The organism is Micromonospora sp. NPDC048170 (genome assembly GCF_040652795.1).
Taxonomy (GTDB): domain Bacteria; phylum Actinomycetota; class Actinomycetes; order Mycobacteriales; family Micromonosporaceae; genus Micromonospora.
In genome coordinates this window covers 1-82,690 of the sequence record NZ_JBEZMR010000029.1, presented here as the reverse complement: position 1 = coordinate 82,690, position 82,690 = coordinate 1, and the positions used below count along the sequence as shown (strand labels likewise).

Here is an 82,690-nt window from a genome sequence, read left to right as displayed (position 1 = left end):
CTCGCGGATCTGGGCCACGGCGGCCAGGGTGTGCTCCCGGCTGGGCTGGTCGTGCGGGTGCAGGTGCGCGATGAGGTCGGCGGCGGGCATGGTCTTGACGTTGGCCATGGTGCTCCTTCGTGAGAGGTGGGGGCGGGCGGACGTCACGGCGTCGCCTCGCCGGCGGCGGCCTGGTCGACGCGCTCGCCGATTGTCGTGGTCATCGGGTCCTCCGCTCAGATGCCGAGGCGGTCGTAGATGCGCACCGCCATGAGCCGGGCGAGTCGGCCCCACGGGTCGCTGGTGAACTCGCCGGGGTTGGTGATCGTGTTCAGCTCGTCGAGCAGTTCGGCGACGACGAGCAGCTCGGCCTCGCTGAGCACCGGCACGCCGTCGTCGGTGTGGTGCTGGTGGAACTTCTCCTCCAGGTCGGCGATGCGTTCCTCGCGGCTGGCGGCCCGGCCGACATCGAAGGGGTTGGCGTCGGCTTCGTTGGCCATGGATCTTCTCCTTGTGCGTGGTTGTTGACGGTGGTCAACCCGGGTGACGCTACGGTCCGGGTCCGACGTCGTGCCTGGATAAGACAGCTCTGGCGGCATCGACAGGTGGCCACGGGTCCGGGGGGTGATTCTGCGGAATGCGTCGATCAGAACGGCGGGTTGTCGGCGGGCTCCACGGGCGGCGGCGCGGCCAGCCGCAGCAGGGCCTCGCCGAGGGTGTCGCCGACACCGACCGCGATGACGTTGTCGCGGTTGTCGTAGGCGTTGGCGGCGTAGAACCAGTCCTCCGGCTCGTCCAGGACGGCGCCGTCGGGGTCCAGGCGGCCGGGCTGACCGGGCTCGAAGACGAGCTCGATGCGGTAGCCGTCGCGCAGCAGCGTTTCGGCGGGCAACCGGTCGGCGGGCTCGGGCCGGTCGACCAGGGCGCCAGGGTCGATCAGCGCGGCGACCGGCCGGCGGTGGCGGGTGAGTACCTGCACGCGGGTGTCGAGGTTGTGCACCTTGCCGACCAGGTGGCCGAGCTTGGCCCGGGCGTCGGACACCGGCCAGGTCGGCAGGTCGGGGGAGATCTCGGCGACCTCGTTTATCGGCACGAGGGCGGCCCACTGGTACCGGTCGCGGGTGATGAGGGTGATGGCGCCGGCCTCGGCCGCGGTGACGAGTGCGGACCAGCGGGCCCGTGCGTCCTCGACGTCGACCGGCTCGCCGTAACGCTCGACGAGCGGTCGCAACCCGATGGGAACGGTGTTGTCCATCCTCAAAGCGTAAGGCACCTTGCAGAATTTCTGCAAGGTGCCTTACGTTGCTGTTGCGCGGTGGGTCAGCTCTCGTGCCTCACGCCCGGGTCGGTGTCGGCGGCGAGCCGGTCCCGCCAGGCGCGCAGTTGCGTGGTGGTGAGGGTGACGGCCGCCGTGGTGGTGCCGTCACCGATTTCCAGGTGGAAGCCGCGCTCGTACTCGAAGTCGGACCAGTCGATGTAGCGGTGGTCGTTCTCCCACGGCCAGTAGGCGTTGGGCGTGTCGGCGAAGTCGTCGGTGGTGATGGTGGCGGTCAGCGCCTCGCACAGTTCGCGTAGTTGGGTGGGGGAGAGGTCGAGGTGCACCGCGTCCTGGCCGTCGCTGAGCTTCAGGGTGCGCCCGCCGTCGAAGGTGGGCGTCGACCAGTCCAGGTGGGCCACGTCGGCGCCGTCGCCCAGGTAGATGGCGCTGCGGGCGGTCTGCCGGGCGCCGGTGGCGAAGGTTCGCAGTTTGGCCGCCAGTTCCCGGGCCTGCGCCGGGGTGTGCTGGGCGGTGTAGGGCTGCCAGTAGTCGTCGTCGGGGTCCTCGGTGCCCTCCACGCCGGTGACCACTACCCGGGTGGTGCCGTCGTGGTCGACCAGGTCCATCCACAGCGCGCCGGTGTCTCCGCCGGCTTGGTCGATGGCCGTGGCCGCGACGTGGCGGCGGGTCGCCTCCGCGGTGGTGGGCTGCTTGTCGCGCAGCAACGCGAGGAGGTCTTTCACGGTCACCGGGAGTTCGTCGTCGACGATCCGCACCTTCTCGGTCGCGAGGTCGGCGTCACCGGCGAGGAGGTGCTCCAGGCGCTGCGCCGCCCGGCTCCACTTGGTGGGCTTCGGCGGCTGGTAGCCGGCCTCGGCGCGCTCGGCCAGTTCGTCGAGGTGCCGCGCGGCGGTCTCGGCCTCGGCCGCGCTCAGGTGCGGCGGCTGGTAGATGCTCGGCGCGGCGTACCCGTCGCTGGCGACGTGCTCGTTGCTGGTGACCGGGTCCCACCGGCCCGGGGAGGTAGCGACCGCGATGTACTGGCCGCCGTCCCACCGGTTGTTGCCGTCGCCGTAGTCCATCAACGCCAGGACGCTGGCCGGGCCGGCGGCGGCGGCGACCTGGTCGGTGCCGTGGCAGGTCTCGCCGTCGGCGTAGCCGAGCACGTCACCCACCCCGCTCGTGGTCGGGCTGTCGGGCCCGGCGAGGCTCGCCGACGCGGCCGTGGTCGGGATAGCGCCGTCGCCCATCGAAGGCTCCTTTCTCGTGAGGGTGGTTCCGGTGCCGAGGGCTTGGGCCTCGTACTCCTCGGCCTGCACCTCGTAGTAGCGGGCCGCGAGGATCTCCCGCGCCGCTTCCGCCTCGGCCTCCCGTGCCGCCCGCGTGTGCTCGGCGGCGACGCTGGCGTCGCGGATCGTGCGTGCGGCCGTCAGGTGGTTCGCGGTCGACTCCTGGTTGACCCGGGCGTCACTGCGGTACCGGTCAGCGGCGTCGCGACAGGCGCGCGCCCGGCCCTGCAGCGTCTCGGCCTTGGCGACCTGCCCGGCGTAGCGGTTCGCCACCCGCATCGCGTCCTGGGTATCCACGGTGGCGCTCACCTCCCGCCTGGCGTGGTGGGTTCGGCGGCTCCGTCGAGGGCACGCAGCAGGTCGCTGGCGAGCAGTTGGTAGCCGTTCCACTCTCCGGCGTACGAGGTGCTGCGGATGCAGTAGTCGGCCCCTTCGTGGTGGGCCAACCATGCGGCGGCAGCGAGGACGAGCGTGTTGTTGCCGGCGAGCCCCTGCGGGTTCTGGGGTCGGGTGTCGACCCACCAGTGGTCGGAGATGTTGACGTGCCGCACGCCGTGGGCGATGCCAGTCTCTTCGATCTCGTCGATGCTGTCGGGCTCGGCGGCGTCCGGATCGCCGAGGGGGCATCCGGTGACGGAGCAGACGTCCCAGCCGTCGAGCAGTCCAGCGGTGGTGCTCACTGCTGGAACCAGCGGGTCACCGGGACGGCGCCTGCGGCGCTCGGCACGGCCGGCTCCAGGCACCACTGCTCCGGGCCCGCGCCGTCGCCGGTGTTGACGACCCACTGGTGCCGGATTTGCGCGGTCGGGTCGGTCGGGTCCGCCGGCTCCAGGACCTCGCCCCACACCTGGCGGGCGTAGCGGCGCAGCGTGGTGAGCAGCCGGGCCGGGTCGTGGTGGCCCAGGGCGATGATGTCGCCGTCCTCGCCGATGTCTCCCATGGCGATGCCGTCGATCTCGGTCACCATCGTCAGCGTCGGCCACGTCGGGCCGCCGAGCAGCTCGGCGAGCATCTGCTGGTGGGCCGGGAACACGATGCCACCGGTGGTGGTGGCCAGGTGCTGGGCCAGGCCGGTGTAGCTGTCGGCGCGGATCCACCGGGCGCGGGCGGCGTCGTCGCCGGGGATGAGGACCGGCAGGTGGTCCGGCTCGTAGACGCCGAGGTCGATCGTGGTGAGGTTGGTGACCATCCACGCCTCGTCGGAGCAGCGGGGGTCCGGCACGTAGCGGGCCGGCAGCGTCCGCACCCACGGGTCGGTGAGCGTGACGATCAGGTCGGTCTCCTCCCTCAGCTCCCGCGCCGCCGCCTGCGCCGGGGTCTCGCCCGCCTCGATGTGCCCGCCGGGCAGCGCCCAGCCGTACCTGTCGCGGCGCTCGATCATGACGATCCAGCGGGCGCCGGTGGTGTCGGTGACGGTCACCGCGGCGTCGGCGCAGCGCGTCTCGCCCCAGTGCCCGAGCCGGTTGCGGCCGTAGCGGATGCCGGTGGTCTCGCACGGGTTGACCGGCCCGCCGTCGACGACCTCGAACGGAATCGCGGCGGCGGCCTGGCGGGTGGGCCAGTCGATGCGGGTCGGGTCGGTCTGGGCCTCGGCCCAGCCCTCGGCGACGCCACGCAGGTACACGTCGGGGTGGGTGTAGATGCGGGCGGTGTCAGTGGTCATGATGATGCTGCCGTCCTTGTCTCGGGTTGCTGCTGAGGCGGTTTCGGGGCTGGAGGTAGTGGTCGGGGTCGTGTTCCAGCACGACCCCGACCGCGATCGGTGGTGTTCGGGCGGTGGCAGTGCCACGCCCGGGCCGGCGGGGCCTGTCACAGCACGTCGGCGTGGGTGTGCTCCCATTCCTGGACCAGGTCGCGGCCGTCCGGGCGTATGACGGCGGTGACGTGGACGTCGACGTCGGCGCGGGCGTGGTTGGCGGCCAGGCGGTCGGCCTCGCCGAGGCTGTCCACGGTGTGCGCGACGGTGAGCGTTGCGGTGCCGGCGGTGTCGGTGGCGGCGGCGTACGTCTGGTAGTGGATCTCGGTGCCCACGCTCGATCCCGGCAGTGGTGAGCCGATCTCGGTGATGTGGGTGAAGCCCTCGGTGTGCAGGGTGGCCAGGGCGGCGTGGGTGTCGGCGTGCTGCCTGGTGACGACGGCGGCCGGCACGGCGCGTCCCCACCGGCGGCCCGGGGTGGGTCCGGGTCGGGCGGCTTGCCGGGCCAGACACACCCGCAGGTCGGCGGTGACGACGACGGCAACGGCGGGCACCTGGTGCTCGGCGGCGATGGCGAGCAGCCATGCCCGGTCGGCAACGCTGGTGCTGGTGGCGTCGACGACGGTGGTCAGCCGTCGGGCCAGTCGGGTGTGCAGGATCGCGGTGAGCAGGGTAAGCGCGTCGGCGGTCGCGTCCTGGTCACACTCGTCGTCGGCGGCGACGGCGCGCAGCCAGTCGAGGCTGTAGACCTGGTGCGGCCGGTAGTGGGCGGCGGCCCACGTGGACTTGCCCGCACCAGCGGGCCCGATAAGCACGACCAGGTGCGGCGGGTCGTCGACAAGAAGTCCCATCAGCGTTCCTCTCAGTTCTTGCGGGCGGCGTAGTCGAGGCCGGCGGCGAGGTCGGCCAGGGTGCCGGCGACGTCGACGGCACCGGTGTAGGCGCTGGTGGGCGCCACGTGCTGGTTATGTGGTCACCGCTTGTCGCCCGGCCGGTCGGCGCGGGCCTGGTCGAGCTGGGTTTGGAGCCGTTCGGCGCGAGCCTCGGCGACCTGGGCGCGTTCGGTGGCGACCGTGGCGGTGGCTTCGTGTCGGCTGGCGTCGGCGCGGGCGTCCTGGGCGGCCTGCTCGGCGGCGCGGCGCTCGGTGTGGAGCTGTTCGACCTGGCGGCGGACCTCGGCGAGGGTGGCCCGCTCGGCGCGCAGCTCGGCGTCGAGGTCACGGCGGGCCTCTTCGGCGGCGGTCCGCTCGGTGCGGGCGGCGTCGCGTTCGGCGGTGACGGCCGCCAGCTCGGCGCGGACGGTGTCCACCTCGGAGGTCAGGCGGGCGACGTCGGCGCGGGCGGCGTCGCGTTCGGTGGTGACGGTGGCCGCGGTGGTCTCGGCCCGCTCGGCGCGGGTGGTCTCGGCCCGCAGGGCCTTCTCCGAGGCGCGCAGCTCGCCGGCGAGGGTCTTGATCTCGGCGCGGGCGTCACGCAGTTGCACGCGCGCCTCCTCGTGGCGTTCCTCCAGGGCGCGGCGACGCTCGATCTCCTTCGCGGCGGTCGCCGCGCGGGCTTCGGCCTCGGCCTCGGCGCGGCCCTGGGCCTGGCGGGCGTCGGCGACGTCGCGGGCGGCACGGGCGACCGCGTCGGCGGCGTCACGCTCAGCGGCCTGGGCTCGGGCGACAGCGGCGTGGCGCTCCGTGTGGGCCAGGGCGCGGTCCCGCTCGGCGGTGTGGGCGGTGTTGAGCGCCTGGTCCCGCTCGACCTCGGCGTCCTGGGCGCGCTGCACGGCGGCCGCCATCGCGGTCTCGGCCTCCGCGATGCGGGCCAGGGCGCCGGTCTCCACGTTCCGCACGGCCGGCAGCACCGGTTCCAGCCGGTCGGTCAGCGCGGTGAGCGCCGGCACCAGCTCGGCGACGGTGGCCCGCCACGCCGACAACGGCGCGTCGAGTCCGGTCGCCAGCTCCGCCGCGCGGTCCGCCGCGGCCATCTCCTTGCACGTCCGGTTGCCCGGCTGCCACCGGGTGTCCTCCGGCGGGCAGAACTCCTTCGGGCGGCCGAAACCGCTGTAGGCCAGCACCTTGCGGCACTGGCGGTAGCCGCAGCTTCGCTCACGCGGCCCGCCTCCCGGCCGCGACGAGGCCGATTCACCCGCATTCCCCTCAACATCCATTCCAACATCATACACTATTACTTTAGCGTAAGTAAAAGACTTTGATGCTTTTCGTAAGTCGAATGTTTTTGACCTTGGTAGGTTGCAGTTGAAGCACTCTGACGGAACGCACGTTTTAAGCTCTCTCAGAGAGCCGTACGCGCCTCTTGATCTACATCCGAGAGGCGAAGCAAGGGCGCGGCATTGATCGGCGGGAGATTGGAGCTGGAACCGAGACGGGGTGTCGGCGGGGCCGTTGAGGGCCTCGGGTTAGTGGTTCCGGCCCACCGGAAGGCCGCAGCCCGGCTGAGCCGTCTCTGGCCAGTCGCTCTCGGGTGCTGCCGCGATGGCGCGGGCAGCGGCGTGGTCGCCACGCGCGGCGGCGCGGGCGACGGCGATGGCGGCGTGGCGGCCGGCGCCGGGCCCGGCGCGCTCGGCCTGGGCGACGGTGTCGCGCTCGTTCCAGCCGGCGCGGTGGGTGGCCATCGCGGCGGCCGATACGGCGGCCTGCTCGGCGACCTCGCGGCGGTGGTCGGCGGCGACCTGGGCGCGGTGCTGGTCGTAGCGGCGGGCTTGGTGCGGCGGCTCGACGTTGCCGGTCAGCGACTCGTCTAGCAGCGAGCGCAGGTAGCCCAGCGGCCGTTTCGGCGCGTCGAGCAGCTCTCGGCCGTCACGCGACTGCCGGATCCAGTCGAGCAGGTCCGGCATCGTCCATCGTGGGCCCAGCCGCGACCCGAGCAGCGCCGCCACCCGGGGCAGGGGCGCCGGTTCCAGCCACTCGAAGGCCCGCTGTGCGGCCCGTGCCAGGTCGTACGCCCATCCGATCCACTCCGGAGCAGGCCGGGACCGCCGTGACGGCGCACACGCCCTCTCGATCGGCCTAGGACGCCGTACGGATCGTGAGGCGCGTCGACCCTCGCTTGTCGATGATGAGCGCGAAGCGCGCTTCTCCCCCCGACTCGGCTCCACCGATCCAGCGGGAGCGATCGAGAGAGGCTGAGCAAAACCCCGAGACAAGCAGGAACTTAAGTACTCACCTTGAGACGCCAAGCGGGGGGGGAAGGAATTCCCGGTCTCGATCTGGGCGGTGGCGATGGCCTCGACGTCGGCGAGGAGGGTGTCGCGGGCGGTTGAGGCGGCCAGGCGTAGCTGCACGCGGCGGGCGAGCGCGGCGTGGTCGACCACCGAGGCGGTGCGGGCGACGAGTGCGTCGACGTCGTCCTGCGCGGAGGCCAGCTCGCCCAGGGCGTGCTGCATCAGCTCGTCGAGCACCAACAGGGCCAGGGGCACGTAGGAGGCGCGGACGGCGGCCTCGCCCCGGTGCACCGGTGCGAGGTCGAACTCGGCCCGGTCGTTGTAGCGGCCCAACTCGGTGCGCTCGGCCAGGCTCAGCTTGCCTCCCTGCCGGGTGCGCTCGGCCCACCCCAGGGCCTCACAGCGGGCCCACGCCGCGGTGACCGCCCGCTCGGTACACCCGGCCAGCTCCGCCGAGCGGGCGCGGCCGGGCAGTGCGCGGCGGCCGGAGCGGTAGTCGGCGTCGACGGCCAGGACGCCGGCGACCCGGGCCAGCATCGACGGCCGGCCACGGCTGGACACTCGCGCCGCCGCGTCTCGGGTGAGCAGATCCGCAAGCAGCTCCACCGCGCGGCCACGGCCGCCACCGGCGGCGTACGACTCGACCGTGGTCCGCAGCCGCTCCACCCAGGCGGCCAGCTCCGCCACCCGGCTCTCGGCGTCGGTGCGCTCGGCGAGCAGCGCGAACTGCTGCTCGACGGCGGCGGCCTCGGCGACCTGGTCCCGCTCGAACGCCTCGCGGGCGGCGGCCAGCCACGAGTAGCCGCACAGCCAACACGTCGGCGACGGCTCCGGCTCGCCGCACGCCGCACAACCCTCGTCGACGTCGTCGACGTCGTCATCGAGGGCAACCTCGGCGGCGCGGGCCTCCGCCGCCAGGCGCCGCGCGTCACGGCCCCGCCAGCACGACATGCACAGCGCCTCGGACCCGTCACCGTCACGCGGCAGGCCCTGCCGATCCACACCCGCCGCCGCACACCGCACACACGGCGTCTGCACACCCGTCGGATGCACCACCCGCACCCGAGCACCCGCCGGAGCAGCCAGCCGGGCTTGCCCGCCGCGAGCCGTCTCCACCAACAGAGCGGGCCGGGCCAGATGCACCGTGCACCGATCGCGACCTGGAGCAGCCAACACCCTCCGGCCGACAGCGGCGCAGACCGGGCAGTGCCCGGCCGCGACCACCTGGTCGACGGTCAGCGCGCTCAGGTGCGGTGCCGTGATCATCGCGGCACCGCCGCAGACCGATCAGGTGTGCGTCCTGAGCCAAGGTGACCTGCCGCGATGGCGGCAGCAACATGCGAGGGGACTGGGCGCGCACAGGCGTCGCCACGACACGCAGAAAAGGTGCCGAGAGACAACAGTGCACCCAGCCCGGAGGTGGGTGCTATGGTGTCCTCCGAGCTTGTTGGAGCCTCAGACCCTGCTTCCGCCGCCAAGCAAATACAGGGTGTGGGGCTCTCTTGCTGTCTGCAGTTAGGGGTCGAGCGCGGGCGCTCCCTCAAGATCAGTTCGGGGTTATAACCCGTGGATCTTACGGCGACTTGCGCGCGTGACGAAGTCCCAACACGCACCAGCGCCAGGGATCCCCGTGGATCCTGTGTAGATCCCTCGGGAAAATCAGGACATACCGTCAGGAGCCGGGCGGCATTTGTGACCAAGAAAATTTGAATACATGCAGCCGAATGGGCGGCCCGGTCAATTGGGCCGCCCATTCGCGCGCTTTGAATGGTCACTCGGGCCGGTGAATGGTGTCGCAGTAGACGGCGGTGCCGTCTCCGTCGTGGGTGTACAGCTCGCCGTAGCGGTCGGCCGGGCCCTCGACGGCGCCGAGCAGCCGCTGCGCCTGACGGCAGGCGGCGTCGACGCCGGGAGCGGTGAAGTAGACGACGGCTGCTGGGTTGTCAGGCTCGGGGTCGGTGACGATGTCGAGGCGGAATTCGTCGGTGGTGCCGGCGACGAGCAGCTCGAACGGGCGGCGGGTCATCGGGCGCCCGCCGGGGTGTGGGGGGCGTGGCCGGTGGTGTAGGGCCCGTTGTCGTAGGAGTAGGTCCAGGTCAGGCGTCGGCTGGTGAGCCAGGCACCAGCGCGGCCGGTGAGGTCGCGGTGCCAGCGGCGGGTCCGGTGGGCATCGCCGCCGTCGCTGGTGAAGGCGAGCAGGGCGTAGCCGCCGGGAGTACCGGTGTGGGGCTCGCCGGGGTGCCGGCCGCCCGCGACGGGGAAGTGGACGCTGGCGAGGGCGGGTGCGCCCTGGTCGGGCAGGGTTTGCAGCATGTGGACGCGGCCGTGGTCGACCAGGTGCCAGCGGCCGTCCAGGGGCAGACCGAGCACGGTACGGGCGGCGGCGAACAGCTCGTAGGCGTCGACCGGATCGCCGACGACGATCGTGGTGGTGATGGTCATGGCGCTCACCTGGCCCAGATCGCGAGGGCGGCGGTGACGGCGGCCCCGGCGTACCCGGCCAACAGCAGCGGTACGGCCCTGCTGATTGCCCGGTACTTGGCGCGGAGAATGCGGGAACGCCACCACAGCTCGCGAGCGCGGGCCAGCGGAGTCATCTGCGCGACCTGCTCGGCGTCGCCGGCAACGAGGCGGGCGAGCACGTCCTGGGCGTCGTCGGCGTCGGCATAGACCGGAAACCCGAAGTCACCGCCGAGGCGGGGCCGGGAGGCGGTCAGCAGCAGCACCACGGCGGTCAGCACCACGGCGGCGGTGCCCGTGCCCGCGATGAGGGCGGCGGTGGGGAGATGACCGGCGGCTCCGGCACCGCCAAGCACGGCCAGGCCGGCGCCGAGCAGCACCCCCGCCATATGGAGGTAGCCGGTGGCCTTGGGGTCGACACGCAGCATCTCGGCGCGCACGGCGGCGATCTCGGCGTCCAGGGCGGCCGTGGCGGTGCCTCGGCCGCAGGCGGAGGCATGCGCGCCGGCACGGGCGAGGATCTCCAGCGTGCTGAAGTCGCTGTCGGTGGTGCCGCAACCGGTGCAGCGGGAGGTGCTGTTGGTGAGGTTGCTGGAGGTCTCTACCAGCACCGCGAAGGCACCGGCGGTCGGGATCTGAAAGTGGCGGCGCGCGGCGTGCGGGTCGTAGGTGCTGGCGTAGTCGACGCCGAGGTAGGTCGGCTCTCCGAGATCAGGCACGATGAGGGTGCTCCTCTGGCTCGATGCGGGCTGGGTGGGGTGGCGGGCGGCCCCGAGCTTTGGAAGGCAGGGGGGCCGCCCGCGCGGCGTTATCGGCTGGTCGGGTTGTAGGTGGGGGAGTCGGGGCGCGGGTACACCTCGGGCCGGCAGGCGATGTCGTAGCCGCACCAGTCCCAGACGGCGAGGCCGGGGCGCAGCGGGGTGGTGCGCTCGTCGGCGAGGATCTGCTCGGCGGGCTCGGTCCAGTCGATGCCGGTGGCGATCGCGGCGACGGCGGCCTGGTCGACGTGGCGGGCGCACAGCCGCTGGGCGATGCCTCGGCCGCTGGGCAGGTGGGTGAGGCTGTAGCGGCCGTCGAGGCGCTGCCCGCCGTCGTCGATGGTGACGTTGACGGCCAGGCCGGGCGCGACGGGCCAGCCGGTCACGACCCGCTCGACGATGCGGGGGGTCTCGGGGTCGTTGTCGCTCAGGTACAGCCGCACCGCGGTGGTGGTCGGCGCGGCGGCGGGGGTGGTCGTGGTGGTCATGGTTCCTCCTCAGCGGGTGCTATCGACGGGCGGAATTGGGTGCGTGGTCAGGACGCGTCGCTGGTGCGGGGCGTTCGGCGTGCCTCGGTGAGGTCGTCGACCATCGCGGCGACGGCGCTGCCGGCGATGGGGCCGGCGTAGGCGAGCAGGGACAGGGTCAGCCACACCACGGCGGTCAGGCCGGCGGCGGCCGGGCCGGTGCCGGCCGGGGCACCGGCGTAGACGGCCACGCCGGTCAGGGCGCCGATCGCGGCCCAGCCGATGCGGCCGTAGGTGGAGCCGGTGACGGCGGCGGTGTAGAGGGCGCAGACGGCGACGAGCCAGGCGGTCCAGGCGTCGCGGCCGGTGGCGGGCAGGCCGGTGGTGTGCGTGTCGAGGAAGGCGCGTACCGGGTCGGAGATCGAGCGGGTGATCGGCCCGTCGGTGATCCACGATCCGAGGGTGGGGATGGCCTCGGCGGTCGCGGTGACGGCTGCGCCGAGCGCGGTGAGCAGCCCGGCGATGACGATCCACAGCAGCCATAGCAGTCCGCCTGCCACGGTCAGGGCGATCAGTGCGGCCACGACGATCAGCCACCACTCCCGCACGGCCCGCACGGCGCGAGAGGTGCGGGCGATGCGCCACCAGGCCGCCAACCGCTGACGGGCGGGGACGGGGGTGGTGTCGTCGAGCGAGGGCAGGTGCTGCGGGTCGGTGTCGGGGGTGTGCACGTAGTTCTCCTTCGTCGCTGGGTCGGTTGGTGGGGTGGGTCAGCGGCGGGCGGCAAGCATGGCGACCAGCCACGCGCTGGCGGTGCCGGCGGTCACGGTGAGCGCCTGGGCCCATCCGCCGGGGGCGGCGATGCCGATCAGCACGGCGGCCACGGCGGCGGCGTGCAGCACGTAGATGGCGGTGTGGGAGCGGCGGCGGGTGAGCACGCCCTGGTGCACGGCGGCCAGCGAGGTGGCGGCCCAGCCCGCCCACAGCGCCCAGCCCCAGATGCCGTGGGTGCTGGCCCAGGCGGTGGTGGCCGGCAACAGCAGCGCGTGCACGGCGACGACGGCGGCCAGGGCCAGCAGCAGCCAGGCGGTGTAGGTGGCGGCGTGCATCAGGCGACGGCGGTCGGCCAGGACGGTCCCGACGGTCGTGACGCGGTTGGCGGGTGGCCAGCGATCGCAGCAGCGGACGCCGGGGTCGTGCTGATGGCGGACGGGCTGGTTGCCGGGAGCTGCGGGCTGCTGGCGCATGACGTCTCCTGCTGCTGGTGGATGGCGAGGGGGCGGACGGGGGTGATCGCGCGGGCGTGGCTGGCCACGACGGCGGTGTACTGGTCGAGGGCGGTGTGCATGTCGGCCTCGGCGGCGGCGACCTCGCGGGCGTCGCGGATGCGTTCGGCGGCGGTCAGGGCCAGCGCGGCTGCCGCCGCGGTGAGCAGCACCCCGCCGATCACCGGCGGGCCGCCGGCATCGGCGGCGAGGTGCCCGGCGGTGGCCACGCCACCGAACAGACCGCTCGCGCCGGCGACGGCCGGCCAGCGGCGGCGGCCGGTGTGCGCGCGGTGGCGGCGGCGGCCGGCGGCGTGGATGGCGTCCTCGGCGGCGCGCATCCGCACGCCGTCGAGCTGCCACGCCATCAGCTCGACCGACAGCGCGTCGATGCGCTGCTGGTGGGTCAGCGCGTAGAGGGTGTCGGCCGGCTGGACGTCGCGTTGGCGCGTCAGGCGGCGGATCTCGGACTCGATCTCAGCGACCCGGGACATGAGCTGTCTCCTATACGGACGGTGACTTAACAGGCGGGCACATAACAGGCGTGGGGGAGGGGGGTCGGCCCCTGCATAGGGGCCCCTCACCGGGGGGAGGGGCCCCACGGTTATGAGGAGTTATGCGTTACTGGCCGTGACGGTGGTGGTGGCGGCCTCGGGCGGCAGGTACTGCCCCGTCACGACCCGCCCGTCCGGGTTCGTCGGCCGCACCAGGCGCCCCTGCTGGCCCAGCTGCGTCAGCGCGTTGGACACCAACTGCGGGGTAGCGCTGTCGTCGCCGGCTTCCGCCAGGGCGGCGAGGATGTCCTCCCGAGTGGCCGGCTGGCTCTTGGTGCGCCAGATCAGGCGCACCGCCGCCTCGACCCGGTCGGCGCGGGTCCGGTAGCCCGCGAGGGGCGTCGGCTCCACCGGCTCAGCGGGGGCCTCGCTGGTGGCCGGCGCGGGCGCGGCCGGCGCGAGGGGTCGGCCGCCGAGCTTGCTGAAGATGCTGGAAACGGCGGAGGCCATCGCCTGCTCGCCGTCGCGCTCCGGCTCGCTGGCCTGCGGCTTCTTGCTGCGGGCGCGGGCGCTGCGCAGGTCGGCCAGGTAGTCGTCGGTGACGAGCTGGTGGCGGCCGGCGTAGATCGGGCCGGCGGCCTGCGCCGACCCGGCGTCCAGCTCCCGCTGGTGGAAGCGGCGATTCCACGAAATCTCGTCGACCTTCGGGCCGTCGTGCAGGACCGGCTTGCTGGGGTCGCAGGTCTGGACGTACTCGATCTTCGCGCGGACCGGGTCGCCGTCGCCGAGGCGGGCGTAGCACTCGCCGCGGTGGCGCAGCGGGGGCAACTTGTAATTTCCGGTGACGCGGCCCGCTTCCTGCTCATCGCCGGACATGAGGACGATCTCGCGGCCGATGTTCGCGCTGGCGTCGCCACCGTTGTCGCCGAACGCGTGGTGCACCCCGCGCTGCGTGGCCACGACCAGGTAAATCCCGGCAGAGGCAACCGCCTTGGTGCACTCGGCGTACATGTCGCCGGCGGTAACGTCCGCCCCGTCGTAGCGCACCTTGTTCTTGGTGTTCAGCGCGAAGCTACCCTCGTCGATGTAGACGATGATCTTCTTGAAGTTGTGGCGGGCGGAGAAGGGCTGGTCCTGGCGCCAGCGGGCGATCTCCATCACGGCGATGAGCATCTGCAGCACGCCCTCGGCGTCGGCGCGGACCCAGTCCAGCGGCGGGCGCACATCGGTGCCGAGGTAGGGCTCCAGCCACTGTCCGACCAGGTCGTAGAGCTTGCGAGTGCCGGCCACCCAGATCAGGGCGTCCTCGCAGCGGGTCACGTCGGCCCACTCCCGGTGGATGAAGGCGCTCTTGCCGCCGGTCGACGCGCCGAGGATCCAGGCGTGCCGGGCGACGTCGACGCCGATCGGCATGCCGTCCATGCCCCACAGCGCGTACGAGGGCTCCGCGAGCCGCCGCCAGATCGGCCGACCGGCGGCGTCGACCAGCTCGTCGACGCGCTCGGTGTAGGGGCGGATCCGCTTCATGACGTCCTCGGTGTTGGCCTGGATCGTGTACACGCCAACCCGGTTGCTGTCCTCGCTGATGGACACCCAGTCAGGGGCGATGTCGCGGCGGGTGATGTCACGCAGGGCCAGGGCGATGCGGCGGGCGTCGTGGTCGTCCAGGCGCGGGGCCTGCTCGATGCGCACCTTGCCGTTGACCACGCGGCGCAGCTCGATGGGCGCCCACGCTTCGAGCTTCGCGCCGAACGGCGCATCGGCCGGGCCGACCATCTGCGGGTTCGACACGCGCAGCCACTCCAGCCCGGCGCGGCGCACCGCCAGGCGCAGCAGCCACGCCAGGTGCGGCTCACCCTCGCGGGGGCCCGACAGGTCCTCGGCGGTCACCGCGAGGTGGGCCTGCGCGGTCGCGGTCAACGCCGCCTGCGTCGGGGCGGCCGGCGGCGGCGCGTACCGCAGCAGGTACTCGTGCGCCCGCGCCATCACCCACGTGATGCCGCCCAACGCCGGCAGGACCAGCGCCCACACCGGCCACATCTCCGGCACCGACACCGCCAGGGTCGACCAGGCGGCGTAGACGGTCACCGCCGCCACCAGCCACCCCACCACCCGGGCCTTCGCCGGCTCACCGAGGCGGGCGAACATCGGGGAGATCCGCACCAGCAGGCGAGCGCCGAACGCGGCTGCCGCCGCCAGCAGCGCCGTGGCCAGCCCCGCGATCCACACCGGCGAGCCTGTGACCAGCCACACCACCACCCACACCGCCGACAAGAACGGCGCGACCACGGCCCAGAACGTCTTCCACTCGATGCCTACCGCTGCTCGCCGCTTCGTCACGACGCTGCTCCTTCGCTTGCTGTCTTGCCTGGTCCTGCGGGTTCCGGAAGGGGTGGGGGCCGCACCAGGTGCGGCGCGGCCCCCCGCGCGGGTGTGCGGTCAGTGACCGATGGAGCGGGCCTGCGCCTCGTACTCCTCGGCCTGCTGCTCGTAGTAGCGGGCCGCGAGGATCTCCCGCGCCGCCTCCGCCTCCGCCTCACGCGCCGACACGGCGTGCTCGTGGGCCACGTTGACGTCACGGATCGTGCGAGCCGCCTGCTTGTGGTTCTCCGCCGACTCCTGGTTGGCGCGGGCGTCACGCCGGTACTGGTCAGCGGCGTCGCGGCAGGCCCGCGCCCGCGCCTGCAGCGTCTGCGCCTTCTCGACCATCTCGGCGTAGCGGTTCGCGACCCGCATCGCGTCCTGGTCGACAGTCGTGGTGCTCATCTCTGGTCCTCCAAGGTGGTTGGAAACAGGGGTTTGGTGCTGGTGGTGCGGGGTGCTGTGCAGCGGCATCGGTGCAGGCCGGTCCACCCACTCGCTGCCAGCGGGAGGACCGGGGTCAAAGGGCGGCGGAGCGGTACGCGGCGTCGAGCGGCGAGCTGATGCCGACGGGCCGCTCGACGAGCTGCCCGACCGGCCACCCGGCACGGTGATGTCGTCCAGGTCGACGTCGATCACCGTCTCCGGCCGGTGCCCACCCGGCGCCGGCCGCGCCTGGGCCGTCTTCGCCGGGTCGTCCTTGCCCGGCTTCTGCTCACCGGTCTCCGGGGCCTTGTCGTCCTTGTTCTTGGTCTTGGGCCGGGCCAGCCCGAGCAGGCCCAGCAGCGCCGCCCCGCCCGCCGCCTTGGCGGCCTTACGTCCCACGTCGCTGGACTTCTTCCCGCCGTCGTCGCTGGCCGGCTTCGCACCGCCGCCCGGGGTCTTTGCGCTGGCCGGAGGCTTGCCGCCACCGCCCGGGGCCTTGCTGCCCCCACCAGGGGTCTTGCTGCCGCCCGGGGTCTTGCTGCGGCCGAACGGCCACCGTCCCGTCTTGTCGCCGGGCTTCTTCCCGCCGTCGCCGGTCGGCTTCCCACCGCCGCCGGGGGTCGTCCCGCCCTTGGGGGCCTTCGGGGTCTTCCCGGCACCAGGGGTCTTGCCGCCTCCGCCCGGGGTCTTGTCACGGCCGAACGGCCACCAGCTCCCGGACTTGGCGCCGGTCGGCTTCCCACCGCCGCCGGGAGTCGTCCCGCCTCCCTTGGGGGTCTTCCCACCAGGGGTTTTGCCGCCCCCAGCCGGGGTCTTGCTGCGGCCAAACGGCCACCAGCCGTCTCCCTTGCCCCGGCCGTTGGGCGACTTGCCGGGCCGGTCGCCCCGTCCTCCGGCACCGTCCCTGCCCGAGCGGTCCTTGCCGGTCTTGCTCCGGCGGGTGTACTTGCGCCAGGCCAGCCAGCCGGCGCCGGCCAGTACCGCGACCACGATCAGCCCGGCACCCAGCAGCAGCGCCATCAGCGGCGACACCATCCACATCGCCACCACCACGGCGGCGACGATCGACACCACCACCAGCGCCACCACCAGGCCCACCGACGCCGGCGATGTCTCCGTCAGCTCCTGCGGCTTGACCTTGTCGTCTTTGCCCTGCTCCACCAGCTGCTGCTGCTCGGTCAGCACCGACAGGTCCGGAGCCGGCATCGCCGTCTCGGTCGCCTCACCCTCGATCGTCGGGGCCACGGCCATCGTCTCCGTCTGCATCGCGTTACCTCCCATCAAGCGTTTTGGCTGCTCACGCCCCACGGTTATGAGCTGTTATGAGGCGCTGCACGGGCCGACCCGACCCGAAGACCGGGTCGGCCCCCGGTCACGCGACGCGACCGCTGGTGAGTTCGAGAACCTGGTCGACGATTTCCGCCGGTACGGCGTTGAGGACCCGGCTGATCGTGCGCTCGGAGATGCCGGTGATTTCCTTCAGCGCGGTCTGGGTGGCGTTCCGGTTTTCCGCCCGGGCGGCCAGGATGAGCGCCACCGTTTCCGGTCGGACCTTGTCCACCTCGGGCAGGTTGGCCGGCAACTGAGCCGGAACCGACGCGAGAGTTTTCCGGGACACCGACCGCCCGATTTCCGGCTGCCGAGCCGAGCCCGTTTCCGCCTTCTCCTGTGCCCTGGCGAGGGCCCGGCGGGTGCGCTCCAGCTCGTTGACGAGCCCCTCGCGGGCCTCGGTGATCGCCTGGCTCTCCTGCTCGGCGCGAGCCCGCGCGACCGCCTGACTCTCCGCGAAGCGGTGCGCCTGGTCGAGCTGCGCCCGCAGCGCCCGCACCGTCTCGTCCAGCTCGGCGGCTCGGTCCTGGGCGGCTTGGCTGGTGTAGCGGGCCTCCGCCAGGGCCTGCTGGAAGTCGCGTTCGGCCTGCTCAGCGGCCTCGGTGAGCACCCGCACCTGCTCGGTGGTGGCCTGCTCGGTCAGGGCCCGAGCGGTCGCGGCGCGGTCTGCGGTGTCGCGGGCCTCGGCCAGCCGGCCCTCAGCCACCCGCGCGGCCTCGATCGCGGCGGCGGCCCGCTGCTCGGCCACCCGCACGGCCTCACGAGCCTCAGCGGCGGCCCGCTCGTGCTCGGCGATTTCCGCCTCCGAGGCGGCCTGCATTTCCGCCCGCGTTTCCGCCTCCGAGCGCGCCCGCGTTTCCGCATCGGCCGCCCGGGTTTCCGCCTCGGCACGAGCGGCGGTTTCCGCCTCGGCCCGCGCCGTTTCCGCCCGCGCCTTCGCCTCGGCTTCCGCCTGCGCCCGGCGCGCGGCAGCCGTTTCCGCCTGCGCGGTCCGAAGCTCTTCCGCCCGTCGCGCCGCCTCTTCCGCCGCCGCGATTTCCTTTCCGGTACGCCCGGTGAGGATCTTCACGCGGACGACCACGATCGGCGCGATGCACGCGACCGCCACCACCAGACCCCACGGTGTCTCTTCGCCCTCGGTGATGAAGACCGGCAGGAGGTGCACTGCGATCTGGCAGAAGATCATCAGCAGCATGCCGACGACCATGTCCTTCCACCGGCGACGGTGGAACGCGGTGATGACGTACACGTCGAGCATCACCGGGAACATCCAGGCGATCCACTTCGAGAAGTGAGCCAGCACCGCCAGGTCGAACTCACCCTTGGCCGTGAGAATCACCGCGGCGGCCATGGCGATCCACGGCCCCACCGTCGACGCGTCGCGCAGCTTCTCTCTCATCGAGCTGCCCCCATCGCCGGCTCGGCGCACTCCAGGCACTCGCCCCGAGAGCGCGGGATGTAGTAAGGCCGCACGACCAGGCAGGTCGGGCAGGTACGGCGGGCGGCCAGCGCCTTGCCGATCGCGGCGAGCTGCGCCGTCGTGGCCGTGCGCTTCGCCGCCGCCTGGTCGACCTTGTAGAGGTAGGCCACGCGCTCGCCGCCCACGCCGCGCCACATCACCTGCGCCGCGACCGGCTGGCCGCCCGGACGCAGACCCTGCGCCCGCAACTGGCGCGCCGTGGCGTAGCCGGCCGGCGCACCCCGCCACCAGTAGGTGGGGATGCCGTACCGGGTGCCCTCCGGGTCGTAGAACGCGGCACGGATCCGGCTCACCGCGACACCTCCCACTCGTAGGAAGCCGTCACGGCCAAGCCCCCGGCCAGCATGAGCAGCGTCGACGTGGCCGCCGAGATGGTCAGCCGCCCCAGGTCGTCGACGTCGCCCGCCTGCTCGAACATCGCCGACCGGGCCACCTTGATGCCCGCGACGATGTCGGTCAGCGGCAGCCCTTCCGCCGCGAACTTGCCGAACCAGGCGTCGAGAATCTGCACCGCCGTCGCGTAGGCCGCGCACACGCCCTTGGCCCAGGCGTGCCCGGACGGGTCGCTGTGCTCGGTGCGGTCCGCCTCCCGCAGGGCCGTCTCGCCCCGCGCGGCCCAATCGGCGCGCACCTGCTCCGGCGAGAGCACCTCACGACCGTTGAGGATCAGGCGGCCGGTGTACGACACCACCGTGCCGCGCCGGTCACTGCTGACGCTCGACCGGCCGGTCGCGCGGATGCTGACACCCGCCAGCGTCGGAATCCGAAGGGTCGGCATCAGCTCTCACCGCCGACCGCGCGGCGGGCCCGGACCTGCGCGAGCAGCTCCTTGCCCAGGGGGTTGAGGTCGGCCTCGTCGACGTCCACGGCCAGGCCGTGACGGCGCTCGTCGAGCCACCGCCCCAGCCGGCCGCCACCCACCACCGCGCCGACCAGGCCGACCGCGACCGCCGGGGAGTAGAGCAGGACCTGCGGCACCTGCTCGGCGTGCTCGGCCAGCAGCCGGCCCGCGAGCACCGCCAGCGGGACTCCCGCGACCGCCGCACCGGCAGCGGCCGTCAGCGTCCGCGACGGCTTCGGCCGGTCCGCGAGCCGGCGGGACTCACGCTCGTCGTTGATCGCCTGGCGCAGCTCGCCGGCGAACCAGCCCGGCAGGGCCGCGACCGACGCCGCCCGGTGCTCCAGCTCGGCATCCGACGCCTTACGCAGGCTGGTCCGGTAGCTGGCCAGCGCGGTGGCCAGGTCCAGAGCCTTGGTCGGGGCTGTCATGCCACACCCCCCAGCACGCGGGCGGTCTCGGTCATCTCCCGCAGCCGCACCCCCGGCCGCGTCTCCACCACCGGCAGGTCCAGCACCCGGCCGTACTCGGCGACTTGGTCGCCACCGTTGGCCTTGGCCTCGTACAGCGCCAGGTCAGCCGCACGCAGCACCCGCGACGGCTCGTCACCGACCATCGCCGACACCGCGCCGACACTGGCCCGCACGACCAGCTCCCGCCCGCCCGGCAGCACCACCGGCGCGGCCAGGGCCCGGACCACCTCGCCGCCGAGCATCCCCGCGATCGGCACCGGCGACGGGCTGACCAACACGATCTCGTCACCACCGAGCCGCGCGACCACCGCACCGTCGACCTCGTCGATCGTGGCCGACAGCCGGGCCGCGACCTCGACCAGCACCGCGTCACCCGCGTCGTGTCCGAACGTGTCGTTGACCTGCTTGAACCCGTCCAGGTCCACGATCGCCACGTCGTAGGGCTCCCTGGCCAGATCGGCCATCGCCGTCGCCAGCCCGGCACGGTTCGCCAGCCCCGTCAGCGGGTCAGTGAACGCCATCCGGCGGGCCTCAGCCAGCCGGGACCGGTCCGCCCGCACCGTCCGCACCGCCCACACGTGCCCCGCCACCGACAGCACCGCAGCAGCCGGGAGCAACATCGTTCGCGCCTTCACCGGGCCACCTCCGAGCCGGTCGCGGTCGCCCACGCCTGCACGACATTCCGAGGAATCCGGCCGCGCTCACGCACGGTGTAGCCGTTGGTCTTCGCCCACTGGCGAATCGCCGCGCGGTGCATGGCGGCCTCCGCGCCGGTGCCCAACTTCTGCCGCACCTTGGCCAGCTCGGCGGTCAGCGCGGCTTCCTTCTCCGCCAGCTCGCGGGTCCGGGTCTCGGCCTCGCGCTCGGCCTCCAGCCGCCCGGTCAGCTCCTCCATCAGGCCGCTGATCTTCTCGGCGAGCTGGCGGGTCCGCGCGGTGTCGCTGCGCTGAGCCAAGGTCAGCAACTGCTCCATCGTTCGCTCTGGTCGGCGGGCCGGCGTCTGCTCGGCCGCGATCGGGGCGGCGCCGGGGCCGGTGATGACCCTGATGCCCATCGGCATCTGCTGAGTCGGGAAGGTCGGCGTGCCGTTGGTCGGCGCGATCGTCGGGGCGCTCATGCCGGCATCACCACCCCGACCGAGAGCAGGCCACGCAGCGCCCGCAGCGCCTTGTACTGGATGCCCTTGAGCGCCTCGGGGGTCTTGCCCATCACCACGGCGATCTCGTCGATCGACAGCTCCCGCAGGTAGCGCAGCACGATGTACTGCCGCTGCGGCGCGCTGAGCTTGTTGACGCCCGCGATCAGCTCGGCGTTGACCAGCCGGTCCACCGCCGTCTTCGCCGGATCGGCCATCGGGCTGCCCTCGGCCCGGTCGCGGATCTCCGCCACCGGCACCTCGGCGCTCTGCCAGGGCGACTCGCCCGTCAGGCGTCGAGCGATCGTCGTGAGCCAGGCGGTGATGTCGCCGTCCGGACGGAGCGCGCCGATGTTGCGCAGCGCCCGCACGAACGTCTCCGAGGTCAGGTCCTCGGCCGCCTGGCGGTCACGCACCTGGCCCGACACGAACCGGAACACCTGGTCGACGTGCCGGTCGTAGATCAGACCGAACGCCTCCGCGTCACCGGCCTGAGCCCGTGCTACCAGCGCAGACACCTCGCTGGACATCGATTCGGGGCGAGGCTGTACCGGACGTATCCGGGCAGCACGTACCCTCATAGCTGGCATCTCGTCCTCCTAGGGGTGGGTGCCATCCGGGCTCGGTGGGAGGGCAATCCCGCCGAGCCCTCTTGTTCTATGCAGGCGCATTCCAAGGTCTAGACCATCGTCATTGACCAGACAATGCGCGTGGTGTTGATGGTGCTACTCGGCACCAAAGGACGTCAAGGGGTAACGGCAACATTGACTAGACATTGTTCGGTTGCATGAGCGAGACTCGGAACGTGGACAACTTCAGGGCCACCCCATTGCCGGCCTACCAGCGGATCGCTGCGGCGCTCCGCGACAGGATCACGTCGGGAGAGCTCGCTGGAGGCGAGCGGCTCCCGACGGAGCAAGAGCTGACCGAGGAGTGGGGCGTAGCTCGGCAGACCGTCCGCAACGGGATCGCCGTCCTGGTCTCGGAAGGGCTCGTGGTGGCAAGGCGCCCGCTCGGGCACTTCGTCCGTCAGCGCGAGACCATGCTGTACCGACCTCAGAGCGAGTCACGAGACCAGCCGGCAAGCCCGGAGATGGACCGCTTCTGCCAACAGATCACCGAAGAGGGGCGGAAGCCGAGTCAGACGATCGACGTGTCCCTCATCCAGGCGCCGCCGGACATCGCTCAGCGCCTACAGGTCGACCCGGGCACGGTAGTGGTGGCTCGCCGGCGAGTGCGCTACATCAACGGCGAGCCGGTCAACATCAACGACTCACACTTCCCGATCCACCTGGTGCAAGACTCTGAGATCATGTCGCCCGCTGACGTCGTCAGGGGCACCAACCAGGCCCTTGCCGACCTGGGTTACCCGCAAGATCGCGCCATCGATGAGATCTTTACGCGGATGCCTACCCCTGAGCAGATCCGCCGCTTGGGCTTGGGACCGGGCACACCAGTGGCGGTCCACTACGTGACTGGCTACATCGCTGACGGCACACCCGTACGGTGCACGGTCAACGTGCTGCCGAGTGATCAACATGTCATCGTGTTCGAGCGCAAGTTCGAGCGGACCTGGAGCGACCTTGACCCTGACCATTCGGCCCGCTGAGGACGATCACGAGTTCGAGATCGCAATGGCGCTGCTCACGCAGCGAATCCAGTGGCTACGCGAACGCGGGTCAGACCAGTGGGTCACGTGGGAACGGTGGCGAACGAAGTTAGGCCCTTCACTCGCGGCTGGCGACATCTGGATCTTGTGGGACGGCGACGAGGCCATCGGCACGATCACCGTGGAGATGACCGGCGACTCGGATTTCTGGACTCCCGACGAGCTGGCCGAGCCAGCCGTCTACGTCTCGAAGCTGGCAGTGCGACTCGATCGCGCTGGCCAGGAACTCGGCACCCTGCTGTTGGCCTGGGCCAGCGACTACGCATGGCAGCACGGCTGTCGCTACGTCCGGCTGGACGCCTGGAAAACCAACGAGGGCCTACACGCCTACTACCTCTCGCGCGGATGGACGTACCTGCGCACGTCCGCTGACCCGAATCGACGGTCCGGGGCTCTGTTTCAGCGCTCAGCGGGCCCAATGCGCCAGCAGCCGATGGAACTACGAACGGCGACTTCGCGGCACGGGTAAGCGCTGCCCGGGCGCGGGGCCGGCTCTCGTCCGGTCGGTCCGCGCCCGGGATCGCTGCGTCCAGGTTGGTGCTCACCGTTCTGGCACGGCGGGCCTCAGCTCTCGATGCCGGCGGAACCGAACAGGTCGAGCTGCTCGCCGGGGTCGGCTGGCCGGCACGCTGCCCAAACGGCGCCTCCGGCGCGACCGCAGGCGTCGACGGCGTCGTTCCAGCCGATTCCCCGGAATCCGCCCGGGTGGTCGCGCCAGGCGATGACGGCCTGCTGGCAGCGGCGGATTAGGTCATCGGTGACTCGGCCGCTGTCGAGCACGTTGCCGAGGTCGGTCCAGGTCAGTCGCAGTGGCTGGTGGAGGTTGCCGTCGCTGATCTCGATGCGTGTCCGGTCGAGCCGGAGCATCCGGCCGGCGGGCAGTGTCTGCCCCTCGTACTCCGGGGCGAGTCGTCGGGCGTCTCGGGTGCGCCAGTAGGTCAGCGGGTGGATGGCGTGACTGCGGGCGATGGCTCCGACGGCCCAGGCCAGCAGTGGGCGGCGGGTGGTCGGGGTGGCGGTGGCGAGGATGGTGCGGGCGTCGGTCCGGTGACTGTTGGTCATGGTGGTCTCCCCGTCGTTGCTGGTCGGTTGGCGTCCCCGTGCCCGGGCCGGTGGCGGCCCGGGCACGGGGGACGGTCAGCCGAGGTCCTGGTCGACGTCGACGACGTCGGGCAGGCGGGTCCAGCCGGTGGGGGTCCAGATCTGCCAGTGCTGGCCGGGGCCGGCGGGGGAGTCGCGGTGCAGGGCGCGGGCTACCGCGCGGTGCCAGGTGGGGTCGGTGGTCAGCGGTGCGTTGGCGCTGGCGTAGGTGGTCGGGTACGGAGCCCCGGTGGGCTGGCCGTCGCCGTCGCGGATGTGCTGCATGAGTCGGATCGGGGTGCGGGTGGCGGCTAGCCGCTCGGCGACGGCTGCCGCGGTGATGTGCTCGCGGACCAGCTCGGCCAGCACGTCGGCGACGGTGGCGGGCTCGCCGGTGAACAGCCGGCACTGCTGGGCGTACTCGTCGAGTTCCCTGCCTCCGAGGGAGTTCGTCTGGTAGGTGGCGCTGCGGTGCGGGTGGCGCGGGTGGGTGGTGATCCAGCCGACGAAGCGGGCACCGAGGTACAGCCGGTGCTGCTCCGCATGGCCGGGGCCGGGCTGGGTGGGGCCGTCGACGCGGAGCTGGGTGTGCGGCACGGTCAGTCCGGTGTGCGGCAGGGTCACCGGCTCGCTGGTCGCCGCGATCACCGTGGCGTTGATCCAGGCCACGCGGACCGGGTTGGAGCGCGTGCAGGTGCGGCAGTCGATTGGCGCGGTGACGGCGGCACCGACCGTGACGGTGTCGCCTCGGGTGCTGGCCCCGCACGAGCCGGCGACGTAGCGGGGCTCGCCGGCCGGGCCCGTGATGCTGCTCAGGTTGCCGAGGTGGACGACGCGGCCTCGGCCGATGCGGACCGGTGCGAGCTGGGCGGGCCGGGTGTGGGTGCTGGTCATGGTCTCGATCCCTTCGATGTGCTGACGTGGGGCGGTGGGAGCGCCGGGCCGGCCCACCGAGGGCCGGCCCGGCTGGGTGTCAGCAGTCGTCGGGGTCGTTGCCGTCGTGCTGGTCGGCCGCGCCGTACAGCGAGGTCGAGATCTCGGTGAGCTGGGCGAAGAGGCCGTGGCGGTAGACCACCTGGTTGCGGATCGCCTCGGCCTTCGGCGGCCACTGGCCGACCAGGTAGTCGGCCAGCGCCTGCCGGGACTCGTCGGCGAGGGCCTGCGCCTGGTCGTTGCCGGCCAGGTCGACGGCGGCGGCGAAGATCGCGCCGGCGATGTCGTAGCCGACCCCGGCCGGGTGGTTGCGCACCCGCCGGTTGGCGGCCCGCAGGATGACCGCCGGACCGAACTCGCCGGTCTCGAACGGGCACTCCGGGTGGCACGGGTCGGCGAAGTGCGTGCCGCAGCCAACGCACTCGTCGTTGTGGTTGATCTCCCGGAGCGGGATCGTCGTACGCTGGGTCATGGAACTCCCTTTCGCAGAGGGGTTGTTCTTCCTGGTCCGGCCGGGTGGTGGCTCACCTGGCCGGACCGTTCCTTGCCTCTCTATCGTACAGGAAAAGGTACAGAAAAAGCTCCTTCGGGGGTCTTTTTCTGTACCTTTTTGCCGTACGCTGTGGGGCATGAGCAGCGAATCTGAGACGCGCCGGCCCGAGGTGTCGGCGGGGATGGCGGCGGCCCGGGACCGGGGCGTGCGGCTGGGTCGACCGCCAGCGCCGGTGCCGCCCTCGGCCGCCCGGGCGGCGGAACTACGCGGTAAAGGGCTGTCGCTGGCGGCCATCGCCGAGAGGCTGAACGCCGAGCAGGTGCCGACCCCGTCGGGCAAGGGCAAGTGGGCCAAGAGCAGCGTCAGCTACGTGCTGACCCGATATGACGCGGCGCAAGAGTCGGCGTAGGCCCGAGGTGGGCGGGGTTGCGGGCTTGCCCGCGCGCGGTGCCGAGGGTGGGGTGGGATCTCCTCGTGTCGGCCGATCTCCGATCGACCGGGCCGGCTCCGGGACGGCCAGGCTCGGCGTAGCCGACCGCGAAGCGGCTTGGCCTGGTCGTCCCGGAGACGGTCTGGTAGCCCTCTGGGCGGCCGGCGCGAGGGGATCCCACCCCTGGGTGACCACTCACCCACCTGGCGCCGGCGGTCGCCCCCGGGCATCTCCGAGAGAGGCCCCGCCGGAGGCGTCGTCCTTCCGCCGGTCTACCGGCGGGAACTGACCCGTACCGACGCGCGGGCGCTGCCCCGGTGCGCCCATCGGCGGCGCGGCAACGGGGGTGCGGCGTATGCGCCGGCCGGCTACCTTGATGTGCTCGGAAACGATCATGCGGGGGAATCGTGAGCGAGCCGCACAGCCAGGCCACGCCAGAGCGCGACGTCGACGCGGCGTTGACCGGGTTGCAGGACCAGATTGACGCGATCGTGCGGGTGCTGGGCGATCACCAGCGGGTGTTCGAGGCACTGCGTGCGGCGGGGCTGCTGCCAGATGGTGGTGGCGCGGGCCAGGACCGGTGATGGCTGAGCCTCGTGACACGACGGTCGAGCGGATCGTCGCGTCGGTCGACCGGGTCGATGACCTGGCGAGTCGGGCGGAGTCCCTGGCGGCGCAGGTAGCCGGCCCCGCCCCGGCCCCGCCCGTGGACCAGGCTGTCCGGCAGCGATTGCTCGCCGCCCAGGCCGTCGCCGCCGAGGTCTACCGCCAGCAGCTCGACGACGCGCCAGGGCCATCGCGGTGGCTGACCGCACAGGGCGTGCCAACTGCCGGGCGCTGGACGGTGGGATACGCCCCGGACCGGCCGGCAACGGTCGTCAACGAACTGCGGCGGCGCGGGTTCTCCGACGCCGAGATCGTGGCCAGTGGCCTGGCCGCGACCAGCCGCGGCGGCCAGTTGGTCGACCGGTTCCGCAACCGGGTGATGGTCGGGGTGCGAGACCACCGTGCTGCCGGGGCACCGGTCGTCGGCTGGGTCGGCTATGCCCCGCCCGGTGCGGCGACCGACGCGGCACCGGTGCTGCACAGCCCCACCACGGCGGTCTACCGGCCGGCGGACTGCCTCATCGGCCTGGCGGAGCAGCCCGAGCGGGCCGGCCGTACCGTCGTGGCCCGCACCGCGTTGGAGGCCATCGCCTTGGCCGCCCGCGCCGACGAGCTGGGTGAGGACGCGCCGCTGGTGGTGGCGCCCGCCGGGCCCACGCTGACCGGCTCGCAGGTCGCCGCGCTCACCGCGCACGCCGACACGGCGGCCGGCGTCACCGTCGTCCTCGAAAACGAGCACGACCGGCAGGCCGAACGGGCTTACCAACTGCTCGCCCCTGCCGTGGCCCGCCACCCGAGCAGGCCAGGGCCGCTCGGGTACGCCCACCCCGGTGCCAGCGCCGTCGTGGAGTCCCACCCCCTGGTGGAGGCTGCGGTCACCAGCCGGGTCGCCCGGGCCGCCCGAGGGTTCGTCACGCCGAAGGGGCGGACGGTGGCCGCCGACTCCATCCGCGCCATGCTCGACGGGCAGCCTGCCGAACTCGTCGACCGATGGGCCTCGTACGCCGCTGAACGGCTGGGTGTGCCCGTCATGCCCACGCCACCGGCACCTGCGACCACGACCCCGGACACCGCCGTCGACGCGCCGGCACCGGTGATGCTCAGCGGCGCTGCCGCCACGACTGGTCCTCCGGTGGAGAGCGTCGACGAACTCCTGCCTGTGCCAGCGGCGGACCCCGCACCAGATCCCCCCGTTGCCCGGCACGAGGCGGTCGTCGACGCCGAGCAGCCCGTCCAGCAGGCACCCGAGCAGCCCGTCCAGCAGGCACCTGAGCAGCTACATCTTGACTTCCCGGTCGCGGACGTCGCGGCCCCCAGCCGGGAGGCTGGAAACGACACGGACCCGGCTCCCGCTCGGATCGACGCTGAGAGCGATCCAGACCCGCAGGACGAGCCCGACGCCGGCGGCTCCCTACCGGATGACGTCGCCCTGGTCCTGCCCGACCCGTCACCGGATGAGCCGGAAGAGGTCCCGGAGCCGCTGGCCGGTGCGATCCCGGTGGAGGGCGTCGACGGCTACCACTACACGCGTGGAGACGACACCGTCACGACGGTCTACGGACCCGACAACACGGTGGTGGCCGTCGGGAAGTCGGCCGGCGGCGGCATCACGGCCGGCGAGGTTGATGGCGTTCGTATCACTGGCGCTGCCATCTACGGCACCCGCAGCTTCGCCGAACTCGCGGCCCGCCAGCACCAGGCCGCCAACCTGTCACAGGATCAGCGTGACCGGGTGTGGATCGAGTTCGTGCGTGACCCGACCGCGAAGGCGGGTCACGTCATCGTGGTGCATGGCACGGTCAAGGACGATCCTCTCGACGACCGCGCCACCAAGGACGCCGCCCGGTTCCTGTGGTCCGGCAAGAAGAAGGCGCGGGTCAGCGGCAGGAAGTGGACCGCGCGCACCGTGGACGACAGCCTCGCCCGTCTGCTGAGCGAGTTCGCGCGGCAAGGCAGAGCTGTCCTGGTCCGTCCCCCTGACGCGGGCCGCCCCGAGAGCGAAGCGTCCAGTCCTGCACCAGCCACCACCGAGCGGCAGCCGCAGGACCATCCGGAACCCGACCCGCACTCCTTGAGTGATGAGGACCTGGTTGCGGCCATCCGCAAAGCGGAGGGTCAGGTCGGGTATGGCATCCGCCGCGACGAGACGGCGGCTGACCGGGTCGATGCCTTGCAGAAGGTGCGGCGGGACCGGGTCCTCCGGCGCGTAGAGAACGCGCCAGAGGCCGCCGGCATGACCGACGACGAGCTTGCTGCGGAGAAGCGGTGGCTGACCGGGTCCTTCGCCAGTAGCGCGTTCAGTTTCGGGGACGGCGCGCGGACCGTACGCGCCCGGCGCGACGTTGTTCAGGGTGAGCAGCAGCGCCGAGAGGCGACCGTGCTGCTGGCGGGCCCGCCTGCCCAGAGCCTGGACGACGAAGCCCTCAACACGGTGTTCGGACAGACAAGCGGCCTGTGGGTCCGCATGAAGTCCAGCCACGAGCTGCATGACGTGCTCGAACAGCGCCGTGAGGATCTGCGTACGGAGCTGGCACTGCGCCGGATCCGGCACTACGAGCAACGGCCGGACGTCGCCGGCATGACCCTTGAGGACCTGGCGGCGGAGAGCGCGGAACTCTCCGGCTTCCGGGAGCCCGAGGCCCTCTTCCAGCGCAAAGACGTCAACCAGGCCCGCAAGGCCCGGCTGGCGGTCGTCGACACGGAGATGGACCGCCGGGAAGCAGCCCAGTTTCCCGATGAACTCGCCCGCGCCCAGCTGGAAGGCAGCCGCGCCGCTCGGGCGGTGATGATCGACGGGATGCCGCACGCGTACGGGGAAGTCGAACCGGTGCCTGGCAACGAGTCCCACTTCCAGGCCAAGGTCCGCTACACCACTCGGCTTGGCGAGTTCCCGTCCCGGGCCGCGGCCGTCGCCGCTCTGGTCCGCCACTACGACACGAACCCCGCCACCTACCCTCAGCGGACCTGGGGTGTTCCGCGTGATGTCGCGCTGCCGGTCGCCGTGCGCACTGAGCTGCTGGAGTGGCTGGAGCCTCGGGCGGACAGCAGCCCGGAATGGCGACACCTCGTGGAGATCTTGCGGCTGGTGCCGACCCGGCAGGCGGACCGAAACCCGCTGACCGGTGAGACAATGCAGACGTACCACTACTCGATCGAACAGGGTCTGCTCAGCGAGCTGGCCCGGGTCGGGGAACGGGTGACCGCAGACCTGCGGACGCGGTCGGCCAACCCCGAGCTTCCCAACAAGGACCGAGGGGCCGCCAAACGCCGTATCCCGGCGATGGGGGCCGCCCTGCACAACGTCCTCGGGCTACGTGACCGGCTGTCCGCCGATGGCATCAACACGGATCTGCGGGCGGTGGACCAGAGCCAGGTGGCGGCCCAACTCGCGGCGCTGGCCGGCGTCGACAACGACATTGAGGAAGGTGGCGGTGACAGTCAGCCAGTACAGCGTGATAGCGCGGGAGCACTGGAGCAGGTTCCGGCCCCGGGAACTGGCGGGGTTGCAGGACCCGGAGGCGTTCTTCGCCCGGATGGGCAGCCAGATCCAGCAGGCGGTGATCGACGCGCAGGAGGCGCTGGAGGAGACGCTGGAGCCGGAGACGGACTACCAGGCGCGGGTGGGTCAGCTGAACCAGATCCGGGCCACCGCGGAGCAGCAGGTGATGGCGCAGTTGCTGCCGCCGCCGGAGGACGACCAGGACCCGACGGTGCCGCCGAGCGCGCTCCGCAGCGGCCTGGACGAGATCAGCCGGGACCTGAACAGGATGTAGAGCCGTTCCGGCCCGATCCGGCTGACGTCCCGCGTGGTCCGCTGGCACGCGCGGCGGCGAACCTGGCAGCCATCAAGGTCCTGCACCGGTTGGAGCAGACACGCACGGGTGCCACCCACGACGATAAGCGGATCCTGGCCCGCTGGTCGGGCTGGGGATCGGTGCCCGTGGTGTTCCTCGAACAGCCGGACGAGAAGAACCCTGTCTATGGTCAGGGCGGGCAACGCGAGGGCCGATACGCCCAGGACCTGCGACGGTGGGAGGAATACTCACCCGTCCGCGACGAGCTGCGGGAACTGCTGGATCCGTTCGCGTGGGCCGCCGCTTCCCGCGCGGTCCTGTCGGCCCACTACACCCCGCAGGCCCTGGCCCAGGCCATGTGGGATGGCCTGGGCGCCTTCGGCTTCGACGGCGGTGAGGTCCTGGAGGCCGGCTGCGGGTCGGGAACGTTCTTCGGCACGGCCCCGGCCGGCGGCACGCTGCGGTTGACCGGCGTCGAGCTGGACCCGGTCACGGCCCGGATCGCCCAGTTCATCTACCCCGACGCGAACGTGCTGGTCGAGTCCTTCGCCGACACCGACGCCCCGGCTGGTGCCTTCGACGTGGCGATCGGGAACGTGCCGTTCGCGCAGGTGCCCTTCACCGAACGCCGGTACGGCGCGACGGGCCACAGCCTGCACAACGGGTTCCTCATCAAGGAACTGGCCCTGGTCCGGCCGGGTGGCCTGGTCATGGCCGTCACGTCCCGCTGGACGCTCGACGCCGAGGACACCGCCGCGCGCCGCCAGATGGCCCGCTACGGCGACCTGGTGGCCGCGTACCGGCTGCCTGCCGGGGTCTTCACCGACACGGGCACCAGCGTCGTCGTCGACGTCCTGGTCCTGCGACGCCGCGCCGAGGGGCAGGACCCTGCCGACCTGGCCTGGCTGGACGCGCCCAGCCGTGAGCTCAACGGCAGCACCCACAGCATCAACGCCTACTTCACCGCCCACCCGGAGCACGTCCTGGGCGAGCTGACCGCGGCGTCCGGCCCGTACGGGCCGGCGGTGACCGTCAAGGGCGACCCCGTGCGAGCCGTCGACGACCTGCGGGCCGCGTTGCGGCAGGCAGCCGAGCGGGCCACGGCCGACGGGCGCGGCTACGAGCCGCACCCTGACGGCCCCGACCGTAAGCCGCTGCACCTACAGACGGCTCGGGACAAGCACGCCAACGACTACACCGGTCGCCTCTACCTCGACGAGGACGGCCGGATCTGGCAGCACATCAACGGCAACGATCCTGTCGAAGCGGTCCCCTCCGACGGCAACACCGGGCAGTTGCTCGCGCTGATGCGGCTGCGTGACGTCGCCGCCGAGCTGAAGGAGCTGGACCGCACCGGAGACGAAGCTGACCGCGCGCAGCAGCTCCGGGCCCGGCTGCGGGAGCTGCACGCGGCCTACACCACGGCGCATGGTTCCCTGTCCCGCCCCCGGCAGACCCGCCTGTCGGCCGGGGCGGAGGTGCGCGAGCGCGCCAGAGCCGAGGGCCGGGAGGTCCGCGAGGACGAACGCACCCTGACCGCGTGGGGATGGTTCCGGGAGGACCCCGACGCCGCCACGGTGCTCGCGTTGGAGTCCTGGGACCGCAAGCACGACGTGCCGGTCCTGTCCGAAGTCCTCGCCCGGCGGCCGGGCGCCCGCAGCGGCCGGCTGGAACACACCGACGATCCGAAGACAGCCCTGACCGCCGTCATGGGCGCCACCGGCCAGGTCGACCTGGCCCGGATCGCCGAACTGCTCGGCACCACCCCCGACGAGGCTCGGCGTCGTCTGGGCACCGAGGTGTTCGACAATCCCGTCACCGGCCGTCTGGAACACGCCGGCAGCTACCTGTCCGGGGCGGTCCGCCTCAAGCTGGACGAGGCCCGCACCGCCGCCGCCAGGGACCCCGCCTACGCGGTGAACGTGGCGGCGCTGGAGACGGTGCAGCCCCGCGAGAAGCGCATCGGCCAGTTCACCCCGCAGCTCGGGGCGCACTGGATTCCCGCCCCGCTGGTGCAGGGTTTCCTGCGCCAGTACCTGGGTGATCCCACGCTGCGGGTCGACCACAACGAGCGGTACGGCTGGTCGCTGTACGCGGGCAAGGTGCCCGACGCCATCAACGCGCTCAAGGGCACCGAACGCCGCTCGGCCGTGCACATCGCACGCGCAATCCTCGGCCGCGGTTCCCTGGTCGTCGAAAACGCCCTGGCCGTGGGCGACAAGGTCGTCCACGAGGTAGACGAAGACGCCAGCCGCGCGGCCCGGCAGAAGGCCGACGCGATGCGCTCGGCGTTCGAGGAGTACCTGACCGCCGACAGCACCCGGGTCAAGGCCCTCACCGACGCCTACAACCGCGTGATGAACGGGCACGTCGTACGCAACTACGACGGCCTGGCCCCCACCCTCGCCGGCTTCACCGACCAACGCACACCACACCATCACCAGCTGTCGGGCGCCGCCCGGATGCAGTTCGAGCGGGGCGTGATCCTCGCCCACGAGGTCGGACTCGGCAAGACCACCACCATGATCATGGGCACCCAGGCGCTCACCGCATCCGGGCAGATCCACAAGCCCTTCGCGGTGGTGCAGCGCCACCTCGCGAAGCAGTGGCTCGACGAAGCCCAGTTCCTCTACCCCAACGCCGACATCCGCCTGATCACCAGCGACCTGCTCTCCGGCGACGACCGCCGCCGCACCCTGGAGTGGCTGCGCTCCAACACCCCAGACCTCACGATCTTCACCGAGGGCGCGTTCACGTCGGTGAAGATGAGCCCCGAGTACCAGGAGTGGTACGAGTTCCAAGAGGTCGACAGCCTGCGCGAGCAGATCCTGCGCGAGCGCGGCGTCCCCGAGAACGGTCTCGCCGTGATGAAGCTCGAACAGCGGCTGGCCACCCTGGAAGCCCGGCTCCGGCGCAACGCTGCCCCGATGCGTACCCCCGGCGAGCTGTACTGGGAAGACCTCGGCTTCGACTACGCCACCATCGACGAACTCCACCGGTTCAAGGGGGTGGGTTTCCGGTCGAAGGAAGCCGGCGGCGACACCGCGAAGATCCGCGCGGTCGACCTGCACCAGAAGCTCACCTGGATGCACCAACGCGCGGACCAGGAAGGTGGGCGGCCGACCGTCACCGGCGGCACCGGCACCCCCCTCACCAACTCGATCGCCGAGCAGTACACGATGCTCGCGCTCATCTCGCCCTGGGTGCTGCGCGCGTACGGGGTCGCCGGCCCGGACCTGTGGGCAGACACCTTCGGCCAGAAGGTCCAACGCGTCGAGATGGCCCCGGACGGATCCGGGCTGAAGGTCGTCGAGCGGTTCTCCCGCTTCATCAGCAAGAGCGCGATGAAGACCATGTGGGGGCTGACCACCGACACCAAGACCGCCGACGACGTCGGCATCACACGTCCCACCGTGTCAGCCGGCGGCCCCCAGCTGCACCTCATCGACCCCAACCCCGACCAGCAGGCCCGACTGAAGACGCTCGTCGCCCGCGGCGCGGCCATCCACGCCGGCGCGGTGACCCGCATCGAGGACAACATGCTGGCCGTGGCCAACGCGGGCCGCGCCATCGCCTGCGACGCGCGCCTGCTGGACCCGGCCGCGCCGCCCGGCGGGAAACTCGCCGCCGTCGCCGACTGGTTCGCCGACCGGTACCACGCCAACAAGGACCGCGTCTACGCGGTCTCCACCAGCGACCCCACCCCCCACCCGGTCCCCGGTGCTCTACTGATCGGCTTCCTGAACCAGGGCACCCCTCGGGGCCACAACCAGGGCAACTTCAACGCGTACGGCGAGCTGCGGGACCTGTGCGTGGCACGTGATGTTCCCGCCGACAAGATCGCCTTCGTCCAGGACCACAACCACAACCCCGAACAGCTCGCCGAGCTGTTCCGCAAGTGCCGCGAAGGTGAAGTCGCCATCATCCTGGCCAGCACCGACACCATGGGCACCGGCGCCAACATCCAGAACCGGGCGCTGGCCCTGGCGCACATCGACCTTGACTGGACACCGGCGGGCATCGAGCAGCGCAACGGCCGGCTCGTCCGCTACGGCAACCAGAACACCGAGGTGGAGATCGGCATCTTCGCCCTGCGGGGCAGCATGGACTCCTGGCAAGCCGGACTGCTCGCCTCCAAGGCCGAGGGACTGCGCGACGTCCAACGTCCCGAAGTCGGCGACGACACCGGCGACACCGTCCAGGAGATCGGTGACACCGACTGGGACTACGCCACCATGCAGGCCGAGATCGGCGGCAACCCGTACATGGGGCAGCTTCTGAAGGCACGCCTGCACCTCGCCGGCCTGGAATCCGACCGCCGTAACCAGGCCGCCGACCGGCTCCGGCAAACCGAACTGCTCGCTGAGAAGCAAGCCGAACTAACCGCCACCCGCGCCGCGATCGACCGACGCGAGGAGGTCATGCCATCGATCACGCCCGTACGTGGTGACGACTTCACCATCAAGATCGGAGACACCACGTACGGGCAGCGCAAGGACGCGGGCCCGGTCCTGCGGCGCGCGGTCACCGCCACCCTCATGCAGCACCAGACACCCGGCACCGGCGCCTGGCGCACGCTCGGCCGATTCGGCGGAATACCGATCGCCGCCCGACCGGAGATGACCGACGACGGGCAGCTCCAGGTCCAGGTCGGCTTCCCCGACCTACGCCACAGCGACGCCACCTACACCGTCAACGACCTCACCGGCGACAAGATCGGCGGCACCATGCTGCTGAGACTCGCCACCGCGCTGGAAAAGGCCCCAGACCACCAATCACTCGACCGCCAGCGGCTACCCGAACTGGAAACCGAGATCACCCTGCTCACGCAACAGCAGGAAGCCGCGGACTTCACCGACCGCATCGAACACGCCCGCCAACGCGCCAACCTCCTCGACGACGTGGTCGCCACCATCGCCGAACGCGACACCGTCCCCGAGCTCAACGACGGTGACCTCGACCCCGAGAAGTACCCCACCGCCGAAGTACGGCAGCAGGTGATCGCCCGACGCGTCACCGAACGCCAACCGCTGCAAGCCAAGGTTGACCAGGCGATACAGAACCTGAACGACTTCGACCGCGACCACCCCGCGTCCGACAGCGCGCCACCGGACGACTCCAGCACGGCGGAGCCGAGCAGCGACATCACCGAAGCCACCCCACAGCCACCCGCTCCGGCCGGTCACGCCGCTGACGGCACACGACCCGACTGGATGACCCCCGCCCGCCATTCGCAGCTCGTCAAAGCCATCACCGACTACGCGCCCCGGCACACCGCCGCCAACACCAACGGCGTCCTCAACTCGCCCGCCCGCTACGTGGCCGAGGTCCACGCCCCCGGAGGCGCGACCCGCGAAGAGTGGAACTGGATCGCCGACTACATCCGCCAGCACCCACAGGTACGCGAGGGCAAGCCCCTCACCGACGACGAACTCGCCGCCCGCGACCGCGCCGCCTCCACCGCACTGTCCCAGCGCGCGATGCAGGCCCTCCAAGCCGGCGACCACGCCACCACGTTCGCCATCATCGACCAAGCCGAACCGCTCTACGGCCACATCGAACCCTGGGACAAGTACCGCACCGCCATCCAGGAAGACATCGCGCGCCAGCAGACCGGTACGCCCGCCGACCCGCAACCCACGCCTGCACCCCGCTCGGCTGCCGCCGAAAACGCGGCCATCGTCGCCCAGGCGTTCCGCCCCGTCAGCCCGAGCCCAGCGCCACCGCCATCAGCGGCAACCACCGCTGCACCAGCTACGGTTCGCGGCGCCCACCCCACCCGACCGGAGCACGACAACGCCCGCTAGCGCGCTCCAGCCCAGAGCAGGTGCTGCCGCGCCGCTTCCGGTCCTCGCGCCGTGGCCGGCGCTGCGGTCCGGGTCGGCTTGCCACTGGTCTGGACTCTGGCCATGTCCGTGCCGGTCGGCCACAACCGGCTGCGGCCCCTCACCGAAAGGTGAGGGGCCGCGTCGTGGTCACCGGTCCATTTCCTCCGTGCCGAGATCGAGCGTCTTGGTCGTGCCGGTGAGTGCCTTGGTCACCTTGACCGCCTGCGTCTTGATGACTCGGGCCCTGCTGCCGGGGTGATCGCGCTCGACGATGTCGGCGTACAGGTGGGCGGCGGCCGGGCTCCTGGTGGTCTCCCAGTGGAGACCGTGGATGTGGTTCCAGCCGTTGCCGGAGTGCTGAATCTCGACGTGGTACCGGTCGGCGCGCTGGGTGATGACGACGTCTCCGGTGGCCATGTGGACCTCCCTGTTGAGTTTTCAACGCCTTGCTTATGTAGACCAGCCTACACGAGCACTGTAGAGCCGTCTACATTTGGTTGCGAGCATGGTCATAGGCGCGGCGGGCCTCCACACACACCGGACAGTGGCAGCCGTCGTCGTAGCCCTGCCGCCCATGCCTGACCACGTCCCGCTTCCCGAAGCGCACCTCGGCGCGGCGCTGCGCCATGTAGTCCCGACGCCGTTGCCGAATCGCCTCCCAGTCCGTGCTGCCGGCACGCCCGCGTCGGTACGACGTGCGGGGGGCGTCGGTGCGTCCCGCCCTGACGATCCGGGCGACCTCCGCGACGTCGATGCGGGCGGCATCCGCGACGTCCGCCCTGGACGCGCCCGCGTCCAGGGCGTCGAGCAGCGCATGGTCGCGGCGCCAGCGCTGCCGGGCGTACCGCTGCTCCCGGTACTCGGCCTCCACGGTGGCCACGCCCACGGCCTGCTCGTCACCGGGCGGCCCCGTGTGTGGGCGGACCTTGAGGATCACCCTCACGCCGGCCGTACTGAGATGGGCCACCTGGGCGATCGTGGTGACGCCGACGCCGCCCGCTCGGGCGGCGCGGATGGTGCGGTCCCGCTCAGCGTGGGCGGCGTCGCGCCGGTCGCGGGCTTTCGCCAGCTCGTGGGCCTGCCGTCGCAACTTCGCCAGCGCGTCCGCGTTCTTCACCGTTCGCCGAGCGCCTTCAGCAGGCTCATCCGGTCGATGCCGACCGCCCGTGCTGCCTGGGACTTTCCCTTGCCGCCCGCGTCGGCGACGAGCATCGTGGCGATCTGCGCCGACGCGGCGAACGCCTCCCGCTCCCGCCGCCGCGCCTCGATCAGCGTCCGGTGGGCGCCCTCCGGCGTGGTCTCGCCGAGAATGTACTGGACGGCGGCAGACATGGCGGCGTCCCGTTCGGACTGCTCGTCGGGGTCGGGGTACCGCTCGGCGATGATGCGCGCTTCCTCGGCGAACCGCTCGATCTGCTCGGCGGACAGGTCGCTGGCGGCCGGGCCTAGCCAGGCCATCAGTTCGTGCTGCTGCATGGCGTTCGTCATGTAGAGCAGTCTACACAGGCGGCGTAGATGCGTCTACATTCTCGGCTACCGGCCGGTACGAGCCGAGGTCCCCGCCTTCACGGCTTCACTGCGGGTCCGCGGGTCCAGGACACGAATCGCTCGTGCAGTTCGGCGGGCGGGGTGGTCGGCATCTCCGTCAGGGCGACGATCAGCAGAGACCCCATGTAGATGGACAGGCCGACCCAGTCGCCGGGGTACGTCTCGGCGAGGCGGGTGCGCGCTGGCGAGCAGGGCCACCCGACCTCGCCGACGCACGTCCGGCACGTCCAGGAAGGGTCCGGCTGGTGCGGGTTGCCGTCGAGCCGGACCGCGATGGCTTGAACGGCTCGCGAGACGTGAGCGGGGCGTTCGGTGGCGTTCACTCGTCGACCCCGATCTCGGGGTGCGCGGTGCGGGCGGCCTGGCCACGGGTGAGCAGCGCCGGCCCGCACGGGACGATGTCGGTGGCGCCAGGGACGGCGGCGATCCCGCTGATTCGCTCGCGCGCACGCTGGTGGCCGTCCTCGCCGTCACCCAGGGCCGGACGGTACTCCGGGGTCGGGTCGAGCTGCGTGGTGCGCTGGCGCCGGTTTCGGCGGAGCATGTGCGGCACCTCCCGGGCGGCAACCCGGGTGGAGGCGCGGCGAGTTGGCCCCCCTTTGGCACAAGCCGCCGCGCCCCCGCCCGGAGGGTCGCGGCGCCGTGAAGCACGGGGGCACATCACGGAGCCGCGACCCGGCTGGGCGGCGCGACCGCACCGTTCGGGTGCTGGGGTGCAGCCGCGCCCGCTCTGACGTGGGAACGCTCAGTAACCGCTCTCCCACGCTCTGAGCTTGACCCAGCTCACAGCGTTATCCCAGACGCGCCACGCACCACTTGCGACAGATCATCGACGCAACTACGGCGTGATGCGGTAGTTACGCAACGCCACCAACGAGAGACATCAGTTCGGCTTGCTCAGCGGATGCCGCCCGGCGCCGGGTGTCGATCAACTCCGTCACGATGTCCCGCGCGTACGGCTGCTGCCGCAGCCACGGCGCGGCGGTGTCGCGCAATTCGAGCAGCACGCCCGTCGCGGCGGAGTGCTGGCCAGTCTGGACGTACGACCATGCGACGTCCAGGCGGTGCCGCTGGCGACTGGACGGGGTGACCTGCGGGAATCGGGTCACCTCTTCGGCGAGGGTCAACGCCCGGCCGGGCTGGCCGGCGATGACGGCCGACTCCACCCGCATCAGGTGCACACCCTCGGGCGAGAAGTCGTTGCCGATGAGGTCGGCGTGCGGGTGGCGCTGGTTACCGAGCCGCAGCGCCCCGGCGGCGGCCAGGTCGAGAATCTCGGAGGCTTCGTCACGGCGGGCGTCGCGGACTGCGGCGGCGGCGGCCTTAAGGAGCAGTTGACCCCACCCGGCGAGTTCCGCCGGGGTCGCGGTCGACAGTCTCGGCTCCACCTGGTCGGCGGTCCGCAGCGCGAGGGTCTTGGCGTCGGCGAACCGCCCTACCCGCAGCAGCAGCCAGCACATCGGGGCGACGGCTTCGGTGCCGGCCACCCGGTCGCCGCTGTCGCGGGCGTAGCGCAGGGCACCGTCGAGGGCGACGTGCGCGAGGTCGACCTGACGCAGTTGGATGAGCAGCCGGCCGGCGAGGGAGTACGCACGCGACGCCAGAACGTGCGCGGCGAGCTGCTCGTCGGCGTCGACGACGTCGACCAGGGCGCGGGCCTGCGCCAGCAGGCCAGGGACCGCGGCGAGGGTGGCCGCGAAGTCATTGCGGTGGTAGACGGCGTTCGCGGCGCGCACGGCCGCGGTGACGCCGGCGACCGTCGGCGCGGGCCCGGCCGGGTCGAGGTCGAGAGGCTGCCCGTCGAGGCCGCGCACGGGGGTCAGCGCCCGGCGCACACCGATCAGGCCGACCGGCTCGGCGTCGGGTTCCCGCCGGTCCACCGCTCCGGCGGCGTCACCGAGCAACGCGCCGGTGCTGGTGTGCAGAGCTGCGGCGAGCGCGGACAGGGTGGCCAGACTGGCCGAATCGCGTCGGCGCTGCTCCAGGTCACGAATGGTGGACACGCTGACGCCGGAAGCATCGCGCAGCGCTTCCTGACTCATGCCTGACGCCTTACGGATGCGTTTGAGGTTCTGGCCGATCGTCGGCTGCTCCATGGTCGTCTCCCAGGTAGCGGACTGGGGATGGCGGCCCGCCGACCGCTACAACCGGCGGGCCTGCCTCTTCGCACGCTACTCCGGTCACTGGAATCGGCCCTCGTCGTTGCGGCTAGCCACCTCGCCCGGCGTGGCGCGCGGCACGTTGGCAGGGCGCGATCCGTGAGAACCCACGTTCACAATTCCACGCACTGACGTTCATAAATGTCAGCGATGCTCGGAGACGCCCCCCTCTGAGCACCAGGAGACAGCGTGCGACACCGCACACGAGCCATCCTCGGGACGCTGCTCGCGGCGACCCTTCCCCTGCTCATCGCCGCTCCGGCCCAGGGGGCCACCCCCAGCGAGCCGGCCCCACAGTCCACCGCCACCTTTACCGCCACCACCAGCGCCGAGGCCACCGCCGCCGGCCTGCGCCTCACCGTCGACGCGACGGGCGCCTGGAGCGTCGAGTCCGCACCGGCCCCGGACCACGTCGGCGTCCACTACCCGGCGTCCTACTGTTCCGGCACCTTCCTCGGCCCCCGGATGCTCAGCACCTACACGCTGGAGTTCGGCGGGCAGCAGACGTGCGACAACCCGAAGGACTGGGCCCACGGCATCACCGTCGAGTTGCAGAGCACCTGCTCCGACATCTGGTGCATCATCTTCGACCCCGAGGGTGAGGTCGGCTCCGGCCTACGCATGCAGCGGGTCGTGTCGGCCTCCGGCGGTCTGGGCTGCGACAACACCGACCGCCGCAAGTACCGCAACGTCGCCGACGTGTACGCCCGCAACATCTACATCGGCGCCGTCGTCGGAACCTACGAGCCGATCCTGCGCTGCTCGATGTGACCCACCCGGGCACCAGCAGGTGGCTATGGTGGCCCTCATGACGGTCACCGGTCCCCGCCTGCTGGTCCCGCCGGCCATGCTCGGCCGAAGCGTCGGACTCGCCGTGCTGCACTGGGGCGTGATCGACGGACCACACGGCCTGTCGCTCGTGATCGAAGTCGTCGACGAAGAGCACACCGGCAGCCTCAACGAGGGCCAGTGGAAGGATCCCAGCGTCGACGTGGTGCAGATCTACGCCACCACCGGCACCAGCGAGCCGATCCACCCGAAAGTCATCGCCCGCACCTCGGGCCCGAGCTGGCAGCGATGGACCGTCACCTTCGGCCGCTACGACCGGCCCGCCCGCGTCGACCTGGACCAGGCAAGGATCGTCGTCAACGCGCGACCGATCAGCCTGGAAGCCAGGATCGACCTCGCCCCCGAGGGGTGAGCCGCTCTCACCAGCGCTGTATCTGGGGGGCCGGCACCCCACCAACAACGAAGCGGCCCTGCTCGCCCCTCCAGTGGGCGGGCAGGGCCGCTTCTTCGTGTCGCATGGGTCTACCGGCTGGGCGAGTCGAGACCCGCCTCCACGGCTTTCACCGCAGGTACTTGCCCGGCCGCGTTGCTGCTGGCCTTCGCCGCCGCTACGGCGTCCCGGGTCGTGACGGGATACGCCTGCGCGGCCGTCGCTGCCGGGCCGTTGCTGGTCTCGGTGCTCGTCGCTGCCCGTTCCTCGGCTGAGAGCACCTCCGGACCGAACGGGTCGGCGTGGGCCGCCTGGTGCTCGACGGTCTCCTGGCCACGGTCTCTTCGTACCGTGCCGAGGTCGATGCGTCCGTCGAGCTGGTCCTGCACCACCCGGCACGCAAACGCCCCAGGGGTTCGAGCCCGATCGACGAAGTTGGGCACACCGCGCAGCAACTGCTGCACGTCGTGGCCAGCTTGCTGCGCCTGGTCCAGCGTGTACGCCAGAGCACCCCACGCCTCGCACCCGAGCACCCGCTCGGCCCGCTGCCCAGACGGCCACGCCCGGCGCACCTCGGCAGCCATCCGCTCCTGCCTGTCCCGCACCGCCTCGGCGGACATCGCCGGCCGCCGTACCCGGTCCGTGGCCTCACGGACGGCCCGGTCGACGGCGTCGGACAGCACCTCGATGTCGTCCGGCTCTCGCACCGGTTCGGGCTTCTCGGCCGCTCGGCCGGCCCGCTTGGCGAGCTGGTCGACGACTGTCTGCCGGGCCTGCTGCGCTCGGGGGTCGACGTGCTGCCACGTCGACGCGGCCCGCCACACCCGCGCGATGTCCTCCGTCCCCGCGGTGCGCCACCACGCCGGCCGCATCGCCGGCCGCCACACCGCCGCGTCGGCCTGCTGTGCCGCGCGAGCCTGCGCGCGAATCTGTCGGGCCTGCTCCTCGCTGGCCCGCGCGGCGCGTTGCAGCTGCGCGATACGCGCGTCGATGAGCACCTGGGCCAGTTGGCCGGCGGCCTGGATCGCGGCGGTCATCGCCGCAGTGGCCCGCTGGTGGATCTCGGCCATCTCGTTGTCAGCCACTACCGTCCCCCGTCTCTCATCGCTGCGTCTGCTGATCCACCGCCGGATCGACGCGGGCCCGGGCCCGTGCCGCATCCGGCTCCTTCCGCGCCACGCGCGGGCCCGGAACGTCCCGCTCGACGTGCACCGCGCCCTGCGCGAGCAACGGCATCAGGTGCGCCGCCGCCCTGGCCGCCGCGCCGGCCGCGTGCGCCTGCTGCTCGGCCGCGCGCAGCTCGGCCAACGCCACCACCAACCGGGCCGCCTGCACGACCACGGCGAGCAGCACCGCCGCCTCACCGCCGTCACGGGCGGGTCCGGTGACCATCAGCGCGTTGGCAACCCGGCCCAGCTCGGCGGCGATCGTCGATGCCGCCGGTGCCGGCGCGCGACGCGGTGGCGCCGCAGCGCGGGCCAGTGCGTCAGCCGCCCGCGTCACCGGGCCCCGCCCGGACGGCTCGGTCACGGCCGCGACCCGCGCCAGCAGTTCGGCGCTGGCCCGGGCTGCCGCCGGCCACTGCGGCGAGCCCGGCGCGACGCCGGCCAGCCGCCCGCTGATCGCCTCCAGGGCGGCGGCCGACGACCGCCACACCGCCATCCGGTCCTCACCGCGCAGGGTGGTCGATTCTGCGGAATCCGCCGTCTTCCACTGCGCTGCCGACGGCGGCGGCGCGTCGGGCCACCGCTTGCGGATCTGGGTCAGGCTCAGGTCGCCGTCCAGGCTGCGACCGGCATACCAGCGCGGCTTATCGGCACCGGTAGGTCGTAGCGCCACGGCGTATCCGACCACCTGGTCCCGGTCGGTCGCCGCGGTGCGCGCAGCGACCAGCAGACCGGCACCCTTCATCCGCGCGACCCACTCGGCCTCGCTGGTGGCGCCGGCAAGCGCGGCCCGGACCTGGCGGCGCAGCAGTTCCCGGTCCGGCGCCTGGTCGACGCGCCGGGCCCGCTCGACCTCGGGCCGGGTCAGCTCCGGCCGCCGGGTCGCGCCGGCCCGGCCGGGTGTCCACTTGCCCAGTCCGAACTCGTCCTCGATGAGGTCGGCGACCTGCTGGCTGCGCCGCTTGTCCTGCCGCAGCCACACCGGGGCCCCGTCCTCGGTGGCGAGGGTGACGACCAGGTGCACATGGTCGTTGCCCTTCGCCGACAGCCCGTGCCGCACCGCGATCCACCGGCACCCGGCCCGCTCGGCGTCACCGTTGAAGCCCATCTCGGCCACGAACCGGCCCGCGATGCGACCCCACGTCGCGTCGTCGAGCTGGCCCTCGTGGGCCGGCAGGCTCAGCGAGCACTGCCACACGTACTGCTTCACTCCGCGCTCACCGGCGGCGATCTGCGGCGCGTCCAACCGCGCCGCCAGCTCGTCCAGCGACCATCGCTCGCCGTCGCGGTCGTGCCGGTCGGGAGCCAGCAGCGCCACGTCGTCGTACCCGGCGACCAGGTGCGGGTTGACGTGCTCCTCAACCTTCCCCGGACCCCACAGGTACTCCAACAGGCCCCGGACCCGAGCGCCGTAGGTGACCTTCGGAATCATCAGCGCCGGCCGGTCTGGGCGGCAGCAATCGCAGTCACCAGCTCGTCGACGCGGGCCGCGACCCGCGCCAGGTACGCCGCCGTGGCGGCCAGGTCCCCGGCCGGTTCCCCGGTGGAGTGCAGCCGCGCCACCGCCTGGTTGAGGTTGTGCGCCGCGCCCCGAACTTGCCGGTGCGTACCCATCAACTCGACCAGCAGCGGGCTTGCCTCGGCACCGCCACCGCGTTCGGCCGCAGTGGGCACCAGCGGCGCAGTACCGACCTCAGCGAGGTACGCGGCCACCGCCAGCCGCGCCGCCGCCGCATTCGCCGAGACTGTCAGGTACTCCTCGTCGGAGAACCGCACCGTCACATGACGGCGGCGGGGCTCGGCGTTGTGACGACGTCGGCGAGACCGCGTCGCGCCGAAGTGCACCACGCCGACATGGGGCTCGTCGGTCATCTTCCGGCCTTCCTCTGGAACGTAGTGACCGCCCCGGCAGGGGCCAGTTCGCGCACCGGCATCCCGGCCTCCGAACTAAAAGAACCTCTTTTTCTCCAACTTGCTCCGACGAGGTCCACGAAGTCGGAGCGTCGCGCTTGCGCGACATGGCCGCGTGGTCGCGGACCCGAGCACACCTGACGGCGCGCACCACGAGACAACCTCGTGGCAGCCCGGCACGGCCGGTCGTCAGCGGCCATCCGCGACGACGCGACGCGACACCGGACGACGTGCCGGCGGCACGTCCGTGCCCCTGGTCGACGTCCCCGTCGGGCCCCGACAGCGTCTCCGGCGGCCACCAGGGACGGCGCAAGGGCGGGCCCGCATGGATCGATCTTGGCGGCTAGGCTCGGCGTCCACAGCCACCAGACCGCAGCATCCAGGGGGATCCCATGGCCGAACAGTCCGCCAAGGCCGTCCGCACCGAAACCGAGAAGGCCGCGCTGCAACTGCTGCGCGAGCGCGCGGCCCTGGTCGGCGAGGCCGCTACCGCCCGGCACGACCGCGACCAGCTCGTCGACGCGCTGCGCGAGGCCAACGCCCGCTACGCCACCCGATACGCCGACGCCCTCGCCGGCGGCTGGAGCGCCGACGAACTGGCCAAGCTCGGCCTGGACGCACCGGAGTCGTCGACCACGTCCAGGCGCCGCCGCCCACCCCGGCAGGCGCAGCCCGCGCAGAGTCAGCCCGACGAGGTGGTGACGCCGGCCGACGTGCCGGCGCAGACGTAGCGGCCCTACCCACGTCACGGTGACGGCCTCCCCTGCTGCGTCGGGGGCGGCCGTCACCGTGTGGGCGCCGGTCACGACCTGGTCCCCAACGGCACGCCGCGGGCCCGCATCCACGGCTCCGGGTCGACCGCGTTGCTGCTGTTGGCGTGGTACGGGCCAGGGCGCACGCCGACGTGCACTTCGAAGTGCAGGTGCGGCCCGGAGCTGCCGCCCGAGTTGCCGACGTGTCCGATGACCGCTCCGGCCGCGACGCGCTGACCGATCGACACCTCGGGCCGCTCGATCATGTGGCAGTAGCGGGTCACGACGTTGCCCGCGTGGCGGATGTCGACGTACCAGCCGCAGCCACGCGCACCGGTGTGCCCGTCACGGTCGCAGGTGGTGTGCCAGTCGCACTTGACCTGCTCCACCACCCCCGCAGACGCGGCGCGGATCGGGTCACCCCGCACGTCGGAGGTCGACATGTCGACGCCCGCGTGCAAGCGGCCGTTGCGCTGACCGAACGGGCTGGTGACCACCGCCCGGATCGGCTGCACCCACCCGCCCGGACCGACCGGCACCGGCCCCAGGTCGTCGATGCCGCACGGGGCTGTCGGCGCACCACCGCCGATGTCGTCGATGCTCGGCAAACCGAGCACCCGCGCGGCGAGCTGCTCCGCGTCGGGCTCCCACTTCTGGTACGCCTCCGGCAGGCCCGAACGCTGCACCGCCTGCGCGGCATCGGTCAGCCGCATCCGCTGCCACCCGTCGACCCGCAGCAACGCCTCGTAGAACTTCCCGGCCGCGTAGGTGGGCGTCATCCGATCCCGCACACTGCCCCACCCCGGACGCTGCTGGAACAGCCCGACCGAGTCGTGATCGCGGCCCACACCCTCGTGCGGAAGCGACAGCGACTCGGGCACCGTCGAGTTGGCGAGGTTGCGCAGGGTGGACTCCTGCATCGCGGTAGCCAGCGCAATGACGTACCCACGCGGCGGCACCTGACGCTGGCGTCCAACCGCCACGATCGTCGCCGCGTGCGTGCTCTGGGCACTGTCCCACCCGCCGCCACCCGGCACCGGTGACACGCCAGGTAGCGACGGCACCTCGCACGCCGCCGCCTCAGCCTGCGCCTGGCCGAACAGCACCAGGGGCAGGCCCACCGTCCCACCGCACACCAGCATCACCACGGCGGCCACCGCCGCGATCAACGCGACCGGTCGCCGCGTCACTGGACTGCCCGGACGAAGTCGTTGCCGGTAACCATCCACCGCCCGTTCACAGCGGCGAGAGTGACGGTCAGCGTGCCGGCGTCGGTCTCCACCTCGTACACCGCCGCCCCAGCCTTCGGCGCCCGCTTCACGGCCGGCCGGCCCGTCACCTGGGTCGCCGGAACCTGCGCCGGGTCGACGGTACGCAGCGCGCGAGCGAAGCCCTGCTCGCAGTGCGGCGCGACCCCCTGCCACCACACGTCAGCCGACAGATCCGGCCGCGCCCACGCCACCGCGAACGCCGCCGCCACCCTCGGCGCCTGAGCCGCCGGCGGCAGCGCGGCCGGCGCACGCTCGTCGCCGTGGTCGTCGCTGCCCGGCGCCTCACCGGTCGACGTCGGCGACACCTCGACCGCGCCGGCCGTCGGATACACCGGGCCGCTGCGGTCCGGTGCTGGCGTGCCCGACTCGGCCGCCGCGCCGCACCCTCCCAACGCCACAGCCGACACCGCAGCGCTCAGCACCGCCCGAACCAGCCACCCAGCCCCATTGATGCGCGCGGATGCGCCCCCTCTGCGTGCCATATGACGCCTCCCCCGTACTGCCATTCGCGTCCCTGTCGCGGCAGAGCAATCACCATAGATCCACTGAGAAACACGGTGCTACTGTCGGCTACTCGTCGGTGACCTTGACACACGGGGGAGGCATCGCATGACGGGGAGTGTCTGCGCGCGACAGGAACGACGGCGGTGAAAACAAGCGTTGTCGCCGCGCACCGCACGCGCCTCGGAACCGCGCCGCCGCTGCCATCCGCGGTGATTCCAGCGAATCTCCAGAAGCCATGGCCGCCGATCTGGTGGGTCGGGTGCCACGGTGGTGCCGGCACGAGCACCCTGGCCCGACTCGTCAACGTCGGAGCGGATTTCGGGCGGGCTTGGCCACTGACGACACCAGCAATGCCACCCGCCCAGGTGGTGCTGGTCTGCCGACTGTCCGCCCACGGCATGTGGGCGGCCACCGGCGCCATCGAGCAGTGGCGTCGCCGCGCGGGCATGTCCGGCACGACGACGGTGCTGGGCGTGGTCGCCGTCGCCGCCAGCCCACGCCGGCCGCCGCGTATCGCCACCGAACGACTGCACCTGCTCAGCGGGTGGGCGCCACGGGTGTGGCGCGTCGGCTGGGTCGACGCGCTCCTGGCCGCCGACGACCCGCGTGACGTCGGCACCCCTCCCGACGTCGACGCGCTACGCCACGCACTGACGCAGACGACGCACACAACCCCGAGAGAGACACGATGACGCTCACAGACCTCCAACCCCTCCTGGAGCAACTCCTGGCCGCCCCCACCCCCGCGCCTGGCGGCGGGGTACCGAACCCCGGCGGCGGTGTGGCGCCCCCCGGGGTGGTGTCGACCAACGTCCTGGAAATCCTCCAGTGGATCGCCTGGTTCGCCACGGCGGCGTGCGTCGGTGGGATCCTCTACAGCGCGGCGAAGATGGCCCTGGCGCACCGCCGTGGTGATGACACCAACGTCGCCCAGCTCGGCTGGGTGTTCGCCGGCTGCCTCCTAATCGGCAGCGCATCCGCCATCGTCGGGGCCCTGATCGTCTAGCCGGGAGGCCCTCATGTCACGCTCCGACTTCGCCGGGCGCCCGCCCTGGACGCGGCCCGGATTCCTCGCCGCCGCAGCACTACTCCTGGCCGTCATCATCGTCGGGGTCCTGGTCGCGGTGTTCGCCACCGCCGACAGCAGCCCCGACATCGCCGGCCCTCCACCACCTGTGAGTCCGACCCCGCAGGACAGCGATGTCGCGCAGGCGCTACCCACGGCGGTGCCGACCACCGCGCCCGCCGAGGTGCGTTGGGAACTCGTCGGTCCGCTCACCGTTCCGGTCAGCGCCACCGCCGGCCCGAAGCAGAGCACCGCGACCACCGCGTCCGGCTTCACCCGAACCCCAGAAGGGGCCCTGATCGCGGCGGCGCAGCTCACCATGAGAGCCAGCCACACCCTCGGACCGGACTACTGGCAGCCCACCATCGAGCGTCAGTTCGTGGCCAGCGCCGACCGGGACCGACTGCTCGCCGAGTACCGCGCCACCGACAGCGGCCCCGCCGATCCTGGCGCGGTCAGTCGCATCGCCGGCTTCTCCTACCAGTCGTACACGCCCGACACCGCCGTGATCGGGCTGGTGCTGCGCGCACCGTCGGCCGGCACCCCCCGCTACCACGTGCTGTCGCTGACCCTGCTCTGGCGCGACGGCGACTGGCGCATGCAGGCCCCACCCGGCGGGGCGTGGGTCTCCATCAACCGCGTCACCAGTGACCTCACCGGGGTCGTCGAGTGGGGGCCACGGTAGTGCCGGACGACTGCCCCATCGTCAACCCTGTCTGCGTCCCAGGCCACGTCCTGGACACCACCGCCGGCCGGTTCCTCGACGAGCTGTCCGAGCAGGCGTCCGAGGCCGCCGCCGAAATGCTCAAAGCCCTGGTCGCCGGATGGTTGTCCATCCCCACCCCGCAGGTATCCCAGGGCTCCTGCCACACCAACGCATCCGGCAAGCTCGTCTGCGACGGCACCGTCGACTACCTCAGCGCCTACACCAACTGGGCGGTCGCCGCGCTCGCGGTGGGCGCGGTCCTCATCGGCGCGATCCGGCTCGCCTGGGAACGCAACGGCCGCGAGGCCGGCACCCTGGCCAAGGGCCTGGTAACCATGGTCGTGCTCGCCGGCGCCGGCGTTCCCGCCGTGCAACTGCTCATCGGTATCGGCGACAGCTACTCCGACTGGATCCTCAGAGCCGCCGCCGACGGTGACCTCGGCGGGCGACTGCGTGCCCTCGCACCGGCCGCCGCCACCAGTGGGCTAGCCCCCCTGATGGTGATGGGCATTTCGACCATGATGTTCCTGGCCACCCTGGTGCAGCTTCTGCTGCTGCTGGCCCGAGGTGCCGGCCTGGTGCTGCTGGCCGGGCTGCTTCCGCTGGCCGCCGCGTCGGGCGTCGCCGGGTCCGGCCGCGCGATCCGCGACCGGTACCTCACCTGGCTGCTCGCCCTGGTGCTCTACAAGCCGGCGGCGGCCACCATCTACGCCGCGGTGTTCTGGATGCTCGGCAAGGGCCAAGACCTCACGACCCTGCTCACCGGCCTGGTCATGCTCTGCATGGCCATCGTCGCGCTACCGGCCCTCATGCGACTGATCGCCCCCGCCGTGTCGGTGCTCTCCTCCGGCGGCTCCGGCGGTGCGGCCGTCGCGGCGACGTCGGCGGCCGGGCAGGTCGCCTCGGGCGCGATCCGGCTCAACGCCAGCAGCGGCGCAAGCGGCGGCGGCCCCGGAGCGCGAACCGGTGGCAGTGATCCTGGCCGGCCCGGCGGCGCCACCCCATCATCCCCGATACCAGCGCCCCGCCCCTCCGGTGGAAGCGCCAGGACCAGCGCGGCGACCCCAGTGCCTGCCGGCTCGTCGACGGCCACGACCGCCCCGACGGCGACCAGCGCGGCACAAACGACGAGCGCGGCGGGCGCCGCCACCTCGGCAGCCGGCCCGGCCGGCCTCGCGGTCACGGCGACGCAGGCAGGACCCGCCACCGTCCGCAAGATCGGCGGCACAGCATCCGGAGCGACAGGCGGTGAGAGCGCATGAGCACCGACGTACAACCCCGCTCCAGCGAGCAACAGCAGCGCACCTACGGCAACTGGCGCCTCGGACGCGGCGCCGGGCTATTCGGGCTCGGCCCGGCCGGCACGATCGCCGCGTTCCTGGTCATGGTGCTGTCCGCCGCGATGATTCCGGTCTCCGCCGTGGCCGCGCTGGTCACCGCCGTCCTCGGGCTGCTCGTGCTCGCGCCGCTGGCGATCCGGATCAACGGGCGCACCGGATTCCAGGTCATCACCGCCCGCATCGCGTGGTGGATGGCGCGGGCCCGCCGCCACCACGTCTACGTCTCCGGGGTGGCGTCCCGGGTCACCGCTGCGCACCAGCTCCCCGGGGTGCTGGCCCGCAGCGAGGTGTACGAGGTGGAGACCGGACGGTCCGGGCTCGTCGCCGTCGTCGTGGTGCCGCAGAGCCGGCACTACACCGTCACCCTGCGGTGCGCGCCCGAGGGCATGGACCTGGTCGACCAGGCCGTCATCGACGCCCGCGTCAGTCACCTGGCGTCGTGGCTGGCGGCCCTGTCACGTGAGCCGCAGCTCGTGCAGGCACAGGTCACCGTCGAGACCACCCCGGACCCGGGCACCCGACTGGCCGCCGAGGTCACCGCCACGACCCGCCCCGACGCCCCGGCGCTGGCCCTGCAGGTCCTCGACGACGTCGTACGGTCCTACCCGGCCGGGTCGGCGGCCGTCGACACCCGCGTGTCGCTGACCTACACCGCCCCGCCCGGCCGGTCCATGTCGCACGAGGACGTGTGCCGGGAGGTCGCCGCCCGGCTGCCGCACCTGCACGCCGGGCTGACCGGCGCCACTGGCGCCGGCATCGTGCCGATGTCCGCCCGCAGCCTCGCCGCCGTGGTGCGCGCCGCCTACGACCCGGACGCCACCCTGGACCTTGCCCGCGACCCGCAGCTCACCCCCGACTGGACGCAGGCCGGACCGGTGGCCACCCGCGAGAGCTGGGATTCCTACCGGCACGACTCCGGCGTCTCGCGCACCTGGTGCATGGTCGAGGCCCCGCGCGGGGTGGTGTACTCGCGGCTGTTCGCCCGCCTCACCGACCCGGACCCGCAACTGCTGCGCAAGCGGGTGAGCATGATCTACCGGCCGTACTCCCCCGCCGACGCGGCGCGGCTGGTGGAGGCCGACAAGCGCGACGCGAGGTTCATGGCCGCCAAGAAGCCGCGGCCCAGCGCCCGGGACCTCACCGACCTGGCCGCCGCCGACCAGGCCGCCCAGGAAGAGGCCACCGGCGCCGGCGTCGTGCGCTTCACCGTGCTGGTCACCGCCACCGTCGCCGACGACGGCAAGCAGCTCGACGAGGTCACCGGCATCATCCGGGCCCGCGCGGGCGAGGCCCGCCTGACGATCCGGCCGATGTACGGCTGCCAGGCCGCCGGGTTCGCCGCCGGCCTGCCCGCCGGCATCGTCCTACCCACCCACGCCACGATCCCCTTCTAGGACGGCCGATGACCAGCCCCAACACCGGCCCCCCTCCACCGCCACGGCGTCGACCAGCAGGTCGCCGGCCCGGCCGCCTCGGCTACAGCGCACCCGGGGGCGGCCGGTGGTCGTGGATCGAGCCCTCGACGGAGTACCGGGGCACCACCGTGCAGGTCTGCGGGCTGTACCCGTTCGGCACCGGCGCGTCGACGCCGATGATCGGCGTGCCGGTCGGCCGGCACCTCTACACCGGCTCGGCGGTCTGCTTCGACCCGATCTCCTGGTACACCCGCGCCCGGCTGATCAACAACCCGTCGGTGTGGATCGAGGGCGAGCCCGGCATGGGCAAGTCCACGGCGGTGCGGCGGATGGTCCTCGGGCTCACCGCGCAGGGCGTCACCCCGCTGATCCTCGGCGACCTCAAGCCCGACTACGCCGCGCTGGTCCGTGCCCTCGGCGGGCAGGTGCTGCGCGTCGGGCCCGGCCTCGACCGCATCAACCCCCTGGATGCCGGCCCGTGGCGGCAGGTTCTCGACCGCGTCGACGAGCGCACCGGCGCCGTCGTGCGCGCCGCGGTGACCGACCGGCGGCTGAACATGCTCGTCGCCCTGGCCACCCTCGTGCGGCGCGGGCCCGTCACCTCCGACGAGACCACCGTCCTGGCTGCCGCGCTGCGCTACCTCGCCGAACGGGAGACCGACACCCCGCCGGTGCTCTCCGACGTCCTGCGCGTCATCCGCGACGCCCCGGCCGAGGTCCGCGCGGTCACCCTCTGGCAGGAAGACGGGGACGTCCCCCGCTTCCGTGAGGACGTCGCCAACCTGCACCGCACCCTGCTGGCGCTGCTGCACGGACCGCTCGGCGACACCTTCGAGGGGCAGACCACCACGCCGATCCGCCTCGACACCCCGGCGGTGTGCGTCGACATCTCCAGCATCGACGACACCGACGAGCTGCGCACCGCCGCGACCCTGCTGTCGACCTGGTCCTACGGCTTCGCCCAGGTGGAGGCCGCGCACCTGATGGCCGACCTCGGCTTGGCCCCCGCCCGGACGTTCTTCACCGTCCTCGATGAGCTGTGGCGGGCGCTGCGCGTAGGGCACGGCCTGGTCGACCGCGCCGACGGACTCACCCGCCTCAACCGGCAGAAGGGCACCGGCACTGCCTTCATTACCCACAGCCTGGCGGACCTGGAGGCGCTGCCCACCGCTCACGACCGGGCCAAGGCCCGCGGCTTCGCCGAGCGCTCCGCGGTGCTGATGATCGGCCCCTGCTCGGAGCAGGAACTCGACGCGGTCGCGCGGGTCCGGCCGCTGTCGCAGGCGGAGCGGCGCGAGGTGCTGTCCTGGTCGGCGCCGCCGTCCTGGACCTCGGCTGAGGGCAGCGGCACCGTCGGCCGTGGCAACTTCCTGATCAAGGTCGGATCGCGGCCGGGTATCCCGGTGCACCTGGAACCCACCGAGACGGAGATGCGGCTCGGCAACACCGACTTCCGCTGGACCATGGCATGAGCCGGCCCGCCGGCCCGCGCGGTGGTCACGACGACGCGGGCCTCATCGTCGGCGGCATCGCCGCCGGGGTCCTGGTCCTCGCCAGCGGCGCGTGGCTGCCCGTCGTGCTGGCCCGCCCGCCCGGATACACCGGCGGCGGACCGATCCAGGTCGCCGCCGCGGTGCTGCGCGGTGACATCACCTGGACCACCACCTGCACCCTCATCGCCGTCGCCGAGGTGACCGTCCTGCTGCTCCTGGCCGTCGGTGGGGCCGCCGCCTGGCGGTGGATTCGTCGGCGCCGCACCCGCGTCGACCCGGCCGCCCGCCGCATGGCCAGCCGCAAAGACCTCGCCCACCTCGGGCCGAAGGGTGTCGCCGACAGCGGGCGGCGGCTGCGGCCCAGCCTCGCCGACGTCGACCGGCCCGACCCCGACCAGCTCGGCGTGCTGATCGCCCACACCGTCGCCGGCGGAATGCCGCTGCGCCAGTCGTGGGAGGACATGGCCGTCGACATTTGGGGCCCACGCACCGGCAAGACCACCTGCCGGGCAATCCCCGCCATCGTCGCCGCCCCCGGCCCGACCCTGGTCACCAGCGTCAAGGGCGACATCGTCGACGCCACCCGCGACATCCGCGCCGCACGCGGCACCGTATGGGCGTTCGACCCGCAGCACATCCTCGGACCCACGCAGGGCATGTGGTGGAACCCCCTGCGCGCCGTGGCCACCATCACCGACGCCCGCCGCCTCGCCGAGCACTTCGCCTCCGCCGAACGCGAGCCCGGCGTCAGCCGCGACGCCTTCTTCGACCCCAGCTCCGAGGAGCTGGTGGCGAACCTGCTCCTCGCGGCCGCCGTAGCCGGCCGGGACATCCTCGCCGCGTACCGGTGGGCCGTCAGCCCTCGCGACGACGAACCCGCGGAGCTGCTGCGCGAGCACGGCTACGAGCTGCCCGCCGACGCGGTCGCCGGGGTGGTCAACATGCCCGACAAGACGAGGGGCGGCATCTACGCGGGCGCGCAGAAGATGCTCATGTGCCTCACCGAGCCGACGGTCACCGCCTGGGTCACCCCACCCACGCGCGGCAGGATCCTCGAGTTCGACCCGGCCGCCTTCGTCGCCTCCACCGACGTGCTGTACCTGCTGTCCCAGGGCGGCCCCGGCTCTCCCGCCCCGCTGGTCGCCGCCCTCACCGACGCCGTCCTGCGTGCCGGCGAGCTGCGGGCCCGCACCTGCCCCGGCCGGCGCCTCGACCCGCCGCTGCTGAGCGTCCTCGACGAGGCCGCCAACATCTGCCGGCTACGCCAGCTCCCGGCCCTCTACTCCTTCTACGGCTCCCACGGCCTGCCCATCATCACGATCCTCCAGTCCTACCCGCAGGGCGTCGATGTGTGGGGCCGTGAGGGAATGCGCAAGCTGTGGTCCGCGGCGAACGTCCGCACCTACGGCGGCGGCGTGGCCGACCCCGACTGGCTGGAGGAACTGTCCAAGCTCATCGGTGAGCACGACGTGACGACCAGGTCGACGAGCAGCAGCGGATCCGGGTGGGGCCAGCGGTCGGTGTCGCACGCCACCCGCCGCCAGCGGATCCTCGACGTCGCCGACCTGCACGCCCTTCCCCGGGGCCGGATGGTCGTCTACGCCTCCGGCGCCCCGCCCGCGCTCGCCCGCACCGCCCCCTGGCAGACCGGCCCCTACGCGGCGGCGATCCGCGCGTCGATCGCCCGCTGGGATCCCCACGAGCGCACCGACTGGACCCTCACCCCCGACGACGCCCCGCCGGAGCCGACCCCATGACCCTGCCCCCGCCCGGACCGGCCGGCGACCCGGTCGCCGACCTCAGTGCCCTGCTCGGCCAACTCGCCGGCGACCCGAGCGACCCTGCACCGCAGGCCGCGACGCTGGCCGCGACGCTGGCCGCCGAGCCCGCCGAGGCGGAGCCGGTCTACCGCAACGTGGAGGCGTTCGTCGGGGACTACCTCGCCCACGTCGTCGAGCGGCGCCTCGCCTCCGGGCCAACCCCTGGGGTGAACTGGTGCTCCCGATGGTGGGCGCACCCCGAGGCCATCTCCCGCCTGTACGCGCTGTGGCGGGCGTGGGAAACGCTGCGGGTGTCCGACCCACAGACCGGCATGAGCATCTGGTGGCGCGACCACCTCGACCCGCACCTCACCGCGCTCGCCGCCGAGTACGGGCCATTCAACCGGTGTGGCCCGGACAAGCACGTCGAACCCAAGCCCCTGCCCGTCGAGCCGGCACCGCCAGAAGTCCTCGCCCAGCTCCCGGATGCCAGCGTCTCCTGATTCCGTGGCATCGCTGGTCGCCTAGCGCAGTCCAACTACCCATCCGGCGACGTTCGGTGTCTATCACTACACGCAACGCATCGGGCATCATGCATCCTCATGGGACTTCTGGACTCGCTGCGGAACCGTCGTGCCGTCAAAGACCTCGAACTCAAACGCTGGGCGAACCACACCACGCTGCTGGAAATCGCCGCAGGGCTCTCCACCGCCGTGATGATGTGCCACGACGACACCTGGCAGTTCGTCGAGCGTCAGGCCTCAAGCCGCGATCACTGGCGGTCACCTGAGCCGGTAAGCGTTCCGGGTCGAAAGGATCCTATGGTCGAGGTGCGCCTGTCCGGACCCCAACTGGCCGCAGTCATCGAAGCGCTAGCCCGCCTCGCCGGCATCCCTCACACGCGAGGTGCCTACAGCCTGGGGACGGTGGAGTCCCGAGCCATCGCCAGGAGGGTGTACATCGAGATCCGCGAGGTCCTCAAGCAGTACGACCCGGACAACCCCGACGCCGCCATCCCCGCCATCGTTTTGGATGACCAGGTCGGCACGGCCACCGGCGAGCCCGGCGCCCGGTGACGGTCAGGGCTGGCCTTCCTCGTGGTGGCAGGCGAGCGTGGTCAGCCCGTGCCGGTGTCGCCGTTGACCACCGGTGGAGTGCACCTATTCGACTCCTGCGCTATTCGCTGATCATGAGCGCGGGGCCGCCCTTCGCCGCCTCAACCGAATTCGGCAGCAGAGCCGACGGCCGCAGGCTGCAGTCGTTGGCCGGATGAGCAGGGCAGCCAACCACGCTGGCAGGTCGCGAGTTGTTGTGTCGCGGTTGACGACGTACGACCGGTCGGCGACGACCGACTTCGGGGCCCGCACGGTCTGCTCCCTCAGGGCCTACCGGCTTCCGGACCAAAAACAACTCCAGCGCTGGTCAAACCGGATGACGATCCCGGCTCCAGTCATTCGCGCAGGCCGCCCTGACCTGCGCTGGAGTTGTTTCTCGCTGAAAACTACGGCGAGGCCTAGGGGCTGGCGGGTACCAGGGCGGCGGTCACGGCGGATCCCCTCTCGCGGGGGTGGGGTTACAGGTAGCGGCAGACCTGCTCTGGATGGCAACTGCCAGGGTCGGGCGTGCTGGCGGCGTCGTGCAGCTGCGTGACTGTGTCGCGTAGCGCCTGCAGGTCGGCGATCTGGGCGTCGAGGTCGCGCAGCCGCGTGGCGAGCAGGTCCTCGACGTGCGCGCACGGGGCGTGGCCCCGGTCGCGGACGTCGAGGACCTCGCGGATCTGCGCCAGGGTCAGTCCGGCGGCGCGGCCACGGCGGATGAAGTCCAGCCGCGCCACCGCCTCCACGCCGTACTGGCGGTACCCGGCTGCGGTGCGCCCGGCGGGGCGCAGCAGGCCGATGTCTTCGTAGAAGCGCAGCGTCTTGGTCGTGGTGCCCGTGACCGCCGCGAGCTCACCGATCCGCAATCCCGGTCACCTTCCGCCTCTTGACCTTACCCTGCACTGGAAGGTCCAGTCTTAGCTCGGTAAGGGCCCGATGACCAGCGGAAGGCAGCTCATGGCGGACAACGACGACGTCGATCTCGCGGTGGTGGGCTCCGGCGGGGCGGCGATGGCCGCCGCGATCGCGGCCCGGCAGGCCGGCGCGAGGGTGGTGCTCATCGAACGGGCGGTGCTGGGTGGCACGTGCGTGAACGTCGGTTGTGTGCCGTCGAAGACGCTGCTGGCCGCGGCCGGCACTCGGCACGCTGCGCTGTCCAACCCGTTTCCTGGGGCGCCCACCTCCGCCGACGGAGTGGACCTGCGCGCGCTCGTCGGGCAGAAGGACGAGCTGGTGGGTCGGCTACGGCAGGCCAAGTACGGCGACGTCGCCGCCGCCTACGGCTTCGAGGTCCGGCCCGGGCAGGCCCGGTTCACCGATGGCGACACCCTCACCATCGACGACCGGCCGCTGCGTGCTCGCGCCTACGTGATCGCGACCGGTGCTGAACCGGCCCGGCCTGATCTGCCCGGCCTCGGCGAGGTGGACTACCTGACCTCTACCACGGCGATGGAGCAGTCCGAGCTGCCTGACTCGCTGGTAGTGGTCGGCGGCGGGTACGTCGGCATGGAACAGGCGCAGTTGTTCGCCCACCTCGGCACCCGGGTCACCCTGGTCGGGCGGCTCGCGCCGAGGGCCGAACCGGAACTCGCCGAGGCGCTGCGCGCCGTGTTCGCCGACGACGGCATCACCATGCTGGAAGAGCACGCCACCGAGGTGCAGCGCGCTGCCGGCGGGGTGGAGGTCGTCACCGCGTCCGGGCGGCGGGCGAGCGGGCAGCGGCTGCTGGTGGCCACTGGCCGGCGGGCCCGCACCGACGGCCTCGACCTGGCCGTCGCCGGCGTGAAGACCGACGAGCGGGGGTTCGTGGTTGTCGACGCCGCGCAGCGCACCACCAACCCCCGGGTGTATGCCGCGGGCGACGTCACCGGCGCACCGCAGTACGTCTACGTCGCCGCCGCCACCGGCCGCGTCGCGGCGGTCAACGCCCTCGCCGGCGACGGCACCCGCCCGGCCCGGTTGGACTACACCGGCCTGCCGTCGGTGGTGTTCACCCGGCCGCAGCTGGCCTCGGCCGGGCTCACCGAAGCCGACGCCCTCGCCGCCGGGCACGACTGCGCCTGCCGCATCCTCGACCTCGCCGACGTGCCCAGGGCGCTGGTCAACCGCGACACCCGCGGAGCGGTCAAGGTCGTCGCGGACGCGAACACCGGCCGGGTGCTCGGCGTCCACGCCCTCGCCGACGGCGCCGGAGAGATGATGCTGGCCGCCACCTACGCCATCAAAGCCGGGATGACCGTCGACGACATCGCCGACACCTGGGCGCCCTACCTGACGATGGCCGAAAGCCTGCGGATCACCGCCGGGACGTTCCGCAACGAACTGCCGACCTCCTGCTGTGCCTGACAGCCGCCCCCGCCGCAGCGCCGTATGGGCCGCCGGCGCCCTGGCCGTGTGCTGCACCCTGCACGCACTGCTGCTCACCGGCGGCCTCGCCGGCATCGGCGCCGGCATCGGCGCGGCCACCAGCAACACCGCGCTGCTCGGCACCGCCGGCGTGGTCCTCGCCGTGGCCATCGGTGTCGTCATCGCCTGGCACCGGCGCCGCCCCAGACACCAAGGCTGCCCACCAGCCCCGAACGAGCGGAGCCACCATGAACAGCAGCGATAGCGACGGCGACCTCGCCACGATGCTGTCCTGCGCCGGGCTGCCCCCCGACAACCTGCTCACCCGCCGGGCCGCGCTGCCCGCCCCGCTACGGGATCTGCACTAGCGGGTGTTGGCCAGCTTCGCCACCACCGGCGCACCACCGCCGACGTCGCAGCTTGCCGACTCGGCCCGCGCACACGGCGTGGACCTGCCCGACACCCTGCGCGAGCTCAGCCACACCGAGCTGGTGTTCACCGACCCGGACACCTCCGTGGTCACCGGCGCGGTGCCCTTCGCCGCCGGCGCCTCGCCGCACCGGGTCCGCATCGCCAGCGGGCCGCAGGCCTTCGCCAACTGCGCAATCGACGCACTCGGCATCGCCGCGATGCTCAACCGCGACATCGACATCACCTCGACCGACCCGCACAGCGGCGAACCGATCACCGCCACCAGCCGGACCGGACAGTGGATCTGGCACCCTCAGACGGCAGTCGTGTTCGTCGGCTCACGCGGCACCGGCCCAATCACCCAAAGCTGCTGCCCAGTCATCAACTTCTTCACCAACACCGACCACGCCACGGCCTACCAACACCGACACGACCTGTCCGGAGTCGTGCTCACAATGCCCCAAGCCGTCCGCGCTGGCGCGCTCATCTTCGGCGACCTCATGCGCGAGCCGACCTGAACCCCGGTTCTGTACGAGGAACCCTCAACGGACACCCGCCCGGTCGGGGACGGACGTCGCCTTGATCCCAACAGGGAACAATTCGGCAACCGGCGAACGAGCACGCACGAACGCCTCGTCCACGTCCGTCAGCGTGAAGTGCCGAATCAGGTCCACCCGGCCGATCTCCGGGAACGCCCGAAGCTGCGCCAGCTCCTCCTCAGAGAACACATCCCGCGTACCCACGAACCCACCACCCAGCCATCGACCGTCACCAAACGGACGGGAGGCTACGGGTCCGTCAGACCGAGATCAATGCCCCAGTTCTTAGCGTTGTTTTGGTCCGGAAACTACGGACGGGCCCTCAGCACCTCGTACGTCTTCGGGTCCTGCTCGTACCAGGTCTCACAGCGGGTGGCCCGGTCCGGCACCCAGGTACGCAGCTGCCGGGGCCACACCGCGGGCAGGAAGACCAGCATGGGCGCGTCCGGGGCCAACTGCCGAGCGGGCGGTGACGTGGACCACGCCGCCGGTAATGCATTCCCTAATGGCGCTAGTATCGCTGCATGGCGATGAATCGTGTGGAGGGCTGTGACCGGGCCGGGTTGAGTCCGGCGGTGGCGTTGTTCGCGTCTCTGGCCGATCCGACCCGGCTGCGGATCGTTCAGCGGCTGGCCCGGGGGCAGGCTCGGGTGGTGGACCTGACCGGCGAGCTGGGTCTGGCTCAGTCGACGGTGTCGAAGCATCTGGCGTGTCTGCGTGACTGTGGCCTGGTCGACTATCGGCCGGTCGGCCGGGCGTCGGTGTACTCGTTGGCCCGGCCTGAGTTGCTCGATCTGCTCGCCAGCGCCGAGCAGTTGCTGGCCGCCACCGGCGATGCGGTGGCGCTGTGCCCCAACTACGGCCCTGACGGTACCGGGATCGGCGACGAGGAGGCTGTGCGATGAGCGACGCGTGCGGCTGCGGAGACGACGAACCCCGCGTGGAAGGTGCCGAGGAGGAGCGCGAGCCCGAGCGGCTGTGGCAGGTCAGCGAGTTGCGGGCTGCTGCCGTCGCCGGGGTGTTTCTGCTCGCCGGGTTCATCGCCGGGCTGGTCGACGCCCCGCGCCCGGTTGGCATCGGCCTCAACACTGTTGCGTTGCTGGTCGGCGCGTGGACGTTTGTGCCGAACACCCTGAAACGCCTGGCCAAGGGAAAGATCGGCGTCGGCACTTTGATGACGATCGCCGCTGTCGGTGCGGTGGTGCTCGGCGAGGTCACCGAGGCCGCCATGCTGGCGTTCCTCTACTCCATCAGCGAAGGCTTGGAGGAGTACTCCGTCGCCCGGACTCGGCGCGGCCTGCGGGCGCTGCTCAACCTCGTACCCGCTGAGGCGACAGTCCTTCGCGAAGGGGCGCAAGTCACCATCGACCCCGCCCAGTTGCGCGTTGGTGATCTGCTGCTCGTGCGGCCCGGTGAACGCCTGGCGACCGATGGTGTGATCCGCACGGGCCGTTCCGCGCTCGACGTGTCCGCATTGACCGGTGAGTCCGTGCCGGTTGAGGCGAATCCTGGTGATGCCGTCTACGCCGGTTCGATCAATGGCACCGGTGCCATTGAGGTGCAGGTGACCGCTACCGCGTCCGACAACTCTCTGGCGCGGATCGTGCGCATCGTGGAGGCCGAGCAGTCTCGCAAGGGTGCCGCCCAGCGGCTCGCCGACCGGATCGCCAAACCGCTGGTACCCGGCATCATGATTCTCGCCGCGATCATCGCCGTGGCCGGCGCTCTAGCCGGCGATCCACGTACCTGGATCGAACGTGCCCTCGTCGTGCTCGTCGCCGCTTCCCCGTGCGCGCTGGCCATCTCCGTGCCGGTAACCGTCGTCGCCGCGATCGGCGCCGCCAGCCGCATCGGCGCGCTGGTCAAGGGCGGCGCCGCACTCGAAGCGTTGGGCCGGATCCGCGCGGTCGCGCTGGACAAGACCGGCACCCTGACCCGCAACGAACCCACCGTCGTTGACGTTGCCACCACCGACACGACCAGCCGCGACCAGGTCCTTCGGGTCGCCGCAGCACTCGAATCACGCAGCGAACACCCCCTGGCCCGGGCGATCCTCGCCGCCGCACCCGACCACATCCCGGCCGCCGACGTCGAGGCCGTCACCGGTGCCGGCCTGACCGGCATCGTCGACGACCGGCCGGCACGGCTCGGCCGCCCCGGCTGGATCCACCCCGGCCCCTTGGGCGAGCACGTCACCGCCATGCAGACAGCCGGCGCGACCGCCGTCCTCGTCGAACACGACGGCACCCTGATCGGCGCCATCGCCGTCCGCGACGAACTACGACCCGAAGCCGCCGAAGTCGTCGCCCGGCTCCACGCCGACGGATACACCGTGGCGATGCTCACCGGCGACAACACCCGCACCGCCACCGCACTCGCCGCCCAGGCCGGCATCGACGAGGTTCACGCCGACCTTCGACCCGAGGACAAGTCCCGCATCATCACGGCCATGCGCGCCGCGCGGCCGACCGCGATGGTCGGTGACGGTGTCAACGACGCCCCTGCCCTGGCCACCGCCGACGTCGGCATCGCCATGGGCGCCATGGGGACCGACGTCGCGATCGAAACCGCCGACGTCGCGCTGATGGGCGAAGACCTGCGGCACCTGCCACAAACCCTTGCCCACGCTCGCCGAAGCCGCCGCATCATGCTGCAGAACGTCGGCCTGTCCCTTGGACTGATCACCGTTCTTATCCCGCTGGCCACCTTCGGCGTCCTCGGCCTGGCCGCTGTCGTCCTGATCCACGAACTCGCCGAAATCGTCGTCATCGGCAACGGCGTACGCGCCGGCCGCACCCGCTCCCTGCCAGCCGCCCAGCCTGGGTTTGCAGGAGGGGCACGGTGATGGCTGCGATCGCGGTCGCGTTGTACCTGACCGGCCTCGGGCTGGCGTTCGGGTGGCGCAGCGTCGCGCAGTGGAAGGCAACCGGCGACACAGGGCTGCGGCTGGATGCCGGTCCGCCCGGGTCGGTGGGCTGGTGGGCGAAACTGCTGTTCGTCGCCGCGCTGCTGCTCGGCCTCGCCGGTCCGGCTGCTGCCCTGGCCAGGATGGACCCGGTCAGCGTTCTTGACCACAGCAGGCTGCGGGTGGCTGGGCTGGTCCTGGTCGGCGCCGGCGTGACCGCCACCCTCGCCGCGCAACTGAGCATGGGCGCCTCCTGGCGCGTCGGGGTCGATCCGGCCGAGCGCACCGCCCTGGTCACCGGCGGCGCGTTCGCCCTGGCCCGCAACCCCATCTTCACCGCCATGACCGCCACCAGCGCCGGTCTTGCCGCGATGGTGCCCAACCCCATCGCCCTGGCCGCCACCGCAGTCCTGGTCGCGTCGATCCAGCTGCAGGTCCGCGCCGTCGAGGAGCCCTACCTTGCCCGCACCCACGGCGCCGCCTACGCCGACTACGCCGCCCGGGTCGGCCGATTCTGGCCCGGAATCGGCCGCCGACCAGCACCGACCCGTCGCTGAGCGCGCCTCTCACTCACGATCAACCACTGATCGTTGATCTTTCGCGGAAAGCTACGGGCGGGCCCAGTCGCAGGCGATGTCCATTTCCGCAGCCTACGGCCCCGAGCAGAGGGATGGACCGGTCATGGGTGCGGGGCGTCGGGGTCGGGTCGGCTGTTGAGATAGGCGGTCCAGTCGGCTCGGGCGTAGGTGCTCCAGGTGGCGGCGGTCTTGTGGGTGAGGCCGAACAGGTCGGTGATGACGGGTGCGGGCAGGTCGGCCGCGAGGGCGATCAGGGCGTTGTTGCGGGCGGCGCCAACGGGAATGCCGTGTTGGCGTAGACGGTGTCCGAGGCTGGCCGCCGCGATGGGGCGGGTCGGCGGTCTGCCCGGGAAGAGGTAGGCGGCCTGGGCCTGCGCGGTGGGGCGCAGACCGAACGTGCGTGGTGGTTGCGCGATGAGCTGGTCGACGAGCTGCGCGAGGGTCGGCGGCAGCAGGACCGGCACGGAGTCGAGGGCCAGGTAGGTTCCCCGGTCGTCTCGACTCAGCCGCTCGGTGGTCAGCGCGTGGATCTTCGGCAACCGGACGCCGTAGAGCAGGATGAGACCGCCGGCCACCTTCACGTCGACCGGCGTCGGGTCGTCCGGGGTGAGGCACCGCCGCAGCAGGTGCAGGTGGTGGTCTTCGGCGAGGAACCGGGAGGGCGTGTCGTCGCGGCGGCGGGCGATGACCAGGTTCGGAGTGATCCGTCGCGCGGCGGTCCAGGCGGTGAAGGCCCGGACCGCCCGGCGTCGGTGGGCTCGGCCGTCGGTCATGAACTCGTCCAGGCGCGGCTGGGTGAGGTCGTCGATCGTCAGGTTGCGCTGGCCCAGCCAGGACATCAGGGCCAGCGCCTGGTGGATGTCCTCGCGGTCGGCGGTGGCGGAGCTGGCGGTGTATCGGCCGCGGGTGGCGGCGCGGCGGGCCTTGCGCAGGACGACCCACTGGGCGAAGGGCCGGACGAGTCGTTGGCGATCGGCTGGCTGGTCGACGAGCAGGGCGTCGAGCCACGGTTCGAGCCGGGCCAGCGGCTCCAGCCGGTCGGGCAGGACGCTGGTGGCCACGAGCAGTTTGCGCAGGTAGTCGACCGCGCCCGCCTTCGGCGTGTGCAGGAGTTCATCGAGCACCTCGTGGGTGACCGGCGCCCTGGTCGCGGCCAGCTCGGCGAGCAGCCGGGCGGAGCCGCTGCGGCGCAGCCAGGCGAGGGCGTGCCGTGGGATGGCCGCGTTGACCAGCGCGTCGGCGAACGGAAGTAGCTGGGGGTCGATGGTGCCGTGGTCGTCGCCGAGGAGGTCGGTGACACGGTCGGTGAGCACGCACCGGGCGCATCGGCGCGCGGCGTAGAGGTCCCCGGCTTCCCCGCACGAGGCGCACAGGTAGTCCAGGTTTGCACGCATGCCGTTGCGGCCGGTGTCGCGGATCGCGCAGGGTCCGCACACGCCGGTTGCTCGCGCGTCGCGGCCAACGAGGACCCGGACCTGGCCACAGGTGGCGCAGGGGCCGGGGTTGTTGACCGTTCCGCTGTAGCAGGTCGAGCAGACCGGCCCCAGCGGCCAGTGCGCCTGGGTGGTGCGGCGGCGTCGACACAGCGCGCACTCGCGCAGCGGTCGCGGTCGGCAGCCGGGACAGCGCGGCAGGCCGTCCGGTCCGCGCTGGCAGTGCCGCCACCGGCCGCAGGCGCCACATTCGGCCACCGGCGACTCGGCGCAGGCAGCGCACAGATCCGGGCTGCCGCCGGCGGCGCGGCGTTTGATCTGCCTCGGGCGGCCACAGCCACCACATCGGCGCTCGGGCGCCCGGTAGCAGCGTCGACAGACGGAACCGGCGTCGGTGATCGCGTGCGCGGGCGACGGCAGCGCGCAGGTCACGCAGACGTGGACCGGGCGGGGCGCGCAGCCCTGACACAGCGGTCGACCGTCAGGGGTCCGTCGCGTCGGTTGCCGGCGCCGGCCGCAGCCGGCGCACTGCTGCTGCCGGGCCGGGTCGGTGCCGTAGCAGGCCCGGCAGATCACCCCCTCGTCGCGGCGGGCGGCGCGGTCGCCGGGTCGCCCGCACCGCGCGCAGATGATCTGCTCGGCTTTGAGCATGCAGGGCTGGCAGCATCGGCCGATCCCGTCCGGGTGCGGCCGGCCGCGTTGCAGGTCCGGCAGTGATCGGCCGCACCCGGCGCAGCTGGGCAGCGTGACCGCGTGCCCGAGGCCGGCGTCGACCAGGGCGTAGATCAGCCGCAGGAGCACCCTCGGCGCGTGCGGGTCCGGCGCGGCGAGGGCGTCCGGCCGGGCGGTCAGGTGCTGGTCGAGCTGACGCATCGGGATGAACGTCCAGGCGTTCGCCCGCTCCAGCAGCGCCTGTGCCGCCTCGCGGGACAACTGCGCGCCGATCACCGTGACCACGTGGCCGAGCAGCCGTTCCTGGGCCGCCTCGGTGGGGTCACCGACGTAGCGGTTACGGACGCGCCGACGGCGCGGGCTCACCCGTGCCTGGGCCGGCGGATCGTGGCCCGTGGCGGCGGCGCGGCCGGCGCCACCCTGCCACCACCGGCGGCCGCCTTGCGGACCGTCTGATTGGCCACCTGCGGCTCGATCAGGTCGTTGGGCGTGCACCCGAGGATGTCGCACAACGCAACGAGCGTGTCCATCGACAGCCGCTGCGGCGGCTGCGTCACCAGCCGGAACACCTGCTCCCGCGACAGCGTGACACCCCGCTCGGCCAGCAGCGGCACCAGGTCCGTGGTGGCGAACATGTCCCTGGCGGCCATCAACTGCCGCAGGTGCCACCGGTACCCCATCTTCTTGATCACTGCGCGTCCCACATCTCTCCGAGCCGGTCTTGCATGACGCGTCGCAGCAGCTGGTTGCGGTAGTCGTTGGATACCCCGGTGTAGATGGCGGTGGTGCTGGCGAACTTGTGCCCCACCTGGTCCTGCACGAACTTGACCGGATAGTCGAACTCGATCAAATGCGTGACGTAGGAATGACGCAGGCAATGCGGATCCAGCGCCGGATCCAGCCCGGCGGTCTCCCGCGCCGCGACGAACGCGTCGTTGACCGACCGCGTCGACACTCGCCCCCGGCGCTCGCTCACCCACAGCGCCGGATGCTTGCCCGGCCCCAGCGCCGGACGCACCTCGTGCAACCAGTGCTCCACCACCGGCACCACCCAATCCATCTCCGGCACCAACAGCACCGTGCGCCGCCGTGGCGGCCCGCCCCGCGACGCCTTGCCGTAGCGCACCATCACCATCCCGCACCGACCGAACTGCGGCGCCTTCGGATTCGACCGCACATCGACCAGGTCGAGCATCGCCACCTCCCGCCGACGCAGCCCGAAGGCGTACGTCAGCTTCAGCATCGCCGCGTCCCGCGACGCGGCCAGCGCACCCTTGACACCCCGCGACCTGATCTCAGCGACCCGGCCGTCGGCCGCGTCGAACAACGCCTGCAACTCGTCGTAGGTCAACGGCCGCCGTCCCGGCTCACCCTCGTAATCCTCGATGTGAACGACGGAGTTGTCCTGGTGAAACACCTGCTGCGGTGCCACGCCGAACCGCTCGACGCACAACGAGGCCCAGCCGTACCGGGCATCCAGCAGGTACTCGCAGAACATCCGCAGGTCCACCTCGTAGCCGCGGGCCGTCGACAACGCCAATGGCCTGTCGCCACCACGCAGGTGGGAGATGAACGCCTCCCCCTCGGCCGGCGTCCACTGCCACGGATACAGCCCCGAGAACTCCGCCAGCCGCCGCGCCAACCGCAGCCGCTGCGTGACCGTCGCCTCGGCCAGGAAACGGCTGCGCTGCTGAGCCGCCCAACCCCGCAGCATCTCCTCGAACACCACTGGCGCCGGATCCAGATGCACAACGTTGGGCGCCAGCACGAGGCTCACCGAGCCAGGGTCATCACGCCGCACCCCGACGTTGTATCAGATGCATCAATCTTGCAGCTACTCAAGACGTCCTGGACACGCCGAGACTCGTAACGTCGCAACGCCCACCACAGACCCGCCTGACCTGCGATTCTCTTCAGATCACCGCCCTGCCCTATGTTGCATCTAATGCAATTCCGCACAAAATGGCGGGTGATGGATAGCGGTCCGGCAGTGGCAGGTCCAGGTGTGGTGACCTCGATGGGTGTGTGGAGGTGGGCACGGGCAGGGCGTCCAGGAGACCTGGTAGCTCCCGGCAGTAAGCGGGTGCCGGTCGAGTCCAGAGCAGCGGGCTGGGACGGGAGCCGTGAACTCGCGACGACCGTCGCGGGTGAGGCGGACATGGTGGGCGAGGGCGTCGCAGTGCGGACAGACCGGCACCGGCCCCACGGCGTTCGGGCGGATGCGGCCGTGCACGTGGCAGGTCCAGTCGCCAGCGCGCAACGCTGGCGTCAGCCGGCCCCAATCCACGGTCATCCTGACGACGCTATCGGGCAAGCGGTCCTCATGCCGCAAGGCCCTGCTAAACGGCGGTGTCGGGCCGCGTCCCGGCCGACTCGTCCAGGCGACGCCGGTACCACGAGGCCGCGAGGAAGGCCGCGAGCACGCCGAGAATCGCCGAGCTGATCCCTGCAGTCGTGCGGACCGGTCCAGTGCCGACCCAGGAGGCAACCAGCGCGACCGCCGCCAGCACCGCACACACGATCGCGGTCCTCGGCAGCCGGTCTGGGCTCGGGGGCGGTCCCGTCGGTGGTCGCTGCACCAGCAGGACCTGGGCGTCCTGCGGGTCGATGCTCACCTGGTACCCAACCTGCTCTAGGACCTGCTGATAGCGCTGCACGGTCTCGGGGAAGCGCGTGCCGCAGTACGAGACGACGAAGGGCTCAGTACCGTCCTGGCTGGTGTTGGCACCTTCGACGGCGAACCCGTCGAGGTGACGCTCGTCGAAGTCGACGAACCCACCTCGGCGCAAGGCCCGCCGGATCGCCTCCGCGTCGCAGTCTCGCGGTGACCACAACGGCCGCTGGCCCTTGCCGTACCCGAACTCCGGATCATCCATGACCGTCACCGTACCGATCGTTGTCTGATCTGTATTCATAGCTCATGCCCGGAGAGACGGGCACGGGTGCGCCGTACCTCTGTCGTGGACGGACGTTAAGCTAGTTCTGCAATGCACTGCACGACCCCGACACGTCTCGAAAACAGTGCGCCGGACACCCCGGGCCGCACATTTACGAGTCGGAGGTAGGGCAGTGAGGCAACACAGATGGTGGTGGCAGAGACTCCTGCGAGGGAGGTCGATGCCGCTTCCGACGGGTCGGCAGCGCAAGCGCTGGCTGGCGGTGGGCGAGGTGGTGGCCGTGATCCTGCGGATCGTCGCCTCGCTGGTGATGCTGATCAACGGCATCGACACCCCGGACAGGTGACGCGATGCCGGCACCTGCGGGGAAGCGGAACGGTCCCCATCTCATGGCACGAGATGAGGACCGCGTGACGCTGCAGGCGAACTAGTACCACCCGTTCATCTGATCCACCAAGGCGGTCCCGGAGTTCCCGCTCCGGGGCCGCCGCTCTTTCCAGCGGTTCGACAGTCGGTTCACTGTCTAACGCGCTCGATAGGATTCTACTACTTACAACGTCATGCGTGTTATTACGGTGCCCCTCCCTGCCAGCCTTTTTGCGTTCGTCGAAGTCACGGTCGGATACCGTACTCGGCTCCGACAGTCGTAATCCACGATCACTCACGTTGTCCTGCATGGTCTTGGGGTTCACGACGAGGTCAGTCGAAGATGCGATCGACGACGGCGGCCTGCTCGGCGGTGCGGGCGCGGAAGTAGCGGGCGGTGGTGCCGAGGGAGGCACGGCCGAGCAGAGCCGGGTCGGCGCCGCCTTGGAGCCGTAGCCGGGTGGCGTAGGTGTGGCGCAGCCGGTGCGGTCGCAGGCCGGGCAGTCCGGCGGCGGCGCCGACGGTGCGGACGACGTGGACGATGCCGGAGTCGCTGAGCGGGCCGCGTTGGCCGGTCCACAGCGGTCCGGCCCGGAGCCACGGTGGCGGACCCAAGCAAGTAAGGCCGCCCGCGAAGCGCCGCGCAGGGTGCGCGCGTAGGGGGCCGCGCGCACACGGGGACTGTCGTAGGTGGGGCGATAGGGTCAGGCGACGGCAGGAAACGGAGACCCCAGGTCAAGCTTGTCGCGTCGGCACATCCAGGGCCGGCGACGACCCGGGCGAGACGAAGACGGTCCCCGGGTGGCACCCCAGGGACCGTCAGTGGCTCCGCCTGCCGGCAACCCGGAGTGGCGCGATGGAAGGTAGGAACCAGATGGTCAGCGTAACCAGGCAGCCTCGGCGGAGCGAGTCCAACCCGGTACTAGCTGCGGAAACGGTCGGTGTCGGCGGAGTTCTGCTGGTGGCGACCCTCGCGATCGGCTCGATGGTGGGGATCGTCGTGGTGAGCGAGCAGGTCGTCGGCCAGGTGGCCCCGGCCGCCATCGCGGCCATCAGCGCGGTCGCCCTGGCCGCGATCGGGGCGGTCGGCGTGGTGCTGCGGCGCAGGCCCCGGCGCTCCACCAGCAAGTAGCGGCAGGCGGAAGGTGGGGTGCTGATCAGGTACCCCACCTTCCTGTTCATGGGCGCACCGCCAACCAACGTGCACAAGAAGGGCATGTTCAACAGAGCGCACAGCACGACCGGCCTGCACAAGTAGATCGCCGAGGTCTCCAACCTGCCGAAGCACGCCCTTGCTGGCGGAGAAGGCCGGGGTCACCAACGACATCAACATGCATCTGACCGACCCGGAGACGACGTGAAGCCAGGGGCGATCACGATCACCACCTGGCCCCGCATGTACATCAGTCCGGCGGGAGCTGGGTAAGCCGGTCTTGCAGGGCGGCCGGGTCGTCGCGTTGGGCCGGAATGAGGCCCGGCAGCGCGCTGTACAGGGTGCTGCGCGAAACGCCGAGAAGCTTGGCGATCGAGGTCATCGTGCGGTTCGGCTCGGCGAGCAACTGCAGGGCGTACGCGACCTTCTCCGGGGTTGTCAATGTCCGAAGTCGTGTGCACGGATGTCCGGGCTCCTGTGCACGGGGTGTGGTGGGCGGGATCCCAGGGTTGAGCTGTGATCCCGCCCGGAGTGGCTAACGGCCGGTGAAGTGGTCGAGCAGCCAGCCTACGAAGGCGCGAGCAGTGCCAGCGGTCAGGCCAGTGATCGCAGCAAGGGTGATCTTGGTTCGGCGGTCGTCCGGGTGGTCGGGGTGAGGCTGGGTTCGGGCCATCAGGTGCTCCGTCGGTGTGAGGTGAACGCGGGAGCCGGCGTCGGCTGTGCGTCCAGACTCAGGCCGTCGAGGATGGGCGGGTCTGAGTGCCGATGAGTACCCATCCGGGAGGGCGGTGGGGCGGGTGGCGCATGCTGGTGGGCGATGGATGCCGATGAGTCCCGACCGCGGATCCGCCGTAGCAGGGCGGTGAAACGCGTCGACCTGCCTGCGGGGCCGGCGCATGACCTGCGGGAGATGGTCTACCGTCTGTACATGGAGGCGGGCCGGCCCCGGCTGGACGGCCTCGCCGCGACGATCGCCAACGACGACACTCTGCCGGGATCGCCGAAGAAGGACCTGATCAGCGCCATCATCAGTGGCGCCACCCTGGCGTCGTCGGAGGACGCGGTCACCGTCGCGGTGGTCCTGGCCCGCACCGCAGAACGTAGCGACACCGCCGTGGTGGCCGAGCAGGTCCGCAGGTTGTGGATCGCGGCCCAGACCGCGCCGCCGGTTCTACCACCGGTTCGGATGGGCCGGCCGGTCGGCGAGTGTGATCCCCTCGTCCTGGAGGTGCACCCGGCGATCCACGCCTCAGGCGAGCACGATGAACGGCTGGACCGGCTGCCCCGGTACGTGCCCAGGGCGCACGACGTCCGGTTGCGGACGGAGGTCGACGGGCTGCTGGCCGGTGGGGTGTCGCGGTTGGTGACGTTGGTGGGCGGGTCGTCGACGGGCAAGACCCGCGCCTGCTGGGAACTGGTCCAGTATCTGGAGCAGCAGCAGCCGGGCCGGTGGCGGTTGTGGCATCCCTACGACCCGACCCGCCCGGAAGCGGCGCTGGCGGATCTGGAGCGGGTGGGTCCGTACACGGTCGTGTGGCTCAACGAAGCCCAGTTCTACCTCGCCCCGCCCGACCCAGCACTCGGTGAACGGATCGCGGCGGGCTTGCGCACCCTGCTGCACGACAGGCAGCGGGGGCCAGTGCTGCTGTTGGCAACCCTATGGCCGCAGTACTGGAACGTGCTGACACCCCGGTCCGGCCCTGCACAGGCCCGGGACTTGCTGGCCGCTGGCGGCATGGTCAGCGTGGCGGACACCTTCACCCCAGCCGAAGTCGCAGGCTTGCACGGCACCGGAGTGGACCCACGGGTGAGGCAGGCCGCCACCCATGCGGAAGGCGGCCGGATCACCCAGTACCTGGCCGGCGCGCCCGAGCTCGAAGATCGCTACCGCACCGCGCCGCCCGCCGCCCGTGGGCTCATCCAGGTCGCCATCGACGCCCGCCGGCTCGGGTACCCGCCCGCGCTGCCGCACGCACTGCTGGAACAGGCCACCCACGGCTATCTCGACGACCACGACTGGGACCACCTGGGCGAGGGCTGGCTGGAACAGGCCCTGTCCTACACCGCCCAACCCTGCAAAGGTGCCCGCGGACCACTGACCCGAATCCGGACCCGCCCAGGCCAACCGGCCGGCGAGACCGGGCAGCCCAGCTACCGGCTGGCCGACTACCTCGAACAGACCGGCCTCCGCGAACGCGTCGACATCTACCCGCCCGACAGCCTGTGGGAGGCGTTCACCGCTTCTATCACCGACTCCGAACTGCTCGCCGTCTTGGGCTGGCAGGCCCAGCGACGGGGCCGTTACCAGCACGCAGTCCGGCTGTATACCCGAGCCGCCAACTGCGGCAACATCACTGTGCTGCGCACCCTGGCCGAGATGCGGGAGGAGGCCGGGGACACCGCTGGCGCCGAGGCCACGGCGGTGCTGGCCGCCGACCGCGGCAGCACCGTCGCGCTGCATGCCTTGGCCAGGATGCGGAAGGAGGCTGGGGATACCGCTGGCGCCGAGGCGCTGTACCGGCAGGCCGCCGACCGCGGCAGCACCGTCGCGCTGCATGCCTTGGCCAAGATGCGGGAAGAGGCTGGGGATACCGCTGGCGCCGAGGCGCTGTACCGGCAGGCCGCCGACTGCGGCAGCACCGTCGCGCTGCAGGACTTGGCCGGGATGCGGGAAGAGGCTGGGGATACCGCTGGCGCTGATGCCACGGCGGTACAGGCCGCCGACCGCGGCAACACCTCTGCCCTGCATGCCTTGGCCGGGATGCGGGAGAAGGGTGGGGACACCGCCGGGGCCGAGGCGCTGTACCGGCAGGCCGCCGACCGCGGTGACACCGGCGCACTGCAGGACTTGGCCAAGATGCGGGAAGAGGCTGGGGATACCGCTGGCGCCGAGGCGCTGTACCGGCAGGCCGCGGACCGTGGCAGCACCTTCGCGCTGCATACCTTGGCCAAGATGCGAGAGGAGGGCGGGGACACCGCTGAGGCCGAGGCGTTGTACCGGCAGGCTGCCCGTCGCGGCATGGTCTTCGCGCTAAGTGACTTGATCAAGATGCGGGAGAAGGCCGGGGACCCCGTTGATGCTGAGGCGCTGTACTGGCAGGCCGTCGACCGCGGCAGCATGTTCGCGTTGCGGATCTTGGCCGATATGCGGAAGGAGGCCGGGGACACTGCCGGTGTTGAGGCGTTGTACCGGCAAGCCGCAGACCGCGGCAACACCTCTGCGCTGCACGACTTGGCCAGGATGCGGAAGGAGGCCGGGGACCTCACCGGTGCCAAGGCTGCGGCATTGCAAGCCGTCAATCGCGGTGAGCTCTTTGCTATGCATATCTTGGCCGAGATACACGAGGGAGTCGAGGCATTCGCTGGCACCGGTCAGGTATGGATGTTCGGGCTCACAGGGCCCGGGGAAGTCGCGGCCGGGTTGGATTTCGGCTCGTAAGCCCCTTCCGCATGTCTGACTGGGGTACACCCCAACACCACAGTCACCACGAGCACCGAAGAACGTCAGAATAGGGTCTATCGACCTCGGCCAGCATTGCCAGCGTCGGCCCACGCCGGGCCGCCGAGCAGATCGGATGCTCAGCGCAGGAAAGGACCGGCGGCCACCGCCACAAACAGAAGCATCGGCGAGGCGGCGGCGGTACCGAGCACGATGCCGTTGATCCGGCTTCTCGCCAGGAGCCTCCGGAGCAGGATCACGCCAGTCAGCAGGGTGCCGAGGAGTACTGGTGCGCCGACGGTGACTCCGAAGATCCACATTTCTTCCCACGGTGAGTGGTCATAATTCACCCTCGTGTGAGATTGCCGGTCGAGGAGGAGGAAGTAGGCGACGATCACCAGGCCATGCCAACCCAGCATGACCACGTACGCGGAAACGGGGACTCGGTGGGCGGTGTCACGATCGCCAGCGTTCGGCACGTAGCTCCTCCTCATGAGAGGTGGACGAGTCGAGAAGCTTCTGTCTCTCAAGGAGTAGAGCACGGGGATGGCTCACGTTCGATCGGATCGATGGCGGGTGGCACAGGTTCGCTGTCTGGCTTGTCTTGCCCAGGTCCGCCTTACGACGTGAGAAGCCGGGGTGGCGCGGCGAGCAGCTCGTCGTGCTGGCCGGTGGTGGGCGGGGCCAGGACTAGCGAGGTGGGTTGGCTGGCGAGCTGCGGTGGGGTGAGTTCGGGTAGGGCCTTGTAGAGGGTGCTGCGGGAGACGCCGAGCAGTTTGGCGATGGAGGACATGGAGCGGTTGGGCTCGGCGAGCAACTGGAGCGCGTACGCGACCTTTTCCGGGGTCATGGCTGGCGGTCGGCCGAGGCGTTGCCCGCGGGCGCGAGCGGCGGCGAGGCCCTCGTTGGTGTTGGCCACGATGATGGTGCGTAGGAACTCGGCCAGCGCGGCGAAGACGTGGAAGACGAACATCCCGCCTGCGGTGGTGGTGTCGAGCTTCTCGTGCAGGGACTGGAAGCCGACGTCGTGGCGCTTGAGCCGGCCGACGATGCCGATCAGGTCTTCCAGCGAGCGGCCGAGCCGGTCGAGCGAGACGACGGTGAGCACGTCGCCGGGCCGGATGTACTCGAACATCCTGGCCAGCTCGGGCCGGTCGGTGTTCTTGCCGGAGGCCTTGTCGAAGAAGCACTTGGCGCAGCCGGCCGCAGTCAGTGCGGTTTGCTGTCGGGCGAGATTCTGTTCGCGGGTGGAGACCCGCCCGTAGCCGACGAGCACGCCTGCGAGCGGCGTCGGGGCGAGGGGATCATTCTCGGCGGGCATGGGGGTGACGGTCACGCCGTCCAGACTGCCCAAGAAACCAGTCATCGTATTGTTGGACACGCCGATTTCTCGGACGGGTTTTTCGGACACGATCTGCCCGCCCCGACGAACATCTTGATCTTGTCCGGAAAACGATCGATTCCCGGACAGCGCCCCGACCACGTCGGCAACGAGACGCCCCGCGCGCTCGCCACGGCGGGGCATCGAGACCCGTCGCCCCTACCCTTACACTCTGCGCTCATGAGATTTCGGACTGTTGCCGCCAGCGGGGCGCTCGCGGCGATGCTGGGCGCAACCGGGTGTGGCCACGCCTCGTACGACGAGCGCATGCAGTACCTCGACAAGGTGTCCCAGCAGGGCATCGACTACCGGGTCAAGCTCTACGAGCAGAAGACGGCGCCCTCGAAGGACGCTTGCGCGATCGGCTACGAGCTGCTCGACCAGTCGCCGCCACGTGACGACGAAATGGGCTCAACCGCGAAGTGGCGCGACCGGGTCGAAGAGGCATTCATCAAGAGCTGCATGACCGGCGAACTCAAGCCCAAGCCCGACGTCGACGGCGTCGACGCCGTCACTGCGGTGCCCGTCACCGCGCCCCCTACGGCCCCCAGCGCCTCGGCATCCCCAGCCACCTGACCGCGCAGCGAACCAGCATCTCCTCACCACCGACATGACGAGCGGTCCGAATCTCCTTCGGGCCGCTCGTCATCACTCGACAGCCGGGGCGATTACGCGGAATCACCACGGTCGGTCCAGGTCAGCACTCCCCCGTCAGGTCGGCCACGTACTCGAGCGCCGCGTTGCCGTCAGCGCGGATGGTCCAGCCGTGGCAGACCACGCCGACGTCGGCCAGCACGGTGGTGGCCCACTGGCACGCCTCGTCGACGCTGGCGGCAGGCAGCGCGTCATGGTCGGCGTGGGGCTTGTCGTCGGCCAGGAGCAGCCACGCGTCGTCGACCGGGTCGTGCACCAGCCGCCACTCCCCCACCGGGCCCGTCCCGGCCGCCGCTGCGGTGGGATCGCCGGCGTGCACCGCGAGGTACGCCGGCCGGCCGGGCAGCAACTGCCCGTCGGCCCAGCCGGTGACCTCAATCCGGTACCGCTCGGCCAACACCTCAGCCGCCCATGCCTGGGCGCCGTCGACGTCGTCGGGGTCGGTGAGGTGCTCCGCGCACGCAGCCGGCTTGTCGACCTCCAGGTCGTAAAACAGCAGCCAGCAGCAGGCGTCCTCGGCGTCGTAGGCCAGCGACACCCGCGCCGGCACCTCCGCGTCGACCTGGTCGACGGCGGTCTCGCCGGCGGCCGGCTCGATGGCGGCTAGGCGGGCCTGCTCCCACTCGGTCGGGGTGTAGCCGGCCTCCTCGACGAGGCGGTCCAGCCACTCCTTGTCCCCCTCGTTCCAGGACCGGTAGGTAGCCCGAGCCTGCACCTCGCGGCGGGCGATGCCGAGTGCGTGAGCGGCGTGCACCCGGGTCGGCCAGTCCGCTCGACGGACGTCCTCCCACCACCTGTAGTTGGGCAGCGCTGGGTCCGGGCCGACGCCAGCAGCGACCAGCCACCGGTGGGCGAGCTGGGCGCACTCATTGCCCGGCGCCCACAACCAGGCGTCGACAATGTCCGCCGCCGACTTCGGCACCTTCGGCGCCCGGGCGGCCAGCACGGCCGCAGCCTCCGACCGGGCGGTCATGGCCCTCCGACGCTCCCGGTCGTCGGTGATCCGCTGCTGCTCGGCGGGGCTGCGGTTGTCCGCGGCTTTCGGTTTCCGGCCCGTCGAGTAGTAGGTGACCGCGCCCCACGAGTCGACACCTGCGGCTAGCTCGCCGGCCTTGCGGGCGGCGGTGATCGCCTTCTCTCCGGTCAGGCGGCGCGGCCAGTAGTCGTTGCCGAACTGCTTGATCGGATCGATAACCGGGGTGCCCTCAGCGGCCAATTTCTTGCCGGCCGCGTCGATCGCCGTTTGACGTTCCCGGATCCGCTGGACCTCGTTGACCAGGTTCGCGGCGGTCCAGTGATGCCGACGGTCATCGCGCAGCCTGTACGCGGCCAGCATCAGGTCCTGGTCGCCACCGGAGGCTTCGACGAACGCAAGCGCGTCCTTGATCTGCAGGCCCGGCTCCTTGCCGTCGCTCTGGTCCTGGTCCTCATCGTCGGGGCCCGGCCCGGCCTCCAGCGCTGTCAGCATCGCGTCGGGCAGCTTGAGCAGCTTCAACCGCTTCGAGACGTGAGATTGGGAGCAACCAACCTTCGCCGCGATCTCGCGCTGCTTGCGCCCGGCGGCCTCCTGCTCAGCGAACGCGCGGGCCTCCTCGACCGGACTCAACGGTGCACGGGCCACGTTCTCGGCGGTCATCACGTCCAACTGCGCCAGCGGATCGTCGGCGATGCCGTCCTCGCGGATCAGCACTTCGAGCGTGGCCTCCGGGTTGTTCCCGTAGACCCGGCCGGCTGCGGTACGTCGGCGGGCACCGACCAGCACCACCCACTCGGCACCGGCGAGCTTGGCGGCGTAGTTCGGCCACGCTGCGGCGACGCGGTCTGCCGGCAGCACCACAGGCGGCTGGATCACCCCGACTTCCCGGATCGACTCCTCCAGCTCGTCCAGGTTCCCCAGGACCTTGCGCGGGTTAGCCGGGTGGGTAACGACGTCGGCGAGTTTGACTGCCTCGGGCCTCATCGGCCCGACAACCTTGGCCTCCTGCACGTCGCTCATTACGGTCACGAGTCCCTCCTGGCCATCCTCATACTGGTATCACCGGTAGTGCTTTCCTGCTGCTGCTTGCGCATGCGCGCCCGATCGACCAAGCCCGGCCACCGAACGCGTGCTGCCTGCCGCGTCATGCCAGCGGCTTCACCGATCGCCGGGTAGTTGGCACCGTGCTTGGCGGCGTCGGACGCCGCCGTGTTCGCCAAGTCGTCTGCCGCCGACTGGATCGCAATCAGGATGGCCAACCGCCGCAGGTGGGACCGCTGCTGGCTTGCACCAGCGCTGTCCTGCGAGGTCTGGTGCGCGATACGTGACACGAGGTCGTCAACGAAGTCGCGTACCAACTCGGATTCGATGGCGTCCACGCTGACGCGTCCACTCTCGTCCGCCACATCATGGCGGGTACCGCTCGCGCTGTCGTTGACAGCATCGTTTGTCATGTCGCCCACTCTCGCCCTGACAACATTGCTTGTCAAGTGATGGACGTTGTTGCGTGCTCTATAGCTCGTCGTATCGCGTGGGATGTTGCTCGCTCGCTTGCTCGTGCGATCGGTAGCGCGTCCGTCGGTGATGTTGCTGGTGAGCGAGGGTGTGATCTACGGCGCGAGACAGCGCGCGGCGCCTGGCGCGATGCAGCTCGTGAGTGATAGGCACACGGCCGAAGACGCAACCTGTGCGACGAAGGGCAGACCGATGACGTTCGGGCAAGTGGTGGGGCTCGACCCAGATCTCGCGGCGGCGATGGAACTGTCGCGTCGACTACGGCCCTCTCTGGGCCGGGTGCTCGCGGTGCTCAACGGCAAGGGAGGCCAAGGTAAGACGTCGGTGACCGCCAACCTGGGAGGACTGCTGGCGCTGGCGGCCCAGCAGGCCAACTCCCCGCGGCGGGTGCTCCTGGTCGACTGCGACCCGCAGGGCAACCTCGGCCTGGACCTCGGGTACCTCAAGCCCGAGGACGTGCCGGCCGACGGGCGAGTGCCCGAGGGGGTACAGGTCGGCGACGACGGCAAAGGCCTGATGACAGCCTTGCAGGCGGGCACCGTGCCGCACCGGTTGCGCGACGTACGCCCTTGGCTGGACGTCATCCCCGGCGGGTCGGCCCTGGACGAAGTCAACGGCATGATCTTCGGCAAGACCGCACGTGGCCACTCCCACCGGGCCCGCCTCGCGTTGGCGGAGGTCCTGGCGACGATCGCCGATGAGTACGACTGGATCCTCATCGACTGTCCGCCGCGCGAGATCAACTTGCAGGACTTGGTTCTCGTGGCCAGCAGGGCCGCGCTGGTGCCGGTGTCGTTCGATCAGGCCAGCCGGCAGGGTCTGTCCGGGGTGGCCGAACGGTTCAGCCGGGCTATGACGGTCAACGAGCACCTGGAGTTGCTCGGCGTTGCCATGTTCGGGTTCCAGTACCGAGTCAACCGCCAGGGAGATGAGGTGGGCCAGCGGCGTGAGGTACGCCGCGAGCTGGAGGCGGACCTGCGGGCCGCCGGCACCGACGCGCTCGTGTTCGGCTCCGTCATCCGCTACATGCCGTCGGTGGCCAAGGCCTGCCGCGATCGTGGCCAGCTCGTGCATGAGCTGGAGCAGGTTGTGGGCCCGAAGTGGTGGGAGGTACGCGCCGGAACGGCGAAGGGCCGGCCGGTGCCCAGCACCGAGGCCGGGAAGGTCGCCCAGGAGTACGAGGACCTCGCGGGCGAGGTCTTCACGCGGTTCAGCCAGTTGGCGGCGCGGTGAGCGAGCAAGAGAACTCTGACGCCTACACCCCGCCAGCTCCACAGCTCCGCGGCTTCGGTCGGGGGTCGTCATTGGCGGGTCTGGTCAGCGCCGATCGCACGTCGGCGGTATCGGCGTTGACCTCGCCGCCGGCCAACCCGCGCGTGCCCGATGACGCGGAATCAGCCAAGACGGCACCCTCCGATCGGACACAGGCCGTCCCCACGGCCACCGAGACGCCATCTGCGACGGCCAGCCCGGCCCGCGCTGAGACGGCACCCGCTGAATCAGCACGGCCGGCGGGCGAGGCGCCGGCCGGCCGTACCCGGCCTGCCGGGGTGCCGGACCTGTCGATAGACCTGGACGATCCTGCGGCGCTGGCGGTCAGCCCGACGGTCCTCAGCGTCCCCGCCCCGCTCATGGCCCGATTCGAGCGGGCGCGGCTCAGCTCGACCAGCAACACCGAGCTCGTTCTCGACGCGCTCCGCGCACACCTGGCCGATCTACCCCGGCTGGTCGCCGAGGCTCGACGGCCGGCCGCCGCAGACGCGGGTGAGCCGTTCCCGTGGCGAGCCTCGGCGCAGCGGGGCAAGGCCGCAAAGGTACGCAGAGTGCAGTTGCCGATTCGGCCGCTGGCCGGCGAGCTGCAGGTGATGGACGCCCTGGTCGGGTGGGTCCAGCAGCAGATCGGCGCGGGTCCTCGGTCGCTGGGTGGTCGCATCACCCGCTCCGAGGTGGTGGTAGCGGCCCTCGATGCTCACCTGCCTGTGGAACGGCCGCGCGGCCGTCGACCAAGAGCCTGATCTGGGCGACCAACAGCCTGACCCTCCCAGCGCCCACCGCCTGGTCGACGTCGAGCCAACGAGGAAGCACCCGTGTCCCCGAGTTGCCGGGGCACGGGTGCTTCCTTTGATGCATGGCTCGCGGGGGCCTGCGGTTACGCGGGCATGTGAATGACCGGTAGGTGTCCCTCGGGTCCGTACCGGTTGCCCTCGCTGGTCAGGATCGATGCTCGGTGCTCCAGGGCGGCCATCACCGTGGCGGCCAGGTCGACGCGGCCGGTGAGCCCGCGCCAGTAGGACAGTTCCTGCCACGACTCGCCCCGGGTGGGCAGCCGTGCGCAGGAGTCGTGGCTGAGCAGCCGGTACAGGTGCTTTCGGTGCTTGGCATCGGAGGCCAGCTCCAGGGCCTCAGCGGCAGTAACGGCGGTAACGCCGAAACGCTGGCCGTCGGTGATGACCTCACCGACGGGTTCGCCGACGTGGATCGAGTACGGGTAGGCCAGCAGCGCTGAGCGGTCCAGCACCAGCGCGACCGGGCGCTGCTCGTCCTCGGCGCTCACGCGGCCGGCCGGCCGGCGTCGTCCGCCTCATCCTGCATGTGCTGGCGCACCCGGTCGCGTACGGCCTCGTAGCGCTCGCGCGGCCATTGGGCCTGCACCTGTAGCCGGCGGGCGCGGGCCTCGGCCATGCCTTGCTCGGTGAGCTGCACCCCGGCATCGGCCGTCAGCGCGCAGAACTCGTCCATGCGCCTGCGGTCGCGGACGGCCTGGGCGACGTACGCGGAGGCGTTGGGCTGCTGCTCCAAGGTCTCGGCCACGTCCTCGGGCACGGAGACGGTCACTCGACGCTTTGTCATACTGGTCAGGCTACTCCTGTCATACGATTACGTACGGCAACGCCACGCATTCATCGAGTGGCGCCACCCCCATTCGTCCGGTCGATCGGCGGCAGTTCGACATGCAGGTACACGGTGACGCCGTCACCGGAGCGGCGCGGGCGGGCCGGGCTCTCCCGGGTGACGGTGAGGATTTGACCGATGGCCAACGCCGTGGCGTCTGCCTGGTCGACGTCGTCGGCGACGATGCGGACCTCGATGGTCATCGACGGGCCATCGCTTTCGGGGTGCGTAAGGGTGCGGTCATGGCGCACAGCAGCTCGTAGGCGGTCTCGCAGTCGCCGCGGGCCCGGTGCCCGCCACCGAGGGGCAGCCAGCGGCGCACGAGTTCCCAGTCGGAGCGGCGGCCCATCAGGCACGACCAGGTGCCGTTGTCGCCGAGGTGTGCCGGGTCCAGGCCGTCGCGGCCAGCGTGCCGGCCGATGGTGGCGTGGTCGAACTCGGCGTTGTAGGCCAGCACCGTGCGCCCGGCGGTGACCTCCAGCAGCCGGGGCAGCACCTGCGCCAGGGGTGGGGCGGCGGCCAGCTCGGCGTCGGTAATGCCGTGCACCCACCGGGCCTCCGGCTCCACCTCGCAGCCCGGGGCGACCAGGGTGTCCAGCAGCGTCTCACCGGTGCACGCGTCGACGACGGCGACCTCCACGAGAAAGCCGGCCAAGCCGGTGGTCTCGGTGTCCAGGATGACCGCGACGTCGGGCTCACGCATGGCGCGGGCCCAGCGGATCGCCGCGCCAGCGTCGGTGGCCACCGCGATTTCCCGCCGGTGCTCGCGCAGGTACGGATGGGTAGCGATCTCCTGGCGGATGTCCTTCTCGGTGGGGGCGCCGTCGACGCGTTCCCAGTCGACCTCCCAGCGGCCGGCGCCGGGGTGAAACCACGCCCACACCTCGATGCCGTGCCGGTCGCCCAGCTCGGCCACCCACCGGCGGATGACGGCGGCCCGGTCGACCGGGCGGCGGGCCAGCTCCCGCAGCGGCGACGGCTCACCGGGGCGAACAGCGTGCACGGCCTCCCAGTCGATCGCGGGGTGCTCGCGCAGCGCCTCCAGGTCACCCACCCGGTACAGCGGCACGCTCACCGACCGGTACCGGCTCACCTCCACCGAGGTGTACTTGCGGGGGGCGAGCAGATCACTGGCCACCAGGTACTTGAAGTCGGTCGGTCGGATCTCCAGGAACGTCGCGGCCTGCTGGCTCATCAGCAGCCGGTCGACGCGCACCTGCTCGACGAGATTCTCGTCGCCGGCGAGGGCGTCCAGGTCGGCCTTGGCGTACCGGTCCTGGCGGCCCGGAGACAGCCCGCGCTCTTTGGTCACCTTCTCGAACTCGCCGCGACGCCATCCGAGGTAGTCGGGGGCGTCCCACTTGCTGACGCTGGCGGCGATCCACGCCTGCCGCTCGGCCACCACCGCGCCGAGCTGGTCGACGTCGACGGCGTCGAGGGCCCGGCAGTCCCACAGCGGCCATTCCTTGTACCAGCCGACCACCCGCAGCACGCCGGCGTCGGCCAGGGCCTCCACGTCCTCCTTCGCCACGGACAGCCCGGTGCGGGCGGCGAGGCGTTCGGCGGCCCGCCGGCCGCCGATCGGGGCCTCCTCACCCACGGCCGCGATGATCTCGTCACGGCGCGCGGCGACCTGGTCGGCCACCGCGATCGACCAGCGGGCGCCGCAGTCCGCCGCCGGGATCAGCCCGGCCGTGGTGCCGGCGTCCCACTGCCACTCGGCCAGGCCGGTGTGCCGCAGCACCTGCACCGGCCCCAGGTCCACCGGCGCGGCCTTGGGCTCCGGCTCCTTACGGCGGGTCTTCGGCACGGCGGCCTGCGTGGCCGCCACATCGTTCTCACTCACCAGCTTATCTCCGTTCGCAGCTCGGGGCAGGGGGTCCGGCGGCGCATGGTGTGTCCGGACGGATCGTCGAGCACGGGCGCGAACCCGGCCCGGCCCAACGCGCGGACCAGGGCACGCCTGTCGGAGCCGTACGAGTCGGTCGGGGTGCACACCACGTCCAGGCCGCGGGCGTCGGCGGCGGCCAGGATGGCCAGCAGCATGCGCGGCCCGTGCCAGCCGGCCCGAGCGTCGAGCGGCACCCGCAGCACTCCGATGGCCAGGGCCCCGTCGTCGGTGACGTCCAGGGCGAGCAGCACCATCCCGGGCAGCGAGCCCTTCAACTGGCGCTCCAGCCGGGTAATCCAGTCGCCGGTGGCCACGGCGCTCACGTCGGGTCGCCGTGCTCGGCCTGGTCGTCCTCGGCGAGCCGGACGGCCTCGCGGTCGGCCAGGTCACGGCGCAGGGTGGCGAGTCGTTCGGCGCTGTAGGTCAGCCGGGTCGCCTCGATGCCGAGGCGGGCCCGGATGCCGACGTCGGTGACCCACTGCGCCACCGTCTCCGGCGTGCCGTCTGCTCCCATCGGGGTGTCGGGCAGCAGGTCGGCCATCCACCGCAGCAGTTCCACCAGCGCGGTCAGGGTGGCGTCGACGTCGCCGAGGCTCAGGGCGTCCTGGGCCCGCTCGTAGGGCTGGTAGGCCACGGTCTTGGCCGGTGCGGGCTGGCCCTCGGCGACGACGACCGCGCCCAGCTCGACGCCGGGGGTCAGCTGGCCGTAGAAGCGGACGCTGCCGTCGGTGTCGACGACGTCGACCGGGTCGGGCTCCAGCAGGGTGATGCCGGCGGCGGTGTGCGCGGTGTGCGTCGGCCCGGCCGGTAGGTCTGGGTCGGCGCGGACGGTCCAGGCGACACTGACCGGGGTGTCGGCCGGCAGCGCCGCCATCAGCGCGGCCAGCTCTCCCGCCGTGGCGAACTCGCGCGGCATCCGGGCCAACACGTCGGTCACCGCCCTGGCCGCCGCCTGCTGCTGGTCGGCGAGGGCCTGCCTGTCGATGGCCATATGTGGTGTCCTCCTGTGTGGTCGGAGATGATCGACGGGCGCGGGTCGGGGCCAGTTCGGATGGTCCCGACCCGCGCGTCGGTGGCGGACGGGTTCAGGCGCCGGCCCGCAGGTTGAACATGGTGCCGGCCTCGCCTGCGGTGTCCAGGTCGGCCCGCAGCATGTTGACGGTGGAGGCGACGTCGCGCAGCTTCGTCGCGGCCTGCTCGACGTAGTGGGCGGCGCCGCCGGGCGGCACGTCGCCGTCGTCTTCCAGGTAGGTGTACAGCCGGCGGCTGTCGGCGAACTGTTCGGTGCGGGCGGACAGCGCCTGGAACAGTTCCGCGAGGTCGGGCATCGTGTCGCGCAGGATGAGGGAAACGTCGCTGACCACGTTCGGCGCTGGCAGCGCTGTGGACGCGGTGTGCGGGCCGGTCACGGTGGCCAGGTAGCGGACCAGCTCGCGGATCTGGGCCACGGCGGCCAGGGTGTGCTCCCGGCTGGGCTGGTCGTGCGGGTGCAGGTGCGCGATGAGGTCGGCGGCGGGCATGGTCT

General features: G+C 71.6%; 86 protein-coding genes and 1 pseudogene. 29 read left to right on the top strand and 58 right to left on the bottom strand.

All coding sequences use genetic code 11. The annotated features are described in order from the left end of the window. Positions 1-215: 215 nt before the first annotated feature. The 24 genes from AB0D32_RS27065 to AB0D32_RS26950 all read right to left on the bottom strand — a co-directional run bounded on the left by AB0D32_RS27065 (position 216) and on the right by AB0D32_RS26950 (position 21,395). The gene (locus AB0D32_RS27065) at positions 216-479 is read right to left on the bottom strand and encodes a hypothetical protein (RefSeq protein WP_357096004.1); all 264 of its coding nucleotides are present in this window, start codon (positions 477-479) and stop codon (positions 216-218) included. 146 nt (positions 480-625) lie between these two features. Continuing rightward, complete coding sequence (locus tag AB0D32_RS27060; RefSeq protein WP_357096000.1) at positions 626-1,234, bottom strand: type II toxin-antitoxin system Phd/YefM family antitoxin; 609 nt, start codon at positions 1,232-1,234, stop codon at positions 626-628. A gap of 65 nt (positions 1,235-1,299) precedes the next feature. Next, the gene (locus AB0D32_RS27055) at positions 1,300-2,823 is read right to left on the bottom strand and encodes a hypothetical protein (RefSeq protein ID WP_357095997.1); all 1,524 of its coding nucleotides are present in this window, start codon (positions 2,821-2,823) and stop codon (positions 1,300-1,302) included. An 8-nt stretch (positions 2,824-2,831) separates the two neighbouring features. Beyond that, a complete protein-coding gene (locus AB0D32_RS27050; protein WP_357095994.1) occupies positions 2,832-3,206 on the bottom strand; it encodes a hypothetical protein in 375 nt (124 codons plus the stop codon). Next, positions 3,203-4,189 (bottom strand): NUDIX domain-containing protein, encoded by a 987-nt coding sequence (locus AB0D32_RS27045; protein ID WP_357095992.1) that lies wholly within the window; start codon positions 4,187-4,189, stop codon positions 3,203-3,205. Before AB0D32_RS27045 ends, AB0D32_RS27050 begins: the two co-directional genes overlap by 4 nt. Positions 4,190-4,335: 146 nt before the next feature. Further along, entirely contained in the window at positions 4,336-5,073 is a 738-nt protein-coding gene (locus AB0D32_RS27040; RefSeq protein ID WP_357095989.1) for an ATP-binding protein, read from the bottom strand. A gap of 122 nt (positions 5,074-5,195) precedes the next feature. After that, a complete protein-coding gene (locus AB0D32_RS27035) occupies positions 5,196-6,284 on the bottom strand; it encodes a hypothetical protein (RefSeq protein WP_357095986.1) in 1,089 nt (362 codons plus the stop codon). Between the two features lie 342 nt (positions 6,285-6,626). Next, complete coding sequence (locus tag AB0D32_RS27030; protein WP_357095983.1) at positions 6,627-8,657, bottom strand: hypothetical protein; 2,031 nt, start codon at positions 8,655-8,657, stop codon at positions 6,627-6,629. A 505-nt stretch (positions 8,658-9,162) separates the two neighbouring features. Continuing rightward, the gene (locus AB0D32_RS27025) at positions 9,163-9,417 is read right to left on the bottom strand and encodes a hypothetical protein (protein ID WP_357095980.1); all 255 of its coding nucleotides are present in this window, start codon (positions 9,415-9,417) and stop codon (positions 9,163-9,165) included. Beyond that, entirely contained in the window at positions 9,414-9,833 is a 420-nt protein-coding gene (locus AB0D32_RS27020) for a hypothetical protein (RefSeq protein ID WP_357095978.1), read from the bottom strand. Before AB0D32_RS27020 ends, AB0D32_RS27025 begins: the two co-directional genes overlap by 4 nt. A 5-nt stretch (positions 9,834-9,838) precedes the next feature. Next, positions 9,839-10,570 (bottom strand): Pycsar system effector family protein, encoded by a 732-nt coding sequence (locus tag AB0D32_RS27015; protein WP_357095974.1) that lies wholly within the window; start codon positions 10,568-10,570, stop codon positions 9,839-9,841. Positions 10,571-10,659: 89 nt separating this feature from the next. Next, positions 10,660-11,097, bottom strand: a complete 438-nt coding sequence (locus AB0D32_RS27010) for a hypothetical protein (RefSeq protein ID WP_357095972.1) — start codon at positions 11,095-11,097, stop codon at positions 10,660-10,662. Positions 11,098-11,144: 47 nt separating this feature from the next. Further along, complete coding sequence (locus AB0D32_RS27005; RefSeq protein WP_350823593.1) at positions 11,145-11,807, bottom strand: hypothetical protein; 663 nt, start codon at positions 11,805-11,807, stop codon at positions 11,145-11,147. 39 nt (positions 11,808-11,846) lie between these two features. Further along, positions 11,847-12,185 carry a hypothetical protein gene (locus AB0D32_RS27000; RefSeq protein WP_357095969.1) on the bottom strand — a complete coding sequence of 113 codons (339 nt, stop codon included), beginning with the start codon at positions 12,183-12,185 and terminating at the stop codon, positions 11,847-11,849. Continuing rightward, entirely contained in the window at positions 12,185-12,835 is a 651-nt protein-coding gene (locus AB0D32_RS26995; RefSeq protein ID WP_350823597.1) for a hypothetical protein, read from the bottom strand. The genes AB0D32_RS27000 and AB0D32_RS26995 overlap by 1 nt, the downstream gene beginning before the upstream one ends. A gap of 120 nt (positions 12,836-12,955) precedes the next feature. Continuing rightward, the gene (locus tag AB0D32_RS26990) at positions 12,956-15,175 is read right to left on the bottom strand and encodes a hypothetical protein (protein WP_357095965.1); all 2,220 of its coding nucleotides are present in this window, start codon (positions 15,173-15,175) and stop codon (positions 12,956-12,958) included. Between the two features lie 99 nt (positions 15,176-15,274). Further along, positions 15,275-16,888: a hypothetical protein gene (locus tag AB0D32_RS26985; RefSeq protein WP_357095962.1), complete on the bottom strand. Its 1,614-nt coding sequence runs from the start codon at positions 16,886-16,888 to the stop codon at positions 15,275-15,277. Between the two features lie 106 nt (positions 16,889-16,994). Further along, positions 16,995-18,350: a hypothetical protein gene (locus AB0D32_RS26980; RefSeq protein WP_357095959.1), complete on the bottom strand. Its 1,356-nt coding sequence runs from the start codon at positions 18,348-18,350 to the stop codon at positions 16,995-16,997. Then, the gene (locus AB0D32_RS26975) at positions 18,347-18,724 is read right to left on the bottom strand and encodes an RRQRL motif-containing zinc-binding protein (RefSeq protein ID WP_350823604.1); all 378 of its coding nucleotides are present in this window, start codon (positions 18,722-18,724) and stop codon (positions 18,347-18,349) included. Before AB0D32_RS26975 ends, AB0D32_RS26980 begins: the two co-directional genes overlap by 4 nt. After that, positions 18,721-19,209: a hypothetical protein gene (locus AB0D32_RS26970; RefSeq protein WP_350823606.1), complete on the bottom strand. Its 489-nt coding sequence runs from the start codon at positions 19,207-19,209 to the stop codon at positions 18,721-18,723. The genes AB0D32_RS26975 and AB0D32_RS26970 overlap by 4 nt, the downstream gene beginning before the upstream one ends. Then, positions 19,209-19,700, bottom strand: coding sequence for a hypothetical protein (locus AB0D32_RS26965; RefSeq protein WP_357095954.1), 492 nt, complete (start codon positions 19,698-19,700; stop codon positions 19,209-19,211). The genes AB0D32_RS26970 and AB0D32_RS26965 overlap by 1 nt, the downstream gene beginning before the upstream one ends. Further along, entirely contained in the window at positions 19,697-20,377 is a 681-nt protein-coding gene (locus AB0D32_RS26960) for a GGDEF domain-containing protein (protein ID WP_357095952.1), read from the bottom strand. Before AB0D32_RS26960 ends, AB0D32_RS26965 begins: the two co-directional genes overlap by 4 nt. Next, complete coding sequence (locus AB0D32_RS26955; protein ID WP_357095950.1) at positions 20,374-20,859, bottom strand: histone-like nucleoid-structuring protein Lsr2; 486 nt, start codon at positions 20,857-20,859, stop codon at positions 20,374-20,376. The genes AB0D32_RS26960 and AB0D32_RS26955 overlap by 4 nt, the downstream gene beginning before the upstream one ends. Next, positions 20,856-21,395 carry a sigma-70 family RNA polymerase sigma factor gene (locus AB0D32_RS26950; RefSeq protein WP_350823613.1) on the bottom strand — a complete coding sequence of 180 codons (540 nt, stop codon included), beginning with the start codon at positions 21,393-21,395 and terminating at the stop codon, positions 20,856-20,858. The genes AB0D32_RS26955 and AB0D32_RS26950 overlap by 4 nt, the downstream gene beginning before the upstream one ends. Before the next feature lie 287 nt (positions 21,396-21,682). Here AB0D32_RS26950 and AB0D32_RS26945 point away from each other — a divergent pair, with 287 nt between their 5' ends. Further along, a complete protein-coding gene (locus tag AB0D32_RS26945) occupies positions 21,683-22,486 on the top strand; it encodes a GntR family transcriptional regulator (protein WP_350823615.1) in 804 nt (267 codons plus the stop codon). Continuing rightward, positions 22,461-23,015 (top strand): GNAT family N-acetyltransferase, encoded by a 555-nt coding sequence (locus AB0D32_RS26940; RefSeq protein WP_350823617.1) that lies wholly within the window; start codon positions 22,461-22,463, stop codon positions 23,013-23,015. Before AB0D32_RS26945 ends, AB0D32_RS26940 begins: the two co-directional genes overlap by 26 nt. Positions 23,016-23,110: 95 nt before the next feature. On the opposite strand, the gene AB0D32_RS26935 is transcribed toward AB0D32_RS26940, so the two are convergent. The 3 genes from AB0D32_RS26935 to AB0D32_RS26925 all read right to left on the bottom strand — a co-directional run bounded on the left by AB0D32_RS26935 (position 23,111) and on the right by AB0D32_RS26925 (position 25,031). Continuing rightward, the gene (locus AB0D32_RS26935; RefSeq protein ID WP_357095945.1) at positions 23,111-23,608 is read right to left on the bottom strand and encodes a hypothetical protein; all 498 of its coding nucleotides are present in this window, start codon (positions 23,606-23,608) and stop codon (positions 23,111-23,113) included. A 75-nt stretch (positions 23,609-23,683) separates the two neighbouring features. Next, positions 23,684-24,520, bottom strand: a complete 837-nt coding sequence (locus tag AB0D32_RS26930) for a hypothetical protein (protein ID WP_357095942.1) — start codon at positions 24,518-24,520, stop codon at positions 23,684-23,686. 79 nt (positions 24,521-24,599) lie between these two features. After that, entirely contained in the window at positions 24,600-25,031 is a 432-nt protein-coding gene (locus AB0D32_RS26925; protein ID WP_350823623.1) for a hypothetical protein, read from the bottom strand. 157 nt (positions 25,032-25,188) lie between these two features. Here AB0D32_RS26925 and AB0D32_RS26920 point away from each other — a divergent pair, with 157 nt between their 5' ends. The 3 genes from AB0D32_RS26920 to AB0D32_RS26910 all read left to right on the top strand — a co-directional run bounded on the left by AB0D32_RS26920 (position 25,189) and on the right by AB0D32_RS26910 (position 35,689). Further along, positions 25,189-25,461, top strand: a complete 273-nt coding sequence (locus AB0D32_RS26920; RefSeq protein WP_357095938.1) for a recombinase family protein — start codon at positions 25,189-25,191, stop codon at positions 25,459-25,461. Between the two features lie 428 nt (positions 25,462-25,889). Beyond that, the gene (locus tag AB0D32_RS26915) at positions 25,890-26,066 is read left to right on the top strand and encodes a hypothetical protein (protein ID WP_165942569.1); all 177 of its coding nucleotides are present in this window, start codon (positions 25,890-25,892) and stop codon (positions 26,064-26,066) included. Next, on the top strand, positions 26,066-35,689 hold the full coding sequence (locus AB0D32_RS26910; protein WP_357095934.1) for a helicase-related protein: 9,624 nt from the start codon (positions 26,066-26,068) through the stop codon (positions 35,687-35,689). The genes AB0D32_RS26915 and AB0D32_RS26910 overlap by 1 nt, the downstream gene beginning before the upstream one ends. Before the next feature lie 168 nt (positions 35,690-35,857). Here AB0D32_RS26910 and AB0D32_RS26905 read toward each other — a convergent pair whose 3' ends face one another. From AB0D32_RS26905 to AB0D32_RS26880, 6 genes are all read right to left on the bottom strand, one after another. Continuing rightward, complete coding sequence (locus tag AB0D32_RS26905; RefSeq protein ID WP_357095932.1) at positions 35,858-36,127, bottom strand: hypothetical protein; 270 nt, start codon at positions 36,125-36,127, stop codon at positions 35,858-35,860. Positions 36,128-36,197: 70 nt separating this feature from the next. Continuing rightward, positions 36,198-36,827, bottom strand: coding sequence for a hypothetical protein (locus AB0D32_RS26900; RefSeq protein WP_357095929.1), 630 nt, complete (start codon positions 36,825-36,827; stop codon positions 36,198-36,200). Further along, entirely contained in the window at positions 36,824-37,198 is a 375-nt protein-coding gene (locus AB0D32_RS26895; RefSeq protein ID WP_357095927.1) for a hypothetical protein, read from the bottom strand. Before AB0D32_RS26895 ends, AB0D32_RS26900 begins: the two co-directional genes overlap by 4 nt. 77 nt (positions 37,199-37,275) lie before the next feature. Further along, a complete protein-coding gene (locus AB0D32_RS26890; RefSeq protein ID WP_357095924.1) occupies positions 37,276-37,581 on the bottom strand; it encodes a hypothetical protein in 306 nt (101 codons plus the stop codon). Continuing rightward, positions 37,578-37,802, bottom strand: coding sequence for a hypothetical protein (locus tag AB0D32_RS26885; protein ID WP_357095921.1), 225 nt, complete (start codon positions 37,800-37,802; stop codon positions 37,578-37,580). The genes AB0D32_RS26890 and AB0D32_RS26885 overlap by 4 nt, the downstream gene beginning before the upstream one ends. A 313-nt stretch (positions 37,803-38,115) precedes the next feature. Beyond that, positions 38,116-39,354, bottom strand: coding sequence for a helix-turn-helix transcriptional regulator (locus AB0D32_RS26880; protein ID WP_357095918.1), 1,239 nt, complete (start codon positions 39,352-39,354; stop codon positions 38,116-38,118). Between the two features lie 252 nt (positions 39,355-39,606). Here AB0D32_RS26880 and AB0D32_RS26875 point away from each other — a divergent pair, with 252 nt between their 5' ends. Then, positions 39,607-40,188, top strand: coding sequence for a hypothetical protein (locus tag AB0D32_RS26875; protein ID WP_357095916.1), 582 nt, complete (start codon positions 39,607-39,609; stop codon positions 40,186-40,188). A 37-nt stretch (positions 40,189-40,225) separates the two neighbouring features. Beyond that, positions 40,226-40,618: a hypothetical protein gene (locus AB0D32_RS26870; RefSeq protein ID WP_357095912.1), complete on the top strand. Its 393-nt coding sequence runs from the start codon at positions 40,226-40,228 to the stop codon at positions 40,616-40,618. Between the two features lie 110 nt (positions 40,619-40,728). Here the strand turns inward: AB0D32_RS26870 and AB0D32_RS26865 are convergent, their stop codons facing one another. From AB0D32_RS26865 to AB0D32_RS26855, 3 genes are read right to left on the bottom strand one after another with little or no spacing between them, the layout of a single operon-like run. Next, complete coding sequence (locus AB0D32_RS26865) at positions 40,729-41,721, bottom strand: hypothetical protein (protein WP_357095909.1); 993 nt, start codon at positions 41,719-41,721, stop codon at positions 40,729-40,731. 16 nt (positions 41,722-41,737) lie between these two features. Beyond that, positions 41,738-43,234, bottom strand: a complete 1,497-nt coding sequence (locus tag AB0D32_RS26860; RefSeq protein WP_357095905.1) for a relaxase — start codon at positions 43,232-43,234, stop codon at positions 41,738-41,740. Continuing rightward, positions 43,234-43,674, bottom strand: a complete 441-nt coding sequence (locus AB0D32_RS26855) for a hypothetical protein (protein ID WP_357095903.1) — start codon at positions 43,672-43,674, stop codon at positions 43,234-43,236. Before AB0D32_RS26855 ends, AB0D32_RS26860 begins: the two co-directional genes overlap by 1 nt. Before the next feature lie 431 nt (positions 43,675-44,105). Between AB0D32_RS26855 and AB0D32_RS26850 the strand changes: the two genes are divergently transcribed. After that, complete coding sequence (locus AB0D32_RS26850; protein WP_357095900.1) at positions 44,106-44,444, top strand: hypothetical protein; 339 nt, start codon at positions 44,106-44,108, stop codon at positions 44,442-44,444. 71 nt (positions 44,445-44,515) lie between these two features. Here AB0D32_RS26850 and AB0D32_RS26845 read toward each other — a convergent pair whose 3' ends face one another. Then, positions 44,516-45,655 carry a M23 family metallopeptidase gene (locus tag AB0D32_RS26845; protein ID WP_357095897.1) on the bottom strand — a complete coding sequence of 380 codons (1,140 nt, stop codon included), beginning with the start codon at positions 45,653-45,655 and terminating at the stop codon, positions 44,516-44,518. After that, positions 45,652-46,134, bottom strand: a complete 483-nt coding sequence (locus tag AB0D32_RS26840) for a hypothetical protein (protein ID WP_357095894.1) — start codon at positions 46,132-46,134, stop codon at positions 45,652-45,654. The genes AB0D32_RS26845 and AB0D32_RS26840 overlap by 4 nt, the downstream gene beginning before the upstream one ends. Positions 46,135-46,590: 456 nt before the next feature. Here AB0D32_RS26840 and AB0D32_RS26835 point away from each other — a divergent pair, with 456 nt between their 5' ends. The 9 genes from AB0D32_RS26835 (at position 46,591) to AB0D32_RS26795 (ending at position 55,096) form a co-directional block, all read left to right on the top strand. Continuing rightward, the gene (locus AB0D32_RS26835) at positions 46,591-46,932 is read left to right on the top strand and encodes a hypothetical protein (protein WP_357095892.1); all 342 of its coding nucleotides are present in this window, start codon (positions 46,591-46,593) and stop codon (positions 46,930-46,932) included. Continuing rightward, positions 46,929-47,246 carry a hypothetical protein gene (locus AB0D32_RS26830; protein ID WP_357095889.1) on the top strand — a complete coding sequence of 106 codons (318 nt, stop codon included), beginning with the start codon at positions 46,929-46,931 and terminating at the stop codon, positions 47,244-47,246. Before AB0D32_RS26835 ends, AB0D32_RS26830 begins: the two co-directional genes overlap by 4 nt. 13 nt (positions 47,247-47,259) lie before the next feature. Continuing rightward, positions 47,260-47,991 (top strand): hypothetical protein, encoded by a 732-nt coding sequence (locus AB0D32_RS26825; RefSeq protein ID WP_357095886.1) that lies wholly within the window; start codon positions 47,260-47,262, stop codon positions 47,989-47,991. Further along, positions 47,976-49,274 carry a hypothetical protein gene (locus tag AB0D32_RS26820; RefSeq protein ID WP_357095884.1) on the top strand — a complete coding sequence of 433 codons (1,299 nt, stop codon included), beginning with the start codon at positions 47,976-47,978 and terminating at the stop codon, positions 49,272-49,274. Before AB0D32_RS26825 ends, AB0D32_RS26820 begins: the two co-directional genes overlap by 16 nt. Continuing rightward, positions 49,271-50,746: an SCO6880 family protein gene (locus AB0D32_RS26815; protein WP_357095881.1), complete on the top strand. Its 1,476-nt coding sequence runs from the start codon at positions 49,271-49,273 to the stop codon at positions 50,744-50,746. Before AB0D32_RS26820 ends, AB0D32_RS26815 begins: the two co-directional genes overlap by 4 nt. An 8-nt stretch (positions 50,747-50,754) precedes the next feature. Continuing rightward, positions 50,755-52,239 (top strand): ATP/GTP-binding protein, encoded by a 1,485-nt coding sequence (locus AB0D32_RS26810; protein WP_357095878.1) that lies wholly within the window; start codon positions 50,755-50,757, stop codon positions 52,237-52,239. Continuing rightward, complete coding sequence (locus AB0D32_RS26805) at positions 52,236-54,017, top strand: TraM recognition domain-containing protein (protein ID WP_357095875.1); 1,782 nt, start codon at positions 52,236-52,238, stop codon at positions 54,015-54,017. The genes AB0D32_RS26810 and AB0D32_RS26805 overlap by 4 nt, the downstream gene beginning before the upstream one ends. Then, on the top strand, positions 54,014-54,523 hold the full coding sequence (locus AB0D32_RS26800) for a DUF4913 domain-containing protein (protein WP_357095872.1): 510 nt from the start codon (positions 54,014-54,016) through the stop codon (positions 54,521-54,523). Before AB0D32_RS26805 ends, AB0D32_RS26800 begins: the two co-directional genes overlap by 4 nt. Before the next feature lie 99 nt (positions 54,524-54,622). Next, entirely contained in the window at positions 54,623-55,096 is a 474-nt protein-coding gene (locus AB0D32_RS26795) for a hypothetical protein (protein WP_357095869.1), read from the top strand. A gap of 497 nt (positions 55,097-55,593) precedes the next feature. Here the strand turns inward: AB0D32_RS26795 and AB0D32_RS26790 are convergent, their stop codons facing one another. Continuing rightward, a complete protein-coding gene (locus AB0D32_RS26790; RefSeq protein WP_091331334.1) occupies positions 55,594-55,983 on the bottom strand; it encodes a heavy metal-responsive transcriptional regulator in 390 nt (129 codons plus the stop codon). A 91-nt stretch (positions 55,984-56,074) separates the two neighbouring features. Here AB0D32_RS26790 and merA point away from each other — a divergent pair, with 91 nt between their 5' ends. The 3 genes from merA to AB0D32_RS26775 all read left to right on the top strand — a co-directional run bounded on the left by merA (position 56,075) and on the right by AB0D32_RS26775 (position 58,392). Further along, complete coding sequence (merA, locus tag AB0D32_RS26785; protein ID WP_091331336.1) at positions 56,075-57,463, top strand: mercury(II) reductase; 1,389 nt, start codon at positions 56,075-56,077, stop codon at positions 57,461-57,463. Continuing rightward, positions 57,456-57,728: a hypothetical protein gene (locus AB0D32_RS26780; protein WP_091331338.1), complete on the top strand. Its 273-nt coding sequence runs from the start codon at positions 57,456-57,458 to the stop codon at positions 57,726-57,728. Before merA ends, AB0D32_RS26780 begins: the two co-directional genes overlap by 8 nt. A gap of 106 nt (positions 57,729-57,834) precedes the next feature. Beyond that, positions 57,835-58,392 carry an alkylmercury lyase family protein gene (locus AB0D32_RS26775; RefSeq protein ID WP_091331341.1) on the top strand — a complete coding sequence of 186 codons (558 nt, stop codon included), beginning with the start codon at positions 57,835-57,837 and terminating at the stop codon, positions 58,390-58,392. Between the two features lie 102 nt (positions 58,393-58,494). Here the strand turns inward: AB0D32_RS26775 and AB0D32_RS26770 are convergent. Beyond that, positions 58,495-58,617: pseudogene (locus AB0D32_RS26770) on the bottom strand (DUF4158 domain-containing protein); the annotation flags it as partial. Positions 58,618-58,721: 104 nt separating this feature from the next. After that, positions 58,722-58,850, bottom strand: coding sequence for a hypothetical protein (locus AB0D32_RS26765; protein WP_256092950.1), 129 nt, complete (start codon positions 58,848-58,850; stop codon positions 58,722-58,724). An 87-nt stretch (positions 58,851-58,937) separates the two neighbouring features. Between AB0D32_RS26765 and AB0D32_RS26760 the strand changes: the two genes are divergently transcribed. From AB0D32_RS26760 to AB0D32_RS26750, 3 genes are read left to right on the top strand one after another with little or no spacing between them, the layout of a single operon-like run. Continuing rightward, positions 58,938-59,318 (top strand): metalloregulator ArsR/SmtB family transcription factor, encoded by a 381-nt coding sequence (locus AB0D32_RS26760; RefSeq protein WP_091331346.1) that lies wholly within the window; start codon positions 58,938-58,940, stop codon positions 59,316-59,318. Next, on the top strand, positions 59,315-61,258 hold the full coding sequence (locus tag AB0D32_RS26755; RefSeq protein WP_091331347.1) for a cation-translocating P-type ATPase: 1,944 nt from the start codon (positions 59,315-59,317) through the stop codon (positions 61,256-61,258). The genes AB0D32_RS26760 and AB0D32_RS26755 overlap by 4 nt, the downstream gene beginning before the upstream one ends. Further along, positions 61,258-61,875, top strand: coding sequence for an isoprenylcysteine carboxylmethyltransferase family protein (locus tag AB0D32_RS26750; RefSeq protein WP_091331348.1), 618 nt, complete (start codon positions 61,258-61,260; stop codon positions 61,873-61,875). The genes AB0D32_RS26755 and AB0D32_RS26750 overlap by 1 nt, the downstream gene beginning before the upstream one ends. 122 nt (positions 61,876-61,997) lie before the next feature. Here AB0D32_RS26750 and AB0D32_RS26745 read toward each other — a convergent pair whose 3' ends face one another. The 4 genes from AB0D32_RS26745 to AB0D32_RS26730 all read right to left on the bottom strand — a co-directional run bounded on the left by AB0D32_RS26745 (position 61,998) and on the right by AB0D32_RS26730 (position 66,877). Beyond that, positions 61,998-64,367, bottom strand: coding sequence for a hypothetical protein (locus AB0D32_RS26745; protein ID WP_091331350.1), 2,370 nt, complete (start codon positions 64,365-64,367; stop codon positions 61,998-62,000). Next, positions 64,364-64,681: a helix-turn-helix transcriptional regulator gene (locus tag AB0D32_RS26740; RefSeq protein WP_218105486.1), complete on the bottom strand. Its 318-nt coding sequence runs from the start codon at positions 64,679-64,681 to the stop codon at positions 64,364-64,366. Before AB0D32_RS26740 ends, AB0D32_RS26745 begins: the two co-directional genes overlap by 4 nt. A gap of 8 nt (positions 64,682-64,689) precedes the next feature. Beyond that, complete coding sequence (locus tag AB0D32_RS26735) at positions 64,690-65,778, bottom strand: tyrosine-type recombinase/integrase (RefSeq protein WP_256092951.1); 1,089 nt, start codon at positions 65,776-65,778, stop codon at positions 64,690-64,692. Positions 65,779-66,340: 562 nt separating this feature from the next. Continuing rightward, positions 66,341-66,877 (bottom strand): hypothetical protein, encoded by a 537-nt coding sequence (locus AB0D32_RS26730; RefSeq protein WP_357095862.1) that lies wholly within the window; start codon positions 66,875-66,877, stop codon positions 66,341-66,343. 241 nt (positions 66,878-67,118) lie between these two features. Between AB0D32_RS26730 and AB0D32_RS26725 the strand changes: the two genes are divergently transcribed. Then, entirely contained in the window at positions 67,119-67,244 is a 126-nt protein-coding gene (locus tag AB0D32_RS26725; protein WP_357095859.1) for a hypothetical protein, read from the top strand. A 353-nt stretch (positions 67,245-67,597) separates the two neighbouring features. Here AB0D32_RS26725 and AB0D32_RS26720 read toward each other — a convergent pair whose 3' ends face one another. Then, positions 67,598-67,879 (bottom strand): tyrosine-type recombinase/integrase, encoded by a 282-nt coding sequence (locus tag AB0D32_RS26720; protein ID WP_357095856.1) that lies wholly within the window; start codon positions 67,877-67,879, stop codon positions 67,598-67,600. Positions 67,880-68,225: 346 nt separating this feature from the next. Between AB0D32_RS26720 and AB0D32_RS26715 the strand changes: the two genes are divergently transcribed. Next, positions 68,226-68,396 carry a hypothetical protein gene (locus AB0D32_RS26715; protein ID WP_357095853.1) on the top strand — a complete coding sequence of 57 codons (171 nt, stop codon included), beginning with the start codon at positions 68,226-68,228 and terminating at the stop codon, positions 68,394-68,396. Between the two features lie 271 nt (positions 68,397-68,667). Here the strand turns inward: AB0D32_RS26715 and AB0D32_RS26710 are convergent, their stop codons facing one another. Next, entirely contained in the window at positions 68,668-68,859 is a 192-nt protein-coding gene (locus tag AB0D32_RS26710) for a helix-turn-helix domain-containing protein (RefSeq protein ID WP_357095851.1), read from the bottom strand. Between the two features lie 420 nt (positions 68,860-69,279). On the opposite strand from AB0D32_RS26710, the gene AB0D32_RS26705 reads away from it, so the two are divergent. Beyond that, entirely contained in the window at positions 69,280-71,856 is a 2,577-nt protein-coding gene (locus tag AB0D32_RS26705) for a hypothetical protein (protein WP_357095848.1), read from the top strand. A 140-nt stretch (positions 71,857-71,996) separates the two neighbouring features. Here AB0D32_RS26705 and AB0D32_RS26700 read toward each other — a convergent pair whose 3' ends face one another. Together AB0D32_RS26700 and AB0D32_RS26695 are read right to left on the bottom strand one after the other, a co-directional pair. Then, positions 71,997-72,335: a hypothetical protein gene (locus tag AB0D32_RS26700; protein WP_357095846.1), complete on the bottom strand. Its 339-nt coding sequence runs from the start codon at positions 72,333-72,335 to the stop codon at positions 71,997-71,999. A 140-nt stretch (positions 72,336-72,475) separates the two neighbouring features. Beyond that, positions 72,476-73,201, bottom strand: coding sequence for a recombinase family protein (locus AB0D32_RS26695; RefSeq protein ID WP_357096014.1), 726 nt, complete (start codon positions 73,199-73,201; stop codon positions 72,476-72,478). A gap of 216 nt (positions 73,202-73,417) precedes the next feature. On the opposite strand from AB0D32_RS26695, the gene AB0D32_RS26690 reads away from it, so the two are divergent. Further along, the gene (locus AB0D32_RS26690) at positions 73,418-73,813 is read left to right on the top strand and encodes a hypothetical protein (protein WP_350823549.1); all 396 of its coding nucleotides are present in this window, start codon (positions 73,418-73,420) and stop codon (positions 73,811-73,813) included. 121 nt (positions 73,814-73,934) lie between these two features. On the opposite strand, the gene AB0D32_RS26685 is transcribed toward AB0D32_RS26690, so the two are convergent. Both AB0D32_RS26685 and AB0D32_RS26680 read right to left on the bottom strand, forming a co-directional pair. Next, a complete protein-coding gene (locus AB0D32_RS26685) occupies positions 73,935-75,887 on the bottom strand; it encodes a ParB/RepB/Spo0J family partition protein (protein WP_357096011.1) in 1,953 nt (650 codons plus the stop codon). Between the two features lie 5 nt (positions 75,888-75,892). Further along, positions 75,893-76,321, bottom strand: coding sequence for a hypothetical protein (locus tag AB0D32_RS26680; protein WP_357095843.1), 429 nt, complete (start codon positions 76,319-76,321; stop codon positions 75,893-75,895). A 130-nt stretch (positions 76,322-76,451) separates the two neighbouring features. Between AB0D32_RS26680 and AB0D32_RS26675 the strand changes: the two genes are divergently transcribed. Together AB0D32_RS26675 and AB0D32_RS26670 are read left to right on the top strand one after the other, a co-directional pair. Further along, positions 76,452-77,615 carry a ParA family protein gene (locus AB0D32_RS26675; RefSeq protein WP_357096008.1) on the top strand — a complete coding sequence of 388 codons (1,164 nt, stop codon included), beginning with the start codon at positions 76,452-76,454 and terminating at the stop codon, positions 77,613-77,615. A 317-nt stretch (positions 77,616-77,932) separates the two neighbouring features. Next, positions 77,933-78,397: a hypothetical protein gene (locus AB0D32_RS26670; RefSeq protein WP_357095840.1), complete on the top strand. Its 465-nt coding sequence runs from the start codon at positions 77,933-77,935 to the stop codon at positions 78,395-78,397. A gap of 134 nt (positions 78,398-78,531) precedes the next feature. Here the strand turns inward: AB0D32_RS26670 and AB0D32_RS26665 are convergent, their stop codons facing one another. The 7 genes from AB0D32_RS26665 to AB0D32_RS26635 form a co-directional block, all read right to left on the bottom strand. Continuing rightward, complete coding sequence (locus AB0D32_RS26665) at positions 78,532-78,936, bottom strand: hypothetical protein (RefSeq protein ID WP_350823557.1); 405 nt, start codon at positions 78,934-78,936, stop codon at positions 78,532-78,534. Continuing rightward, the gene (locus tag AB0D32_RS26660; protein ID WP_357095836.1) at positions 78,933-79,232 is read right to left on the bottom strand and encodes a hypothetical protein; all 300 of its coding nucleotides are present in this window, start codon (positions 79,230-79,232) and stop codon (positions 78,933-78,935) included. The genes AB0D32_RS26665 and AB0D32_RS26660 overlap by 4 nt, the downstream gene beginning before the upstream one ends. A 50-nt stretch (positions 79,233-79,282) precedes the next feature. Then, a complete protein-coding gene (locus AB0D32_RS26655) occupies positions 79,283-79,477 on the bottom strand; it encodes a hypothetical protein (protein ID WP_350823560.1) in 195 nt (64 codons plus the stop codon). After that, positions 79,474-81,120, bottom strand: coding sequence for a 3'-5' exonuclease (locus AB0D32_RS26650; protein ID WP_357095833.1), 1,647 nt, complete (start codon positions 81,118-81,120; stop codon positions 79,474-79,476). The genes AB0D32_RS26655 and AB0D32_RS26650 overlap by 4 nt, the downstream gene beginning before the upstream one ends. Next, entirely contained in the window at positions 81,117-81,488 is a 372-nt protein-coding gene (locus AB0D32_RS26645) for a hypothetical protein (RefSeq protein ID WP_357095830.1), read from the bottom strand. The genes AB0D32_RS26650 and AB0D32_RS26645 overlap by 4 nt, the downstream gene beginning before the upstream one ends. Then, positions 81,485-82,156: a hypothetical protein gene (locus AB0D32_RS26640; RefSeq protein ID WP_350823565.1), complete on the bottom strand. Its 672-nt coding sequence runs from the start codon at positions 82,154-82,156 to the stop codon at positions 81,485-81,487. The genes AB0D32_RS26645 and AB0D32_RS26640 overlap by 4 nt, the downstream gene beginning before the upstream one ends. A 94-nt stretch (positions 82,157-82,250) precedes the next feature. Continuing rightward, a partial coding sequence (locus AB0D32_RS26635) for a hypothetical protein (RefSeq protein WP_357095827.1) occupies positions 82,251-82,690 on the bottom strand: 440 nt, incomplete at its 5' end.

Coding starts and splice junctions, on each gene's coding strand:
- AB0D32_RS26760 (WP_091331346.1), top strand. CDS start 58,938: ATGGCGATGAATCGTGTGGAGGGCTGTGACCGGGCCGGGTTGAGTCCG.
- AB0D32_RS26880 (WP_357095918.1), bottom strand. CDS start 39,354: ATGGAGCAGCCGACGATCGGCCAGAACCTCAAACGCATCCGTAAGGCG.
- AB0D32_RS26985 (WP_357095962.1), bottom strand. CDS start 16,888: ATGCAGACGGAGACGATGGCCGTGGCCCCGACGATCGAGGGTGAGGCG.
- AB0D32_RS27065 (WP_357096004.1), bottom strand. CDS start 479: ATGGCCAACGAAGCCGACGCCAACCCCTTCGATGTCGGCCGGGCCGCC.
- AB0D32_RS26825 (WP_357095886.1), top strand. CDS start 47,260: ATGTCACGCTCCGACTTCGCCGGGCGCCCGCCCTGGACGCGGCCCGGA.
- AB0D32_RS26885 (WP_357095921.1), bottom strand. CDS start 37,802: ATGCTCCGCCGAAACCGGCGCCAGCGCACCACGCAGCTCGACCCGACC.
- AB0D32_RS26725 (WP_357095859.1), top strand. CDS start 67,119: ATGCCGCTTCCGACGGGTCGGCAGCGCAAGCGCTGGCTGGCGGTGGGC.
- AB0D32_RS26835 (WP_357095892.1), top strand. CDS start 46,591: ATGCCACCCGCCCAGGTGGTGCTGGTCTGCCGACTGTCCGCCCACGGC.
- AB0D32_RS27020 (WP_357095978.1), bottom strand. CDS start 9,833: ATGACCATCACCACCACGATCGTCGTCGGCGATCCGGTCGACGCCTAC.
- AB0D32_RS26895 (WP_357095927.1), bottom strand. CDS start 37,198: ATGACGAACGCCATGCAGCAGCACGAACTGATGGCCTGGCTAGGCCCG.
- AB0D32_RS26970 (WP_350823606.1), bottom strand. CDS start 19,209: ATGCCGACCCTTCGGATTCCGACGCTGGCGGGTGTCAGCATCCGCGCG.
- AB0D32_RS26675 (WP_357096008.1), top strand. CDS start 76,452: ATGTTGCTGGTGAGCGAGGGTGTGATCTACGGCGCGAGACAGCGCGCG.
- AB0D32_RS26910 (WP_357095934.1), top strand. CDS start 26,066: ATGGCTGAGCCTCGTGACACGACGGTCGAGCGGATCGTCGCGTCGGTC.
- AB0D32_RS27045 (WP_357095992.1), bottom strand. CDS start 4,189: ATGACCACTGACACCGCCCGCATCTACACCCACCCCGACGTGTACCTG.
- AB0D32_RS26795 (WP_357095869.1), top strand. CDS start 54,623: ATGGGACTTCTGGACTCGCTGCGGAACCGTCGTGCCGTCAAAGACCTC.
- AB0D32_RS26640 (WP_350823565.1), bottom strand. CDS start 82,156: ATGGCCATCGACAGGCAGGCCCTCGCCGACCAGCAGCAGGCGGCGGCC.
- AB0D32_RS27030 (WP_357095983.1), bottom strand. CDS start 8,657: ATGATCACGGCACCGCACCTGAGCGCGCTGACCGTCGACCAGGTGGTC.
- AB0D32_RS26920 (WP_357095938.1), top strand. CDS start 25,189: ATGAGCAGCGAATCTGAGACGCGCCGGCCCGAGGTGTCGGCGGGGATG.
- AB0D32_RS26685 (WP_357096011.1), bottom strand. CDS start 75,887: ATGAGCGACGTGCAGGAGGCCAAGGTTGTCGGGCCGATGAGGCCCGAG.
- AB0D32_RS26935 (WP_357095945.1), bottom strand. CDS start 23,608: ATGACCAACAGTCACCGGACCGACGCCCGCACCATCCTCGCCACCGCC.
- AB0D32_RS26925 (WP_350823623.1), bottom strand. CDS start 25,031: ATGACCCAGCGTACGACGATCCCGCTCCGGGAGATCAACCACAACGAC.
- AB0D32_RS26855 (WP_357095903.1), bottom strand. CDS start 43,674: ATGACCGACGAGCCCCATGTCGGCGTGGTGCACTTCGGCGCGACGCGG.
- AB0D32_RS26805 (WP_357095875.1), top strand. CDS start 52,236: ATGAGCCGGCCCGCCGGCCCGCGCGGTGGTCACGACGACGCGGGCCTC.
- AB0D32_RS27010 (WP_357095972.1), bottom strand. CDS start 11,097: ATGACCACCACGACCACCCCCGCCGCCGCGCCGACCACCACCGCGGTG.
- AB0D32_RS27040 (WP_357095989.1), bottom strand. CDS start 5,073: ATGGGACTTCTTGTCGACGACCCGCCGCACCTGGTCGTGCTTATCGGG.
- AB0D32_RS26765 (WP_256092950.1), bottom strand. CDS start 58,850: ATGCTGGTCTTCCTGCCCGCGGTGTGGCCCCGGCAGCTGCGTACCTGG.
- AB0D32_RS27060 (WP_357096000.1), bottom strand. CDS start 1,234: ATGGACAACACCGTTCCCATCGGGTTGCGACCGCTCGTCGAGCGTTAC.
- AB0D32_RS27000 (WP_357095969.1), bottom strand. CDS start 12,185: ATGCACGCCGCCACCTACACCGCCTGGCTGCTGCTGGCCCTGGCCGCC.
- AB0D32_RS26690 (WP_350823549.1), top strand. CDS start 73,418: ATGAGATTTCGGACTGTTGCCGCCAGCGGGGCGCTCGCGGCGATGCTG.
- AB0D32_RS26860 (WP_357095905.1), bottom strand. CDS start 43,234: ATGATTCCGAAGGTCACCTACGGCGCTCGGGTCCGGGGCCTGTTGGAG.
- AB0D32_RS26870 (WP_357095912.1), top strand. CDS start 40,226: ATGACGGTCACCGGTCCCCGCCTGCTGGTCCCGCCGGCCATGCTCGGC.
- AB0D32_RS26655 (WP_350823560.1), bottom strand. CDS start 79,477: ATGACCATCGAGGTCCGCATCGTCGCCGACGACGTCGACCAGGCAGAC.
- AB0D32_RS26995 (WP_350823597.1), bottom strand. CDS start 12,835: ATGTCCCGGGTCGCTGAGATCGAGTCCGAGATCCGCCGCCTGACGCGC.
- AB0D32_RS26815 (WP_357095881.1), top strand. CDS start 49,271: ATGAGCACCGACGTACAACCCCGCTCCAGCGAGCAACAGCAGCGCACC.
- AB0D32_RS26905 (WP_357095932.1), bottom strand. CDS start 36,127: ATGGCCACCGGAGACGTCGTCATCACCCAGCGCGCCGACCGGTACCAC.
- AB0D32_RS26750 (WP_091331348.1), top strand. CDS start 61,258: ATGGCTGCGATCGCGGTCGCGTTGTACCTGACCGGCCTCGGGCTGGCG.
- merA (WP_091331336.1), top strand. CDS start 56,075: ATGGCGGACAACGACGACGTCGATCTCGCGGTGGTGGGCTCCGGCGGG.
- AB0D32_RS26850 (WP_357095900.1), top strand. CDS start 44,106: ATGGCCGAACAGTCCGCCAAGGCCGTCCGCACCGAAACCGAGAAGGCC.
- AB0D32_RS26800 (WP_357095872.1), top strand. CDS start 54,014: ATGACCCTGCCCCCGCCCGGACCGGCCGGCGACCCGGTCGCCGACCTC.
- AB0D32_RS26955 (WP_357095950.1), bottom strand. CDS start 20,859: ATGAGCGCCCCGACGATCGCGCCGACCAACGGCACGCCGACCTTCCCG.
- AB0D32_RS26965 (WP_357095954.1), bottom strand. CDS start 19,700: ATGACAGCCCCGACCAAGGCTCTGGACCTGGCCACCGCGCTGGCCAGC.
- AB0D32_RS26755 (WP_091331347.1), top strand. CDS start 59,315: ATGAGCGACGCGTGCGGCTGCGGAGACGACGAACCCCGCGTGGAAGGT.
- AB0D32_RS26680 (WP_357095843.1), bottom strand. CDS start 76,321: ATGACAAACGATGCTGTCAACGACAGCGCGAGCGGTACCCGCCATGAT.
- AB0D32_RS27025 (WP_357095980.1), bottom strand. CDS start 9,417: ATGACCCGCCGCCCGTTCGAGCTGCTCGTCGCCGGCACCACCGACGAA.
- AB0D32_RS26810 (WP_357095878.1), top strand. CDS start 50,755: ATGACCAGCCCCAACACCGGCCCCCCTCCACCGCCACGGCGTCGACCA.
- AB0D32_RS26740 (WP_218105486.1), bottom strand. CDS start 64,681: ATGGGGTACCGGTGGCACCTGCGGCAGTTGATGGCCGCCAGGGACATG.
- AB0D32_RS26660 (WP_357095836.1), bottom strand. CDS start 79,232: ATGACAAAGCGTCGAGTGACCGTCTCCGTGCCCGAGGACGTGGCCGAG.
- AB0D32_RS26930 (WP_357095942.1), bottom strand. CDS start 24,520: ATGACCAGCACCCACACCCGGCCCGCCCAGCTCGCACCGGTCCGCATC.
- AB0D32_RS26980 (WP_357095959.1), bottom strand. CDS start 18,350: ATGAGAGAGAAGCTGCGCGACGCGTCGACGGTGGGGCCGTGGATCGCC.
- AB0D32_RS26730 (WP_357095862.1), bottom strand. CDS start 66,877: ATGGATGATCCGGAGTTCGGGTACGGCAAGGGCCAGCGGCCGTTGTGG.
- AB0D32_RS26830 (WP_357095889.1), top strand. CDS start 46,929: ATGACGCTCACAGACCTCCAACCCCTCCTGGAGCAACTCCTGGCCGCC.